General features: G+C 41.7%; 103 protein-coding genes, 21 tRNA genes, 3 rRNA genes, 1 riboswitch and 1 other annotated feature (2 of these 129 running past the window's edge). Of the genes, 33 read left to right on the top strand and 94 right to left on the bottom strand.

Annotated elements, in window-relative coordinates; translation table 11 throughout:
* From pepV to NSQ49_RS16970, 4 genes are all read right to left on the bottom strand, one after another.
* Window positions 1-223 carry the start of a dipeptidase PepV gene (gene pepV / locus NSQ49_RS16985; RefSeq protein ID WP_251283902.1) on the bottom strand. Its footprint begins 1,196 nt before the window's first position, so 223 of the gene's 1,419 nt are visible here — the first part of the coding sequence; it begins with the start codon at window positions 221-223; its stop codon lies off the left edge, out of view.
* 97 nt (window positions 224-320) lie between these two features.
* Window positions 321-1,499: an ABC transporter permease gene (locus tag NSQ49_RS16980; RefSeq protein WP_251283901.1), complete on the bottom strand. Its 1,179-nt coding sequence runs from the start codon at window positions 1,497-1,499 to the stop codon at window positions 321-323.
* Complete coding sequence (locus NSQ49_RS16975) at window positions 1,492-2,205, bottom strand: ABC transporter ATP-binding protein (protein ID WP_159871704.1); 714 nt, start codon at window positions 2,203-2,205, stop codon at window positions 1,492-1,494. The genes NSQ49_RS16980 and NSQ49_RS16975 overlap by 8 nt, the downstream gene beginning before the upstream one ends.
* A 106-nt stretch (window positions 2,206-2,311) precedes the next feature.
* Window positions 2,312-3,586: a M48 family metallopeptidase gene (locus NSQ49_RS16970; RefSeq protein ID WP_251283900.1), complete on the bottom strand. Its 1,275-nt coding sequence runs from the start codon at window positions 3,584-3,586 to the stop codon at window positions 2,312-2,314.
* 453 nt (window positions 3,587-4,039) lie between these two features.
* Between NSQ49_RS16970 and NSQ49_RS16965 the strand changes: the two genes are divergently transcribed.
* Both NSQ49_RS16965 and NSQ49_RS16960 read left to right on the top strand, forming a co-directional pair.
* On the top strand, window positions 4,040-4,261 hold the full coding sequence (locus NSQ49_RS16965; protein ID WP_026041817.1) for a DeoR family transcriptional regulator: 222 nt from the start codon (window positions 4,040-4,042) through the stop codon (window positions 4,259-4,261).
* A gap of 146 nt (window positions 4,262-4,407) precedes the next feature.
* A complete protein-coding gene (locus NSQ49_RS16960) occupies window positions 4,408-5,763 on the top strand; it encodes an IS1182 family transposase (protein ID WP_251285007.1) in 1,356 nt (451 codons plus the stop codon).
* A 109-nt stretch (window positions 5,764-5,872) separates the two neighbouring features.
* Here NSQ49_RS16960 and NSQ49_RS16955 read toward each other — a convergent pair whose 3' ends face one another.
* Together NSQ49_RS16955 and NSQ49_RS16950 are read right to left on the bottom strand one after the other, a co-directional pair.
* A complete protein-coding gene (locus NSQ49_RS16955) occupies window positions 5,873-6,592 on the bottom strand; it encodes a pseudouridine synthase (protein WP_251284604.1) in 720 nt (239 codons plus the stop codon).
* A gap of 472 nt (window positions 6,593-7,064) precedes the next feature.
* Window positions 7,065-8,681 carry a putative polysaccharide biosynthesis protein gene (locus tag NSQ49_RS16950; RefSeq protein WP_159869903.1) on the bottom strand — a complete coding sequence of 539 codons (1,617 nt, stop codon included), beginning with the start codon at window positions 8,679-8,681 and terminating at the stop codon, window positions 7,065-7,067.
* Between the two features lie 414 nt (window positions 8,682-9,095).
* On the opposite strand from NSQ49_RS16950, the gene NSQ49_RS16945 reads away from it, so the two are divergent.
* A complete protein-coding gene (locus tag NSQ49_RS16945; protein ID WP_251284603.1) occupies window positions 9,096-10,364 on the top strand; it encodes a BaiN/RdsA family NAD(P)/FAD-dependent oxidoreductase in 1,269 nt (422 codons plus the stop codon).
* A 28-nt stretch (window positions 10,365-10,392) separates the two neighbouring features.
* On the opposite strand, the gene NSQ49_RS16940 is transcribed toward NSQ49_RS16945, so the two are convergent.
* From NSQ49_RS16940 to NSQ49_RS16915, 6 genes are all read right to left on the bottom strand, one after another.
* On the bottom strand, window positions 10,393-10,575 hold the full coding sequence (locus NSQ49_RS16940) for a sporulation protein Cse60 (RefSeq protein WP_076261883.1): 183 nt from the start codon (window positions 10,573-10,575) through the stop codon (window positions 10,393-10,395).
* 102 nt (window positions 10,576-10,677) lie between these two features.
* Window positions 10,678-10,983 (bottom strand): rhodanese-like domain-containing protein, encoded by a 306-nt coding sequence (locus NSQ49_RS16935; RefSeq protein ID WP_159869912.1) that lies wholly within the window; start codon window positions 10,981-10,983, stop codon window positions 10,678-10,680.
* 351 nt (window positions 10,984-11,334) lie between these two features.
* Window positions 11,335-13,752: a leucine--tRNA ligase gene (leuS, locus tag NSQ49_RS16930; protein WP_159869897.1), complete on the bottom strand. Its 2,418-nt coding sequence runs from the start codon at window positions 13,750-13,752 to the stop codon at window positions 11,335-11,337.
* Window positions 13,753-13,856: 104 nt separating this feature from the next.
* Window positions 13,857-14,079: a binding site (T-box leader), on the bottom strand.
* A 320-nt stretch (window positions 14,080-14,399) separates the two neighbouring features.
* Window positions 14,400-15,176 carry a 3-hydroxybutyrate dehydrogenase gene (locus tag NSQ49_RS16925; RefSeq protein WP_251284602.1) on the bottom strand — a complete coding sequence of 259 codons (777 nt, stop codon included), beginning with the start codon at window positions 15,174-15,176 and terminating at the stop codon, window positions 14,400-14,402.
* A gap of 57 nt (window positions 15,177-15,233) precedes the next feature.
* Window positions 15,234-16,553: a GntP family permease gene (locus NSQ49_RS16920; protein ID WP_159869891.1), complete on the bottom strand. Its 1,320-nt coding sequence runs from the start codon at window positions 16,551-16,553 to the stop codon at window positions 15,234-15,236.
* Between the two features lie 319 nt (window positions 16,554-16,872).
* Window positions 16,873-18,234: a sigma-54 interaction domain-containing protein gene (locus NSQ49_RS16915; protein ID WP_159869888.1), complete on the bottom strand. Its 1,362-nt coding sequence runs from the start codon at window positions 18,232-18,234 to the stop codon at window positions 16,873-16,875.
* Window positions 18,235-18,371: 137 nt separating this feature from the next.
* On the opposite strand from NSQ49_RS16915, the gene NSQ49_RS16910 reads away from it, so the two are divergent.
* Window positions 18,372-18,731, top strand: a complete 360-nt coding sequence (locus tag NSQ49_RS16910; protein WP_251284601.1) for a hypothetical protein — start codon at window positions 18,372-18,374, stop codon at window positions 18,729-18,731.
* A gap of 55 nt (window positions 18,732-18,786) precedes the next feature.
* On the opposite strand, the gene NSQ49_RS16905 is transcribed toward NSQ49_RS16910, so the two are convergent.
* From NSQ49_RS16905 to NSQ49_RS16895, 3 genes are all read right to left on the bottom strand, one after another.
* Window positions 18,787-19,968 carry an MDR family MFS transporter gene (locus NSQ49_RS16905; protein ID WP_251284600.1) on the bottom strand — a complete coding sequence of 394 codons (1,182 nt, stop codon included), beginning with the start codon at window positions 19,966-19,968 and terminating at the stop codon, window positions 18,787-18,789.
* A 240-nt stretch (window positions 19,969-20,208) separates the two neighbouring features.
* Window positions 20,209-20,391: a glycogen biosynthesis protein GlgD gene (locus NSQ49_RS16900; RefSeq protein WP_159869882.1), complete on the bottom strand. Its 183-nt coding sequence runs from the start codon at window positions 20,389-20,391 to the stop codon at window positions 20,209-20,211.
* Window positions 20,392-20,405: 14 nt separating this feature from the next.
* The gene (locus NSQ49_RS16895; protein WP_159869879.1) at window positions 20,406-20,669 is read right to left on the bottom strand and encodes a YtzC family protein; all 264 of its coding nucleotides are present in this window, start codon (window positions 20,667-20,669) and stop codon (window positions 20,406-20,408) included.
* A gap of 336 nt (window positions 20,670-21,005) precedes the next feature.
* On the opposite strand from NSQ49_RS16895, the gene NSQ49_RS16890 reads away from it, so the two are divergent.
* Window positions 21,006-21,974, top strand: coding sequence for a TIGR01212 family radical SAM protein (locus tag NSQ49_RS16890; RefSeq protein WP_251284599.1), 969 nt, complete (start codon window positions 21,006-21,008; stop codon window positions 21,972-21,974).
* Window positions 21,971-22,543 carry a class I SAM-dependent methyltransferase gene (locus NSQ49_RS16885; protein ID WP_251284598.1) on the top strand — a complete coding sequence of 191 codons (573 nt, stop codon included), beginning with the start codon at window positions 21,971-21,973 and terminating at the stop codon, window positions 22,541-22,543. Before NSQ49_RS16890 ends, NSQ49_RS16885 begins: the two co-directional genes overlap by 4 nt.
* A gap of 91 nt (window positions 22,544-22,634) precedes the next feature.
* Here the strand turns inward: NSQ49_RS16885 and NSQ49_RS16880 are convergent, their stop codons facing one another.
* On the bottom strand, window positions 22,635-23,729 hold the full coding sequence (locus NSQ49_RS16880) for a tetraprenyl-beta-curcumene synthase family protein (RefSeq protein ID WP_251284597.1): 1,095 nt from the start codon (window positions 23,727-23,729) through the stop codon (window positions 22,635-22,637).
* Between the two features lie 60 nt (window positions 23,730-23,789).
* Window positions 23,790-24,593, bottom strand: a complete 804-nt coding sequence (locus tag NSQ49_RS16875; protein ID WP_159869868.1) for an alpha/beta hydrolase — start codon at window positions 24,591-24,593, stop codon at window positions 23,790-23,792.
* Window positions 24,594-24,917: 324 nt separating this feature from the next.
* Here NSQ49_RS16875 and NSQ49_RS16870 point away from each other — a divergent pair, with 324 nt between their 5' ends.
* Together NSQ49_RS16870 and NSQ49_RS16865 are read left to right on the top strand one after the other, a co-directional pair.
* Complete coding sequence (locus tag NSQ49_RS16870) at window positions 24,918-25,439, top strand: gamma carbonic anhydrase (RefSeq protein WP_251284596.1); 522 nt, start codon at window positions 24,918-24,920, stop codon at window positions 25,437-25,439.
* A 72-nt stretch (window positions 25,440-25,511) separates the two neighbouring features.
* Window positions 25,512-26,360: a C39 family peptidase gene (locus tag NSQ49_RS16865; protein ID WP_251284606.1), complete on the top strand. Its 849-nt coding sequence runs from the start codon at window positions 25,512-25,514 to the stop codon at window positions 26,358-26,360.
* Between the two features lie 126 nt (window positions 26,361-26,486).
* On the opposite strand, the gene asnB is transcribed toward NSQ49_RS16865, so the two are convergent.
* From asnB to NSQ49_RS16850, 3 genes are all read right to left on the bottom strand, one after another.
* On the bottom strand, window positions 26,487-28,391 hold the full coding sequence (gene asnB / locus NSQ49_RS16860; RefSeq protein ID WP_159869862.1) for an asparagine synthase (glutamine-hydrolyzing): 1,905 nt from the start codon (window positions 28,389-28,391) through the stop codon (window positions 26,487-26,489).
* A gap of 291 nt (window positions 28,392-28,682) precedes the next feature.
* On the bottom strand, window positions 28,683-29,876 hold the full coding sequence (gene metK, locus NSQ49_RS16855) for a methionine adenosyltransferase (protein ID WP_009333385.1): 1,194 nt from the start codon (window positions 29,874-29,876) through the stop codon (window positions 28,683-28,685).
* Window positions 29,877-30,184: 308 nt separating this feature from the next.
* Window positions 30,185-30,300, bottom strand: a riboswitch (SAM riboswitch).
* Between the two features lie 105 nt (window positions 30,301-30,405).
* Complete coding sequence (locus NSQ49_RS16850) at window positions 30,406-30,780, bottom strand: thiol-disulfide oxidoreductase DCC family protein (protein ID WP_159869861.1); 375 nt, start codon at window positions 30,778-30,780, stop codon at window positions 30,406-30,408.
* Window positions 30,781-30,998: 218 nt separating this feature from the next.
* Between NSQ49_RS16850 and pckA the strand changes: the two genes are divergently transcribed.
* A complete protein-coding gene (gene pckA / locus NSQ49_RS16845) occupies window positions 30,999-32,585 on the top strand; it encodes a phosphoenolpyruvate carboxykinase (ATP) (RefSeq protein WP_159869859.1) in 1,587 nt (528 codons plus the stop codon).
* 389 nt (window positions 32,586-32,974) lie between these two features.
* On the opposite strand, the gene NSQ49_RS16840 is transcribed toward pckA, so the two are convergent.
* Complete coding sequence (locus NSQ49_RS16840; RefSeq protein WP_048007830.1) at window positions 32,975-33,217, bottom strand: DUF2584 domain-containing protein; 243 nt, start codon at window positions 33,215-33,217, stop codon at window positions 32,975-32,977.
* An 85-nt stretch (window positions 33,218-33,302) separates the two neighbouring features.
* Window positions 33,303-34,088 carry an alpha/beta hydrolase family protein gene (locus NSQ49_RS16835; RefSeq protein WP_159869857.1) on the bottom strand — a complete coding sequence of 262 codons (786 nt, stop codon included), beginning with the start codon at window positions 34,086-34,088 and terminating at the stop codon, window positions 33,303-33,305.
* Between the two features lie 155 nt (window positions 34,089-34,243).
* On the opposite strand from NSQ49_RS16835, the gene NSQ49_RS16830 reads away from it, so the two are divergent.
* The 3 genes from NSQ49_RS16830 to NSQ49_RS16820 are packed head-to-tail and all read left to right on the top strand — an operon-like array spanning window position 34,244 to window position 36,830.
* A complete protein-coding gene (locus tag NSQ49_RS16830) occupies window positions 34,244-35,239 on the top strand; it encodes an ABC transporter substrate-binding protein (RefSeq protein WP_159869855.1) in 996 nt (331 codons plus the stop codon).
* Between the two features lie 24 nt (window positions 35,240-35,263).
* Entirely contained in the window at window positions 35,264-36,043 is a 780-nt protein-coding gene (locus tag NSQ49_RS16825) for an ABC transporter ATP-binding protein (RefSeq protein WP_159869853.1), read from the top strand.
* Entirely contained in the window at window positions 36,021-36,830 is an 810-nt protein-coding gene (locus tag NSQ49_RS16820; RefSeq protein ID WP_251284595.1) for an ABC transporter permease, read from the top strand. The genes NSQ49_RS16825 and NSQ49_RS16820 overlap by 23 nt, the downstream gene beginning before the upstream one ends.
* A gap of 46 nt (window positions 36,831-36,876) precedes the next feature.
* On the opposite strand, the gene ytkD is transcribed toward NSQ49_RS16820, so the two are convergent.
* Complete coding sequence (gene ytkD / locus NSQ49_RS16815; protein WP_251284594.1) at window positions 36,877-37,332, bottom strand: RNA deprotection pyrophosphohydrolase; 456 nt, start codon at window positions 37,330-37,332, stop codon at window positions 36,877-36,879.
* Between the two features lie 165 nt (window positions 37,333-37,497).
* On the opposite strand from ytkD, the gene NSQ49_RS16810 reads away from it, so the two are divergent.
* Window positions 37,498-38,367 carry a DUF6612 family protein gene (locus NSQ49_RS16810; protein ID WP_285870852.1) on the top strand — a complete coding sequence of 290 codons (870 nt, stop codon included), beginning with the start codon at window positions 37,498-37,500 and terminating at the stop codon, window positions 38,365-38,367.
* Between the two features lie 115 nt (window positions 38,368-38,482).
* Here NSQ49_RS16810 and NSQ49_RS16805 read toward each other — a convergent pair whose 3' ends face one another.
* Window positions 38,483-38,812 (bottom strand): hydrolase, encoded by a 330-nt coding sequence (locus tag NSQ49_RS16805; protein WP_159869845.1) that lies wholly within the window; start codon window positions 38,810-38,812, stop codon window positions 38,483-38,485.
* Between the two features lie 274 nt (window positions 38,813-39,086).
* Between NSQ49_RS16805 and NSQ49_RS16800 the strand changes: the two genes are divergently transcribed.
* The gene (locus NSQ49_RS16800) at window positions 39,087-39,344 is read left to right on the top strand and encodes a DUF6154 family protein (protein ID WP_035330414.1); all 258 of its coding nucleotides are present in this window, start codon (window positions 39,087-39,089) and stop codon (window positions 39,342-39,344) included.
* A gap of 379 nt (window positions 39,345-39,723) precedes the next feature.
* Here NSQ49_RS16800 and NSQ49_RS16795 read toward each other — a convergent pair whose 3' ends face one another.
* Window positions 39,724-40,161, bottom strand: a complete 438-nt coding sequence (locus NSQ49_RS16795) for a Dps family protein (protein WP_159869843.1) — start codon at window positions 40,159-40,161, stop codon at window positions 39,724-39,726.
* Window positions 40,162-40,288: 127 nt separating this feature from the next.
* Between NSQ49_RS16795 and ytzI the strand changes: the two genes are divergently transcribed.
* Entirely contained in the window at window positions 40,289-40,468 is a 180-nt protein-coding gene (gene ytzI, locus NSQ49_RS16790; protein ID WP_251284593.1) for a YtzI protein, read from the top strand.
* Between the two features lie 85 nt (window positions 40,469-40,553).
* Window positions 40,554-42,002: a cardiolipin synthase gene (gene cls / locus NSQ49_RS16785; RefSeq protein ID WP_251284592.1), complete on the top strand. Its 1,449-nt coding sequence runs from the start codon at window positions 40,554-40,556 to the stop codon at window positions 42,000-42,002.
* A 28-nt stretch (window positions 42,003-42,030) separates the two neighbouring features.
* Here the strand turns inward: cls and NSQ49_RS16780 are convergent, their stop codons facing one another.
* A complete protein-coding gene (locus NSQ49_RS16780; protein ID WP_159869837.1) occupies window positions 42,031-42,504 on the bottom strand; it encodes an S-ribosylhomocysteine lyase in 474 nt (157 codons plus the stop codon).
* A 141-nt stretch (window positions 42,505-42,645) separates the two neighbouring features.
* On the opposite strand from NSQ49_RS16780, the gene yidD reads away from it, so the two are divergent.
* Window positions 42,646-42,885 (top strand): membrane protein insertion efficiency factor YidD, encoded by a 240-nt coding sequence (yidD, locus tag NSQ49_RS16775; protein WP_251284591.1) that lies wholly within the window; start codon window positions 42,646-42,648, stop codon window positions 42,883-42,885.
* Here yidD and NSQ49_RS16770 read toward each other — a convergent pair.
* Window positions 42,882-43,445 carry a beta-class carbonic anhydrase gene (locus tag NSQ49_RS16770; RefSeq protein WP_159869830.1) on the bottom strand — a complete coding sequence of 188 codons (564 nt, stop codon included), beginning with the start codon at window positions 43,443-43,445 and terminating at the stop codon, window positions 42,882-42,884. The two genes, yidD and NSQ49_RS16770, sit on opposite strands and share 4 nt — an antisense overlap.
* Before the next feature lie 311 nt (window positions 43,446-43,756).
* Between NSQ49_RS16770 and NSQ49_RS16765 the strand changes: the two genes are divergently transcribed.
* Together NSQ49_RS16765 and NSQ49_RS16760 are read left to right on the top strand one after the other, a co-directional pair.
* Complete coding sequence (locus NSQ49_RS16765) at window positions 43,757-44,725, top strand: metal ABC transporter substrate-binding protein (protein WP_159869827.1); 969 nt, start codon at window positions 43,757-43,759, stop codon at window positions 44,723-44,725.
* A 170-nt stretch (window positions 44,726-44,895) separates the two neighbouring features.
* Window positions 44,896-45,048, top strand: coding sequence for a DUF1540 domain-containing protein (locus NSQ49_RS16760; RefSeq protein ID WP_159869824.1), 153 nt, complete (start codon window positions 44,896-44,898; stop codon window positions 45,046-45,048).
* A gap of 366 nt (window positions 45,049-45,414) precedes the next feature.
* Here NSQ49_RS16760 and menC read toward each other — a convergent pair whose 3' ends face one another.
* The 6 genes from menC to NSQ49_RS16730 all read right to left on the bottom strand — a co-directional run bounded on the left by menC (window position 45,415) and on the right by NSQ49_RS16730 (window position 52,998).
* Window positions 45,415-46,521 (bottom strand): o-succinylbenzoate synthase, encoded by a 1,107-nt coding sequence (menC, locus tag NSQ49_RS16755; RefSeq protein ID WP_251284590.1) that lies wholly within the window; start codon window positions 46,519-46,521, stop codon window positions 45,415-45,417.
* A gap of 1 nt (window position 46,522) precedes the next feature.
* Window positions 46,523-48,010: an o-succinylbenzoate--CoA ligase gene (locus NSQ49_RS16750; RefSeq protein WP_251284589.1), complete on the bottom strand. Its 1,488-nt coding sequence runs from the start codon at window positions 48,008-48,010 to the stop codon at window positions 46,523-46,525.
* An 86-nt stretch (window positions 48,011-48,096) separates the two neighbouring features.
* A complete protein-coding gene (gene menB / locus NSQ49_RS16745; RefSeq protein ID WP_159869815.1) occupies window positions 48,097-48,918 on the bottom strand; it encodes a 1,4-dihydroxy-2-naphthoyl-CoA synthase in 822 nt (273 codons plus the stop codon).
* 76 nt (window positions 48,919-48,994) lie between these two features.
* On the bottom strand, window positions 48,995-49,840 hold the full coding sequence (gene menH, locus NSQ49_RS16740) for a 2-succinyl-6-hydroxy-2,4-cyclohexadiene-1-carboxylate synthase (RefSeq protein ID WP_159869812.1): 846 nt from the start codon (window positions 49,838-49,840) through the stop codon (window positions 48,995-48,997).
* Between the two features lie 6 nt (window positions 49,841-49,846).
* Window positions 49,847-51,592 carry a 2-succinyl-5-enolpyruvyl-6-hydroxy-3-cyclohexene-1-carboxylic-acid synthase gene (menD, locus tag NSQ49_RS16735; RefSeq protein ID WP_159869809.1) on the bottom strand — a complete coding sequence of 582 codons (1,746 nt, stop codon included), beginning with the start codon at window positions 51,590-51,592 and terminating at the stop codon, window positions 49,847-49,849.
* Entirely contained in the window at window positions 51,589-52,998 is a 1,410-nt protein-coding gene (locus tag NSQ49_RS16730; RefSeq protein WP_159869806.1) for an isochorismate synthase, read from the bottom strand. Before NSQ49_RS16730 ends, menD begins: the two co-directional genes overlap by 4 nt.
* A gap of 396 nt (window positions 52,999-53,394) precedes the next feature.
* Between NSQ49_RS16730 and NSQ49_RS16725 the strand changes: the two genes are divergently transcribed.
* A complete protein-coding gene (locus NSQ49_RS16725) occupies window positions 53,395-54,327 on the top strand; it encodes a 1,4-dihydroxy-2-naphthoate polyprenyltransferase (protein WP_159869803.1) in 933 nt (310 codons plus the stop codon).
* Between the two features lie 284 nt (window positions 54,328-54,611).
* Window positions 54,612-55,367 (top strand): TraR/DksA C4-type zinc finger protein, encoded by a 756-nt coding sequence (locus NSQ49_RS16720; protein ID WP_251284588.1) that lies wholly within the window; start codon window positions 54,612-54,614, stop codon window positions 55,365-55,367.
* A 65-nt stretch (window positions 55,368-55,432) separates the two neighbouring features.
* Here the strand turns inward: NSQ49_RS16720 and NSQ49_RS16715 are convergent, their stop codons facing one another.
* The gene (locus tag NSQ49_RS16715; RefSeq protein ID WP_048011093.1) at window positions 55,433-55,645 is read right to left on the bottom strand and encodes a hypothetical protein; all 213 of its coding nucleotides are present in this window, start codon (window positions 55,643-55,645) and stop codon (window positions 55,433-55,435) included.
* Window positions 55,646-55,801: 156 nt separating this feature from the next.
* Here NSQ49_RS16715 and NSQ49_RS16710 point away from each other — a divergent pair, with 156 nt between their 5' ends.
* Window positions 55,802-56,638, top strand: a complete 837-nt coding sequence (locus NSQ49_RS16710) for a dimethylarginine dimethylaminohydrolase family protein (protein WP_251284587.1) — start codon at window positions 55,802-55,804, stop codon at window positions 56,636-56,638.
* A 380-nt stretch (window positions 56,639-57,018) separates the two neighbouring features.
* Here the strand turns inward: NSQ49_RS16710 and NSQ49_RS16705 are convergent, their stop codons facing one another.
* From NSQ49_RS16705 to glgB, 5 genes are read right to left on the bottom strand one after another with little or no spacing between them, the layout of a single operon-like run.
* On the bottom strand, window positions 57,019-59,433 hold the full coding sequence (locus tag NSQ49_RS16705; RefSeq protein WP_251284586.1) for a glycogen/starch/alpha-glucan phosphorylase: 2,415 nt from the start codon (window positions 59,431-59,433) through the stop codon (window positions 57,019-57,021).
* Complete coding sequence (gene glgA / locus NSQ49_RS16700) at window positions 59,423-60,874, bottom strand: glycogen synthase GlgA (RefSeq protein WP_251284585.1); 1,452 nt, start codon at window positions 60,872-60,874, stop codon at window positions 59,423-59,425. The genes NSQ49_RS16705 and glgA overlap by 11 nt, the downstream gene beginning before the upstream one ends.
* Complete coding sequence (locus NSQ49_RS16695) at window positions 60,871-61,899, bottom strand: sugar phosphate nucleotidyltransferase (RefSeq protein ID WP_251284584.1); 1,029 nt, start codon at window positions 61,897-61,899, stop codon at window positions 60,871-60,873. Before NSQ49_RS16695 ends, glgA begins: the two co-directional genes overlap by 4 nt.
* Window positions 61,900-61,953: 54 nt before the next feature.
* Window positions 61,954-63,099 carry a glucose-1-phosphate adenylyltransferase gene (locus NSQ49_RS16690; protein WP_159869785.1) on the bottom strand — a complete coding sequence of 382 codons (1,146 nt, stop codon included), beginning with the start codon at window positions 63,097-63,099 and terminating at the stop codon, window positions 61,954-61,956.
* Window positions 63,041-64,987: a 1,4-alpha-glucan branching enzyme gene (gene glgB, locus NSQ49_RS16685; protein ID WP_159869782.1), complete on the bottom strand. Its 1,947-nt coding sequence runs from the start codon at window positions 64,985-64,987 to the stop codon at window positions 63,041-63,043. Before glgB ends, NSQ49_RS16690 begins: the two co-directional genes overlap by 59 nt.
* 223 nt (window positions 64,988-65,210) lie before the next feature.
* Between glgB and NSQ49_RS16680 the strand changes: the two genes are divergently transcribed.
* Window positions 65,211-65,408, top strand: coding sequence for a hypothetical protein (locus tag NSQ49_RS16680; protein WP_159869779.1), 198 nt, complete (start codon window positions 65,211-65,213; stop codon window positions 65,406-65,408).
* A 73-nt stretch (window positions 65,409-65,481) separates the two neighbouring features.
* Here the strand turns inward: NSQ49_RS16680 and NSQ49_RS16675 are convergent.
* The 24 genes from NSQ49_RS16675 to NSQ49_RS16560 form a co-directional block, all read right to left on the bottom strand.
* Window positions 65,482-65,553 (bottom strand) — tRNA-Glu (locus tag NSQ49_RS16675).
* A gap of 4 nt (window positions 65,554-65,557) precedes the next feature.
* A tRNA-Ser gene (locus NSQ49_RS16670) sits at window positions 65,558-65,648 on the bottom strand.
* A 5-nt stretch (window positions 65,649-65,653) separates the two neighbouring features.
* A tRNA-Asn gene (locus NSQ49_RS16665) sits at window positions 65,654-65,728 on the bottom strand.
* 14 nt (window positions 65,729-65,742) lie between these two features.
* Window positions 65,743-65,819, bottom strand: a tRNA-Ile gene (locus NSQ49_RS16660).
* A gap of 4 nt (window positions 65,820-65,823) precedes the next feature.
* Window positions 65,824-65,897, bottom strand: a tRNA-Gly gene (locus NSQ49_RS16655).
* Between the two features lie 13 nt (window positions 65,898-65,910).
* A tRNA-Phe gene (locus NSQ49_RS16650) sits at window positions 65,911-65,986 on the bottom strand.
* Between the two features lie 164 nt (window positions 65,987-66,150).
* Window positions 66,151-66,227 (bottom strand) — tRNA-Asp (locus NSQ49_RS16645).
* A gap of 3 nt (window positions 66,228-66,230) precedes the next feature.
* Window positions 66,231-66,304 (bottom strand) — tRNA-Met (locus NSQ49_RS16640).
* 22 nt (window positions 66,305-66,326) lie between these two features.
* Window positions 66,327-66,419, bottom strand: a tRNA-Ser gene (locus NSQ49_RS16635).
* Window positions 66,420-66,431: 12 nt separating this feature from the next.
* Window positions 66,432-66,508 (bottom strand) — tRNA-Ile (locus NSQ49_RS16630).
* An 18-nt stretch (window positions 66,509-66,526) separates the two neighbouring features.
* Window positions 66,527-66,603: transfer RNA gene (locus NSQ49_RS16625), tRNA-Met, on the bottom strand.
* A 19-nt stretch (window positions 66,604-66,622) separates the two neighbouring features.
* A tRNA-Ala gene (locus NSQ49_RS16620) sits at window positions 66,623-66,698 on the bottom strand.
* Between the two features lie 8 nt (window positions 66,699-66,706).
* Window positions 66,707-66,783: transfer RNA gene (locus NSQ49_RS16615), tRNA-Pro, on the bottom strand.
* Between the two features lie 6 nt (window positions 66,784-66,789).
* Window positions 66,790-66,866 (bottom strand) — tRNA-Arg (locus tag NSQ49_RS16610).
* 15 nt (window positions 66,867-66,881) lie between these two features.
* Window positions 66,882-66,970 (bottom strand) — tRNA-Leu (locus tag NSQ49_RS16605).
* Window positions 66,971-66,976: 6 nt separating this feature from the next.
* Window positions 66,977-67,051, bottom strand: a tRNA-Gly gene (locus tag NSQ49_RS16600).
* Between the two features lie 8 nt (window positions 67,052-67,059).
* Window positions 67,060-67,144, bottom strand: a tRNA-Leu gene (locus NSQ49_RS16595).
* A gap of 17 nt (window positions 67,145-67,161) precedes the next feature.
* Window positions 67,162-67,237 (bottom strand) — tRNA-Lys (locus NSQ49_RS16590).
* Between the two features lie 22 nt (window positions 67,238-67,259).
* Window positions 67,260-67,335, bottom strand: a tRNA-Thr gene (locus NSQ49_RS16585).
* 20 nt (window positions 67,336-67,355) lie between these two features.
* Window positions 67,356-67,431: transfer RNA gene (locus NSQ49_RS16580), tRNA-Val, on the bottom strand.
* A gap of 9 nt (window positions 67,432-67,440) precedes the next feature.
* Window positions 67,441-67,557, bottom strand: a 5S ribosomal RNA gene (gene rrf, locus NSQ49_RS16575).
* Between the two features lie 251 nt (window positions 67,558-67,808).
* Window positions 67,809-70,744: ribosomal RNA gene (locus NSQ49_RS16570) — 23S ribosomal RNA — on the bottom strand.
* 300 nt (window positions 70,745-71,044) lie between these two features.
* Window positions 71,045-72,594 (bottom strand): 16S ribosomal RNA (locus NSQ49_RS16565).
* The 16S, 23S and 5S rRNA genes sit together here with 20 tRNA genes alongside, the layout of an rRNA operon.
* 994 nt (window positions 72,595-73,588) lie before the next feature.
* Window positions 73,589-74,503, bottom strand: coding sequence for a DMT family transporter (locus tag NSQ49_RS16560; RefSeq protein ID WP_159871109.1), 915 nt, complete (start codon window positions 74,501-74,503; stop codon window positions 73,589-73,591).
* A 131-nt stretch (window positions 74,504-74,634) separates the two neighbouring features.
* On the opposite strand from NSQ49_RS16560, the gene NSQ49_RS16555 reads away from it, so the two are divergent.
* The 3 genes from NSQ49_RS16555 (at window position 74,635) to NSQ49_RS16545 (ending at window position 76,130) form a co-directional block, all read left to right on the top strand.
* The gene (locus NSQ49_RS16555; protein WP_159871112.1) at window positions 74,635-75,333 is read left to right on the top strand and encodes an MgtC/SapB family protein; all 699 of its coding nucleotides are present in this window, start codon (window positions 74,635-74,637) and stop codon (window positions 75,331-75,333) included.
* A gap of 67 nt (window positions 75,334-75,400) precedes the next feature.
* Window positions 75,401-75,473, top strand: a tRNA-Ala gene (locus NSQ49_RS16550).
* Between the two features lie 177 nt (window positions 75,474-75,650).
* Window positions 75,651-76,130 carry a hypothetical protein gene (locus NSQ49_RS16545; protein ID WP_251284982.1) on the top strand — a complete coding sequence of 160 codons (480 nt, stop codon included), beginning with the start codon at window positions 75,651-75,653 and terminating at the stop codon, window positions 76,128-76,130.
* 592 nt (window positions 76,131-76,722) lie between these two features.
* Here the strand turns inward: NSQ49_RS16545 and galU are convergent.
* The 18 genes from galU to NSQ49_RS16460 all read right to left on the bottom strand — a co-directional run bounded on the left by galU (window position 76,723) and on the right by NSQ49_RS16460 (window position 94,636).
* On the bottom strand, window positions 76,723-77,610 hold the full coding sequence (galU, locus tag NSQ49_RS16540) for a UTP--glucose-1-phosphate uridylyltransferase GalU (RefSeq protein WP_251284983.1): 888 nt from the start codon (window positions 77,608-77,610) through the stop codon (window positions 76,723-76,725).
* Window positions 77,611-77,792: 182 nt separating this feature from the next.
* Window positions 77,793-78,650 (bottom strand): hypothetical protein, encoded by an 858-nt coding sequence (locus tag NSQ49_RS16535; RefSeq protein ID WP_251284984.1) that lies wholly within the window; start codon window positions 78,648-78,650, stop codon window positions 77,793-77,795.
* 143 nt (window positions 78,651-78,793) lie between these two features.
* Window positions 78,794-79,567, bottom strand: coding sequence for a glycosyltransferase family 2 protein (locus NSQ49_RS16530; protein WP_159871121.1), 774 nt, complete (start codon window positions 79,565-79,567; stop codon window positions 78,794-78,796).
* A gap of 70 nt (window positions 79,568-79,637) precedes the next feature.
* Window positions 79,638-80,996 carry a sugar transferase gene (locus tag NSQ49_RS16525; protein WP_251284985.1) on the bottom strand — a complete coding sequence of 453 codons (1,359 nt, stop codon included), beginning with the start codon at window positions 80,994-80,996 and terminating at the stop codon, window positions 79,638-79,640.
* An 82-nt stretch (window positions 80,997-81,078) separates the two neighbouring features.
* Complete coding sequence (locus NSQ49_RS16520) at window positions 81,079-82,131, bottom strand: glycosyltransferase family 4 protein (protein ID WP_251284986.1); 1,053 nt, start codon at window positions 82,129-82,131, stop codon at window positions 81,079-81,081.
* Between the two features lie 34 nt (window positions 82,132-82,165).
* A complete protein-coding gene (locus tag NSQ49_RS16515) occupies window positions 82,166-83,401 on the bottom strand; it encodes an O-antigen ligase family protein (RefSeq protein ID WP_251284987.1) in 1,236 nt (411 codons plus the stop codon).
* 1 nt (window position 83,402) lies between these two features.
* On the bottom strand, window positions 83,403-83,846 hold the full coding sequence (locus NSQ49_RS16510) for a hypothetical protein (RefSeq protein WP_251284988.1): 444 nt from the start codon (window positions 83,844-83,846) through the stop codon (window positions 83,403-83,405).
* A gap of 69 nt (window positions 83,847-83,915) precedes the next feature.
* Window positions 83,916-84,680, bottom strand: coding sequence for an IS21-like element helper ATPase IstB (gene istB / locus NSQ49_RS16505; protein ID WP_174752389.1), 765 nt, complete (start codon window positions 84,678-84,680; stop codon window positions 83,916-83,918).
* Window positions 84,677-86,251, bottom strand: a complete 1,575-nt coding sequence (istA, locus tag NSQ49_RS16500) for an IS21 family transposase (RefSeq protein WP_174752390.1) — start codon at window positions 86,249-86,251, stop codon at window positions 84,677-84,679. Before istA ends, istB begins: the two co-directional genes overlap by 4 nt.
* Before the next feature lie 117 nt (window positions 86,252-86,368).
* The gene (locus NSQ49_RS16495) at window positions 86,369-87,370 is read right to left on the bottom strand and encodes an oligosaccharide flippase family protein (protein WP_251284860.1); all 1,002 of its coding nucleotides are present in this window, start codon (window positions 87,368-87,370) and stop codon (window positions 86,369-86,371) included.
* A gap of 29 nt (window positions 87,371-87,399) precedes the next feature.
* Window positions 87,400-88,041, bottom strand: coding sequence for a CpsD/CapB family tyrosine-protein kinase (locus NSQ49_RS16490; RefSeq protein ID WP_251284859.1), 642 nt, complete (start codon window positions 88,039-88,041; stop codon window positions 87,400-87,402).
* Window positions 88,034-88,774, bottom strand: coding sequence for a YveK family protein (locus NSQ49_RS16485; RefSeq protein WP_251284858.1), 741 nt, complete (start codon window positions 88,772-88,774; stop codon window positions 88,034-88,036). Before NSQ49_RS16485 ends, NSQ49_RS16490 begins: the two co-directional genes overlap by 8 nt.
* A 17-nt stretch (window positions 88,775-88,791) precedes the next feature.
* Window positions 88,792-89,715 carry an NAD-dependent epimerase/dehydratase family protein gene (locus NSQ49_RS16480; RefSeq protein ID WP_251284857.1) on the bottom strand — a complete coding sequence of 308 codons (924 nt, stop codon included), beginning with the start codon at window positions 89,713-89,715 and terminating at the stop codon, window positions 88,792-88,794.
* Between the two features lie 516 nt (window positions 89,716-90,231).
* The gene (gene cydS, locus NSQ49_RS26735; RefSeq protein WP_396399520.1) at window positions 90,232-90,333 is read right to left on the bottom strand and encodes a cytochrome bd oxidase small subunit CydS; all 102 of its coding nucleotides are present in this window, start codon (window positions 90,331-90,333) and stop codon (window positions 90,232-90,234) included.
* Window positions 90,334-90,345: 12 nt separating this feature from the next.
* A complete protein-coding gene (locus tag NSQ49_RS16475) occupies window positions 90,346-91,371 on the bottom strand; it encodes a cytochrome d ubiquinol oxidase subunit II (protein ID WP_251284856.1) in 1,026 nt (341 codons plus the stop codon).
* Window positions 91,368-92,714: a cytochrome ubiquinol oxidase subunit I gene (locus NSQ49_RS16470; RefSeq protein ID WP_159871151.1), complete on the bottom strand. Its 1,347-nt coding sequence runs from the start codon at window positions 92,712-92,714 to the stop codon at window positions 91,368-91,370. The genes NSQ49_RS16475 and NSQ49_RS16470 overlap by 4 nt, the downstream gene beginning before the upstream one ends.
* Before the next feature lie 590 nt (window positions 92,715-93,304).
* Window positions 93,305-93,949 (bottom strand): SDR family oxidoreductase, encoded by a 645-nt coding sequence (locus tag NSQ49_RS16465; protein WP_159871154.1) that lies wholly within the window; start codon window positions 93,947-93,949, stop codon window positions 93,305-93,307.
* 72 nt (window positions 93,950-94,021) lie between these two features.
* Window positions 94,022-94,636, bottom strand: a complete 615-nt coding sequence (locus NSQ49_RS16460) for a protein kinase family protein (RefSeq protein ID WP_159871157.1) — start codon at window positions 94,634-94,636, stop codon at window positions 94,022-94,024.
* Window positions 94,637-95,246: 610 nt separating this feature from the next.
* On the opposite strand from NSQ49_RS16460, the gene NSQ49_RS16455 reads away from it, so the two are divergent.
* Both NSQ49_RS16455 and NSQ49_RS16450 read left to right on the top strand, forming a co-directional pair.
* Window positions 95,247-95,396 (top strand): hypothetical protein, encoded by a 150-nt coding sequence (locus NSQ49_RS16455; protein ID WP_175609186.1) that lies wholly within the window; start codon window positions 95,247-95,249, stop codon window positions 95,394-95,396.
* A gap of 77 nt (window positions 95,397-95,473) precedes the next feature.
* Window positions 95,474-96,466, top strand: a complete 993-nt coding sequence (locus NSQ49_RS16450; RefSeq protein WP_159871160.1) for a potassium channel family protein — start codon at window positions 95,474-95,476, stop codon at window positions 96,464-96,466.
* Here the strand turns inward: NSQ49_RS16450 and NSQ49_RS16445 are convergent.
* From NSQ49_RS16445 to NSQ49_RS16435, 3 genes are all read right to left on the bottom strand, one after another.
* Window positions 96,463-96,870 carry a YugN-like family protein gene (locus tag NSQ49_RS16445; RefSeq protein WP_159871163.1) on the bottom strand — a complete coding sequence of 136 codons (408 nt, stop codon included), beginning with the start codon at window positions 96,868-96,870 and terminating at the stop codon, window positions 96,463-96,465. The genes NSQ49_RS16450 and NSQ49_RS16445 overlap by 4 nt on opposite strands.
* A gap of 368 nt (window positions 96,871-97,238) precedes the next feature.
* Entirely contained in the window at window positions 97,239-98,588 is a 1,350-nt protein-coding gene (locus NSQ49_RS16440; protein ID WP_159871166.1) for a glucose-6-phosphate isomerase, read from the bottom strand.
* 204 nt (window positions 98,589-98,792) lie between these two features.
* Window positions 98,793-99,956 carry an iron-containing alcohol dehydrogenase gene (locus NSQ49_RS16435; protein WP_159871169.1) on the bottom strand — a complete coding sequence of 388 codons (1,164 nt, stop codon included), beginning with the start codon at window positions 99,954-99,956 and terminating at the stop codon, window positions 98,793-98,795.
* A gap of 164 nt (window positions 99,957-100,120) precedes the next feature.
* Here NSQ49_RS16435 and NSQ49_RS16430 point away from each other — a divergent pair, with 164 nt between their 5' ends.
* Window positions 100,121-100,354, top strand: coding sequence for a DUF378 domain-containing protein (locus NSQ49_RS16430; protein ID WP_251284855.1), 234 nt, complete (start codon window positions 100,121-100,123; stop codon window positions 100,352-100,354).
* A 70-nt stretch (window positions 100,355-100,424) separates the two neighbouring features.
* On the opposite strand, the gene NSQ49_RS16425 is transcribed toward NSQ49_RS16430, so the two are convergent.
* From NSQ49_RS16425 to pruA, 3 genes are all read right to left on the bottom strand, one after another.
* Window positions 100,425-101,711 (bottom strand): Glu/Leu/Phe/Val family dehydrogenase, encoded by a 1,287-nt coding sequence (locus NSQ49_RS16425; RefSeq protein ID WP_159871181.1) that lies wholly within the window; start codon window positions 101,709-101,711, stop codon window positions 100,425-100,427.
* Window positions 101,712-101,814: 103 nt separating this feature from the next.
* Window positions 101,815-103,014 carry an ornithine--oxo-acid transaminase gene (locus NSQ49_RS16420; RefSeq protein WP_159871175.1) on the bottom strand — a complete coding sequence of 400 codons (1,200 nt, stop codon included), beginning with the start codon at window positions 103,012-103,014 and terminating at the stop codon, window positions 101,815-101,817.
* A 120-nt stretch (window positions 103,015-103,134) separates the two neighbouring features.
* Window positions 103,135-104,682 (bottom strand): L-glutamate gamma-semialdehyde dehydrogenase, encoded by a 1,548-nt coding sequence (gene pruA, locus NSQ49_RS16415; RefSeq protein ID WP_251284854.1) that lies wholly within the window; start codon window positions 104,680-104,682, stop codon window positions 103,135-103,137.
* Window positions 104,683-104,888: 206 nt separating this feature from the next.
* Here pruA and NSQ49_RS16410 point away from each other — a divergent pair, with 206 nt between their 5' ends.
* Window positions 104,889-106,310 carry a sigma-54 interaction domain-containing protein gene (locus NSQ49_RS16410; protein ID WP_159867780.1) on the top strand — a complete coding sequence of 474 codons (1,422 nt, stop codon included), beginning with the start codon at window positions 104,889-104,891 and terminating at the stop codon, window positions 106,308-106,310.
* A gap of 64 nt (window positions 106,311-106,374) precedes the next feature.
* Here the strand turns inward: NSQ49_RS16410 and NSQ49_RS16405 are convergent, their stop codons facing one another.
* The 3 genes from NSQ49_RS16405 to yugI all read right to left on the bottom strand — a co-directional run bounded on the left by NSQ49_RS16405 (window position 106,375) and on the right by yugI (window position 108,957).
* Complete coding sequence (locus tag NSQ49_RS16405) at window positions 106,375-106,740, bottom strand: group I truncated hemoglobin (RefSeq protein ID WP_159867783.1); 366 nt, start codon at window positions 106,738-106,740, stop codon at window positions 106,375-106,377.
* A 137-nt stretch (window positions 106,741-106,877) separates the two neighbouring features.
* Window positions 106,878-108,314 carry a Na+/H+ antiporter NhaC gene (gene nhaC / locus NSQ49_RS16400; protein WP_159867786.1) on the bottom strand — a complete coding sequence of 479 codons (1,437 nt, stop codon included), beginning with the start codon at window positions 108,312-108,314 and terminating at the stop codon, window positions 106,878-106,880.
* Between the two features lie 244 nt (window positions 108,315-108,558).
* Complete coding sequence (yugI, locus tag NSQ49_RS16395) at window positions 108,559-108,957, bottom strand: S1 domain-containing post-transcriptional regulator GSP13 (RefSeq protein ID WP_035332058.1); 399 nt, start codon at window positions 108,955-108,957, stop codon at window positions 108,559-108,561.
* 261 nt (window positions 108,958-109,218) lie between these two features.
* Here yugI and NSQ49_RS16390 point away from each other — a divergent pair, with 261 nt between their 5' ends.
* Window positions 109,219-109,587: a helix-turn-helix domain-containing protein gene (locus NSQ49_RS16390; protein WP_159867789.1), complete on the top strand. Its 369-nt coding sequence runs from the start codon at window positions 109,219-109,221 to the stop codon at window positions 109,585-109,587.
* A gap of 103 nt (window positions 109,588-109,690) precedes the next feature.
* Here the strand turns inward: NSQ49_RS16390 and NSQ49_RS16385 are convergent, their stop codons facing one another.
* Together NSQ49_RS16385 and NSQ49_RS16380 are read right to left on the bottom strand one after the other, a co-directional pair.
* Window positions 109,691-110,866, bottom strand: a complete 1,176-nt coding sequence (locus NSQ49_RS16385; protein WP_159867792.1) for an aminotransferase — start codon at window positions 110,864-110,866, stop codon at window positions 109,691-109,693.
* Window positions 110,866-111,369: an Lrp/AsnC family transcriptional regulator gene (locus NSQ49_RS16380; RefSeq protein WP_159867795.1), complete on the bottom strand. Its 504-nt coding sequence runs from the start codon at window positions 111,367-111,369 to the stop codon at window positions 110,866-110,868. Before NSQ49_RS16380 ends, NSQ49_RS16385 begins: the two co-directional genes overlap by 1 nt.
* Window positions 111,370-111,545: 176 nt before the next feature.
* On the opposite strand from NSQ49_RS16380, the gene NSQ49_RS16375 reads away from it, so the two are divergent.
* Window positions 111,546-112,388 carry an alpha/beta fold hydrolase gene (locus tag NSQ49_RS16375; RefSeq protein WP_251284853.1) on the top strand — a complete coding sequence of 281 codons (843 nt, stop codon included), beginning with the start codon at window positions 111,546-111,548 and terminating at the stop codon, window positions 112,386-112,388.
* 39 nt (window positions 112,389-112,427) lie between these two features.
* Here the strand turns inward: NSQ49_RS16375 and NSQ49_RS16370 are convergent, their stop codons facing one another.
* The gene (locus NSQ49_RS16370; protein ID WP_159867801.1) at window positions 112,428-112,688 is read right to left on the bottom strand and encodes a DUF1871 family protein; all 261 of its coding nucleotides are present in this window, start codon (window positions 112,686-112,688) and stop codon (window positions 112,428-112,430) included.
* 113 nt (window positions 112,689-112,801) lie between these two features.
* Between NSQ49_RS16370 and NSQ49_RS16365 the strand changes: the two genes are divergently transcribed.
* Window positions 112,802-113,971: a MalY/PatB family protein gene (locus NSQ49_RS16365; RefSeq protein ID WP_285871225.1), complete on the top strand. Its 1,170-nt coding sequence runs from the start codon at window positions 112,802-112,804 to the stop codon at window positions 113,969-113,971.
* A 1,335-nt stretch (window positions 113,972-115,306) separates the two neighbouring features.
* On the opposite strand, the gene NSQ49_RS16360 is transcribed toward NSQ49_RS16365, so the two are convergent.
* Window positions 115,307-115,343 carry the end of a nuclease-related domain-containing protein gene (locus tag NSQ49_RS16360; RefSeq protein ID WP_341070887.1) on the bottom strand. 884 nt of this gene lie beyond the right edge of the window, so 37 of the gene's 921 nt are visible here — the last part of the coding sequence; its start codon lies off the right edge, out of view; it ends in the stop codon at window positions 115,307-115,309.

Below are 115,343 nucleotides of genomic sequence, written 5' to 3'. Positions count from 1 at the left end.
CCAGATGACCAGCCAGGCTGCCGACATTTTTTGCTTTAAATCCATCCTTTTCACCGAGTGCAAGCATGAAATCGAGCGCTTCTTTTACACCTTCGCCAAGAGGAGCATCTTCTGTTGCATTCTCTTCATCCAGCAGGCTTTTAATTCTCAAAAGTTTTTGAGTATCCTTAATTAAATCATCTTTTCTCTTATTAACCTCTTTTTGCCAATCCAATACGTTCATGCAGTTGCCTCCTTATCTTGAACATTTATGATTTCCCCATTATAACCCATTTTGTCCGCCGTTTGCTTAGGGGACTGTTTTAAAATACATACATATATTATGCACCAAGAAAGCTGAACCTTGCCAAGATGAGCATTGAGGCGCTTAAAAACATTCCTAAAAGTAAAAGGGCGAGGAGGAAAAGGGCTAAGACTGTTCTATTTCGCGCAGTAAAGTAAAAATCCTTTTCACTGTATTTTTTCGTTAAGGGATGGGACATAATGGCCTTATCCCAGGTAACGGAGAGCCAGGAATACATCAGGAAAAGAAAGACACCTGATACAATCATTTTTATCCATAAAGGCGGTATAAGAAGAATGCCGGCAGCACTTACGGATATGATTTGAAAATAACTGAGAATATACGAGGGATTTCGCAGAAATATCTTTAAGAATAATTCCGCCAGTCCCGTTATAGGTGTTCTCTTAATAAAGATCCGTCTGGAGTTTCTGAATAATAGGGGTTTTGTCCGCATTGACACAACTGGCTTTTCCATTTCAGGAGCCATCATAAAAATCCATTTTATATACTTTGTTTTTTCTTCTTGTTCAAGCATAACCTCAAATTCTAAGGCCGGGATTTTTTTCAGAAGCGGGGAAGCTTTTAGAAATGTGCCGGAAAGCAGCACTGCTGATGCGATGATTACCGGAAAGTCTGCACCGATAGACCAAAGCGAATATACGAGCTGGCTGAACCAGCTCAACAGTACAAACAGCACAAAACTGATCACATACCTTTTTAACTTCCCATTAATCTTTTTCAAAAAATAAGAAGCTATCATAATAGACCCTTTCAGAGAGATGAAAAAGAGCAGCAGGGTAACAATTTGGCTCCATTCCAAAAAGTATCTATTTTTTAAAAAAGGAAGAAAAATAGCAATCATTATTGCTGTGCCCATTGCTTGAAAAAATAGTGAGTAAACAAAACCCCACTTCCTCATTCCCATAAAGAGGGGCTTACTTTTTACCAGAAATACCTTATCAGCCTCTAATACAAATGGACGGAAATTCCCCATCCATGAAGAAATATAGAATAGATAGTAAAGAAGGAGCAATGGCAGGCCTGCGATCCATTCCGGAGTTTCCAGCCACCAGGAGCGATAGATCATTCCAAATATGACAGTCCCCGGAACGATGAGATAGACCATGATAGTCCAATCTGCAATAGAACGGAATATTCCAGCCTGATACTTCCAGCTTTGAATTAACCTTCCTGCAAAGAGCGATCTACTATTCATGGCTTGCCCCCTCTGCGATGCTGTGAAAGCAATCATACAGCGAACCATCCAAAAGGCCGCATTGCTCCCTGATCTCAGCTAATGTACCTGCAGCCTTCAACTGCCCTTCATGCACAATTAAAAAGCGGCTGCATACTTTCTCTGCCGTATCCAGAACATGAGTGGACATGAGAATCCCTGCGCCTCTCTGCCTTTCCCGGTCAATAGATTCCAGGAACAGTTTCATTGCATTAGGGTCTAGCCCAATAAATGGCTCATCAATGATATAGATATCCGGATTGGCAATCATCGCAAGAATCAGCATAGCCTTTTGCTGCATTCCTTTTGAATAGGTCCCAGGAAACTTGTGGGCGTGATCAGACAGATGATACTCCTTTAACAGCTCCTCTGCTTTTTTCTTATAAAGTGATTGCGGCAGCCCCTCCACTGCTGCAGTAAAATCCAGGTGTTCCCACAATGTCAGTTCATCATAAAAAACAGGTCGTTCCGGAATATAGGAATATTTAACTCCCTGTTTAAACTCCACTGCTCCCTTTTTATGTTCCAGCAATCCAAGAATGGTTTTAATTGTTGTGCTTTTTCCTGCACCGTTTGGTCCGATAAGACCGATTAGTTCCCCTTCCTGTAAATCAAATCGAATATTATGTATGATCGGTTTTTCATTTTCATAGCCTGCCGATGCAATTTCAACGTTTAATAAGTTCATTACCTCTCCTCCTGCCTATACATACGGATATTATCGGAAAAAGTTTGCTCTTATTCCGATATTCTAAAAGATATTAATAAAACTGCCCCTAAAAGGAGCAGTTATCTTATGGCTGGAGGATGTTCATTAATTCTATATTTTCATAGTCTTTTGCGTAGTCATAGGCTGTATAGCCCTCTGCATCTTTCACAGCAGGATCAGCACCAAACTCCAGCAGCAGCATAGTCATTTCAATATCCTCATTAAATACTGCGCTCATTAAAGGAGAGGTTTGATAGTTATCCATCACATTAGGGTTTGCCCCATTCTCCAGCAGAAGAGCAGCGCTGTCATACTGGCCATAGGAAACAGCCCAATGTAATGCAGTAGTCCCGTCTGCATCCGTTTCTTCAATATTTGCACCATCAGCTAATAATGTGTATATCATGTCAATATCATTTTCACTCGCTGCGTTCATTAGTGCCGTAGCACCTTCAATGCCCATAACGGCTTCAGTCCATAAATCCATCTTTTCAAGCGCTTTAAACCCAAACCAGAGTCCTGCAGATAGGATCGTCAAAGATAGGACTGACACTGCCGCTCCCATCCAGACTTTGCCCTTCGGTTCTTTTAATTCAACAGTAGATTCATTGGCAAAAAACTTCGATAGGGCATATATTCTTTTTGGCAAGTGCGGATGAGTGGATAATTTTTCATTCAGCCAGACAAAAAATCCAGATTCAGTTTGAAGCTGCTCCATATATGCCTGCTGATTGACCTTAGGATAAAGGTCTTTTCCAATGGCAAGCATAGTTAAAGCATCCCTTGATGCTTCAAAAGATTTTATATAATAGGCAGCATAACGATCACATGTATACTCGCATGCCCTCAGGTACGCATTCCCCAGGAATGGAATCCACATAGCAGGAAGCAGCAGGAGACTTATGATAACATGTTTTCTTCTTAAATGAGCGAACTCATGGGCCAGGACAAACATTACTTCCTTTTCAGCTCCCCTAGCAGCCAACTCAAAAATACCAGAATATAAAACAACCATATTTCTTCTAAAGAACCTGGTGGCAAAGGCATTTAAGACTCCTTCAGATTCAATTACGTATATATCCGGCAGATCCTTTAAACCCATTTCCTCTGCAGTCAAAACTGCTTTTTTGTAAATCTCCGGAAACTGTTTTTCACCTATTCTTACTCCGTTTCTTCTGATGCCGCCCATCATAATACCATGGAATAGGAGTGATACAAGGATCAGCGTCAAAATAATAACAATCCCAATAATAGAAAATGCGAGAAAAATATAAGACACAATACTAAATAAAGCAACTAATGCAAAATAAATATTTTCCTTCGGGTATACCAGACGATCTCTCAGCGAGTGAGCTTCCATAAAATTTTCTTCCCTTCAATCTTTTGAATACACCAATTGATTATAATCAAAAAACAAATTATAGGATATAGGGAAATTCCTTGAGGATATTTTGAATTTTCTGTACATATTACAAGCCCCTTCTGCCATAAGGTATAGTAATAATGCCTTTTCTCATCGAAGTTTAACTGCAGTAATTTAGGGAATTAAACATACATTAAAAAGGAGGGGAACGTAAAGACTACAAAAACAAGCACCATTATAAATATTTTGTAAAATTTTAGCCTTAAAGTAGAAATTATCAGATAATAGCGTTACAATATAGTCAGAGGTATGACATCTTGACTAAAACTAGAGTATAAAGGAGTTGTCTGGGGAAGAGAAAACTACATACGTTTGAAGGCTAACCTTCAATGTAGCTGTCGGTTGCAGGAAATTGCCATGGGGTTTGAAAAAAGGATAGGGAGTGGTTTTTTGAAACCTTCAACTAACCGGATGTTAAACCGTGTAAAATCCGTCTACATGTTTATAAGTAAGCGCGGAACTGTAACAACTCAGGAGCTTGTAGAGGAATTTGGTATTACTCCTCGCACCATTCAAAGAGATTTAAATGTCCTCGCCTACAATGACTTGGTTAAGAGTCCGAGCAGAGGCAAATGGACTATTACTCAAAAGAAAGTAAAGATGTCATCTTAATACTCAAAGCAAAAACTGCCCAATAAATAAAAAAATCGCCCTGCTGTCAGGGCGATTCAGCTTGTAGACAAAGTCTGCTTTGCAGACCACGTCTACAAGCTTTTTTTGTATAATTAGATTGAAAAGATTTTTTGTGGGGGATTCAAATGTTATCAAAACACGTAGAAGATGGAAGAAATCAAATAGAAATGGTCGCTCTTGACCAATTAGTGCCTGAAGATCACCTGGTTAGAAAGATCGAACAAGCTATTAATTTTGAATTCATTTATGACCTAGTAAAAGATAAGTATAGCTTAGACAATGGGAGACCTAGTATTGACCCTGTTGTCCTTGTTAAAATGGTGTTCATTCAATATCTATTTGGCATACGCTCGATGCGTCAAACAATTAAAGAGATTGAGACCAACGTAGCCTATCGTTGGTTTATTGGGTATGGGTTCACAGAGAAAGTTCCTCATTTTTCAACCTTCGGTAAAAACTACGCACGACGCTTTCACAATACGGACCTTTTTGAACAAATCTTCTATCGTATCTTAAAAGAAGCCATGACAAAGGGATTGGTCGACCCATCAGTTGCTTTTATTGATTCTACCCATGTAAAAGCGAATGCGAATAAAAAGAAGTTTGAGAAGAAAATAGCTCGTGTTGAAACAAGAAGTTACCAAGCTCAGCTAGATGAAGAAATTAATATCGACCGTGAGGAACACGGAAAAAAGCCCTTCCCCCCACAGAATAAAGAAGAGTCAAAAGAAATAAAGGTCAGTACAACAGATCCTGAAAGTGGCTATTATGTAAAAGATGAACGGGAGAAATTATTTGCTTATTCATTTCATACAGCATGTGATTCTCGTGGGTTTATCTTAGGTTCTCTTGTCACTGGTGGAAATGTTCATGATAGTCGCATGTTAGACCAACTCGTCACTCAAGTCAGGGATAAAGTTGGAAAGCCTGAATCTATCGCAGTTGATGCTGGATATAAGACACCCCACATAGCAAAATTCCTTATGGATCAAGAGATTAGACCCGTTATGCCCTACACTCGTCCGAGAACAAAAGACGGATATCTTAAAAAGTACGACTACGTATATGATGAACATTTTGATTGCTATATTTGTCCTGAAGGACAAATCCTTCCTTACCGCACAACGACTAGAGATGGCTACAAACAGTACACTTCAAATCCACAAAAGTGTAAAGAATGCCCTCTTTTAGAACGTTGTACTCAAAGCCAAAATCACACTAAAATGATTCATCGGCATTTATGGCAGGGTTACATAGATGAAGTGGAACATCTGAGACATACCGAACTGAATAAAACGTTATATGCAAAGCGCAAAGAAACGATCGAACGTGTCTTTGCGGATGCAAAAGAAAAGCATGGCATGCGTTGGACGACCCTAAGAGGGCTTAAAAAAGTTTCAATGCAGGCGATGCTTACTTTCGCTGCTATGAACCTTAAGAAACTGGCAAATTGGACATGGCGAGGACCATGTCCAGCTTAATTATTGAGGTATGCCAACTGAAAAATATGATAAAACCCCAGTTTCACAAAATGAAACTGGGGTTTGTCTACGGTCTGAATCGCCCTGCTGTCAGGGCGATTTTTCTGTCTTATCCCACTTCATAATTCATCAGCTTATCAAGCTCTTCTTCCGTCAATTCCCGATATTCTCCCAATTCCAAGGTCTCATCCAGCTCGAGCGGGCCCATGGAAAGTCTTTTTAGGTAAATGACTTTTTTTCCAACAGCTTCAAACATCCTTTTCACTTGATGAAACTTTCCTTCAGTTATAGTTAATTCTATATCAGAGGTGATGCCGGACTTTAGAATTTTTAATTTCCCAGGCTTTGTTTCATAGCCATCATCCAATATAACGCCTTTTTGAAATGCAGCTATATCCTCATCTGCAACCTCACTGTCTATGACTGCAAAATAGGTCTTTGGGACATGCTTTTTGGGAGAAAGCAGGCGATGGGCCAGCTGCCCATCATTTGTCAGCAGCAAAAGCCCCTCAGTATCCTTATCGAGGCGCCCTACCGGAAAGGGAGAAAACACTAGGTCTTCCATTTCAAGCAGGTCTACTACGGTCTCACATTGTGAGTCCTCGGTTGCGGAAATGACCCCAGGCGGTTTGTTCATCATCAAATAAATAAATTCCTTGTATTCAACTTTTTCACCGTTGACGACAACGGCATCCTGCTCCGGATCCACATGATGTTTTGGATCTTTTACTTTCTCATCATTAACGGTTACTGCCCCATCCTTTAGCAGCTTTTTTACATCCTTGCGGCTTCCATAGCCGAGATTAGCGAGCATTTTGTCTATTCTCATAATGACCCTCCCATTAATCTGCCTGGTTTAGTTTAATGTAGCGTTTTAAATTCCTTAAATTCGATTATTTCTGCACGGCAGCACTTGTTTTCCGGGGAGTACCAGGGGGCTTTCGAAGAAATCTTCCTGCATTTTCAGGGATCAAACCTCGGGTTCCATTTAACACAGTGCATTGTAGATAGGCTAAACATTCTATTAAAAAGGCCCCCATCATGGAGACCTTCTATTTTTTTAGGCTCTTTTCGTATATATTGTTGTTTTTCGCTTATAAATGTTGTCCGTTGATTGCAGTGAAGGGTTGCTCCCTTTCCGCGGGGCGGGCGCTGAGCCTCCTCGACGCTGTGCGTCTGCGGGGTACCTTTCCCTAATCCCGCCGGACGTTGCATAGGCTTCTTTGAGTACACACCGCACGAAGAAAATGCGCATGCATTTTCGAGAATCTCGCAGCTAATACAAATAGCAGCGAACTTTGTTATACTTTCAGTCTTAATTTCTTCAGCAATCTATCGACCCTTGAACCGAACAGCAGATAGATTAATTTTGTTCGGAAGCTCAGGTAGAAATAGACTCCCGCACCTGCTGCTGCGCAAATGACGACAATGATGGCTGCCTGAAGGTTGGCTGCCGGCGATAAAAAGGCAGTTGTGATTTTATAAACCACTCCTGCAGCAATATACATGCATGCAGTAAATAAAACAATCAGCATTCCTCGTCTTAAGACAAGCTTGAATGGATATTTTGCATATGTTTTTATTACATAAAGATTAATTAAGATCGCCGCAATATAGCCCAGCGCGGTGGCAAATACGGCACCCTGTGTTTCAAATAGTTTTATGAGCGGAATATTCAATGACAGCTTTACGAGGAGACCAGTCAGTAAACTCAAGATTGTGAAACGCTGTTCATTGATTCCCTGCAAAATGGCTGCAGTTACCGAAAAATAAGCAAAGAGAATGGCCACTGGTGCATACGTTCTCAACACTTCAGTCCCCAAATCTTTATGCTCATAGAATAGGGTAAAAACGGGCTCTGCAAGCAGAGACAAGCCTGCCACGGCAGGCAGAGTCAGAAACAAAAGCACCTGGAACGTCTGGTTCAGCTGGCGGTTTAAGTCTTCTCGGTCTTCTTCCATAAATGCTTTAGTCACACTCGGCACAAGCGTCAGTGAAAAGGCTGTGGCAAGTGAGACAGGTATGATGACCAGCTTATGGGTCTCGAAGTTCAGGACAGAAAATGCCGCTACAGCATGGCCGGCTTCCCCAATAGCGTCCATCGCTCTTTTAAATGTAATCTGATCAATAAACTGAAAGAGCGGATTAGCAAGGCCAACAAACACAAACGGTGCAGCATAAAGAATGATTTCTTTATAAATGTCTTTGAGAGAGATGTCCACGGTTCCTTTATCTTCTTCAAGCATTTTATCCAAATGCGGCTTGCGTTTATACCAATACCAGAATAGCACCCCGAGGCTTCCAAGTCCGCCGATAAAAGCGGCAAAGGTGGCGACACTGATTGCTGCAGTGAGTGACCCATCCATCACATTTAAGACAACATATGCACCTGCAAGCACAAATAAGATGCGGACAATCTGCTCCACCACCTGGGAAACAGCAGTTGGACCCATAGACTGATGTCCCTGGAAGAACCCTCTGATCAGACTCATGAAGGGGATAATAATCAGGGCAAAGGATACTGCTCTGATTACCGTTGTTACATCTTCAACACTTACCTCCACATTTTCCCCAGACAGCGTCATTTCGGCAACTGCAGGAGCAAGGAAGAACAGAAGCAGGAAAGAAACGATTCCGCTCGCCGTCATAATTACCAAACCTGACTTGAACAGCTTTCTTCCAACAGCATACTCCTCTATTGCATTATATTTAGATATAAACTTTGAAACTGCCAGCGGAACACCCGCAGTTGCGATACTGATAAAGATTGTATAAGGTGTATACGAAAAGGAGTATAGGGCTGTTCCTTCCTTCCCGACTATCTGATAAAAAGGAATAACATAAAACAAACCAAGAACCTTCGAGATAATGGTGCCAAGTGTAAGGATGAAGGTTCCCTTTAAAAGCTTAGATGACATATAATCCCTTCCTTTATGAAATGCGGAAGCGCCTTGTTCACCCTGCCAAGCACTGGACGTCCTCACGGAAAGGCGTATTTGCCTTTCCGTAGAGGATTGTCCTAAATGGTGAGGAAAAGACAAGTATCCTGCCTCGAGGGGTCAGGCGCTGGAGCTAGACATTTATCGACTTTCAAAACGTTATTTCTTATTAAGAAAAAACTGTGCAGCATGCAAACTATAAAAGTATATGAATGCCCAAGCTGCGTTCGTCAATTTTCTATCTTTTTAGACACACTATTTGTAGTGTACTCTTCTTGGCGGGGAAATTCCACTTGCAATACCGTATAATGGGGCATTATTTTTAGAAATAGGATATTTGATTTATAATGAAGCTATTGTTTATTTAGCGAATTAAGATAAGTTGGTGAAAACATGAAATATGATGTAATAATTATAGGCGGAGGTCCTTCGGGATTGATGGCAGCAATCGGTGCTGCGGAAAAGAAGGCAAAGGTCCTTCTGATTGACAAAGGAAACAAGCTTGGAAGGAAGCTGGCCATTTCCGGCGGTGGCCGTTGCAATGTCACAAACAGGCTTCCGGTAGATGAAATCATTAAACATATCCCCGGCAATGGGAGATTTTTGTACAGCGCTTTTTCCATTTTCAGCAATGAAGATATTATCCGCTTCTTTGAAAATCTGGGAATTGAGCTGAAAGAGGAAGATCATGGGCGGATGTTTCCTGTGACCGACAAAGCACAATCCGTTGTTGATGCCTTAATTTCAAGGCTGAAGGAACTGAAAGTTGACATCAAAACAGACAGCCCCATCCAGGATGTTCACTATGATAATGGCAGGGTGAAATCGGTAGAATTACAGAGAGGTGATATGTTTGAAGCAGACGCTGTTGTAATTGCTGTCGGAGGGAAGTCAGTTCCCCACACCGGCTCAACCGGTGATGGCTATGCATGGGCAGAAAAAGCAGGCCATACAATTACAGAGCTTTTTCCCACTGAAGTGCCGCTTACTTCTTCGGAAAGCTTTATTAAAGAAAAAACACTGCAGGGCTTGTCACTGCGGAGTGTGGCACTTAGTGTGTTAAACCCTAAAGGAAAAGCGCTCATCACCCATCGGATGGATATGATCTTCACCCATTTCGGTATAAGCGGTCCGGCGGTTTTACGCTGCAGCCAGTATGCTGTGAAAGCGATGAAGAAATGGAATTTAAATGAAGTAACCATGAACCTGGATGTTTTGCCTGATTTAAAGGAAGAACCTCTATTTCAGGAAGTGTCCAAAAAGATAAAGGATGAGCCAAAGAAAATCATTAAAAATCTCTTAAAGGGAATGCTTCCTGAAAGGTATCTTCTGTTCCTCCTTGAGCAGAATAACATTGACCCATCTGCACAAGGGGCTGCTATTTCCAATGATAAAATCAGAAGTTTTGTTAAAGGCTGCAAATCTTTTCAGTTTAAAATAAATGGGACTCTGCCTCTGGACAAAGCTTTTGTTACCGGCGGAGGAGTTTCCGTCAAAGAAATTGAACCGCAGACAATGGCATCAAAAATGATGGAAGGCCTTTTCTTCTGCGGAGAAATTTTGGACATCCATGGCTACACAGGCGGTTACAATATCACATCTGCACTTGTAACAGGCCGGTTAGCAGGATTAAACGCAGCAGCATCTGCACATACCGTGTAATATAGATAGAGCCTGATGCTTTGAGACATCAGGCTCTATATATTACCATGGCAGTGAAACAATAAATCTGTTCGTCTTCATCCTCATGCACTGCGGCCACATTATATTTGATATCCAGAAGTTTTTTCTCCTCAATTTTCTCCAGAAAATGATTCATATCCTTTTCCAAGTCTTTTTCATGCTCATGATCGAATAACTTTACCTTTATCATTGAATTGTTCCTCCCAGTTTTTTTAATAGTTTGGACATTTTTCAGAATTTTTAAAATAACAAACTAAAAAAAAAACGAAGCCTAATTGGCCCCGTTTGTAATTTATTCTGTTTTCCCCTGCCAGTTCAGCATGCCGCCTGCCATATTGCGAACCTTATATCCTTGTTCCTGCAAGTAATGACAAACATTTCCGCTGCGGCCGCCAGAGCGGCAGATAATGATATACTCAGTGTCTTTATCGAATTTATTCAGGTTCTCGGGGATCGTGCCCATGCGGATATGTCTGGCTCCGGGAATCATTCCGGCTGCAACCTCATCATCTTCTCTTACATCAACAAGCTCAAGCTTCTCTCCAGCCTCAATCTTTTTTTGCAATTCTTCTGTTGTAATCTCTTCAATATGGTCCAATCCTAACACCCTTTCCGGAAAACTTTTTAAATAGCACTTTGCATTTACTAATGCTGCCACTCCTATAATACCCTATATGGAACGAAAAATATAAAGTAATACTTCAATCAGTAGTGGTTTTCCTTTTCCCCCACTGATTGCTAGTTGTAGCACAGAGGAAATGGCGTTCTTAGTAATCTTTGTTCTTATTTCGCCTTTACTGGCAGTTTGACCCCCAAATTCTCTTTTTGATTCCGCTGAGTCTAGAAGCAGGGATCTTACTTCCGTTAAACTGAGATATAATGAGAAGTTTTATAGCGCAAATGCAAAACCACCCCTGTTCATATAGAGGTGGTTTTGTCTCAATATAACTTAATTTGCAACAATATTTACAAGCTTGCCCGGTACTGCAATAACTTTGCGTACAGTTTTTCCGTCAATTTGCTCTTTTACTTTGTCATCGCCCATTGCGATTTGCTCTAATAAGTCTTTTTTGGCATTGGCCGGAACCATAAGCTTTGCTTTTACTTTGCCGTTGATTTGGATAACAATTTCGACCTCATCATCAACCATTTTGGCTTCATCAAATGCCGGCCATGCTTCGTAAGCAATGGATTCACCATGGCCAAGCTTTGACCAAAGCTCTTCTGAAATATGAGGAGCGATTGGTGAAAGCATTTTAACAAAGCCCTCTGCAAAAGCTTTTGGAATCACATCTGTTTTATATGCTTCGTTGATGAATACCATCATTTGAGATATAGCTGTGTTGAAACGAAGTCCTTCGAAGTCCTCAGTTACTTTTTTCACTGTTTGGTGGTAAACCTTTTCAAGGCTGCTGCCTTCTTCAATGTCCTGAATTCTCGGGCTTAATTCACCAGTCTCTTCTACAAACAATCGCCAGATGCGGTCAAGGAATCTTCTTGAACCATCCAATCCATTTGTAGACCAGGCGATGGAAGCTTCAAGCGGTCCCATGAACATTTCGTATAGACGCAGAGTATCTGCACCATGGCTCTCTACGATTTCATCCGGATTAACGACATTGCCTTTTGATTTACTCATTTTCTCATTGTTTTCCCCAAGAATCATGCCCTGGTTGAATAGTTTTTGGAACGGTTCCTTCGTATGGACAACTCCCACATCATATAGAACCTTGTGCCAGAAGCGGGCATATAGAAGGTGAAGAACCGCATGTTCAGCTCCTCCGATATAAATATCAACCGGAAGCCATTCTTTTAATTTCTCGGGATCTGCAAGAGCTTCACTATTTTTCGGATCAATATAGCGAAGATAGTACCAGCAGCTGCCTGCCCATTGCGGCATTGTATTCGTTTCCCTGCGGCCTTTCTTGCCAGTTTCAGGATCCACAACATTAACCCACTCATTGATGTTGGCTAGTGGTGACTCTCCAGTGCCGGAAGGCTTGATCTCCGTTGTTTTTGGAAGCACTAATGGAAGCTGATCTTCCGGCACGGCAGTCATTGTGCCATCTTCCCAGTGGATAACTGGAATCGGCTCGCCCCAATAGCGCTGGCGGCTGAATAGCCAATCACGAAGACGATAAGTAACCTTCTTGGTGCCAATACCCTTTTCTTCGAGCCAGGCAATCATCTTCTCAATAGCATCCTCTTTGTTTAACCCATCCAGGAAGCCTGAGTTCACATGCTCGCCATCGCCAGTGTATGCTTCTTTTTCAACATCTCCGCCGGCAACGACTTCTTTAATAGGCAGTTCAAATTGCTTAGCGAACTCATAGTCACGCTCGTCATGTGCCGGAACCGCCATGATGGCACCCGTTCCATAGCTGACTAAAACGTAATCCGCAATCCAGATTGGCATTTTTTCGCCGTTAGCAGGGTTAATTGCATAAGCACCAGTGAATACACCTGTTTTTTCTTTAGCAAGATCTGTGCGCTCAAGATCGCTCTTGCTTTTTACTTTATCAATGTAAGCCTGAACTGCTTCTTTTTGCTCTTCTGTTGTGATTTTATCAACAAGCGCGTGTTCTGGAGCAAGTACAGCATATGTTGCACCAAATAACGTGTCAGGACGCGTTGTGAAAACAGTGAATGTGCCATCATGACCTTCAATATTAAATGTCACTTCGGCTCCTTCAGAGCGGCCGATCCAGTTACGCTGCATATCCTTAAGGCTCTCAGGCCAATCCAATAAATCAAGATCTTCAAGCAGGCGGTCTGCATAAGCTGTAATTTTCAGCATCCATTGTCTCATTGGACGGCGTTCTACCGGATGGCCTCCGCGCTCGCTCTTTCCGTCAATAACCTCTTCATTTGCAAGTACTGTTCCTAGTGCCGGACACCAGTTAACAGCGACTTCATCAATATAAGCAAGCCCTTTTTCATATAGCTTTAAGAAAATCCACTGAGTCCATTTATAGTATTCAGGGTCTGTTGTGTTAACTTCACGATCCCAGTCATAGGAAAAGCCTAATGCCTTAATCTGGCGGCGGAAGGTGTTGATGTTCTGTTCTGTGAATTCAGCCGGGTCATTCCCTGTATCAAGTGCATACTGCTCTGCAGGCAAGCCAAATGCATCCCATCCCATTGGATGAAGGACATTATAGCCCTGCATGCGCTTCATGCGGGAAAGGATATCAGTTGCCGTATATCCTTCCGGATGGCCAACGTGAAGACCTGCGCCTGAAGGATACGGGAACATATCAAGTGCATAAAACTTTCGCTTGCCTTTATCTTCAGTTGTTTTGAATGTTTTATTTTCTTCCCAGTGGCTTTGCCACTTCTTTTCAATCTCCTGATGATTGAAACTCATTTTTGTTTCCTCCTAATTTCAGAAAGCTGATGGAGCTGACTGCTTTCTGACTTCAAAAATTTGTACTTCATACTATAATTCAATAAAAAAACCCCTCATCCCAAAAAAGGGACGAGAGGATTATGTATAAATCTCCCGCGGTACCACCCACATTAGTGAACATGTCACTCGCTTCATTACTCCTTAACGCGGAGAACGGCAAGCATTACTGGTATTTCACACTTGCTGCTCAAAGGCGAGTTCATGATGTGCCCGGCTGACTTGCACCTGCCGTCAACTCTCTTCAACGGGCTTAGCACCACTACTGCTCCTTATCTAAGCATGTTTAGTATAAGAATATCACTATTGTAATAAATTTCCCGCCAGGATGCAAGTAGGCTTATCCTGACAGGAATTTTATTCTTAGAATATGCAATGTCTACAAAATTGTGCACCATATTTCACTTTCTTTAGGCAAAATGTTTACAAAGACTTTGGCCGCTATTTCTGATGATGAGATCCAACGGCACAGATCACCAGAAAGTTATCTGCCATCAATTCAGTATCAACAATATACCCATAGTTTCAGCTTTTTTATTCATATCTCTGTACAAGAAAAAGAGAGGGTCTCGCTCTTCCCCTCTCTAAAAACTGGTATGTGCATTCCTTTATTGAATTGTGTAGCCTCCATCAATAACTGCTGCCTGGCCCGTAATTCCTTTAGCTCCATCACCAGCCAAAAAAATCGCATAATCTGCAATCTCTTCTACCTTCAAAAGCCTTTTTTGCGGCACTAAAGGATAAATGACCTCCTCCAGTGCTTTTTCGATGGGCACATTTCTAGTTTTAGCAAGGTCATTCAGCTGATTTCTTACAAGAGGTGTATCTACATATCCTGGACAGATGGCATTAACCGTAATGCCATGTTCGGCAGCCTCCAAAGCAGCGACTTTTGTAAGGCCTATGACGCCATGCTTGGCACTGTTATATGCAGCTTTCCCTGCAAATCCGACAAGCCCATTAATGGATGCCATGTTCATGATACGGCCGGACTTTTGTTTTTTCATGACCGGCATGACATGTTTAATGGCCATGAATGGTGCTGTGAGCATCACTTTGATCATAAATTCAAATTTTTCAACAGGAAAATCTTCAATAAAGGAAACATGCTGCAGCCCTGCATTATTTATCAGCACATCCAAAGTACCGAATCGGCTGACAGCTTCATCGATGGCCTCCTGTATATCAGACTCTAATGTCACATCACATTTTAGCCCGAGCGCTTCAAAACCTTCATTCTGCAAGTTTTCTGCAGCTTTTTTTACAGCCTCTTCCTGAATATCCGTGAGAACAATTCTAGAGCCATGTTCAGCAAACCTTTTGCCAATTTCATAGCCAATTCCCTGCGCTGCACCAGTGATAAAAACTACTTTATTTTGTACCATGTATAAGCTCCTTTCAAAAACAAAGGCGGGGCTCTGCTTTACGAGCCCCTGCCGAAATTAGATTCCTAATCCAAATGAGAATAATACAATCGCTAGCGCTAAACCAATCAGCGGGACAATTACCGTAACAGCAGCCACTGCTCCATATGCTGCCTGGTGTGTTTCACCGCAAATAGCACGGACAGTGGTAACAACATAGCCATTATGCGGCAAAGAATCCAGGGCACCTGAAGAAATGGCAACCGTTCTGTGCAGGGCTTCTGCATTAACACCCATATCCATATAATGGGGGGCAAGAATTGGCAGTGCGATTGCCTGGCCGCCTGAAGCTGAACCAGTCATCCCCGCGATCACACTTACTGCTATGGCTCCGCCTATCAGCGGACTGCCAGGGATGCTCGTCATCCAATCTACTGCTGTAGCAAATGCTGGAACTGCTTTTGCTACACCGCCAAACCCTACAACAGCAGCCGTATTACCTATAGCAATTAATGCACCTAATGTTCCATCAGACACAGCATTCCAGAAATTAGTGAAATACTTTCGGTTTAATAGATATGTGGCAATGACTCCACCTAATAAAGCAAGAATAAGTGCAGATTGTGCAAGTGAATCATGGAATACGAAGGAAATAATTAATACCACCACTAACGGTATAACACCCATAATAGGGTGCGGTAAATTCTTATTTTCAGTTACAGGATCCTGCTTGCGGGATTCAAAGGTTTCTCCTTTGTTTACAGCCTTGGTAATCATGCGCTTCAGCCACCAGTAGCCGAAGATCATCATGAACACAGCCACAATTAAGCTGACTTCCCAGCCGGCATATGGAGTTGTTCCAAGGAACTCTATCGGAATCCAGTTCTGAATTTCAGGTGAACCTGCAGAAGTCATCGTAAATGTGACAGATCCAAAGGCAAGTGCTGCAGGGATAAATCTTCTCGGCAGGTTTGCCTGTTTAAATAAACTTAATGCCATTGGGTATACAGAGAAAGCAACAACGAATAAACTGACTCCGCCATAAGTTAAAATGGCACAGGAAGCAACAATGGCAAGAACAGCATATTTCATTCCCAGCTTATCCACCACCATTTTGGATACACTGTCAGCTGCACCGCTGTCCTCCATTACCTTTCCAAAAATGGCACCCAAAAGGAACATCAGGTACCATGATGTGACAAATCCCGAAAAGCCGGACATATAGTTTCCGACCAAATTGGCCTCTCCTTCCCCTGCCAGCTGCGGAAACAATGGCATACCGCTGAAAAGAGCTACAAACAGCGCAGATAACGGACCGACCACCAGCAGGTTCATCCCCCGCATGGTCAAGTAAATCAGCAGGGCAAGCCCGCCTATTAAACCAATCATACTTAGCATTTCATTTCCCCCTTTGTTTTTAAATAAAAAAAAACTTTGTCCTCCCCCTCTTTGTAAACGTTTGCAGAAAAATAATTTTCTATGAAACTTTGTTGCAAGAAGTGTGCCAATATAAATAACTTTTATGGAAAGGGAATGGTGAACATTTAACGAACTATTTATTCCAGAAATCTGGAACGAGCAGGGTGCAAGTCCTCAAATCTAATAGACTAGTTTTCTGATGATTCCGTCTAAAATAGGGTTATAATTAAAAAAGATTCCTAGAATTGATAAAGTCCAGAATTCTGGACTTTATTCCGGATTTCTGGACTGTTTCATTCTATACAATTCCATATTTCTTTAACTTTTCGTACATCGATGATTTACTGATGCCAAGAGCTTTAGCTGCTGCAATTCGGTCATTATTATATTTGACCAGGCTTTGTGAAAGAATCCGCTTCTCTGTTTCTTCTAGAATATCCTTCAGATTCTTTTTTCCAACAGGATATACAGCAGTTTCTTTCATATAATCGGGCAATGATTCTATTGTGATCGTTTCATTGCTTGTAAGGTGGATGGATGCCTCAATTACATTTTCAAGCTCTCTAATATTTCCGGGCCAGCTGTATTGATGAAACTTTTCTATGACTTCTTCTTCAATTGCACTAATTCTCTTTCCTGATTTTTTCGTTATTTTCCTGATAAAGCTGTCGATAAGAAGCGGTAAGTCTTCCATTCTGTCCCGCAAAGAAGGAACCATGAACGGCACTACATTAATCCGGTAAAATAAATCCTCCCTAAACCGCTTTTCCTCCATCATCTTTTCGAGCGGCCTATTAGTGGCAGCAATAATCCGGACATCCACTTTTACCGAAGAAGTTGAACCCACGCTTTCAATCTCGCCCTCCTGCAGGGCACGCAATAGCTTCACCTGCATATTAAGCGGCATATCCCCGATTTCATCCAAAAACAAGGTGCCTCCATCTGCGAGCTGAAATTTTCCTTTTTTGCCGCCCTTTTTCGCTCCGGTAAAAGCTCCCTCTTCATAGCCAAACAGTTCAGACTCCAGCAGGTGTTCAGGTATGGCTCCGCAGTTAATTTTGACAAAAGGCTGATGGCTCCTGTTGCTGAGCTGATGAATGCTGTGGGCAAACAGTTCTTTACCGGTCCCGCTTTCCCCGCGGATTAAAACGGAAATATCACTGCCTGCCACCATTTTCACCTTTTCCTTTAGGCTTTGAATCTGGCTTGAGCTTCCCAATATATCATCGAGGCTGTATTTTACACTAGGGTCAATTCCCTGGATATAGCTCTGGATTTTTGTGAGCATGCTCTTTACATGGCTGTTCATCTGCATCCATTCCTTGGTATCCCTAAAAAAAACCGTACCAAAGGCGCCAATTACCTCTCCATCAGAAAAAATGGGAATGCGGTTGGCTATCATATAATTGCCTCTTATAAATTGCAGGTCCGCTATTTCTTCCTTTCCAGACTCCGCCACTATATGCATACGTGAGTTTTCAATAACCCCAGAAACATGTTTCCCCAGGACCCGTTCCCTCTCCACCTCAAGAAAATCGCAGTAATTTTTATTAATGTAAATGATCGTTCCTTCTTTATCTACAACTACAAGCCATCCAAAGGCATTTTCTACAATGGTTTCAACCATTTGAACAGGCAAATCAAATAATGCACTTTTCATTTTTGATCTCCTCATTTTGGTCATTCTAAATTATAATCACTATTTTATCATATTTTTCTGACAACAAATTCGTCTTCATTAGGTATTCTAATTGCTTTTCCTGTCCATACCATTAGTAATCGTCAAAGATATGGGAGGTGTTTCAGCTGAAAGGCATATATCTGATCAATCCGCACTGGCAAGCTTATAACAAGTCCAAAGAGGATTGTATCCAGCTGCAAAAACAGGCACTGGAATCCTATATTGATAACCATAATATTTATACAGTGAAGCTCAATCAATGGCAGCTGAATGACTATTACACCATTCCACATGCCCTATTGTATGATTTGAAGCAAAAGAAGGCAGATCTGGATATCCTGCTTCTTTATTCTGAAGAGGTTCTCGACAACTTTATTAATTCGTATCCGGCGAGATGGCTTATTTTGAAAAGCTTTTTTAATGAGGTTGTATTTTGCGCGAGCCAAAAAGAGAACTCGCTTGAAGGTGCAGGTTAAATTATTTACTTCAAACCAAAAACCTGCAGCTAAAAACTGCAGGTTTCATTCATTCTTATGAAGCATGCGCCAATTCTTTAGACTCTTTTAATTTCCGGTCATAAACAAGAGTTGTCAGAATGGCAAAAACAAATAGAATCATTAATACAGCAAACAGCATGGAGATTCCATAAAGGTCAACGAGAATTCCCCCCAGTAACGGGCCGATCATCCTTCCCCCAGTAGCTGTGCTGTTTACGATTCCCTGGTAAAATCCTTCTCTCCCTTTTGGAGCAAGCTGGTTGGCAATGGTCGGAACAGCCGGCCAAATTAGCATTTCGCCTATTGTCAGAATAACCATGGCTGTTACAAATGCAGAGAACTGTTCCGCGGCCGCCGCAGCAGCAAACGAGCCAATAAATATAACCATACCTGCAATCATCTGAACCTTTAAGGTTTTAAACCATTTTACCATTGCACTGATCACTGGCTGCCCCAATACAATCAGGGCTCCATTAATTGTCCACAGCAAACTGTATTGCTTTAGAGAAATGTTCAGCTCCTGTGTATAGGCGGCAATAGTCGATTGCCATTGTACATATCCCACCCAGCACAATAAATAGCCTGCGCATAATATGAGCAGCGCATAAAGCTTAGTATGATTTTTAACCATGCCATTTTCCTGAAGGATAGATGTCTGCTGACCTGAAACTGTGTTTATTCCCCTGTATCCAAAAACAGCGATTAATAAAAATATGATATACATGACAGTGTTGGCCAGAAAAATAAGCTGAAAAGAGTATGATGCCACTAGACCGCCAAGAGCCGCACCAATGGCAACACCTGCATTCTGGGCTACATAGATGGCATTGAAAGCTTTGCGTCCCCCTTCTTTCCAGACTGATCCCGCCATCGCAAACATAGAAGGAAAAACAATCCCGGATCCAAATCCGACAATGGTGAGGAACACCACATATGCAGGCCAGCCATGCCAAAGTGTCAAGCCGAGAAGTGCCATTACCGTAATGATAATTCCAAGAAGAATCGAACGATAGCCGCCTATTTTATCATAAAGGCTTCCCCCAATTAAATTTCCTGCGACACTGGCAGCTGCGTTCACCATTAGAACCAGGCCGGCTACCGATAAGGATTTGCCTAAGTGGTCATGAATATAGATTGTATTAAGAGGCCATAAAAAAGAAGATCCGGTTACATTCACTGCCATTCCGATAATTAAAAGCCATAGGGTCCGCGGCATAGGATTCCCCCCCCTTTTTCAAATTTTTTATGTTTTGCCGGTCCATTTCTCCCGTACACTATTTCGAATTCCAAAGTAATTTTAGTTGGTTTTTCATGTCCTTGCAATAGGTTTTCAATCGATTTTAAAAGACAGAATACTTCTTCTTTTCTACCTTAAATTGCTGTAAAAATTTTAGAAACAAAAGGGCTGCAATAGTAAAGCCCCGATCCTTGTTGGATCAGGGCTTTGCCATAATTATTATGAAGATTGTTCTGGTTCAGGATGAAACTTGGATTTAACAGGCTGACCGCCTGATTTTTCATATTTCTTTTTCGACTGCTTTACCGGATCGTAATCCCGGCCAAATTCAACATCCTGGCTATTGGCGCCATTGCGCGTCTTTTGTTCAGGATTGTTTTGTTTTGAACGCTTTTTTACCATCTGTGGACCACTCCTTAATGAGGAAGAATTATCATCTGATTTTGGAGCTGCTGCAGCTGGAGCCTCATCCGGTGAAGCTGTTCCCGCTGCTGGGAGTTAGCGCTGTGGGCCATCTGGGTTATATCATTATAAGCAGCCTCCAAAGACTGAAGCGCATTGGAGTATTCTAAATCATTGTAATGCTCCTGTGTTCTCCCTGATTCAAACTGCTCCTGTGCCAAACGGATTGCATCCTCACACTGCTGCAGAAGTGTATCCATCGATTCACGTGTTGCCACTATATGTTCCCCTCCTTGAAGAATGGGTCTAGAAGCTTGCATGCTTCATGAATTAGTTTGTTCATTTTTCCGTAATCCTTACCACTCTATTTCCTGCCAATTCCCCTTGGATAAGGTTTTAGGTCATGATAAGATAAAGTGAAACTTCAAATGGCTGGGGTGCCTCCCTGATGGTTAGCTGAGGCACACACAGGAAGCGGCACAAAGACGCTGCCACAGGATGTGGCGTTCTTTAGTCTTTGTCCTTTTTTCGGGGTTACGCAGTGATTCATTTTGTGTAAAACACTCATTTAATTTGCACCATATAAATTACTCTTTTATTAAGGAGGGGTAACATTGGATAAAGCAAATCCATTTCCATATGCATCCGATAATAAACGGTACCATACATGGAATTATCATTTGCGCAGTGAATTTGGCCATAAGGTTTTTAAAGTAGCACTTGATGGCGGCTTTGATTGCCCAAACCGTGATGGAACGGTCGCACATGGAGGATGTACATTCTGCAGCGCAGCCGGTTCTGGAGACTTTGCAGGTAACCGCGCTGATGATCTGGAAACACAGTTTGATGCAATCAAAGTAAAAATGCATCATAAATGGAAAGATGGTAAATATATGGCCTATTTTCAGGCCTTTACGAATACACATGCACCTGTTGAAGTGCTTCGTGATATGTACGAGAGGGTGCTTAAACAGGATGGTGTTGTCGGGCTCTCTATTGCGACCCGCCCTGACTGCCTGCCTGATGACGTAGTTGAGTATCTGGCAGAGCTTAACAAACGGACCTATCTCTGGGTAGAGCTTGGCCTGCAGACGGTACATGAAAGAACTGCCCTTTTAATTAACCGGGCACATGATTATCAATGTTATGTGGAGGGAGTAAACAAACTCCGCAAGCATGGAATCCGCATCTGTACCCACATCATAAACGGGCTTCCTCTTGAATCACCTGAAATGATGATGGAAACTGCCCGGGAAGTTGCGAAGCTGGATGTACAGGGAATTAAAATCCATCTTCTTCATTTATTAAAGGGAACCCCGATGGTTAAGCAATTTGAAAAGGGCATGCTTGAGTTTTTGTCTCTTGATGAGTATATAAATTTAGTATGCGATCAGCTGGAAATATTACCGCCGGAAATGATTGTGCACCGCATCACTGGTGATGGCCCTATCGACTTGATGATCGGACCGATGTGGAGTGTCAATAAGTGGGAAGTGCTTAATGGCATTGATGCCGAATTAAAGCGAAGAAACAGCTGGCAAGGCAAATTTTACAATCCAAGCCAAGTGGAGGCATTATCATGAAGCTTGAAAGAATCTTACCATATGCAAGACAGCTGCTTGAAAAAGCAGTATCGCCCGGAGATATTGTTATTGATGCTACTTTGGGCAATGGACATGATACCGTATTTCTGGCAGATCTGGTGGGACCGAATGGAAGACTTTACGGATTCGATATTCAGGAAGAGGCTGTCCTGAATACAAAAACACGCCTGGCTGATCATGAACTGACAGACAGAGTTACCCTGTTCCATACAGGACATGAACAGATTCTGGAGAATGTACCTCCTGTCCACCATGGAAAAATTACAGCAGCCATATTTAACTTAGGTTACTTGCCCGGGGGCGATAAAGATATTGTCACCCGTCCGCAGACAACCATTTCTGCTATCGAACAGCTCTTAGAACTGATGGCTCCGGAAGGGATTATTCTTTTGGTGATTTATCACGGCCATATTGAAGGTGCTGTTGAACGCGATTACCTGCTCAGATATGTGAAGCAGCTGGATCAAAGCCTCGTTCATGTGTTGCAGTATCAGTTCATTAATCAAAAAAATAACCCGCCGTTTATTATTGCAATTGAAAGACGATAAAGTAACCTTTGATGCCTCTGAGTCTTCTTCCTGCCTGTAAGACTGCGATAAATCTAATGTAAAAGCCTGCAAAAAAATTGCAGGCTTTTACTTATTTCACAAAGGCTTTTGCAAATCCAGGAGGCATCATCTTCTGCACTGCCCGGTATGCTCGTCCATTCATATAAAAGAAATAGCTCACCATTCCGCCTGCTCTGATCATGCTTTTGGCTAATCTTCTGACATTCCGCTGCTTACGGACCTTATCATCGGAGAGATAAACCCCCAGCAAGCCGCGATTAATCAGTTTATGGAAATGTTTATGAGGAAGCTTTTCTGTATGCTTATCTGCTTCTGCAACAAAGTGCTTCAATCTCGAAAACAATTTCTCTTCGCTTTCATAGTAAAAGCAGAAATTCAAGTCTCCTCCGGCCTTGTCCTCTTCCTGATCAATGAGATAATCAAGCAGAATGTGCAGGCCCTGGATGTAGGGAAAGTATCCATTTCTTATATTTACCGCATGCTCCGCTTTAAAATCATCTCTCAGCGCATAGGAAACAAGGCAGAAAATCCCCAGTGTCGACCCCGAGCAGGCTGAAAACTCATACCATTCCATCTCAGGTATATCCAACCGGAATTGGTTAAACCAGTTTTGAAGACGGGGTACCCGTTCTTCGACTACAACATGCTTATGTATTTGCAGATCACAATAGTAACGGCATAATTCAAGCAGATGGCTTTTTATGTGAAGATATTGATCGAGACTCGATAGCACTTCCCTGCAGGATGCGGCTAAATCTGCAAGGTAGTTTCCATCATCCTGCTCACTCCTCAGCCGATAATAATTTTTCTCTGCTGCGTCAATATCAAGGGCATCTTCCATTGACTCATGAAGTGCTGCAAAATCTCCGGGATCAAGCGAGGTGCTCCGGTCGCATAGATTGTCTAAATAATCACTGATTGTCTGATAAGCGACAATAAACTTTATTGCTTGTTCATATTTTTCCTTTGCCATTAATGACATAATAGCTCCGCCTTCACAGTGGAAGGTTTTATGTTTAATGCTGGCAAGAGCCTGATTTCTTAACTCCGGATCAGGAATTGCTTCCGCCCGGCTTTTCCAGTATGAAAGTTCTTTATGGACTGCAGGCAGGACCTTCCGATAGACATGTGACATCAGGCTAATTGGCATGGAAGGGACAATCATGACAGCAGATACCTCCTTTTAATCAGGTCTGGTGAATATTTTAAGCAAACCAGCAACCCCTTAAACGACATAACCAAGTGCCTTCAATTGGCTGTTAACAAAATCCTTAGCATATTCAAAGACTTCTTCACGTTCAGGTTCATTGAAGACTTCGTGGTAGCACTTTGGCCATTCTTTGAACCTTTTCTCCGATAAAGGTGCAAGGTTAAACCATTCTCTGACAGTTGTTTTATTCACAATCTTATCATCACCGCCCTGTACCACGAGAAGAGGGACATCCTGGATATTATCAAGATTCTCAAAGGCAAGCTTTATGGCATATACAAGTTCCCTGTACCACCTGACCGATACTTTTGTCACATACAGTGAATCATTTAAATCAGCATCAAGGACATCCTGATTCCTCGTCGCCATGTCCACTGTCAGACCTGAATCCATCTTAAGGCTTGGCATCACTGAATTGAGTCCCAGCGATAAAAAATTCAGTAATTTCGAAGGCTGCTGAACCAGCCCTAAACACGGGGATGACAAAATAACTCCGGCGAGATTCATTCTTTCTTCCTGGAGGAGGCGAATGGCAATCAGTCCGCCCATGCTGTGTCCTAAAAGAAAGACCGGCAATTCAAATTCATAGGCAGCCTGTACCCAATCCTTAACTTCAAAAATATATTCATCAAAGGAATCAATATGGCCTCTTCTGGATCTAGTAGTCATCCCCTGGCCGGGAAGATCTCCCATAATGACATGGAAGCCGGCCAAGCGCCACATTTCAATCAGCCAGCCATAACGGCGGTGATGCTCCATTGCCCCATGAACCATGACAATAACGCCCTTTGCGTCTCCATCAGTTTCCCACTTCCACATAGTCAATCCTCCCAGCCTTTTTACGTACTATCTTTTGTAAATATATTATAGCCTAGATGCAAAAATTGTTCATGAATCAGCTCCTAATAAAAACTCTTTTGCCAAAATAACGTTTATCATGCCTCATATGATAAAATCAAAATAATAAAGTGAAACTTCAATCAGTGGGGGTTTTCTTTATCCCCTACTGATTGTTAGTTGAACCAATCGGGCCTATACGGGCAGTTTGACCCGCACTTATCCTCTGATTCCTCTGAGTACTTGAAGTGGGGGTCTTACTGCCCGTTAGACTGCGATCAAACTGCATACAGGAGTGTTTTCCACATGATCTATCCTTATAATGATAAAGAACCTAAAATTGCAGAATCCACATTTATTGCAGACTTTACTACCATTACCGGCGATGTTGAAATTGGGGAGGATTCAAGTGTCTGGTTTAACTCTGTCATACGAGGAGATGTAGCACCAACTATCATTGGCAGAAAGGTCAATATCCAGGACAATTCCGTCCTGCATCAGAGCCCGAATAACCCGCTGATACTGGAAGACGAAGTAACAGTAGGCCATCAGGTAATCCTGCATAGCTGCATTATCCGCAAAAAAGCTCTAATTGGGATGGGCTCGATTGTTTTAGATCAGGCAGAAATCGGAGAAGGGGCATTTATTGGTGCAGGCAGTCTTGTTCCGCAAGGTAAGAAAATACCGCCCAATACACTGGCATTCGGCAGGCCTGCAAAAGTGGTTCGTGAACTGACGCCGGAAGATATTAAAGACATGGAACGGATCAGCAGGGAATACGCTGAAAAAGGCCAATACTATAAGTCTTTGCAGAAAATGCCAAAATAACTCTCAAGTCTTAATAGAATGGAAAATAGGCCGATATTAACATAAAGCAATAACATATGGCGGGTGAAGGAATTGACGATTTATATCGGGGCAATTATTCTATTCTTATTTTTAATAGTGATATTCAGAAAAACAATGGTGAAAACGGCACCGATGTTTTTAATTGTCTTCATCCTGGTTTCTGCAGCATTTGTTTATGACAGCCTTATAGGAAGCATGCCTCCTTCACCTGTTAATAAAGTAAAATCATGGCTTTCAGAACCAGCAGAGAAAGCCAGTGCATTCCTTGGAAAAAGTTCGGGTATAATTAAAATCAAGGAAGAAGTAGTTTTAGATGTGCCCGCAATCAATCAGTTTCCTGAGCTCCCCAGAGGATGCGAAGTCACCAGCTTATCCATGCTCCTCCAGCATGCGGGGATTCAGGCTGATAAAATGACACTGGCTAAAGAGATAAAAAAGAATCCTGAGCCTTATCGCGTTGAAAACGGAAAAATCTATTTCGGACACCCGAATGAAGGCTTCATAGGCGATATGTACTCCTTTGATAATCCTGGGCTCGGTGTTTATCATAAACCCATTAAAGAACTTGCAGAAAAGTATATGCCAGGTTCAATCGAAGACCTTACAGGATCCGACTTTGAAGATTTAAAGATTTATTTGTCAGATGGCAGACCTGTATGGGTTATTATCAACACAGCCTATAAACAGCTTTCTGATGACTTTTTTCAGACCTGGTATACGCCGAACGGAAAGATCCAGATTACTTATAAAGAGCATTCAGTTCTGCTAACGGGCTATGACCAGGATTACATGTACTTCAACGATCCGCTCACAGGCGAAAAAAATAAAAAAGCTCCCATAACTGATTTTGAAAAAGCATGGGTCCAGATGGGCAAACAGGCTATTAGTTATCACCCATAAGAAAAGTTCCATCTCCTGCCTCGACACCATATGGCCGAGGCGCTGGAGCCTGGAAAATTACCCGCCTCAAGAAATTCTTATCCTAAAAAACGTCCACCAGGCTCTCACCTGATGGACGTTTTTGTTTTAGCCTTTAAGTGGCTGCAAATCTTTATCTAACAAGTATTCTTTTTCAAAGGAGTATTTTTTCTCCACATATACCTGATGCCAAACCATGAACATCAGAACTGTCCAGATTTTGCGGCTGTTGTCCGCTTTATCCTGACAATGGTCTTCAAGCAGCTGCAATACATAGTCTTTCTTAATCAGGTGATCTGTATTGCTTTCACGGATGATATTTTTAGCCCACTCATTCATCTCGTCCTTCAGCCAGTGACGGATTGGTACAGGGAACCCAAGCTTCTTGCGGTTCAGTACATGATCCGGAACGACTCCTTCGGCAGCTTTGCGGAGAATATATTTCGTAGTGCCATTTGCCGTTTTCAGGCTTGTCGGGACTTTAGAAGCCACTTCAAAGACTTCTTTATCCAAGAACGGAACACGAAGCTCGAGAGAATGAGCCATCGTCATCTTGTCTGCTTTCAAAAGAATGTCTCCGCGCATCCAGGTATGAATGTCGATATACTGCATGCGGTCAACCGGATCATAGCCGCGGCTTTCCTCATACAAAGGTTTCGTGATATCCGTATAATTCAAGTTGTCTTTGTAGACATGAAGCAAACTGCGCTTCTCTTGTTCCGTAAACATTTTTGCGTTTCCGATGTAGCGCTCTTCCATTGGGGTGACTCCGCGTTCGATAAAGCTTTTTCCCTTCACTCCCTCTGGCATCAGTCTGGCGATCATACGCAGAAGCTTTTTGCCAATGGCAGGAATCTTATTGAAGACTTCCAGGGATTGTGGTTCACGGTAAATATTATAGCCGCCAAACAGCTCATCTGCTCCCTCGCCGGATAGTACAACAGTTACATGCTTTCGCGCTTCTCTTGCCACAAAATAAAGGGGCACACAAGCCGGGTCAGCTAGCGGGTCGTCCATATGCCACATGATTCTTGGAATCTCATTCATATATTCCTGAGGAGAGATGATGTAGCTGATGTTTTCAACACCCAGCTTTTCGGCTGTTTCTTTCGCCACATCAACCTCGCTGAAGCCATTGCGTTCAAAGCCGACAGAGAATGTTTTAATAGCTGGGTGAAATTCTTTCGCAATCGACGCAATAATGGAAGAATCAATTCCGCCTGAAAGGAAAGAACCTACAGGAACATCGGCACGCATATGCATTTTTACAGAGTCGAATAAAACATCTCTAATTTCTTTTGTAAAATCAGCTTCTGATTTTTGCACTGGATGGAAAGCAGCCTTCCAATAGCGTTTAATATCCATCGGCGCACCAATTTTTTTAGTAAAATAATGGCCTGGCTCAAGCTTATGGATCCCCTCTGACATCGTGTGCGGCTCAGGCACAAACTGATAGGTCAGATAATGCTGCAGGGAGTCATAGTTCAATACATCATTCTTAAGCGCCAATAAGATGCTCTTCTTCTCTGATCCAAAGAACGTGCGGTCTCCCTTATCGTAATAAAAGAAAGGCTTAATCCCAAATGGATCCCTGGCTCCATATAGGGACTGCTCCTGTTTATCCCAAATGACAAACGCAAACATACCGCGCAATTTTTCAACAGCCTTTTCTTTCATATGGCTGTAAAGCGCAATTATGACTTCTGTATCTGAGCTGGTTTCAAAGCTTAATCCTGCTTTGAGAAGTTCTTCACGAAGTTCCACATAATTATAGATTTCACCATTGAAGATGATCCAATATCGCTCATTCTCGTAAGTCAGCGGCTGGTGTCCGCTTTCAATATCAATAATGCTCAACCGGCGGAAGCCGAATTGAATATGATCATCAAAATAGTATCCTGAATCATCCGGACCCCGATGAGTAATGATATCATTCATATTTTGGAATTGTTCTTTATCTGCGTCACGGTAATTTTGTGCTTTTTCATGTACACAACCAATAAAACCACACATTATGTACGTCACCTACTCCATTCTTTTCTCAATATTAAGATACAGCCTCAGGCGGCTCTTTGTCTTAGAAAACATACCCTATAATACTACCACTAATCGCTAATAATTAGCACGCAGAATATAAAATGTTTCTATACGGAAAATTAAGCCATTATCCGAAGTTTATACGATACCATAAAATTATAAACGACTATAGAGCATAAAGACCGAAAAGTGATTAACACCCTATTAGTATTAGACGCAAAAAAGAAAGCGGGAGTTACATCATAAATGCAACTCCCGCTTTTTATATTACGCTTCAGAACGAAGAATTTCTGCTTTGTCAGTACGCTCCCAAGGAAGGTCAACATCTGTACGTCCGAAATGTCCGTAAGCAGCTGTCTGCTTGTAAATTGGGCGGCGAAGGCCAAGCATGTTAATAATTCCTGCAGGACGAAGATCAAAATGCTTTCTTACTAGATCAACTAATACATCTTCATCCACTTTGCCAGTTCCAAATGTATCAACAGAAATCGAAACAGGCTGTGCCACACCGATCGCATAAGCAAGCTGGACTTCAACTTTTTCTGCTAAACCGGCTGCAACAAGGTTCTTCGCTACATAACGTGCAGCATATGCAGCAGAGCGGTCAACCTTTGTAGGATCCTTGCCGGAGAACGCTCCGCCGCCATGGCGTGCATATCCGCCGTAAGTATCTACGATGATTTTGCGTCCTGTCAGGCCAGCATCACCTTGAGGTCCGCCGATAACAAAGCGTCCTGTCGGGTTGATGAAGTACTTAGTATTCTCATCAATTAGTTCTTTCGGAACAACCGGGTTAATAACATGTTCCTTCAGATTTCGCTGAATTTGCTCAAGGCTGATTTCTGGGTGATGCTGAGTAGAAATAACGATTGTGTCAATGCGCACAGGCTTGTCGTTTTCATCATACTCAACAGTTACCTGAGTTTTTCCGTCGGGACGAAGGTAAGGAAGGATTTCTTCTTTACGGACTTCAGTCAGGCGGCGGGAAAGTTTATGTGCTAAAGAAATCGGAAGAGGCATAAGCTCTTTCGTTTCGTTGCAGGCAAAACCGAACATTAATCCCTGGTCTCCTGCACCGATTGCTTCGATTTCCTGATCGCTCATTTGCCCTTCGCGTGCTTCAAGTGCCTGGTCAACCCCCATTGCGATATCAGCAGACTGCTCATCAATGGAAGTTAAAACAGCACATGTTTCGGAATCGAAACCATATTTGGCACGGGTATAACCGATTTCTTTTACCGTTTCACGAACGATTTTTGGAATATCTACGTATGTAGATGTTGTGATTTCACCTGCAACTAATACAAGTCCAGTTGTTACAGAAGTCTCTGCAGCAACACGGGCATTCGCATCTTTAGCTAAAATCGCATCTAAGATTGCATCAGAAATCTGGTCACAGATTTTATCCGGATGACCTTCAGTAACTGATTCAGAAGTGAACAAACGACGTTTTGTTGACATCTGGCTTCCTCCTTATAAATAGAAAATTGAGCGAGAATAAGAAATGGGGAAGCGGAAAAAATAACTTTTCCCTGTCATTTCATGGATCTCTGTTTGATACGGAACTCATTCCCTTAGTAGTATGAAATAAACATGGAGTTTTTATTAGAAAAATAGACAGCGCCGGCAAGAATGCCAGGTAACCATTTATCAGATTCATGCCAAAAACTCACATAAATAGTACATTCCAAAAGCCGTTCATTTCATTGCAAAATAAAAAACCTTCTCATTAGTGAAAAGGTTGAAAGCAAATCGATTCGCGCCTTTCACTCTTATCGTTCAAGGAATTACGTCCTTGCGTCAGGTTAGCACCTTTGCTGATTATTGCCTTTAGCAGGTTGCTGGGTTTCATAGGGCCTGTCCCTCCACCAGCTCGGGATAAGAGAGTATCCGTTCAAGGTTGAATCATACCGTATTTTATCGAACCATGTCAACAGATTTTCATTATTTTTCACAGTAAAATTCCGACTTTAAAAATTCTGCTTCATCCTTATAGAGAACAGCTTCCATCATCACACTTTTTCTTTAGAAATTTGTGCCTGTTTTTCGCAATCCATTTGTATGTCGGATTGCCCAGAAGTGCTGTGAGTGGTATATACAACAGGGTGCTGATTAAAAAGGTTGCAGGAAAGAGGAACAGAAGTCTCCTTACTGCAGTGTAACCCTTTTTCACGCTGCCTGCGGGAGTAATAATATGAAGCTCCCTCCGCAAATCATGTCTGGAAAACGATAAAGTGCCCTGCATTTTTTCATATTCCTGCAGGGAGATCCATTCGACTTTATTCAGCCAATCGAGTTTATTAAAAATCCTCTTTGTTTCCTTGCATAAAGAACATGTTCCATCATATAGGGCAATTGTCTTCATTTTAGATCAGTCCCATGATAAAATTAACACTTTCTTCTATAATAGCATATATCAGTTATAAGGTGATTAAAGTGGATTGCATGTCCAAATGTGACAATTTTATAACACAGACAAAAAAGTTTCGTAATAGTATAGACTAATCATTTCAATGTGTTATACTAATTTCGAGATGTAATCACTTTCATAAAAAAATCGGGAAAAAGGAAGGTATTCATCAGATGAACTCTGTAAGCATATCAAATGAATTGAGCGAATTACTAAATGGCAGCAACATTCAAGTGCAATTATCCGTTCCTCAGCTTGTGGAAAAGGTTCTAAACCGCAATGAAGGGTCCCTTACTTCTACTGGAGCTGTTCGCGCTACGACAGGAAAGTATACAGGGCGTTCTCCTAAAGATAAATACATTGTTGAAGAAGCATCAAATAAAGACAAAATGGACTGGGGCAGTGTAAACCAGCCCATTTCTGAAGAAGCATTCTCTAATCTTTATAATAAAGTAATCAATTACTTAAAAGAAAAAGAAGAAGTATTCGTATTCAAAGGATTCGCAGGTGCTGATAAAAAACACCGCATGCCTATCCAGGTAATCAATGAATATGCATGGCATAACCTATTTGCCCACCAGTTATTCATTCGCCCTGCAGAAGACGAGCTATTGGATCATCAGGCAGAGTTCACTGTCATTTCTGCTCCTAATTTCAAAGCAGACCCTGCTGTTGACGGAACAAAGTCCGAAACATTCATTATCATTTCATTTGAACGCCGCACCGTTTTAATTGGCGGAACAGAATATGCCGGTGAAATGAAGAAGTCCATCTTCTCTGTTATGAACTACATGCTTCCAGAAAACGGAATTCTTCCTATGCACTGTTCCGCAAACGTTGGACGGGAAGGCGATGTTGCTTTATTCTTCGGCTTATCCGGAACTGGAAAAACAACTTTATCTGCAGATCCGAACCGCAAGCTAATCGGTGATGACGAGCATGGCTGGTCTGCGAATGGAGTCTTCAATATTGAGGGCGGATGCTACGCGAAATGCATCAACTTATCCCGTGAAAAAGAACCGCAGATTTTTGATGCGATCCGTTTTGGTGCTGTATTAGAAAATGTAGTGGTAAACAGCGAAACCCGGGTTGCAGATTACGATGACAGCACTTTAACTGAAAATACACGTGCGGCGTACCAGCTTCAGGCCATCGATAATATCGTTGACCCAAGCATTGCCGGACACCCTAATACAATCGTATTTTTAACAGCTGACGCATTTGGCGTATTGCCTCCAATCTCTAAACTATCAAAAGAGCAGGCAATGTACCATTTCTTAAGCGGCTATACATCCAAGCTTGCAGGAACTGAGCGCGGCATTACATCACCGCAGGCAACATTCTCTACATGTTTTGGATCACCGTTCCTTCCGCTTCCTGCAAATCGTTATGCTGAAATGCTTGGCGAGAAAATCGATGAGCATAACGCAAAAGTCTTCCTTGTAAACACAGGCTGGACTGGCGGAGAGTATGGAGTCGGTGAACGCATGAAACTTGCCTACACTCGTGCAATGGTCGAAGCGGCACTCGAAGGTGAACTCAACAACGTAGAAACGATCAAGGACGAAATTTTCGGGCTGGAAATTCCTCAGCATGTTACAGGAGTGCCTGATGAAGTACTTCAGCCAAACAAAACATGGGCAGATCAGGCTGCTTATGAAACGAAAGCAAAAGAACTTGCTTCAAAATTCCGTGAAAACTTCAAGAAGTTTACAAGCGTTTCATCTGAAATTGAAGAAAAGGGCGGACCAATCGCATAATAGAGAAGAATTGCCGTTTATGCGGCAATTCTTTTTTGTATTAAGAATGAACGGAGGTGGACTTACACCCTCTTACTGGGTAGCGATTCGATTTTTTCTTCTTTCCTCTGCTGCCGTGGTACTAATCCCTCTGTTTAGTGCTCTTCGCAGCCCCTTTTCCGCTCTCGGTGGCACTGCTCCCTCTGTTTAGTTCCCTTGGGAGAGACTTTTCCCCGCCCAATGGCGCTATCACACCGATTAGTTCTTTTCACAGACTCTTCTCTGCTCCCAAGAGGCACTATCCCCTCTGATTAGTTCCCTTCGCATTCCTTCACCGCACCTGGAGGAATTCGCTTACAGTTACAGAAAACTTTGAACAAAAAAACGCCGGACCATGTCCAGGCGCTCTTCTAATTGGTTGAATTTAAGGAAACAAGCTGGTAAGTAATGAGTGTCTGGCTGTTTTCCCATTCCACTTTACGGATGACTCCCATTCCGTTCAGGTCGCCATCAATTGTCCTTTTTACCTCGACCGGGATATCGAGCGGATATAATCTGTATCCTTCTTTGACAAGTGAAAAATAATTCTCATCAAGTCTTTTTTCCCTTCCCTTTGTAACAATCATTGTGTTTAGCTCTAAAGGCATACCCATTGGTATCTCTCCTTCATTCTTATTACTTTCCTCTATTTTACCCCACCTGTTTCGGCTCTGAAAGCCTTTAAGTGAAAATCATTTGCTATACATGGCTTTTCATCCATGCACCCAAATCCTCTACCGTCTTCTGGTTCACGGCGGGCGGAAAGTAGTGGGTATATTCAGAGAAATACCAGCTATCCACATCTTTATTTAGAGCCTTAAGCCTTTTTTCAAGGCGATAGGAATGTTCCACTGAAACATTATGATCCTGTTCTCCATGAATGATTAAGACAGGTGACTGCAGCTGCTCCAGCTGAAAAAGCGGGGTGCGGTATTTATATCGTTCCGGAAACTTTGTCGGAGTTCCGCCAATTACACGTTTCATCATTCTCCGGAGATCCTTGCGCTCCACGTAGGTGAGAAACATATCACTGACCCCTCCCCATGTTACAACGGAGGCGGCTTTAGGAAACTCTATTCCAGTAAGGAGGGCCATTACGCCGCCACGGGAAAAACCAAAAATATGGACTCTTTTTACCCGGGCATGCTCCTGTAGAAGGTTAAACGCGGCAAATGCGTCCTGTCTGTCCTCCCCTGCGAAGTCTTCGTTTCCATCTCCACCCTGATTACCTCTGTAAAAAGGCGCGAATACAATAAAACCTTCACAGGCAAACTGGACAATCCGGGAAGGCCTTACTTTCCCGACATTTTTTATGCCTCCTCTCAGGTAAAGGAACCCATCATGCAGCTCCTCCCCCTTTGGCTCTGCCAGCAGGCCTTTTATATGTAGACCATTTGCATGATATGTGACAACAGATAATTCGATTGCCGGATTTGGCGAAGGGAATCTCTGTTTATTGATGATTTGGCCATTTTTAAAGTTCATGTTCTCATCCTCCCTTTTAAAGCTTCCTTTTATTCTGAGCATTTAGACCTTCATCTAAAAATGTTTCCATGGGCATTCACACATTTTTTTGATTTTCATACGATATCCTAGGATTTTTAATCTGACTCTTTAGCATAAGGGAGGTCTTATGGCTTATGAAAAAATGGATAAAAACAAGCATGCTGCTTATGCTTGCAGTGATGCTTATTGTTCCATTAGCAGCCTGCGGAAAGGATGAAATGCAAACTGTCCGCATTGCTGAAGTGACACGTTCTATCTTCTATGCACCACAGTATGTTGCCCTTGAGAAAGGTTTCTTTAAAGAAGAAGGGCTAAATGTAAAGCTTACAACAACAGCCGGCGGAGATAAAACAATGACCGCTCTGCTGTCGGACAGCGCTGATATCGCGCTTGTAGGTTCAGAAACCTCCATTTACGTTTCGGCTCAGGGCTCTATTGATCCTGTCATTAACTTTGCCCAACTAACCCAAACGGATGGAACATTCCTGGTTTCCCGCAATAAAATCGACCACTTTTCATGGGATATGCTGAAGGGCAAAACATTTCTCGGGCAGCGTAAAGGCGGCATGCCTCAGATGGCCGGCGAATTTGTATTGAAAAAGCATGGCATTAACCCGCATCAGGACTTGGAATTAATCCAAAATGTTGATTATGCCAATATTGCTCCGGCTTTCGCTTCGGGGACCGGTGAATTTGTCCAGCTATTTGAACCTACTGCAAGTGTATTCGAAAAAGAAGGTAAAGGATATATTGTTGCTTCCTTTGGAACCGAATCCGGACATATACCTTATACCACATTTATGACGAAGCAAAGCTATATTGATGAAAACAAGGAAACAGTTGAGAAATTTACAAGAGCGATCTATAAGGCACAGCAATGGGTTGAAGAGAATAGCGCGAAAGAAACGGCAGAAGCCATTCAAGGATATTTTGACAACACTGAACTTGAAATCATTGAAATGGTAGTAGACCGCTATAAGAGTCAGGGGTCATTTGCAACAGATCCTATTTTAGAAACCGAAGAATGGGAAAACCTGCAGAACATCATGGATGAAGCAGGAGAACTTCCTAAGCGCATAGAACACGGCACGCTTGTCAACACAGATATTGCTGAAGGGGTAATGAAGTAACTAGATAAAAGAGGAGGCGCCGACATGGATTTCCTGAAAGTTGATGCTGTGCACCACACTTATTTTACGAAAACCTCTGCTGTCACGGCCCTCTCCGATGTTTCGCTTAAAGTGGAGGAAGGAGAATTTGTTTCCTTCCTCGGCCCAAGCGGATGCGGTAAGACAACATTGCTATCCATCATTGCAGGCCTGTTTGAACCTACAGAAGGCACTGTCACACTTGAAGGTAAGCGGGTTGAGACAGCTGAAAATGAAATTGGCTATATGCTGCAGCAAGATTATCTTTTTCCATGGAAAAATATCGAAGAAAATATACTGCTGGGGCTGAAAATCGGGAATAGCCTCTCTCCTGACAAAAAAGCTTATGCACTGAAGCTCCTTCAGGAGATGGGATTAAAAGGTGTTGAGTCACAGTATCCGAAGCAGCTGTCTGGCGGAATGCGCCAGCGGGTTGCCCTTGTAAGAACACTTGCAACCGGGCCAAAGCTGCTTATGCTGGATGAACCCTTTTCCGCATTGGATTATCAAACCAAACTTAAGCTTGAGGATCTGGTCTCTGATACGCTCAAATCCTTCGGAAAAACAGCCATACTGGTTACACATGATATTGGAGAGGCAATCTGTATGAGCGACCGTGTTTTTCTGTTTTCCGCAAGGCCTGGACAGCTTCATAAAACATTTGTAATCCCAAAAGAATTACGAGATGAAACTCCTTTTAATGCAAGAAATCATGAAGCATACCCTGCGATATTTCAAACTATATGGAAGGAGCTGGAGTCTCTTGAGCCCGCAGGAGAACGTTAAACACCTTCACCAGAGATACATTCAGTCTCTGAACCGAGAAAAGAAATGGGTCCGTTTCTATCAGGCTGTCATCTTTATTGTGTTTTTTTCAGGATGGGAGGTGGCAAGCCAAAAGCAATGGATTGACCCGCTGATTTTTAGTGCACCCTCTAAAGTATGGGGATTATTTTTGACAAAAATTCAGAATGGCACCTTGATGGTGGATCTGGGCTACACTTTGTCAGAGACCGTATTTGGATTCATTTTAGGGACATTATTAGGCACGCTTCTTGCAGCCATCCTCTGGTGGTCACCAATGTTATCAAAAATAGCTGATCCCTATTTAGTTGTCTTGAATTCAATGCCAAAGGTAGCTCTTGGTCCTATCTTAATCGTTGCTTTGGGGCCGAGCTTTACATCAATTGTTGCCATGGGCGCGATTATTTCAATCATTATTACAACCATCGTGGTGTATACATCTTTCAAAGAAGTAGACCCCAATTATATTAAAGTGCTTCAGACCTTTGGCGCAAATCGATTTCAAATCTTCAGGGAAGCTATTTTGCCTGCTTCTTTTCCGACCATCATTTCTACTTTAAAGGTGAATGTGGGGTTATCCTGGGTCGGGGTGATCGTCGGCGAATTCCTTGTATCCTCAAAAGGTCTTGGATACATGATTATTTACGGCTTCCAAGTATTCAACTTCACTCTTGTTATGCTTTCATTGCTTGTAATTGCTGTTTTTGCAACAGTTATGTATCAGCTGGTTGAACTCCTCGAGAGAAAACTGATTAAAAATGGTTCATAAAAAAACGGCAAACCACATGCCGTTTTTTAATTTACCTTCTTTTCCTTCAAATTCTTTCGAGGCTCTTTTCAATTACTTTATCCTTCATTATGAAGCTGTATTTACTGTTCCACCTGTCTTCAAGCAGGTTTCCCCCAGTCAGGATAGGACCGTTTGTTTCAAAATATTGATTTGTCTTGTTGAGGCTTTTTACCTCTGCGAAAAAAATAGCTTTGACAAAACGCTCTTTACCCAAGTTAACTTCATATTCACCTATAAAATGCAGACTATGTAAATCTGCTCCGGTTTCCTCAAATACTTCTCTTCTGGCTGCCTCTTCAAGAGACTCTCCCTGTTCTCTTTTACCTCCCGGAAATTCCCATCCCCTCTTTTTATGATTCGTCAGCAGCCATTGGTCACCATAGCGGCAAATGACCAGAACATGTCCAGGCTCGATTCCGAATGCTTTTTTATTAAAAGAAATACGCACTTTCCCGCCGTTTTCATCCAAAAAGGTTTCCATGCTTTCCCCTCACTCGATAATTAAGATTCTGATGTTTTCATTATAAGGGCTAATCAATTTTTTAAAAACTTTCTGGGGCTAAAGTATTAAATTACATATTTTTGAAACTTTTTCCCTTTTTTTCCGTAAAATTAGGTGACTAACATAAATAGAGGAGTGTATATCTTGAAAAAATCTCTTGCAATCCTTGCCAGCTTCTTCATGATTTTCATGCTGGCTGCATGTAATGAAACAGCCAAACCTGCCAATGGATCATCGGCCGGCACAGAAAAGGAAGAAACCAATACAGAAGAATCTTCTGAAATGACTCTGGAGGAAGTATTAAAGAAATCAACTGAGGCTTCTCAAGAGCTAAAAAGCTTTTCAGTAAAAATGAATATGAACCAGGAAATGAGCTCTGGTGCTGAGGGTGAAAATATGAATATCGATTCTGTCATTGATATGGATGTTACAACAGATCCCATGGCTTTTTATCAAAAAATGGCTATGTCAATGGCAGGCGCAGAAGAATCATTTGATATGGAAAGCTATTTTAACGAAGACGGCATGTTTCTATATGATGCAGCCGGAAAGCAGTGGATGAAGTTCCCTAAAGAAATGTCTGATGATTTAATTCAAATGTCCAGCCAGCAGACCAATCCTGGTGAGGAATTGAAAAAATTGCAAGAGTTTGTGGACGATTTTACCTTCGAACAGGATGAAAAAAGCTTTATATTGAAACTGAAAGCCGATGGAGAAAAATTCAATGATTTCGTCAAGGAAACTGCAGCAGAAACGCTGCCGCCTGAAATGGCTGCCAATGGTGAAATGCTTGAAAACATGAACATCAAAGGCGTCGAATACGAAATTGTCATTGATAAAGAAACTTTTTACCCAAACGTGCTGAATATGGTTATGGATATGGAGATTACCGCTGAAGGCCAAAAAATCACCATGAAGCAGAACATGAACGGCGAATACTCAAACTATAATAAAGTTGAGGCTATTTCCGTTCCGCAGGAAGTTCTTGATTCAGCTGTAGAAATGGAAATGTAATAAAGCTGAGGCGCTGCCTCAGCTTTTTCTACTATTTCAGTACAACGATAACTGTCCAGCTCCAGGCACAACCGGCTCTTGGGTCTAAGCCGATAAGCGGGCGCCGTCCGCCTTTCTATTTATGCTCATCCTCTGTAAGGATCCCCATGCTTTCAATATGCTGCCTTGCTTCCTCGTCTCCAAGATCATAAATCATCCCATATATTTTTTTCATTGTTTCATCATAGGCGTCGTTTTCACGGTCATAATGGTATTGAACATAAGGAACATGGGCTCTGAAAAAATTTTGCCATTCGGTGGAATAGTTCTGGTCAAAATATTCTCTTAAGGCAATAATTTCATCATCAGTTGCCTCAATTTTATAATTCCAAGTGGAGTCAGTGGCACTTTGAGAAATCTCACCTGAACCCAGCGTTATATAATACGTCTTTTTATTTCCTTCCAATCCTGTCAGCCCCTTTTTTGTTCATTGCTTTGACTCATATTCAACACCGGCTAGATCATAATTTTTTAATAAATATCAAGTTTCTATAGTTATCGTATCCCACATTTGTGATAAAATTATACAAAATTACGATCATTCTTCATTAGCTGACATATACTAAGTTAAATAATTGAGAAATAACTTCCCGATTCATCTGCCGTGAATATTTTCCTGCATCAGGGGTATTAAATTAAGTATACTATAGAAAACTGGAGTATTTTAAGGAGGTGGTATCATGAAACTGATTGATGAGCTATATGAGCTTTACAGGAATAAGCTTACAGGTGATGAAGAGGATATCGATATGCTCGCTTTTGCCTTCTTAGAAGAAATGGACAGAGAAGACCTGCTGAATATTATCAAAGATCTAGATAATCAGGAATTATATGATTTAATGGGACTTTATCTAATCGAGAGCCTAAAAGGAAAGTTTGCCAGTGAAAATTATGGCCAGCGCAGAAGCCCAATCATTCACCACCGCAACATACACTAAACTATACATATCCGATTTAGAAATGATCCATATACTCGAAGGCGGCGCTAAGCCGCTTTTTTATTTTTTTTAAGAAAAAAGAATGCTGTTTTTGTTTATAAGTTCAGCCCGTTGATTGCAGTGAAAGGCACGCAGCAAACGCGCGGGGAGGAGTGCGAGCCTTCTTGGCTTCGACTGCGGGGTCTCACACTTCCCTCTCCTCCTGCAGGGCATTGAAAAAGCTCTCTTTAATGAACGAAGGAAATGCGTCAGCATTTTCGAAGATCAAGTGCCCACAGCGAAGATCAACTCAGCAAATTTAAACTAACTTATGAAAAGCAACCAACTTTAAGAAAAAAGCCAAATAAAAAGACCAGCTTTTCCAGCCAGTCTTTTTCTATTATCCAAGGTATGCTTTAAGCATCCAGATATGTTTTTTCAAGCTTTGCTTTACAGCTATCAGCATGTCGCCTGTTCCTTCATCTTTGGCTTCTTCGGCAAGCTCGATTGCTTCCTGAAGCTCGTCCACCATTTTTTCAAAGTCATCAACTACAGTTTGGACCATTTGTTCTTCATTCTCATTTCCTGTCGCTTCCTTAAGAGAGCTGGTCTCCAGAACTTCCTTCATTGTTGCAACCGGTTTAGCCTCAAGAGCAAGGATTCTTTCAGCCAGTTCGTCTACATGTACATTTGCTTCATTATAAAGCTCTTCGAATTTTTCATGAAGGGTAAAAAAGTTTTTCCCTTTAATATACCAATGGTAATTGTGCAGTTTTACATATAAAACTGTCCAGTTTGCTACCTGCTGGTTAACAGCTTTTACTAATTCTTTACTCATGATAATCATCCTCCCAACAATATATTACCCACTTCGTCAAAATAAAAACCTGTACAAAGTAATGGTGAAATTTTTTCGTTATTGAGTTGCTTTCATGGTAGAATATTGAGTGAAAAGGGGGATAAATATGTATACGGTATTAGTCATATCGATCATAATCGTGATTGTGGTCCTGCTGCTTAGCGTTATTACCACTTCAAAGGCTTATCAATTCAAGCATACGGTAGACCCAATTGATCCGCTTCCTGACAGCGAGGAACAAAAAGAGTCTAAAGAGGGGCAAGAAGATAACCAAAACCGTTCATAAGCATACACTATAATATAATGCCTCCGTACAGCCGGAGGTTTTCTTTTTAAATGGACGGAAATATACAGGTGGAGAGGATTATAAGATGGATATATACTCCATGATGCTTACAGTATTTTTAGTATTAAATATTATCCTGGCTGTCTTTGTTATCTTTCTGGAGCGAAGGGATGCAGGAGCCACATGGGCATGGCTCATGGTTTTGTTCTTTATTCCTCTTCTTGGTTTTTTCATGTACCTCTTTTTTGGACAGAATTTAACCCGAAGAAAGATGTTCCAATGGGAAGACCGCAAAAAAATTGGCATTGATGAACTGCTGAACAATCAAATCAGAGGCATTAAGGAAAAGGATTTCCATTTTGGAAATGATATCATTGAAAACTCCAAAGACCTTATCTATATGCACCTTATTAACAATGATGCGGTATTGACCCAGGATAATGAGGTCAGGGTTTTTACAGACGGGAAAGATAAATTTAATTCGCTTGCAGAGGATATCAAAAGAGCAACGGATCATATCCATCTGCAATATTATATCTTCAAAAGAGACAATCTTGGGAAAAGCTTAATAAATCTTTTAACAGAAAAGGCCAAAGAAGGTGTTAAAGTTAGGCTTCTCTATGATGAACTTGGCTCAAGAAGCCTGCACAAAAGGGCGTTCAAAGAGCTGATTGCGGCTGGAGGAGAAATTGAGGCCTTTTTCCCGTCGCGGCTGCATTTTATCAATTTGCGAATCAATTACCGCAACCACAGGAAAATTGCCATAATTGACGGTCAAATTGGATATGTTGGCGGTTTCAATGTCGGAGATGAATATCTCGGGCTAGACCCGAAGTTCGGGTATTGGCGTGATACCCATTTAAGAATCAGAGGAAGTGCTGTCCATTCCCTGCAGACTCGCTTTATCCTCGACTGGAACCAGGCTTCCCACCGCCATGACATTTTCTATGCTCCAGAGTATTTTCCGCTGGGCGAGTCCCAGGATAGCGTAGGAATACAGATTGTTACCAGCGGCCCGGATTCCGAATGGGAACAAATAAAAAATGGCTATATAAAAATGATTTCATCTGCACGTAAGTCAATTTATATCCAAACCCCATATTTCATTCCGGATGCAAGCCTCCTGGATGCATTAAAAATAGCTGCATTGTCAGGGGTGGAAGTGAATATTATGGTCCCGAATAAACCTGATCATATGTTTGTATATTGGGCTACTTACTCCTATATAGGAGAAATGCTAAAAGTAAATGCAAATATCTATATATACGAAAATGGTTTTATACATGCAAAAACCCTGATTGTGGATGAAGAAGTTTCATCGGTAGGAACTGCGAATATAGACGTGAGAAGCTTCAGGCTCAATTTCGAAGTAAATGCTTTTATTTATGATAAGGAAGTTTCAAAAGCACTGACTGAGAGCTTTAAAGAAGATGTCGAGCTTTCAGCAAAGCTGACTGCTGAAGATTACAGAAGCAGGGCCTTGAAAATAAAATTGAAAGAATCCATATCAAGGCTTCTATCACCTATACTATAAAACGGGCTGAAAAATCAGCCCGTTTTCTTTATGCAAAAACCTGTTTCAATTCATCCTTGGATTGCTGCAGCCAAAATCTCATTAGGCGCTTTGCCCCTTCAAGATCATGAAGCTTCGCCTGACCGCATTGCTTCTCATTTGCAGCAGGGATTTCGGTAATTTCAACGGCATCTTTCATTGTAGCTTCCAGCAAATCAATTATTTCTTCAACTGACGGCTCACCGCTTACGACTAAATAATAACCAGTCTGGCAGCCCATCGGGGAAATATCAATAATATCAAAATGGTCATATTTCTCTGCATGTGTCCGGATATTAAATGCAAGCAGATGCTCAAGTGTATGAATAACATCCGGTTTCATCGCCTGTTTGTTTGGCTGGCAGAACCTGATGTCAAACTTGTTCACTAATCCATCACTGCCCACTTTATGAACACCGCAGTGCCTCACGTACGGAGCTTTAACCGCATTATGATCCAACTCAAAACTTTCCACTGAAGGCATACTAAACACTCCCCTGAAGTTTTCCTTTTACTATAACATAATATCCGAGTAAATTCATCAAATTAATATGAAAATTATGACTTTATTACGATTATATGTTATTTTAAAAGAAAAATTGATTTAACCAGGAAAGGTAATGCCATGCTTAAAAAAATTCTAATTTCAATATTTCGGTTTTATCAACTTGTGATTTCCCCGCTAAAGCCTCCTACATGCCGGTTTTATCCAACATGTTCCCATTATGGGCTGGAGTCAGTTAAGCGATTCGGCGCATTCAAAGGCGGCTGGCTGACAATAAAACGGATCCTTAAATGTCATCCCCTTCATCCGGGAGGTGTCGACCTGGTTCCGGAGCAATGGCCCAGAAAGAATAAAAATTAACCCTCGTATCCTTCCACAACAAGGTCTAGCTTGCCTGTGCCGGGATGAATAACAAGCCCATGCACAGGCACATCTGCCGGCATAAGCGGGTGCTTTTTCACCATATGTACGCTATGGGACACACTTTCTTCTACATTTTCAAAACCTCTTAGCCAATCTTCTGCGGCGATTCCTGAGTATGTCATCGTATCCAATGCGTCGTCCGTAATGCCTCTTTCCTTCATGCTGCTGACAACCGCATCTGCTTTCATTCCGCTCATTCCGCAGTCATGATGGCCAATAACAAATACTTCTTTAGCCTGAAGCTGGTAAACAGCTATTAATATGCTTCTCATAATACTTCCAAATGGGTGGGTTACTAAAGCTCCCGCATTCTTAATGATTTTCACATCGCCGTTTCTTACATTAAGTGCTTTTGGCAAAAGCTCCACTAAACGTGTGTCCATGCAAGTCAGGATAACCATTTTTTTATTAGGGAATTTCGTTGTTTCAAATTCTTCGTATTTTTTTTCTTCAACAAATTGCTGGTTATGGTTTAAGATCTCTTCTAAAAGCTTCAATGGTTCCACTCCCTGTCTTTTGTGAATTACTGTGATTGAGCAGGAATTTGCCCAATACTTGATGAGAAAAAATTTTTACTAAATCCAGACCATTCACAGTCCTTAATAATTATGATACATAATAGAGCGGCTTCAAACAAATTTTAATCCTTGCTTTTTATCATGATATTTTGTAAGATGACTAAGAGAAATCGTAATGATTACGTATTATCATTATTTTTTGACATTTATTTTTGGATTTAACAAACATTATCTATAATAGGGTCCGCGTTTTAAATCGTAATAAATACGTTTTATTGAAGGAGGAAAAAATGAAAAAAGCATTTTTAATATATATTCTCGGGGTAATCCTTGTTCTTTCTGGCTGTACTGATGAAAATAAAGAGAAACACAGCAATAAAACAATGGTTTATACAACGGTTTATCCTCTCCAATATTTTACTGAGCAAATTGGAGGAGATGCTATAGAAGTTGAAACCATCTACCCGCCCGGTTCGGATGAACATACGTTTGAACCTTCTCAAAAAGATATGATGAAGCTGGCCGATTCAGATCTATTTATTTATATAGGTCTGGGTCTTGAGGGGTTTGTGGAAAAGGCAAAAGAAACATTGAAGAATGAAAATGTTAAACTGGCTGCAGCTGGAGAAAATATAGAGTTTATCCACTCGGATGCAAAACATGATCCTGATCATGAAGAAGATGCAGATCACCATGAAGATGATGCTGCAGACGGGCATAATCATGACCACGGGGATATTGACCCGCACGTTTGGCTCGATCCGTTATACTCCAAAGAATTGGCTGAATCTATAAAAGATGCTCTAGTGGAACAGATGCCGGATCAGAAAGAGCAGTTTGAACAAAATTACATGGAGCTTGCCCTGGAGCTGGATAATCTACACAATGATTTTGAACAGACCATACAAGGTGCAAAACATAAGGAATTCATTGTTTCACATGCAGCTTATGGATATTGGGAAGACCGTTATGGTTTGGATCAAATCAGTGTATCCGGTTTAAATTCCTCCAGCGAGCCCACCCAAAAGGAACTGCAGAAAATTATTGCGGAAGCAAAAGAACACGACTTGAAATATGTATTTTTTGAACAGAATGTCAGCTCTAAACTAACCGAAATTCTCCAAAAAGAAATTGGAGCACATCCTTTAAAGCTGCATAATTTATCCGTATTAACAGAAGAAGATCTTAATGAAAACCAAACGTATTTCACTCTTATGCAAGACAATCTGTCTGCACTTGATAAAGCTTTAAATGAATAAGCACATTTACCTCCCAGCCTGGGAGGTTTTTTATTCTAAAGAGCATATGACATTCCTCCAAATGCCATGACTGATTTGCCTGTCATTGCAGAAAATATAGAAGACCTGATGCCGTCCGAATAAAACGTTTTCGGCTTTGGTCATACCTTTTCTGCTTAGGAGGAATAACAATGGCAAAAGATGTTTTATGTGAAGTAAACAACTGCACATTCTGGAAAGATGGAAACCTATGCAGTGCAGACCAGATATACGTAGTCAGCCATACTGGCGAAACAGCGGACAGCACCAAAGAAACTGACTGCAAAACCTTTGAGCCTCATTAATTGGTGACAGGCACCACCCGAATTTTGTCGAATTTCAGCGGTGCCATTCCAAATATGCGTATTACCCAAAAGCGGTGCATTGGTTGCACCGCTTTTGTTTTTTAAAGGAGTTTATTATTTTTTTTATCGGGAATGTATAGAATAACAACAACTTATAGGAGTGATACATATGTTATCAACCGTTATTTTGCTTGGGGCTGCTTTTGCTGCTGCAGCTGGATTAAGCTCCTTTGCCCTTAAAGAAGATACATTTATAAAAGATGAAACTACTCTTTAATTTATAATAATAGGTGCTGCGAATGCGCCTTATTTTTTTGCAATTAAACATTAACCCGCAGTTCTGCCAAAGAGAGCTGCGGATTTTTTCTACAGGATAAAGTTTTCCTTTAAGATTGTAACTTCTCCCAGTCTTTTCTCATTAATCTCAAAACCAATTCCCGGTTTATCGGGAACGTTTATCATCCCGTTTTTTACGGTGACTTCAGGGAGAGTAATGTCTTCTTCCCAATACCTGCTTGATTCCGAAATATCACCGGGAATGGCAAAGCCCTCCAAAGAAGCCAGAGCAATATTATGTGCTCGTGAGATCCCGAACTCGAGCATGCCCCCACACCAGACATGTATCCCTTTATCCAGGCAATAATCATGAATCTTTTTAGCTGTTCCCAAACCTCCAACCCGGCCAATCTTAATATTGATTACTTTACAGCTCCCCAAATCTGCAGCTCTTCTGGCATCATGAAAGGTGACAATACTTTCGTCCAGGCAAATTGGTGTGTCCAGTTCCTTTTGAAGCTTTGCATGATCCACTATATCATCGTATTCAAGCGGCTGTTCAATCATCATAAGTCCGAAGTCATCTAGCCTTTTTAAACGGTCTATATCATCCAATGAATAAGCCGAGTTAGCATCAGCCATGATTGGCAGGTCGGGATAAAAGTGGCGGATATCTGAAATCAATTCATAATCATTTTCGGGGCCTATTTTTATTTTGACCCTTTGATAGCCTCTTTCCAGGAAGTTTTCAATTTGTTTTCTTACTTCTTCGTTTGTTTTGGCGCCAACAACCACGCCGGACAGGATCTGCTCCCTCTTGCCGCCTATAAATTTCGAAAGAGAAATATCTTCTTTTTTGGCGGCCAAATCCCATAAAGCTGTCTCCAAGGCCGCTTTCGCCATTTGATTTCTTCTCAGGGCATCAAAAACACGTCCTGCTTCTGAAGGATGCTTTATATCGGCATTATGCAATATGGGAATCAGAAAGTCCTTTAGCACATGATAGCTCGTCTCAACTGTTTCCTCTGTATACCAGGGTGAAGAAAAAGCGACTCCTTCCCCGTACCCCTTCCTTCCTTCTGTATCCATTACTTCAACAATAATTCCCTCTCTGTCCTTAACAGTTCCTAAATGAGTGGTAAAGGGTGTTTTTAGAGGCATAGCTATTTTATACAAAGTAACTGTTTTTAAATCCATGTTAATTCCTGCTTTCTTCAAGCAGTTCCCGAAGCTTCCTTCTTAATATCTTCTTTGAGGCATTCCTCGGAACTTCATTTATCATGATAATCTTTTTAGGCACTTTATATTTTGCCAGCTTCTCTAAACAATACTCAATCACTTCTTTTACATCCAGGCTTTCTTCTCCTGCAACAAATGCGACCGGCACTTCACCCCAAACCTTGTCTTTCATGCCAATCACCCCTGCATCTGAGATTTGGGAGTGTGAAGAAAGAACACCTTCAATTTCAGCAGGATAAATGTTTTCCCCGCCTGAAATAATTAGGTCTGACCGCCGATCAAGTACATATAAAAAGCCTTCGTTATCAACATAGCCAATATCTCCGGTTGAGAGCCAGCCATCCTTTAACTTTTTCACAGTTTCTTCTTCACGGTTTAAGTACCCTTTCGTCACATTCGGACCTTTTACAAGTATTTCACCCGCTTCTCCAGAATCCGCAGGGTCCCCATTTGGATTAATAATTTTCAACTGGGAAGGGAATAAAGGCTTACCTGCCGAACCCAATTTGCTGAAACTGTATTCCGGAGCCAGAGTAACAATCTGTGAAGAAGTTTCCGTCATTCCATAAGTCTGGTAAACAGGAATCCCCTTCTCCCTGCAACCCTCAAGAAGAGATTTAGCTGCCGGCCCTCCCCCTAATAACATACATCTAAAAAATTCAGGCAGCCGGTCTTCTTTTAGTTCATCTGCAATTCTGGTGAGCATTGTACTCACAACAGACATTATGGTCACTTTTTCACAGGAAATGGCCTTGATGGCTTTCTTCTCATGAAAAGATTCAAAAAGAACCATTTTCATCCCGTAGATGATGCTTCGCATTAAAATGGAATAGCCGCTAATATGAAAAATCGGAACAGCACACAGCCAGCAGTCGTTTTCATTCAGCCCTAAATTTAATGCAGAACCGACTGCACTCCACCAGTGATTCCCGTATGTTTGCATTACACCTTTCGGGTTCCCCGTTGTACCGGATGTATACATGACAGTACACACCTCATTTAGATTTAATTCCTCTATTAATGAAGGATCTTCAGGAACTTTCCTAAAGAGTTCTTCTTTATGTATCGCCGTAATTCCGCCTAAGGAGCTTACAACCCTTCGGCTGACCACATCAAATGAACTCTCAGTTAATAGGAAAGCGGACTTCGAATCATCCATCTGCCAGATTAATTCCTCGGCAGTCAGCCTGTTATTTAATATAACGGCCTTAACATTGATTAGCTGCAGAGCCAAAAGGATAAAAACAGTGTCTTCATGATTTCTCAGGAGCACACCTGCAAACTGGCCACCGGTTAATCCAGAGGCCTGTAATTGCCCTGCTATCGTGCAGGCACGATCATATACTTCGGAAAATGTATAGGTTTTTCCCAAAAAAGAAAGGGCTGGCCGTTCGGGTGTTAAGATGGCCCGCTTTTGAAGAAAATTCGGCACTATTTGGGCTTCCATCGTAAAACCTCATTTCATGCGATTTTTTCATATAAAAACAGCCTGATGGGCTAGCCATCAAGCTGAAGGATGAAATACCCCCGAAATCAAGGGAAACGCGGGAATTGCCCAAAGTCCGGCTTGCGCTTTTCTTTAAATGCGTCACGGCCTTCTTTCGCTTCATCCGTTGTATAGTATAAAAGAGTTGCATCACCGGCAAATTGCTGGATGCCAGCAAGTCCATCCGTGTCAGCATTAAATGCAGCCTTCAAGAAGCGAAGAGCTGTCGGGCTTTTCTCCAGGATTTCTTCACACCACTTAATTGTTTCTTCTTCCACTTTCTCAAGCGGCACAACCGTATTAACCAGCCCCATATCCAATGCTTCCTGAGCACCGTACTGGCGGCACAGGTACCAAATTTCGCGAGCTTTCTTATGACCGACGATTCTTGCAAGATATCCTGAACCGTAACCAGCATCGAAGCTTCCGACTTTAGGTCCTGTTTGTCCAAATACAGCGTTATCAGCTGCAATTGTTAAGTCACATACGATATGAAGGACATGTCCTCCTCCAATTGCATATCCTTTTACCATCGCAATAACCGGCTTAGGAATAACACGGATTAAACGCTGAAGATCCAAAACATTTAAACGAGGGATCTGGTCATCCCCGACATATCCGCCATGTCCTCTAACTGACTGGTCTCCGCCTGAACAAAACGCTTTGTCTCCTGCACCCGTAAGAACAATAACACCTACATTTTCATCGTCACGCGCGTAAGCAAATGCATCAATTAATTCCATTACCGTTCTTGGAGTAAAGGCATTGTGGACTTGCGGTCTATTAATGGTAATTTTCGCAATTCCATTGTATGTTTCATACATGATTTCTTCGTACTTTTTTCCTGCAACCCATTCTACAGCTGACATACATGAATCCTCCTCGATATGTATTGTATTAGAAAGCGCAATAATTGCCGCACAGTTTTTGTGCCAGCAAAGGACATCATTCCTCAATTTTTACTGCATTTGTATGAATCTCCCCTGATTGCGACAAAAACTCACTTACTATTGTACCAAATAATTCAGGTTTCTCCACATGAATTGCATGTCCTGCATTTTTAACGGACTTCCACTGAACATTTGGCATAGCTTCCGACATCTCTTTTGCAATTCTGCAGAATTTCAGGTCCAGATCCCCGGTCAAAAGAAGGACTGGCATTGTCAGATTACCAAGTTCTTCCCACCAGGATGGCTGTGAACCTGTGCCCATCCCATTCAGGCTGTTCGCCAGACCTTCAATAGAATTGGCCATACGCTGGTTTCTTATTCTTGTGCGGATTTGATTAGGAAGATATTTCTGGCTTTCAAATAAAGGGATGTCCTCCCAATATCTGATAAAATTCCCGATGCCTTCCTTCCTGATTCTGTCAGCCAGTCTGGCATCCTGAATTCTTCTTTCATGCCTCTCCTCTTTTGTCTTAAGCCCTGGAGAAGCACTTTCCAAAACCAGTGTGCGGACTTTTTCAGGATATTGAACTGCAAACGTCAGCGCAAGCCGCCCTCCCATGGAGTATCCAAGAACATCAATTTTCCCGATTCCCATCTCTTCCAATAGACTGTTGAGTACAGCCGCAGATTCCTCTATTTGATAATGGCCAATATCAGAGGGTGTTCCAGATTTCCCGTGACCTATGATATCAATTGCAATGGCATTTGAATGGGTTTCCCAGAAGGGAGCGAACTCTTTCCAGCCCTCACTATTTCCCGTGAAGCCATGAAGAAGCAGGAGCGGAAATCCCTTCCCCCACGTATCGACATGATAGTGAACTCCATTCATGACATATTTCATCGGCATTCACCCTTCCAGCAATCGACTTATTTCCCGGGAAACAGAATTCCACAATTCTCGATGCTCAGTTAAATTCCTTTCCCGATTTGTCGTAATTTCCATTACCTTCAAGCCAGGTCTATCCAGGTTCCGTTTAAAGGCGGAAAGAAAATGTTCCCAGTCTGTTATTAAATCATATTCGCCGCCAAACATCTTAATGGCATGGCTGAAATCCAGATCCAGCGGTGTTCCGAACAGTTTCTCAAAGTTATTGGGGAAATTGGCCTGAGGCAGGAATGAAAAGATTCCGCCTCCATTATTATTAATCAGCAATATATTGATATCAATTCCATACTGTTTAGAGGCGATTAAACCATTTAAATCATGGAAAAAAGTTAAATCCCCCAGCACAAGATAGAGCGGCTTTGACGACATTCCGGCACCCAAAGCAGTTGATACAGTCCCATCAATGCCATTTGCCCCCCTGTTGGCCATGACTCTGATGCCTTTTTGATTAACATGGAAGAAAGTATCCAGATCACGTATAGGCATACTATTCCCTACAAACAAGGTTGAGCCTTCCGGAAGAATTTCAGCCAGCTGATAAAATAATTTCCCTTCGCTTAATTGTTCTACTTGTTTAATATCTGCCAGCTTTAATCTTGTAAGATCATTGATCTTTTTCCACAGTGCAAAGAATTCATCATTATTCGGGGTAATGAGATATGGAAAGACAGATTCGCAGAACTGGAGCTCATCACAATGAATCATTTCAGTCGAGATCAGCGCAGGATCCCGCCAGCCTCCGCCTCCATCAACAATAATTTGCCTAGCCGAGCTGTTCTCTTTCATAAAAATGGACAATGGCTTTGATACAGGCATAGCACCAAAGCGTATAATAACATCCGGCTTAAGAGCCTTTTTCGCATCGTCAATTTTTAAAAAGGTATCATATGTATCTATAATGAAGCTGCCATCGTGGTGTCCGCTTCTAAGCTGTGATAATGGGTCGGCAATGACCGGAAAGTTCAGCTTTTCCGCCAGTCTAATAACAGCATCGGGGAAGCCGGATTTTTCCAGTTGACCGCAGATTATAATCCCTCTTTTAGCGGAGTTTAAAACCTCTGCCAATTCTTTGTACTCTTCAATAGGCAAACTAAGTTTCCCACCCTGAATATTTACATAGCCTTCGGTTCGTTCACTAAGCTCAAATAAATCAGCACGATCCAAGTGCGGAACAAGCGGTTCACGGAAAGGAAAGTTAAGGTGAACCGGCCCTGCAGGAGAACTCATTGCAGCGGAGGCAGCTCTCGCACATACCGCTCGGGCATATCGAAGCATTTCTTCTGATTTCTCAGGAGGAGCCATCTCAACAAACCACTTTACATTATTACCATATAAATGAATTTGATCGATTGCCTGTGGAGCGCCTACATCCCTCAGTTCATGAGGCCGGTCCGCGGTAAGCACAATGAGCGGCACTCTGGAATACCGGGCTTCCACAATGGCAGGGTAGTAATTAGCTGCAGCCGTTCCGGACGTACACAGTAAAGCTGCAGGTTTTTTGGATGCTTTAGCAAGCCCTAACGCAAAAAAGGCAGCCGAACGCTCGTCTACATGAATATGTACACGAAGCTCCGGATGCTCTGCCATTACCATTGCCATTGGGGTAGAACGGGAGCCGGGACTGACCACGACATCCTCTACCCCGCTTTTTACTAATTCAGCCACAAATGCGGCTATATATGAAGTTAAAGCTTCCTGATGATTCATTTTTCATAACCCCCAAGAGCCGTAAGCATAGGCCGGAATTTAATCTTTGTTTCCTGGTACTCGCTTTTGGCATTTGAATCCTGTACCACTCCGCAGCCTGCAAATAAGGAGGCCTCATTCCCCTGAATAAGACCAGACCTTATTGCAACAGCAAACTCGCCATTTCCTCTAAAATCCATCCATCCTAATGGGGCAGCATAAAAGCCGCGATCGAGATCTTCTACTTCTCTGATTTTTTCTACTGCTTCTCTTTTAGGCAGGCCCCCAAGGGCAGGCGTCGGGTGAAGACGGTCGACTAAAGCAAGCAGTGAAGCATCTTCCTTAGTTCTTCCTATTACAGGAGTATATAGATGCTGAATATCCCGCATCTTCATCAGCTGCGGTTCATTTGGCAGTTCAACTTCTGTGCAGGATTCTTCCATTGCTTCCTTTATCATATCAACCACATATTGATGTTCAGTCAAATTCTTCTGATCATGCAATAATGCTTCTCCAAGGATATGATCATCTTCTTCCGTTTTACCTCTGGGGATGGAACCTGCAAGACAAGTTGTAAATACGTTTTCTCCGTATTTTTTTATAAGGCGTTCAGGTGAGGCTCCTATAAAGCAGTCACCGTTCGATTCAAACGCAAATATAAAGCTTTCACTCTGCATTTTCATCAGATTCTGGAGAACCCTTTCTATCTCAATCGGCTTTTCATAATTGAGCCTGGATTCCCTCGCAAGCACAACCTTTTTTAATGAAGTTCCTGACTTTAGTTCTTCAACAACCTCATTTACTGTTTCCATCCATTTTTCAGGATTGATATCTGCTTCTTCCTGTAGATTGTTTGCACACTCAGGGTGATAATCATTGATAGAACCTATTAGCATGCTTCTTTCAGCCACTATCTTTTCGAAAAGAGACTCGCTATCATGCCGGGTACAGATTACATTAGTTGTCAGAAAGGCCTGTCCATTCATTTCACTGTACATATAAGTCGGCACATGAAAAAGGGAATCGGAATACTTCGACCAAAGCTTTGTTTTCTCCTTAATCGGGTCAAAAGAAAAACCGCCAAACATCACAGGCCCTGTAGCATGGTTATTATAAGGGTTAAAAATTATACTATTGTTAATAAAACGCTTCCATTCTTTTTCAACTCGATCAAATCTGCCGGTACTCTCGTCTGACTGGATTTGCCTGCAAATACCCAGCCCTAATAAATATGCTTCACCGGAAGGATCCTTCCAGAAAAAGCGTTCACCAAAAAAACGGCTCTTTCCTGCCGCATAAAAAGAAAGGGGGTCTATATGGTTTATTTTTTGCACTTCGCTCACTAAAACAGGCTTTGACAGAGCTTTAGCCCTCTCAATCGCCTCCTGGATCCCTTCTTTTAGTTCCGTATCTTGTATCGTAACCAAAAAAATCCCTCCAATAACAGCTGAAAATTGCCGTTATCCTACTTTAAACTTATTCTAAGATACACCTGTGATTCAAGGAATGTCAATGATGTCAATCAGGCTGTTCCTTTTTGTATCCTTTATATTATAGCTTACTTTCTGCATCTATAATATCAATTAATCTCAGGTTCACTGTAAATACCTGTAACGTTCATTCATACATGGAAAATACCGGTACATTTTACGGCAATAATACGTTGACACTCCTGCTTTAATTACCTAAACTTAAGGTGTTTGGTATAGTTTGGCGTACAGGGCTTACTTTGACAATACCCTGATAATCGGTTAAAATAAACAAGTTTGAATGATGCATTGAATAATACCATTACAGAATAGATAAATAAGGGGAGAGTTATTATGCAACCACAAGCACAGACCAATTTTCCGCCTGCTCCCAGCTCCAAGAACTGGAGAGTCTGGTGGCAGCTGACCCGGCCGCATACTCTGACCGCTGCTTTTGTTCCGGTTCTGCTTGGAACAGCTCTTGCAATGGAACTTACCGAAATAAATTTTGGCCTGTTTTTTGCCATGCTGGCAGCTAGTCTGCTGATTCAGGCTGCTACCAATATGTTTAACGAATATTACGATTTCAAAAGAGGTCTTGATACGGAAGAATCTGTTGGAATCGGCGGAGCGATTGTCCGTGAAGGAATCAAACCAAAAACGGTCTTGAATTTGGCCTTTGGGCTTTACGGGGTTTCAATATTGCTTGGCTTTTATATTTGCATGAACACAAGCTGGTGGATTGCAGCAATTGGACTTGCCTCTATGGCAGTAGGTTATTTATATACAGGCGGTCCACTGCCGATCGCATACACACCATTTGGTGAATTATTTGCAGGATTTTTCATGGGCATGCTCATCATCCTTATTTCTTTTTATATCCAGGCAGGAACTGTAACTGCAACAAGCGTGTTAGTTTCCTTCCCTATATTGATTCTTGTTGGCGCCATTCTGCTGGCCAATAATATCAGAGACCTGGATGGGGACAAGGAATTCGGCCGTAAAACATTGGCCATTCTTTTAGGGAAAAAAGGAGCGATCAACCTGCTTGCAGGCATGTTTATCGTGTCCTATGCATGGGTCTTCATATTAATCGGTATGAATCTCATAACACCATGGCTTGCAATTGTTGTCCTTAGTGCACCCAAAGCCATTAAAGCAACGAAAGGCTTTATCGGCAACTCATTGCCGATGCAAATGATGCCCGCGATGAAAGCAACAGCGCAGACAAATACAATTTTTGGCTTCCTTTTATCAGTAGGCCTGTTTCTCGGATATCTTTTATAATTATTAAACCTCTGCTCTTATAGCAGGGGTTTTTTGTTGGAAAAAACATCAAAATCGTCACCCTGGTTTCATTCCAATTTTTACGGGTATTTTTTATTTAAGGAAGAGCAGAGCCGTAAAATTATTTCTTCCGTTATGATTTTGCAAACTACGTCCATACTAAACCCATATGGACTAAGATTTGATATCCAGCGGAGTAAAACTGTCAGAGCTCGGCTTAATTATAGGCTTGACTATCAGATCAGCTTTTACCAATATCATCAAAACCAAGGATGTGACATAATATGTTGACCAATGAACAGATCAGCAGGTTAAAAAAGGAATTGAATGATGAAAAGGAATCACTGGAGTCCCAGCTGCAAGGCAATAAAGAAGGCAGTCTGGAGGGTGCAAGTGCCAGAGATTCAGTAGGAGAGCTATCTATTTATGATAACCATCCGGCAGATATGGGTTCTGAACTTTACGAACGCGAAAAGGATTTTGCTTTAGAAGAGCATCATGACTCTGAGCTTAATAAAGTGAAAGCAGCACTTCAGGCAATTGAAGATGGTTCATACGGGAAATGCAAAGAGTGCGGCTCTGATATTCCTTACGAGCGGCTGGAAGTGATTCCAGCAACCCTTTACTGTAAAGATCATAGTCCGGAGCAAACCGTGCCGGGAGACCGCCCTGCTGAGGAAGATGTGCTTGAGCCCGCACATGGGAATACCTTTCAGCATCATCAATTCAGGGAAGTAGTTGATAATGAAGACAGCTTTCAGGAAGTTGCCCGTTTTGGCACTTCTGAGACACCCTCTGATTTAAGGGGCGACTATGAAGATTATAACTCCCTTTATAATGAAGGCCATGATGACGAAGGGTTTACAGAAGATTATGAGACATTTGTCGGGAATGATCTTAAAGGCAAGGAGAGAAAAATCTATCCTTCCAAGAAACAGGAAGAGTACGAAGCCGTGCTGTATGAAAATGATATCGAAGCGCCTTTCGGTGATGTGCCGTATCATGAAACTGACGGCTATGTGGATGAAGATAAGGAATAAAAGTAAAAGCGATGCAGATGCATCGCTTTTTTATGTCAAATGGCAAAATAAGATACCCGTATTTATTATAATTTGGATTCGATATCCTGGATAATCTCATCTATTGTATCGGAAACGTCGTTTGTGCGGCGGGCAATGGAGATGCTGAATTCCAGCAGTTCTTTATAATTTTTAACCGGAATAGAATCACTAGTTTTCTCGAATTCATTTAATTGCAGTCCAATATTCTGAAGATGCAGCAAAACTTCTTCCATTGATCCTCTCTCGATCTGGTACATTTAACAGCTACCCCCTTTTTATCTAATGATTTCATTATCAGGGTTTTTAAACCTTTTTTGAAGTGGAAATTATTGTTAATACTTTAGGTTTACAGAGTAAAACTGCTCCACATAGGCAATATTATTTTAAGAATAAATTGCTGGGAGGCCGCATACATGAAAGCAGCATGCTTTTCCGAATATGACAAACTCGAACAAGTGGTATTATGTGAACCGAAGTACATGACGATCGTGGATACCATTAATGAAACGCAGAAGCATTATGAAAAAGAGGGAATTAATATCAATGTGGCGATGGAGCAGCACAGGCATTTCGTCAGCGCATTAAAAAATGAAGGAATTGATGTCGTGCTTCTGTCCCCGTTTGAAAAATACCCTGAGCAGGTCTTTACCCGTGATATCGGGTTCACACTCGGAGAAACAGTGTATGTTGCCGAAATGGGTACTGATATTCGCCAGGGAGAAGAAAATATTTTGAAACAATGGCTGGAAAAGAATCAGGTTCCTTTTTACAATCTTAAGGGGGATCGTATAGAAGGAGGCGATGTTCTTATTGATGGCAATACTATTTACGCCGGAGTAAGCAGCCGGACCCACGAAGAAGCGATTGAGCATCTTCGCAGCCTTATACCTAATTATGAAGTCATATCCATCCCCTTTACTGATACATATCTCCATCTTGACTGTGTATTTAATATCATTTCACCTGAAGAAGCTCTTATTTTTCCAGGAGAAATTCACGGGGAAAAAGTAAAAATGCTGGAATCACGCTATGATCTAATAAAAGTGTCGGAAGAGGAGCAATTCACACTCGGAACAAATGTCCTCTCCATTGGCAATAAAAAAGTATTTAGTCTTCCCGTCAATAAAAATGTTAATAAAGAGCTGAAGGCTAGAGGCTACGAGGTTATCGAGGTAGATATCACGGAAATCATCAAATCAGGCGGAGCCTTCCGCTGCTGTACGATGCCGGTTAGAAGGAGTAAAGGATAGGTTACCAGCTTCGAATTCCTTGGAATCCGCTTTTTTATTATGTGCTAGTAATGTCTAATGGAAAACTGCCGTTTTGGAGTTAATTCTTGTGATTAACTCCCTTTTTTCTGAAGCACATTCAGTTTGGGATTTATTCCACCCGGTAAACTCCCTTTTTTCCTGGGACAGCTTCTTATTGGGCACTATTCCTCCCGATTCACCCACATTTCCTTCTGGTCATCTCAATCCATCCATTTAATCCCCACCCTCTCTTGTACGCTTTCTTTTTGGTCTTTATCAGCACTGAAAAACTCCCATACTCTCTTGAATACTTAATTGTGTGCTTTATTCTACTCAAACAAAAAAACAGCCTCTTCTCACATGAAGGGCTGTTCTTCTTGCTACTTATTCATCATCTCAACACCAGCGGCTTTAATTTTCCAGATTTCCCGGGCATATTCACTGATGGTGCGGTCGCTAGAAAAATAGCCTGACCCGGCAATGTTCATTAAGCTCATTTTCAGCCAATGATCCCGATCTTCATAAGCCTTACCTGCTTCTTTCTGGATATTGACATACGAAGCAAAATCCCGCAATACAAAGTATTGGTCATTTTCCATCAGCAGTGAATCAAAAATGGGCTCAAACTCACCATCGGCATCCGGGAAGAATCCATTTACGAGCTGATCGGTCACCTGACGGATTCGCTTATCATGGTGATAGTACTCCCTCGAGTTATATCCGCCATTTTGATAATAGCTGAGGACCTCATCTGCTGTTAATCCAAAGATAAAGATGTTGTCATCTCCAGCTTTTTCTTTTATCTCAATATTGGCTCCATCCAGTGTGCCTACTGTCAGGGCGCCATTCATCATGAATTTCATATTGCCAGTACCGGAAGCTTCCTTGCTTGCTGTAGAAATCTGCTCGCTGATATCTGCAGCAGGAAAAATTTCCTCCGCAAGCGAAACCCGGTAATTCTCAAGAAAGATCAGCTTTAAAACATCATTTGTCTGCGGATCATTGTTTACTTTAGATGCAACGGTATTAATTAATTTGATGATTTTCTTTGCATAGTAATAGCCAGGGGATGCTTTTGCTCCAAAAATAAATGTCCGCGGGTGCATGTGGAAGTCTGAATCTTCCTTTAGCCTATTATATAAATGAATAACATGAAGAATATTTAACAGCTGGCGCTTGTATGCATGCAGACGCTTAACCTGAATATCAAAAATGGAAGATGTATCAACCACAATACCCTGCTGTTCCAGAATGCGCTTCGCTAATCTTTCTTTGTTCAATTGCTTAACCTGATGCAGCTGCTCAAGGAAGACCCTATCATTCTTAAAATCTGCCAGTTCGCGAAGTTTCTCCGGTTCCAGAATCCAGCCAGCCCCAATGCTCTCATTAATAAGATCAGATAAAAGCGGATTGGCTTTCAGCAGCCATCTTCTATGTGTAATCCCATTGGTTTTATTATTAAATTTTTCCGGGAATATTTCATAAAACTGATTCATTTCCCTCTTTTTTAAGATTTCTGTATGGAGTGCGGCCACACCATTAACACTGGAACTGCCGACAAGAGCAAGGTGAGCCATCTTAACCTGGTCATGTGCGATGATTGCCATATCCTCAATCCGCTTCCATTCACCCGGATATCTGTCCCAAAGCTCGCGGCAAAAACGTTCATTGATTTCATTCACAATCATATAAATTCGCGGCAGCAGCGGCTGGAAAATGCGGATAGGCCATTTCTCCAACGCCTCTGAAAGAGTTGTATGATTCGTATAGGCTATCGTCCGGACCGTAATATTCCAGGCTTCCTCCCAGCCCATTCCTTCTTCATCCAGCAGGATTCTCATAAGTTCAGGAATAGCAAGAACCGGATGAGTATCATTAATATGAATGCTCACGTGTTCATGGAAATCTCTTAAACTAGTATGCTGCTTTCGATATGATCGTACAATGGAACGTATACTGGCCGAAACAAGAAAATATTGCTGCTTAAGCCGAAGAATCTTTCCCTCATCATGGGTATCATCAGGATAGAGAAACTCGGAAACAGATTCAGTTTCCCGCTTATATTTTAAAATATCATGATTTACAGGATAAGGAGATGGCTCAGCATTCCAAAGCCTTAGAGTGTTAATTGTATCTGTTTTATACCCAACGACAGGCATATCGTAAGGGACAGCCGAAATTGTTTCAGCATTCACATGGCGGAACACAAGCCTGCCGTTTTCCTCAGCTGTTTCGACTTTCCCCCAAAAAGGAACTTCAATTGCCAGGTCGGCTTTTCGAACTTCCCAGACATGGCCGTTCCGAAGCCACTGCTCCGGAAGCTCCACCTGATAGCCATCCACAATTTTCTGTTCAAATAAGCCATGCTTATAACGAATCCCAAATCCATGACCGGGAAGGTTTAAGGATGCCAGCGAGTCCATAAAGCAAGCCGCCAGACGTCCCAGTCCCCCGTTTCCAAGCCCTGCATCTGCTTCGATTTCTTCAAGGCGATTAAGGTCAATGCCCAGATCTGCCAGGCCATCTTTTACAATCTCCTCAATTCCCAGGTTTATCAGATTATGATGAAGAAGGCGCCCCAATAAAAACTCGATGGATAAGTAATATACCTGCTTTTCACGATCGATGCGGTAACGCTCATTTGTATTAATCCACTCTGTGCTCACATGTTCCCTGATCATATTTCCAAGAGTGAAGTATTGATCTCTTTCAGTGCTTTCGCCAAAGCTTTTTCCACAGGTCATCTCCAGTTTCTTCAGAAATTCCTCTTTGAACTCATCTTTATCAGAAAACATGACTTTCACTCCTTGAAACAAGGCCTGCATATAGCTGATTGTATTTGAAAGCAGATTGTGCCCAGCTGTTATCCATCCCCATCGCATTTTTCATAATCTGCTCCCATATTTTGCTGTCACTATAAAAGCTAATTGCTCTTTGAATGGTGAACAGCATATCATGGGCATTAAAATGGCTGAAGGAAAAACCGTTCCCCTCACCTGTATATTCATTGTAAGAGTGAACAGTATCATTTAAACCGCCTGTTTCCCTGACGATGGGAATGGATCCATATCTCATCGCAATCATCTGCCCTAAACCGCAGGGCTCAAATTGTGAAGGCATTAAGAATAAGTCGGACCCTGCGTAGAATTCATGTGCCAGGCCTTCATCAAACCCAATATATGCTTTGCATTTTTCTGGATAGCCCGCTTCCATCTCCCTGAAAAATTGCTCAAACTCAGGATCACCAGTTCCCAGAATTAAAACTTGGACATCATCCTGCATAAGTTCGTGGAACACACATTTTACAAGATCCAGGCCCTTTTGCTTTGTCAGCCTCGTAACCATGGCGATTAATGGAACCTTTTCCTTCACAGGCAAGCCGAATTTTTTCTGAAGGTGAACTTTATTCTCTTTTTTTATCTTCAGGTGTTCAGCGGCATAATTCTCTTTTATGTATGGATCCTTCTCGGGACTATAAAATTCATCATCAATCCCATTTAAGATTCCTTCCAGGTCACAAGCCCTGCGCTTTAGCAAATCATGCAGCTTCTCACCGTAATACTCTGTTTGAATTTCATTTTTATACGTAGGGCTGACTGTAGTAATTTTATCAGCAGCAACAAGCCCGCCCTTCATAAAATTAATATTTCCGAAGAATTCAAGCTTATCTGGATGAAAATGGATATAGTCAAGTCCTAATAGATCGCCTAAAGCAGCCCCTGGCATAATCCCCTGAAACTGAAGGTTATGAATGGTGAAGACTGTCCGAATGAATTCATACCCCTTTTTTGCCCGATACTCAACCCTGAGCAGAAAAGGAATCATCCCGGTATGCCAATCATGACTGTGAATAACATCCGGATAGTAATCAATATGCTGCAGAGCATCCAGCACAGCCCGGTTAAAATAGGCAAACCTCTCCCCATCATCATAATAGCCATATAATTTTTCACGCTTAAAGTAATATTCATTATCCACAAAATAGAATGTAATTCCCTGGTGCTTAAGTTCTTCAATTCCGCAATACTGATTTCTCCAGCCTACCTGAACTGTAAACTCGCACTTTTTTGACATTTTCTTTTTAATATCATCTGAAATGGAGCCATATTTGGGAAGAATCACTCGTACGTCAGTACCCTGTTTGGCAAGCTCTTTCGGGAGTGAACCGGCTACGTCGGCAAGACCCCCGGATTTGACGAATGGAACACATTCAGATACAGCAAATAATACTTTCACGAGTTCATCAGCGCTCCTTGTACGGTACCCTTGCGAATTACCAGAGGCATTTCATGTCTTCCCTCAATTCTGGCACCGGATTCTACCTTAACATCTTTATCTAAAATAACAGAGTCTAAAACACAGTTTTCACCAATTTGCGTTTTTTGCATAATTATACAATTTCTCACAACTGATCCCTTGCCAATTTTGACCCCGCGGGAAATTATGCTATTCTCAACTGTCCCTTCAATCATGCATCCATTTGCAATCATCGAATTCTTTGCGCTCGCACCTTTCACATATCGGGTTGGCGGTTCATCTTTTACTTTTGTATAAATTGGCTGGCTGCGCAGAAAAATACTTTTCCATGCCTCCGGCTCCAATAGCCCCATGCTGGCTGCAAAATAATTTTCAATGGAATCAATCATAACAGCCAAACCAGTATATTCATAATTGCATATCGTGTACGAATGGTGAATATCTGTCACAACATCACTCATGCATGTGTATCCTGTTTCGTTTCTATTTTCTATTAAACTAATAAGCAGTGAAGTTTTTACAAGGTACATTTCAAGAGAGCGGCCATCCTGGCGAACAACTGTAATATCACACCCCGTCATAATATGCTTATCCAGAACAGGCCTGAAATCCATATTAAAAACGGTAAAACAATTTGAGATCAGTGCATACTCCTGCTTGCTTCGGTAAAAATAATCCAAATTAGCAGCAAAGTGATGAAAAGATCCGATCCCCTTACTTGGGCTATCCAGCAAAGGCGATGGGAAAAAGAATAGCCCATCTCTCTTTCTGTTTAAGTCCCAGTTCTTCCCGGAACCAAGATGGTCCATTAAGGAGCGGTACTGATACTTTGGAAATATGGCAACACTTTCAATATCCGAATTGACCATATTAGAGAGAACAAAATCGATCAGCCTATACCGGCCTGCAAACGGAACAGCTGCGAGCGACCTGTGTACTGTCAATTCCTCTAAATCTTCATGATAGGTTGTTGCGTCTATTACACCAAGCATTTTCTTCTTCATGACATTCCCTCCCGTTTAATTGGCCAGTAGCCATTTTGGCATCCAGCTGTAAAATTAAGAACAAATTCCCTCTATCATTTCCTCTGTTATCAGAATAATTTCTTCATCCTCTTCGGAGGCAGTAATTACGATGCCATCAGGTATGTTCATTCCGCTTGGCACAATCGCCTTCTCAATATAAACATTTTCACCTATTACAGCATCCGGCATGATGACCGATTCACGGATCACCGTATTCTTCCCAACCAGAACGCCTTGAAACAGCACTGACTTTTCAACTTCTCCCTCAACCGTACAGCCTTCATTTATCAAAGACTCTGCAACCTCTGCTTGAGTTGAAATATATTGTGGAGGGTGGTTCGGATTCACAGAATAAATCCGCCAATCATGATCAAATAGATTCAGCTCGCATTCATCATCAAGTAAATCCATATTTGCTTCCCACAAGCTTTTAACTGTGCCAACATCCTTCCAATAGCCATTAAACGGGTATGCGAACAGCTTTTTATTTTCATCTAGCATTAATGGAATAATATCCTTTCCAAAGTCATGACTTGATTCCGGATTGCGGTCATCCATTTCCAAATATTCCTTTAAAACAGACCAATTAAAAATATATATTCCCATGGAGGCCAGATTATTTTTTGGATAAGCTGGCTTTTCATCAAATTCTGCGACCCGCATCTCTTCATCCGTGTTCATGATGCCGAACCTGCTTGCCTCCGGCCATGGCACTTCAATAACAGATATAGTGGCATCTGCACCTTTTTCAATATGATAATTCAACATCAGGTCATAATTCATTTTATAAATATGATCACCTGATAAGATCAGGACATATTCAGGGTCATACTGCTTTAGATAGTTAAGGTTTTGATAAATGGCACTGGCAGTACCTGTATACCATTTGACTTCCGATGATTCGCTGTAAGGAGGCAGCACTGTCACGCCGCCGTTCCTTCTATCAAGATCCCATGCACTGCCTATGCCAATGTACGAATTCAGAACAAGCGGCTGGTATTGTGTCAGAACACCGACTGTATCAATTCCTGAATTGGTGCAATTGCTCAGTGTAAAATCAATGATTCTATACTTACCTCCAAAAGGAACTGCCGGTTTGGCCAGACTTTTTGTCAGAGAACTAAGCCTGCTCCCCTTTCCTCCTGCTAATAGCATTGCGACGCACTTTTTCTTTCCCATTTTCCTTCCTCTCCTTCCGATGTTTTACAGGGCGTAATATTGAAATGCCAAATGGCGGAATGGACATTTCCAAACTGAATGGCTTGCCATGAAACTCTTTATCCTCACTCCTAAGGACCCTTTTGTTGGTGCAATTTGCTCCTCCAAAGCTATCACTGTCACTGTTGAGTATTTCCCGATAAGATCCCATATTTGGAACACCTATACGATATTTAGGATATACAGCAGGTGTGAAATTGCAGACAATCACCAGATAATCTTCCTCTTTAGAGCCTTTCCTGATAAAGGAAAAAATGGATTGGTGTGAATTATGACAATCTATCCATTCAAAGCCATCCTGAAGGTGATCAAGCTCAAAAAGAGGCTTTGAACGTTTATAAACCTTTATTAAATCTTTCACATAATCATTTGCTTTTTTATGCATCTCGTAATCCAGCAGGTGCCAATCAAGCTGGGCTTTATCTTTCCATTCGGAAAACTGCCCAAGCTCACTCCCCATGAATAGCAGCTTCTTGCCCGGGTGGGCCATCATATAGCCTAGCAGGAGCCTGTATTGGGCAAACTTTTGCCAGTAATCTCCCGGCATTTTATCAAGCAGCGATTTTTTTCCATGGACAACTTCATCATGTGAAAAAGGCAGAATGAAGTTTTCAGTAAAAGCATACAAAAGTGAAAATGTCATTTTCCCATGGACATCAGATCGCCTCTCAGGCGCTGTTTCCATATATGTAAGGACATCATTCATCCAGCCCATGTTCCACTTATAATGAAAGCCCAGCCCCCCATAATGGACTGGTGCAGTCACTTGCGGCCAGTCTGTTGAATCCTCTGCCATCATTAGAAAGGAAGAGTCATATTGGGATACAACTTTATTTAAGTTTTGCAGGAAGCGGGTGCCGAAAGGATTTTCTGTCTTTCCATCCCGGTTAGGCCAGTAGATAATATTAGCCACGGCATCAACCCGGAAGCCGTCAATATGATACTTCTCCATCCAAAAAACAGCGTTGGAGATAAGAAAGCTTTGAACTTCATTTTTGCTGAGATCAAAATTAGCGGTCCCCCATACACGGTTCTCTCTGTCGCCTTCTGTTTCATACTCATACAGGTGCGAACCATCAAACTGGTAAAGGCCATGAGCATCTTTGCAGAAGTGCCCCGGTACCCAGTCCATGATGACGCCTATACCATGCTGGTGGCATTGATCAACAAAATACATAAAATCATGCGGATTCCCGTAACGGCTTGTAATCGAGTAATAGCCTGTTCCCTGATACCCCCATGAAGCGTCGAGCGGGTGCTCAATTAGAGGAAGCATTTCTATATGAGTAAACCCGTGCTCTACCACATAAGGGATTAATTCATCTGCAAGCTCCCTGTACGTATACAGGCTCCCAGATTCTTTTAGCTTCCACGAACCCAAGTGGACCTCATAAATGACCGCAGGCTCTGTGAATATAGGCTTCTTTTCTTTCTTTTGCATCCATTTGCTGTCATTCCACTTATATCCGTCCAGCGAATAAACTTTAGAGGCTGTATTTGGCCTTACTTCTGAAAAAAAGCTATAAGGATCAGCCTTTAATTGCTTATCTCCTTTCTTTGTTGTAATTTCGTACTTATACAAGGCACCTTCCATGTTTCCATCAAGCTGAATAACCCAGACACCTTCATTATTCACTCTATGTAAGGTATAGCCTTCTCCATTCCAATCATTAAAATCACCGACTAATCTGATAATTTCAGCATTCGGTGCCCACACACAAAAACGGGTAATTACTGTTTCACCGTTTGAAATTACATGTGCACCAAATAACTGGTGACTCTCATAGAGAGTCCCTTCATGGAACAAATGCAGTTGATAATCGGTTGGCAACAAAGTATCCACTACCATCCTTCTCCCCACCTAGTCTCGTTTCTTTTGACTTTCCTGTTATATTCGCCGAACCTGAGAAAATCCCTTGTAAAAGTTTTTTTAATTTTATGACAGTATCGTTCATATTCCGCTAACAACCGACAGCATCTGACTCAGATTAACAGACTTCGACATAATCTCCGGTAAACTTAGACAAAATATAACAAAGTCTGCAAACCGAAAATGAAAGGAGAATAATATTTTGAGCAATAAGGAAGAGGAGTTTTTATTGAATGAGGCATCCAGGGATGAAATAAAGATTCCACTATTTGAAGCACCGGATGGTAAGATTCTGGCCACTGGTGATATGTTTAGGGGCCCTTATACAGGAATATCTTCTGATATCGATTTGAATAATCCCGGCAATAAATTAAGCGGGAAAGAAGAAAAATTTGATTAAATTGAAGATGGCATGTATCACAAAATGAAAACAACAAAAAAGCTGCCAACAATTAGTTGACAGCTTTTTTGTATGACCCCTACGGGATTCGAACCCGTGTTACCGCCGTGAAAGGGCGGTGTCTTAACCGCTTGACCAAGGGGCCAATATGGCGGAGAAGGAGGGATTTGAACCCTCGCGCCGGTTACCCGACCTACACCCTTAGCAGGGGCGCCTCTTCAGCCACTTGAGTACTTCCCCATATATGGCTCCGCAGGTAGGATTCGAACCTACGACCGTTCGGTTAACAGCCGAATGCTCTACCACTGAGCTACTGCGGAACAATAATATAAAATGGTGGGCCTAAATGGACTCGAACCATCGACCTCACGCTTATCAGGCGTGCGCTCTAACCAGCTGAGCTATAGGCCCATTTTGGAGCGGGTGAAGGGAATCGAACCCTCATCATCAGCTTGGAAGGCTGAGGTTTTACCACTAAACTACACCCGCATAAGGTCTAAAATGGTGGCTCAGGACGGAATCGAACCGCCGACACAAGGATTTTCAGTCCTTTGCTCTACCGACTGAGCTACTGAGCCAAAAATAATATTATATCCCTAAATCTAAATAAATGTGCTTCAAAGCCCTGCGTTCTTTGTCGCAGATTTTAAAAGCATGCTATTCGATGATGAAATGCTTCGCAGCTGCATTCTTTTAAAATCCTCTACCGACTGAGCTACTGAGCCAAACTTTCTTTTAAAAATGGCGGTCCGGACGGGACTCGAACCCGCGACCTCCTGCGTGACAGGCAGGCATTCTAACCAACTGAACTACCGGACCAGATTGCGGGGGCAGGATTTGAACCTGCGACCTTCGGGTTATGAGCCCGACGAGCTACCGGACTGCTCCACCCCGCGACAATAATATTAAAATAAATTATGGAGGAGGAAAGGGGATTCGAACCCCTGCGCGGTTTGACCCGCCTGTCGGTTTTCAAGACCGATCCCTTCAGCCGGACTTGGGTATTCCTCCGTATAAGAAAAGTGGTGGACCTTGTAGGACTCGAACCTACGACCGGACGGTTATGAGCCGTCTGCTCTAACCAGCTGAGCTAAAGGTCCAGCATCGTTTAATTAAAATGGTAGCGGCGGAGGGGATCGAACCCCCGACCTCACGGGTATGAACCGTACGCTCTAGCCAGCTGAGCTACACCGCCAAAACAGTAAAAATAATTATGGTGGAGCCTAGCGGGATCGAACCGCTGACCTCCTGCGTGCAAAGCAGGCGCTCTCCCAGCTGAGCTAAGGCCCCAATATAAATGGTCGGGAAGACAGGATTCGAACCTGCGACCCCTTGGTCCCAAACCAAGTGCTCTACCAAGCTGAGCTACTCCCCGTTAATATGGCGCGCCCGAGAGGAGTCGAACCCCTAACCTTTTGATCCGTAGTCAAACGCTCTATCCAATTGAGCTACGGGCGCAATATTAAATTCTACTGGTGCCGAGGACCGGAATCGAACCGGTACGGTAGTCACCTACCGCAGGATTTTAAGTCCTGTGCGTCTGCCAGTTCCGCCACCCCGGCAATAAATGGAGCGGAAGACGGGATTCGAACCCGCGACCCCCACCTTGGCAAGGTGATGTTCTACCACTGAACTACTTCCGCAAAAATAATGGTGCGGGTGAAGGGAGTCGAACCCCCACGCCTTGCGGCGCCAGATCCTAAGTCTGGTGCGTCTGCCAATTCCGCCACACCCGCAATATAAAAATTAAAAATGGTGAGCCATGAAGGACTCGAACCTTCGACCCTCTGATTAAAAGTCAGATGCTCTACCGACTGAGCTAATGGCTCATATTCTATAAAAGAAATGAAGTGGTGCCGGCGAGAGGACTTGAACCCCCAACCTACTGATTACAAGTCAGTTGCTCTACCAATTGAGCTACACCGGCAGCTTGTACATTTAAATTAATGGTGGAGGATGACGGGATCGAACCGCCGACCCTCTGCTTGTAAGGCAGATGCTCTCCCAGCTGAGCTAATCCTCCATTATTAACGCCCGGCAGCGTCCTACTCTCACAAGGGGACAGCCCCTAACTACCATCGGCGCTGAGAAGCTTAACTTCCGTGTTCGGTATGGGAACGGGTGTGACCTTCTCGCTATCGCCACCAGACTATTTTTCAAAGACAAGTATTATTATACCGTCTTTTTATCATTTTTCAAGAGGAAATTTACTTTTTTTTCGTTCCCTCAAAACTAGATAATGTATGAAGAAGTATTTACCGAGTATTCACCAATGACTTGTCTAGCTTCGGCTCCTAACTTCTCGGCCGTTTCGATCCGTCCCTCCAATCCAAAACCAGGATTTGAATGAACGGCTCTCCAACGTCTCTCGAAGTTGAACAGTCGCCTCCGCTTGTCGTTTTGGTTAAGTCCTCGATCGATTAGTATCAGTCAGCTCCACATGTCGCCACGCTTCCACCTCTGACCTATCAACCTGATCATCTTTCAGGGATCTTACTAGCTTGACGCTATGGGAAATCTCATCTCGAGGGGGGCTTCATGCTTAGATGCTTTCAGCACTTATCCCTTCCGCACATAGCTACCCAGCGATGCCTTTGGCAAGACAACTGGTACACCAGCGGTGCGTCCATCCCGGTCCTCTCGTACTAAGGACAGCTCCTCTCAAATTTCCTGCGCCCACGACGGATAGGGACCGAACTGTCTCACGACGTTCTGAACCCAGCTCGCGTACCGCTTTAATGGGCGAACAGCCCAACCCTTGGGACCGACTACAGCCCCAGGATGCGATGAGCCGACATCGAGGTGCCAAACCTCCCCGTCGATGTGGACTCTTGGGGGAGATAAGCCTGTTATCCCCGGGGTAGCTTTTATCCGTTGAGCGATGGCCCTTCCATGCGGAACCACCGGATCACTAAGCCCGACTTTCGTCCCTGCTCGACTTGTAGGTCTCGCAGTCAAGCTCCCTTGTGCCTTTACACTCTGCGAATGATTTCCAACCATTCTGAGGGAACCTTTGGGCGCCTCCGTTACTTTTTAGGAGGCGACCGCCCCAGTCAAACTGCCCACCTGACACTGTCTCCCGCCCCGATAAGGGGCGCGGGTTAGAATTTCAATACAGCCAGGGTAGTATCCCACCGACGCCTCCACCGAAGCTGGCGCTCCGGCTTCTCAGGCTCCTACCTATCCTGTACAAGCTGTACCAAAATTCAATATCAGGCTACAGTAAAGCTCCACGGGGTCTTTCCGTCCTGTCGCGGGTAACCTGCATCTTCACAGGTACTATAATTTCACCGAGTCTCTCGTTGAGACAGTGCCCAGATCGTTACGCCTTTCGTGCGGGTCGGAACTTACCCGACAAGGAATTTCGCTACCTTAGGACCGTTATAGTTACGGCCGCCGTTTACTGGGGCTTCGATTCAAAGCTTCGCTTGCGCTAACCTCTCCTCTTAACCTTCCAGCACCGGGCAGGCGTCAGCCCCTATACTTCGCCTTGCGGCTTCGCAGAGACCTGTGTTTTTGCTAAACAGTCGCCTGGGCCTATTCACTGCGGCTCATCAGGGCTATTCACCCTAATGAGCACCCCTTCTCCCGAAGTTACGGGGTCATTTTGCCGAGTTCCTTAACGAGAGTTCTCTCGCTCACCTTAGGATTCTCTCCTCGCCTACCTGTGTCGGTTTGCGGTACGGGCACCTTTTCCCTCGCTAGAGGCTTTTCTTGGCAGTGTGGAATCAGGAACTTCGGTACTAAATTTCCCTCGCCGTCACAGCTCAGCCTATGTGGTAACGGGATTTGCCTCGTTACCGGCCTAACTGCTTGGACGCGCTAATCCAGCAGCGCGCTTACCCTATCCTCCTGCGTCCCCCCATTGCTCAAACGGTAAAGAGGTGGTACAGGAATATCAACCTGTTGTCCATCGCCTACGCTTTTCAGCCTCGGCTTAGGTCCCGACTAACCCTGAGCGGACGAGCCTTCCTCAGGAAACCTTAGGCATTCGGTGGATGGGATTCTCACCCATCTTTCGCTACTCATACCGGCATTCTCACTTCTAAGCGCTCCACCAGTCCTTGCGGTCTGGCTTCAACGCCCTTAGAACGCTCTCCTACCACTGACATCGAAAGATGTCAATCCACAGCTTCGGTGATACGTTTAGCCCCGGTACATTTTCGGCGCGGAGTCACTCGACCAGTGAGCTATTACGCACTCTTTAAATGGTGGCTGCTTCTAAGCCAACATCCTGGTTGTCTAAGCAACTCCACATCCTTTTCCACTTAACGTATACTTTGGGACCTTAGCTGGTGGTCTGGGCTGTTTCCCTCTTGACTACGGATCTTATCACTCGCAGTCTGACTCCCATGGATAAGTCTTTGGCATTCGGAGTTTGTCTGAATTCGGTAACCCGATGGGGGCCCCTAGTCCAAACAGTGCTCTACCTCCAAGACTCTTACTACATGAGGCTAGCCCTAAAGCTATTTCGGAGAGAACCAGCTATCTCCAAGTTCGATTGGAATTTCTCCGCTACCCACACCTCATCCCCGCACTTTTCAACGTGCGTGGGTTCGGGCCTCCATCCAGTGTTACCTGGACTTCACCCTGGACATGGGTAGATCACCTGGTTTCGGGTCTACGACCACATACTCATTCGCCCTATTCAGACTCGCTTTCGCTGCGGCTCCGTCTTCTCAACTTAACCTCGCATGTAATCGTAACTCGCCGGTTCATTCTACAAAAGGCACGCTATCACCCATTAACGGGCTCTAACTACTTGTAGGCACACGGTTTCAGGATCTCTTTCACTCCCCTTCCGGGGTGCTTTTCACCTTTCCCTCACGGTACTGGTTCACTATCGGTCACTAGGGAGTATTTAGCCTTGGGAGATGGTCCTCCCTGCTTCCGACGGGATTTCTCGTGTCCCGCCGTACTCAGGATCCACTCTGGAGGGAACGAAGTTTCAACTACAGGGCTTTTACCTTCTCTGGCCGGCCTTTCCAGACCTGTTCATTTACCTCGTTCCTTTGTAACTCCGTATAGAGTGTCCTACAACCCCAGGAGGCAAGCCTCCTGGTTTGGGCTAATCCCGTTTCGCTCGCCGCTACTCAGGGAATCGCGTTTGCTTTCTCTTCCTCCGGGTACTTAGATGTTTCAGTTCCCCGGGTCTGCCTTCTATACCCTATGTATTCAGGTAAAGATCCTATCCCATTACGGATAGGGGGTTTCCCCATTCGGAAATCTCCGGATCAAAGCTTACTTACAGCTCCCCGAAGCATATCGGTGTTAGTACCGTCCTTCATCGGCTCCTAGTGCCAAGGCATTCACCGTGCGCCCTTTCTAACTTAACCTACTTCGGCCGCTGATCGACTGCGGATCTCTGCGTCAGCTCTCTCGCTCCGCTCCTCACGTACTGAAGTACGCTCCGGTGCTCACTCGGTCGCTTCCTTGATCTCCTTGCCGCTCATCGTCCTCATGGTTTGTGCTCTTACTTAATATTAAATAAGAGAAAAAACTAAGATGGCGATTACTCGGTTATTGCTTCTTCATTAACATTATCTAGTTTTCAAAGAACGAATCATTCATTGAGAGATTGAACTCTCAAAACTGAACGAACAAAGAACGTCACGTTTCTTGTAAATATTCCTTAGAAAGGAGGTGATCCAGCCGCACCTTCCGATACGGCTACCTTGTTACGACTTCACCCCAATCATCTGTCCCACCTTAGGCGGCTGGCTCCAAAAGGTTACCCCACCGACTTCGGGTGTTACAAACTCTCGTGGTGTGACGGGCGGTGTGTACAAGGCCCGGGAACGTATTCACCGCGGCATGCTGATCCGCGATTACTAGCGATTCCGGCTTCATGCAGGCGAGTTGCAGCCTGCAATCCGAACTGAGAATGGTTTTATGGGATTCGCTTAACCTCGCGGTTTTGCAGCCCTTTGTACCATCCATTGTAGCACGTGTGTAGCCCAGGTCATAAGGGGCATGATGATTTGACGTCATCCCCACCTTCCTCCGGTTTGTCACCGGCAGTCACCTTAGAGTGCCCAACTGAATGCTGGCAACTAAGATCAAGGGTTGCGCTCGTTGCGGGACTTAACCCAACATCTCACGACACGAGCTGACGACAACCATGCACCACCTGTCACCCTGTCCCCCGAAGGGGAACGCCCTATCTCTAGGGTTGTCAGGGGATGTCAAGACCTGGTAAGGTTCTTCGCGTTGCTTCGAATTAAACCACATGCTCCACCGCTTGTGCGGGCCCCCGTCAATTCCTTTGAGTTTCAGCCTTGCGGCCGTACTCCCCAGGCGGAGTGCTTAATGCGTTTGCTGCAGCACTAAAGGGCGGAAACCCTCTAACACTTAGCACTCATCGTTTACGGCGTGGACTACCAGGGTATCTAATCCTGTTTGCTCCCCACGCTTTCGCGCCTCAGCGTCAGTTACAGACCAAAGAGTCGCCTTCGCCACTGGTGTTCCTCCACATCTCTACGCATTTCACCGCTACACGTGGAATTCCACTCTTCTCTTCTGCACTCAAGTTCCCCAGTTTCCAATGACCCTCCCCGGTTGAGCCGGGGGCTTTCACATCAGACTTAAGGAACCGCCTGCGCGCGCTTTACGCCCAATAATTCCGGACAACGCTTGCCACCTACGTATTACCGCGGCTGCTGGCACGTAGTTAGCCGTGGCTTTCTGGTCAGGTACCGTCAAGGTACCGGCAGTTACTCCGGTACTTGTTCTTCCCTGACAACAGAGTTTTACGATCCGAAAACCTTCATCACTCACGCGGCGTTGCTCCGTCAGACTTTCGTCCATTGCGGAAGATTCCCTACTGCTGCCTCCCGTAGGAGTCTGGGCCGTGTCTCAGTCCCAGTGTGGCCGATCACCCTCTCAGGTCGGCTACGCATCGTCGCCTTGGTGAGCCGTTACCTCACCAACTAGCTAATGCGCCGCGGGCCCATCTGTAAGTGATAGCCGAAACCATCTTTCAGCTTTCCCTCATGTGAGGGAAAGCGTTATCCGGTATTAGCCCCGGTTTCCCGGAGTTATCCCAGTCTTACAGGCAGGTTGCCCACGTGTTACTCACCCGTCCGCCGCTGACTTCAGGGAGCAAGCTCCCATCAGTCCGCTCGACTTGCATGTATTAGGCACGCCGCCAGCGTTCGTCCTGAGCCAGGATCAAACTCTCCAAATAAGAGTTGATATAGCTCGATTGCCTTTTCGAAAAAGACTAATGATTAAACGTTGACGTATTGTTCGTTCAGTTTTCAAAGATCAATTTTCTCTTTGTTATATTTTGCCTGATCGCCTAGAAGCGACTTTATTAATATAACATGTTATCCATAAACAAGTCAATAACTTTTTTAAATGTTTTTTCTCAGTTCAACTTGCCTTGTTAAGGACAAGAATTAATATACCACGACTCTTTAAATGTTTGCAATATAATTTTTCAAAAATGTTTAGTTTTATTTCCTCATGCATTTTTCATTTAAGCTTTCTACTATTAGATGAGCGATTTGGAATCAAATTTATTAGAAGAGACCCTTAAAGATAGCGGCAGATAATCTAAATGATCTGCAGCCAGATCTAATAACAGGTGCATGTTCGGCTAATCAAATTAATACGCTTTTAACTTGCGCCTGCATGAATAAGTTATATCAATAACATATTATCTGTATCCTTCATTAAAAATGCCCACATACTTATCCACTGTAAAATTCTTATTATTTCAGTTGTCAACAGAGTTACACACAGTCTGTGGATAACTTTGTTCACTTTTCCACACTTTTAAAAGCAACCATACAGAATAATATATTTCTAAGAAGTATAATAACTGCTTATAGAAAATCCAAACTCAAAATTAAAATAATTTCAGTGTATAAAGAAGAAATAGTAATAGTTTAGGGTAATTTTCATAATATCTATTAACTCTATTTAAAACGGAAGGTGTGAATCATACTGGAAACCGCAGCACTCTACATATCAGTGATCATGGCTGTTTTTTTGTTTGCTTATGCTTATGCAGAGGGAATTAAAATTGCAGACTCAGATGAAAAGGTCCATGGAGGCACCTTCATCTTTTCTGTTACAGCTGCATTTATTTTTTCAGCTCTGACCTATGTATTCAGATAAAAAAATCTCCCCATTTCAGGGAGATTTTTTCACTATTATATCTATAAAGACTTCATTTATCCGGAAACCGTTGTTTTTTTCTTCAATCCTTTCATCCGAAGCTTTCTCTCATCTAATATGAACAGAGTTATTCCTCCAATTACAATTGTACCCCCAAGAATTTGTGTCCATATAATAGACTCATGAAGCAAATAATAAGCTAAAACAGCAGCACCAACCGGCTCGAATAATATAGCCATAGAAATAGTTGAAGTGCTAAGCCACTTTATTGACCAATTGAATAATGTATGACCAAGAAGGGTAGGAACAAGGGCTAGAAGGATAAAATATACCCAATCACTGGTCCCATACGGCAGTAAAGGTTCTCCGGCGATTAACACATAAAATAACAATGTAATAGTGCTTATACTATAAACAACAAAAGTGTATGTGATGAGTGAAAGCCTTTTTCTGACTGTCTGGCCAAACATTAAATAAGCCGTAACAAGGGCACAAGCAATGATAGCAAGTATATCCCCGAACAAAGCAGACCCGCTGATTTGAAAATCTCCCCAGCTGATAATAACACTGCCCGCTATAGCGAGCAGCCCGCTTAATATCGCTTTCCAGGTAAACTTTTCTTTAAAAAAGAAATATGTACCTGCAAATGCAAAAAGAGGCTGGAGAGTAACAAGGACTGTAGAACTGGCTACAGAGGTGTAATTCAGGGACTCAAACCAGAGAATAAAATGCAAGGCTAGGAAAACACCGGCAATGATGGAATAGATCCAATCCCTCCTTGTAATAAGACGAAGTTCCGGAACATACTTTATAAGAAATACAGGCAACATGAAAAGAACAGAAAATAATAGTCTGTAAAAAGCTATGACTCCCGATGGAGCGCTGGATACCTTCACCAATATAGCCGAAGTAGAGACAGAAACGACGCCAATTGCCAGGGCAACATAGGGATTTATTTTTGTATTAGACATTTTTTTTACTCCTTGTGTCGGATTTCTAATAATTAGGGTATATTTCATTTTACAACGTACAGCTAAACTTTTACTACGGTTTTATTAGATCATATTTTGGATATATAATACTTTAAAAAGCGGGAGATATTATGAGCAGTTTAGAGATAGAAATATTAATGAAGCTGGGGATTTCAGCAGTCCTGGGTCTTATTATCGGCCTGGAGAGAGAATTAAAAAGAAAGCCGGTCGGCCTCAAGACCAGCTTAGTTATTTCCATAGTAAGCTGCCTGCTGACCATTGTATCTATTGAATCAGCTTATATGTTTCCTGGTAATGATGACATCAACATTACCATGGACCCTCTGCGTTTAGCTGCCCAAATTGTTTCAGGCATCGGCTTTTTGGGTGCAGGTGTAATATTGAGACGGGGAAATGACAGTATTTCAGGTCTTACAACGGCAGCTTTAATCTGGGGAGCAGCAGGAATCGGAATTGCAGTAGGTGCTGGGTTTTATATTGAGGCAATGGCAGGAGTTGCCCTTCTGATCATATCAGTAGAAGTAATCCCATTTATTATGGGCTTAATCGGCCCCCGCCGTTTAAGAGAAAAAGAAATCAACCTGCAGCTAAAGGTCAGGAATAAAGAAAACATCGCTGACATCATACCTGCAATTAAAGATCTTGATATATCTGTAAAACACATCCGCATCAAAGACCTGGAAGATGAACACCTTCATCTCGTTCAACTGATTGTTGCTGTCGACTATAAAAGGAGAACCACTGATGTATATTTCAACGTTTCAAGTATCCCTGGAGTACAGTGCATGGAAATCGATAGTATGCAGTAAATTTTTTTAATAATTTCTCTTGCAAGATAGCCCTGATGTGGTTATAATTTTTCTTGTACCACTACCCGGGGGATTAGCTCAGCTGGGAGAGCGCAACGCTGGCAGCGTTGAGGTCAGGGGTTCGAGCCCCCTATTCTCCATAATGTTTTCGCCTAAAAGCCTTGATAACTCAAGGCTTTTTTTCATTTCTCTATTTAATATTAGCTCTGACTCCTTTTTGGACATCTGTAAAATATAGGTTATACATATGATGCATTCAAGTTCAAAAAGAGGGTATGTGGACGGTAAAGAGTGAAACAAAATGGAGGGATTCAGCAATGAAAAAACCAGCAGCGCCCATCATCTTGGTATCTTTGCTTTCTGCCGCCGGAGCAGCACTTACTGTTACAGCTTTTAAAAACAGGCATAAGATGTCCGGTAAGACTTTTAGTGATACTGAAGCGCAGGAAAGTAAAAAAGCTGTAGCTATCGCGAAAGTATTGGAAGGAAATTGGCAAGCACGTATTGCACTTGCATGGAAATTGATTAAGGAAAAGCGCACCAATGAAGTAAACGAACTTATTTGCCTCGAGACACTGGAAGCAAAAGAGCAAAAACAAAAGGAACCAGCCCATACTAATGTAAATATAATTAACAGAAATAAAGTCTTTGACACTCCCTATGTGAGAAAAAGTAAAGAAGCTGATCAAATCGGAAGTTTTGATGCTGATAATCCTGATGAAAAAAGCCTTACTCAATACAATTCTGCTTTAAAAACAAAATGGACAGAAAATGGAATTCAGCAAACCCAAGCTTGACCATCTTCAAATGTTCAGCTTAGGTTAGTGACTAGGATAATACCGAAAAAAGCTGGCAGGCAAAACATGCTGTTAATGTCCCTTTTAAGTAGACATTCAAAAAACCTTCAGGTAACCATGGAGAAAAGAATGCTACTTGAGGGGATATTTCTATGGCAAGAAAGGACAATCTATTAAGAGCTATTCGGGAAGTTCATCACTGTGATGAACTTCCCGAATTTCAATTTACATTTTAAGGTTTTTGTTAAACAACTTACCCTTTTCTTATGTACATTTGCCACAATCCTTGAATGTTAAATCTGCTCCCCGACTCAATTATAATTCCTTCTTTACCTCCAACTGTCGTTCAAGAGATTTTTTATCACCATTGCACATGAGAAATAGCTAGAAGCATGAATCTCTTCCATACTAATCTCCTGCATAACACCAACCCACATTATATCTGTTATTTCTATAATAGAAACCCTTGGAAAATCCAAAAAAAAAAAAAAACACTTTGTATTTCCTGATCATCAATGCCCTTAGACAAATCTTTCTATCGCCCGAAAAACCTTTTAATCACCCAGTCTTGATCTGCCCCCTAATTAAAGTATTATTTTATAAGTATTTCTCTTTCATTTTTTAAAATTTGAAATAGATAGCTAAGGAATTCTTCTCTTAGATCTTCTCTTCTTAGCGCAAAATCAATTGTAGCTTGTAAAAAACCCAGCTTGTCCCCAACATCATACCTAGTCCCTTCAAAATCAATCGCATATAGTGATTCCGCCTTCGACAATTCCTTTAGTGCATCTGTTAACTGAATTTCACCGCCTAATCCTGGACGGATATTTTCGAGGATATCAAATATCGAAGGAGTAATAATATATCTGCCAAGGATTGCTATATTAGACGGAGCATTTGTTATAGATGGTTTTTCTACCAGACTGTTCACCTTGTATATGTTTTCTTTAATATATTCACTCTGGATTATGCCGTATTTACTGATATCATTTGTGTTTACTGTTTGGACTCCAAGAATTGTTGTTCTATATACTTCATAGGTGTCTATTAATTGCTTTAAACATGGTTTTTTTCCATAAACAATATCATCACCTAATAGAACAGCAAAGGGCTCATTGCCAATAAAACTTTTCGCACAATAAACCGCATGGCCCAGCCCCTTTGGTTCCTTTTGCCGTATATAATGAATATTTATCATCTCTGAGATAGAGCGTACTACATTTAGTAACTCATATTTTTTCTTTGCTTCGAGCTCAAGTTCGAGTTCTAAGGATTTATCAAAGTGATCTTCAATCGAACTTTTATTTCTTCCAGTTATTATTAAAATTTCCTCTATTCCGGATTCCACTGCTTCCTCTACAATATATTGAAGTGTTGGCTTATCAACAATGGGCAGCATTTCCTTTGGCTGTGATTTAGTTGCCGGTAAAAATCTAGTCCCCAATCCCGCTGCCGGAATGATTGCTTTTCGAATTTTCATTTAAGATCTCCCCCTAAAAACGCCTTTACCAGTATTTGTACTCCCTTTTCTTGTAATACTATTAATATGCACTACTACAAATAAACAGAAGAAGAACTTCAAATAAACTGCTAGAAAGGCAGTATTCTTTTAGTAGAATTTTTAAACCCACATGTCGAATCTTTACCTTTCTTAAATGCTAGTTAAAGTGTTTCGAACCGGTTACCCGATTTTCCGCTATTTAATATTCTATTTGCGGGTATGGATCTCATGTCTAAATAATTATAGTTGCTTTCTGCTTTAAAGATAAAAATAGGGTCCGAATGCTGAATTTGATGCAGATCCCAGCAAATTCCGTCAACTTTATTAATTTGCCCCTGAATGGTCATAATTCGTATAGTGTTGGAGGTTGGCTGTATCTGTAAATTTGTGAAGGAATTTCCGCTGCATTCATTTGGAATGGTTTCGCTTCCTTCCAAAATAATATTATCAATGCAATCATCCAAAGAAATCTTATCAAAGCGATTTGCATTAACGTATGCAAATCCGCTTGCAGGTTTAACTGCTTTTAAATAAAGTCCTTTCGTAAAACCTACAATTTTGATATCCGTAAAATTCACAAACGAGATTTCATGACCACTTCCTCCTGAATACAAGTAAATTCCAGTTCCCGATACTGTTCCAGACCAATTTACTATTACAAGGTTCTTTAGTGAAGTATTATGCCATGTGTTATAGTACTTATGCTTTCCGTCCAAATAAATAACCTCTTTGGTGTATCCTTTATAATCCACCATAATCCTGGTGTTCCATAGAGAAGCATCCCTCTCCAGCTCAAACCCTCTAACGTTTGCACCTATGACAAATCTCGTCCCATAACTGCACTGCAGTTTCACACCCTGCTTGATAATAACGTTACCTGTCATGTAATAATCTTTATTTGCTGCAATAACTGTTTTTTTATTGTTTTGAAAGGCGAAATTTATGGCCGCCTGGACTTTCGATTGGGCTGTACTGCCGCCAAAATCTTCGACGTAAACAACATTTGGATCTCCTGCCATTGTCGGTCACCCCTTCTGATTTATTACTCTATTGTATGTATTCTTTTATTTAAGGGATAAGCGAATAACACAAGCGCTAAAATAAATATATTAATTGGGCATAAAAAAGAGCCCGCCCCTGTGAGCCGGCTAACTGTTATCTATTAACTGATCAATGAATGCTTCTTTAGGGCATTGAAAGAGTAATTTGCAAAATACCATAATGCTGAAGCGAAATTAATTTTCTCTACTTTCCTATAGGTATTCCATGTTTTTTTAGCAGATTTAAGTTTATTGCCTGAGAGGGAATGCTCTCTCTTTCTATAAATAGCCAACTCTTCATCTAACCCATAAGCATAGATCCCTTTAGATAAAATGGATAGCCAAAGTCCGAAATCCTCTGAACAATCTCTATATAGAGGCATTTGCACCATCCCTAATTGTCTTGTATCAAGCATTACAGTAAGTGTCCCTATCGCCGTATTTTTTAGTAAACTATGATAAGTCGTACATGGCGGTATATTAATAATTTCTTTTGCTTTTCCCTCTTTTTCACTAATTATTCTGTAACTTGTATACGAAAAAGCAATGTGATTTTTTTTCATAAACTTTAGCTGTCTCTCTAATTTTTGCGGAAGCCAAATATCGTCACTATCAAGAAAGGCTAAGTAATTCCCTTTTGCTGCAGCAATACCTATATTTCTGGCATAGGCAGGGCCCTTATTTTCTTGCAGTTGTATTACTTTAATTCTGGATTCACCCCGCATCTCTTTTTTTACTTTCTCTAAAGTATCATCATAAGAACAATCATCAATGATAATCAATTCCCAGTTCTGAAAAGTTTGTGTCATAACGGATTGTAATGCAGAGCAAATATAGTTTGAAGAATTATATGTCGGAGTAATGATCGAAACAAGATCCTGATTTGAAGTCCCCATTTATACCATCTCCTCAGCATTCATTTTTAAGTGAAGTAGATTTAGAAAAAAACTTTGATTAGCATGTAATCTAAATTACCCTGTCTTGTTCCAGGCTTTCAATTAGGCTCTGATGTCCATAATCGCTGTTCTTTACTAACCCTCGAGCTCTATCTCTCTGAAGAACTACTTGTAAAGTTTGAAACAAAATTTTCATGTCCAATGAAAAGGAGTAATTCCTTACATATAATAAATCAAAACGCAGCTTATCCTCAGCAGTCGTAGAATAGTAAGCTAATACTTGAGCAAGACCAGTGATACCCGGCTTGACGGATAATCTATAAGAATAATAGGGAAGTTTCTCCTTATATTGGCTAATGAAAAATTCTCTTTCCGGTCTTGGACCAATTAAGCTCATTTCCCCTTTCAAAACATTAAGAAGTTGAGGGAGCTCATCTAAACGAATAGCCCTTATGAATCTTCCAATTGCTGTTATCCTTGCATCATTATTTTCAGCTAATACTGGACCTGATATTTTTTCAGCATCCTGTATCATACTTCTGAATTTGTAGATCCAATATGGTTTTCCATTTAGCCCAATCCGTTCTTGTTTATATATAGCTGGACCACTAGAAGTAAGCGGGATTATTATTAGCAGAGCTATAAAAATAGGACTTGTAAGTACAAGCAGGATAATACATGCGAATACATCAAAACACCGTTTAATTATCCGCTGCCAAATTTTTAATCCAGGAGCATTAATTGAAATTACAAGCATGTCACCAATCTGTTGCGATTTAGCAGAATGTATAAACAAATCCGAAACATGCGGAACGATTAGGACTTCCTTCTCGTTCTTGATGCATAAATTGAGGATGTCGCTTTTTAACTGTCCAATTACAGCAGGAGCGAGGAGAAATACATCGAATTTATCTATATGGTTTTCCAAATGTGGTATTTGATTTATAGGCAAATATCCTGATATTTCAAACCATTTATGATTATTGAATTTTTGTGCCAAAGACTGGCCAGTTTTTTCATCCTCACAAATTATGACTACTCTTTTGCGGCCATGCAATTTATTAGCCATAAGCCATATTCCGCCATGAATAGCCGAAAGCAAGATAATTTGAATAATGAGGGCCTCAATGAAGAAGCTTTTTCGATAAAACATGAAAGATCCTGAAAAGGATACAGCGGAAACAAATATTGAAAATATTACAATGGGTAAAATACGAGAATAAATCTGCTTTTTTAAAGAACTTCCGCGCAAATTTTTATATAAATCAAAGAAGTAGAAAAAGATGAAAGCTGTTGCTGAGGGGACCAATAACCAGAGTAGATTTAAGGTGATTTCTAATTCTGCAGGTATTGAAAAGACATGGTAGAACCAAATGGTCGCTATATATCCTAAATAAACCAATACTATATCCAAAATGGCCAAGATCAATTTACACTACTCCTTTTCACAGTGTCCTTGAGGGAAGTTTGCAAAATTCTCAAATTAGAGAGCGGATTTATAAAATCACCTATTAATAACACTTCCTGTACTCCCTTAAAGTATTTTCCACCATCTTATCTAATGAGAATTCCTCCTCCACTTTTCTTCTGGCATTTTCAATTAACTTATATTTAAGTGACTCATCCGATTCCATTTCTAGTATTATTCGGCAAAACTCATCTGCCGAATGGCTGCTTATTAAAAAACCAGTCTCTTTTTCAAAAATGGCTTCCTTTATACCGCCACGATCTATAGCAATAATGTTGGTTCCCACAGCCATAGCCTCTAAAATAACCATCGGGAATACCTCACGATAAGAAGTTAAGAGCAGAATGTCGATATTTTTAATAAATTCCTCCGGCCTGTTTACAGCACCAACCAATTTAATTTTATGTGACAGATTGCAGGTTTCAATCATGGATTTAATTTTTTGCTTTCTCGGACCATCACCCGCAATATAAAATTTAAAATGCGGAATATCTCTTAACTGATCTGCGATTCTAATAAATAATTCATGATTTTTTTCCTCAGATAATCTTGCTAATATACCAATTTTAAAAAAATCACCTTTCTCCTTTTGAATAAAGCCAAATTGATTTAAATCTACCCCGTTGTACACAGTCGTAATTTTGTTTGCCTTTATCCCAGCCTCCATAAGGCTGTTTTTTTCGAAGTCACTTACTGTGATCACTCTTTCAACACATCTGTTTATTAAAAAGGCAAAAGCCCTGCGGCACCTATTCTCCAATATTGTTACATTATGCTTTGTATATATTATTTTAAATTTAATAGTTGATATTTTTCTGGCACATATACAGTAAAGAACCATTCTTAAACTATTAGCGTGAACCAGTTCAATTTTCTCCTCTAAAACGATTTTCACCAATTTCTTTATATTTTGGATATGGCTTGTTCTGCTTAGTTCGTGAAAACGCTGTTTATTTTTGATTCTTTCGTACAATTGGCCGTTGCCTGCAGCAAAGTGAAAAGTGATATTTGAGTCATGCAAGAGGTTCTCTAATTTACAAAAATACATTTCAGCTCCACCGAAATCTAATTTGTCTGTAATGACCAATATTCTCAATCTTTTCCACATCCCCATTCCATTTACTTTTCAATTATGGGAGAGAATAGAACCCAGGATCTCTCTGTTTCATTTGACTTTTGTTCCGCTCATGATGCATATAGGTTGATAGGATAGCTAGATACAGAAAAAACATATCGTTAATAATAATTGAAAGGAATCCCATTTGAAGTATTATTCCAACAAAAGTAAGTAAGAGATATGGTTTGTTTCTATATAACTTACTTTGGATTAATTGCATAAAAACTGTAAGGATAAACACACAGAAACAAGAGATGCCGATTAAACCCGATTCTGACAAAATCTCCAAAAAGGTGTTATGTACCTGAAGCGAATCACCATATCGAAATGAATTATATTCAGGAAAATTATAAGCTCCGATTCCTATATACTTATAGGAAACAAAGAATTCCCAGGCTCTTCCCCATAATTCCAATCTTCCGCTTCCACCATCCTTTGCCAGATCTTCTATTCTAGATCCTAAAATACTGAAAAGATTTAATTTCATATAGAAGACCACAAGGTAAGCAGCAGCTGATAGAAAAACAACCATTCCAGCTAGAAGCTTTATCTTTTTTAAGGGCTTGTCTTTCAAAATGTATAGGCATAGTGTAATTATTAATACTAATAGTCCTCCTCTTGAAAAGGTTAATAAATTTGTCAGGATACAAAGCAGCAATCCTGCTTTATTTTTCATGGGTTTTGAATGGCATAAAAAATAAGAGAAAAAGAGAGTATTATAAAAGACAAAATAATTTGGATCCTGAAGTACCCCGATTAGCCTTGGGTAATTACGATCAAGCATCACACCCAACTCATAGATTCTGTCACCCTCTAAGTCAAAGCCAAGTCTCTGCAGCCCCATTAAATATAAAATTAGGCTTAGGGTATTAAAAACGATACCTGCATCGGCAATTGCTCTTTCGATAGTCCAATTATTTGTATGACCAATTATTGATTTAATTATGAAATAACAAGAAATATAAAGAATAATACCTAATAAAATTCTTATACTTGCAGAAGGATATAACGCAAACGCTCCTGTATAGCTATATACTAAGTAAAAAATTAGCATCGCTACCTCAAATCCATGCAGACGCTGAAAATAAAATGAACTTATATGGACTAGTAAATATAATATAGAAAATATTAAGTATGGCTTTATGGCAAAACCGATGTAAATATAATAATTCGCCATAGTTACGAGCAAAAAAAGAATGAAAACCGTGAAGCTGGCTTTTTGTTTTCTTATCATAATACCGTGGTCCATCTTATCCTCCCTGCGTTTCCTTGGCTTTCCATCTATTGAGTACTCTTATCAGGACACCGAGAATCATACCCTTCATTTCTTTATCTATAAAAATGACTAGAACCAATAGAAGAATTTGAATCATAAAGACGATGAAAGAGTGATAATCAGTAAAAAGATTTATACCGGAGGTGCATAAAGCAAAAAATATTAAATAAGGAAATAAGGCTTTTTTTGCAATTATCCAGCGACTAGGATTACAGATCCAAAACCCCAAAAGTGCAATTCCTTCAATTGACGCTCCTGCAATTGCAGCACCGGCTATGCCGTATGAATTACTGAACTGTATATATAAATAGATGCCTGTAATAATGGCTATGGCCTGTATAACAGTTCGGTAAGATTGCAGCCCCCTGGTAGTCAGTCCGTCAGCTAATGCAATATTTATTGCCTGTAAAGTAACCATTAAAGATAAAATTTTTAGCGGAAATGATGCAGCTGTGACCGTCAAGTAGAATGATACAATTTTTGCTGATTAATTTGAGACACTTTGTTCACCAAAAATCGTTTTTCGATGTTTCATTCTCCAACTATCTTCATTTAAATGAACTATTTCCACTCGATGTAAGATCCGGTCCAGTATAGCTGTCGTGATGGCTTGGTCGCCCAATAGCTCACCCCATTCTTTAGGCCCTTTATTAGATGTAAGTATAATCGAGGTTTGGTTATAAAGGGTGTTAATGAGATGGAAGAACATATTAGCTTCCTGTTTATCCATTGCCATAAACATCAAATCATCAATAATAACCAAATCTGCCTCTCTTATTCGCTTCATTCTTGTTTTGGATTTCCTCGTTATTTCTTCAGTCTTTAATGCCTGAATTAAATCTCCCATAGTGGTAAAGATCACTTTATATCCCTGGTTTAAAGCTTCTATTCCTAAACCTATCGAAAGATGGGTCTTACCGACACCTGGCGGTCCTAGAAAAATGATGTTATATAGCTGCTCAATCCATGTTAAATCTTTTAACTGGTTTAACTTCTTACTGCTCAAAGACTTTTGCTCATTCACATTATACTCATCCACAGTACTATGGAAGGGAAACGTCGCCCACTTAAATCGCCTTTCCAGCTGCTTTTCATCTCTGCGTTTTTGTTCATAGGTTACTACATCTAGTAGAAACTGAGTAAAGGACAAGTCCCTTTTCTCAGCTTCTCTTATTAACTCTGGCAATCGATCAGCTGTTTCAGCTAACCGAAGGGACCTTAATTTATCTTGGACCTCCTGAAGCTGATTCAACTTTGATCACCTTCTTCCAGTAAAACCGTATAGGCATCTACATTTCTCTTTTGTGCTTCTGTTTCTATTATCCAACCGGATATGCTATTTAATGGTGAAACAGTCTCAGCTTTGTCGTTTGTTGTATCATGAACCTGTCGTTGTCGCTTGAGGTATAAAATGATATCGCTGAAATCTGTTGCACTATATAAGTTTCTCTTGATACATTCCGAGAGGGCTGCTGTTAGAAGCTGCTCGTTATTTTGTTTTGTTTCTTTTAGTATCATTTGTAACTGATCACGAATATACCGTGGGTACTTCTCACGAAGTTTATCCAAGTAATCGTAGGCCGTTTCTGTTTCTTCGAATCGTTTTGCCACAGTATCAATAAATGTATCGATTCCTTTTGAGCGATCTCTTGTATGCTTTCTGTCTTTAATTAATTGTCCTTTACCATCCGGAATCTGATGTTTGGCCAGGAGTTCTCCTGTCTCAGAGTTATAGATTAATAGTTCTCTGTCTTTTGTTTCTTTTATTGAGACCATTTCATGCTTATGAAAAGTTCCAAGTGGAAGGGAGTACCTATTGGATAAATACCGTATGGTATTGTCCTTATGGATGCTTCTTGTTATACTATTTTCATGATTGTTTAGGAAATTAATGTTTCCTGAGACTGGTCTTAAGTGTTGCTTTTCCAAGGAGAACACTTCGACCGGTCTTTTTTTTGTTGTGTTGTGGATTTTTCGATTACCTGTACGATTTAGCCATTCCCATCCTTGCTCATTCCAAGAATCAATATTATTGAACACTCTATACTTGGCGAAATTGTACTTAATAAATCCTACAACGTTCTCTATTTTCCCTTTGCTTTCTGGATCGGCTTTCCTACAAACCCGAAGGTTTAAATTTCGAGTTTGCTTATAGTGCTGAAACTCTTTCGTTAAAATGAGATCTCCGCCATTCTCGCTCACCACAATTAAGCTATCCTGATCATACACGAGTTCTCCTGGGATCCCACAAAACCATTGAAAAGCATTTTCATGAGCTTGAATGACATCTTGAGTTGTAAAGGGGCGATCTAACCACTCTTTATATTTGTATCTCGAGTTAGATAGCACAAAGGCAATAAAGTTCAGCTTTACTTCTTTATTATCAGACGTTTTCTGCTTGGTGTGCCCAAAGTCAACTTGGACCTGTTCCCCCATTGGTGAATCAGGTATTGCTTCATAATCCCTTGGTGAAGATTCCTTAGCTATTTTATATTCAACTCTTAGCTCCCTTACGTAAGCACGGACTGTGCTTTCACCCACTTCAAGTTGTTCCTTATACCTTTCCATCAACCAATCTTCTACTTGTGCTGCTGAAAGATCAGGATGTTCCCTTAACCAATTCAAGATTAACTCTTTATAAGGATCCAACTTTTTCTTTCTTGTTTGTAAAGATTCAACCCATTCTGCCATCTCCGAAGGAGATCTCTTAAGATGCCGATATACAGTTGCCCTGGATACCCCCAGTTTATCTGCTACTTTGGATTTACTAAAACCTTTCTTGAGTAACTGCTGAATTTCCATATACATTTCCCACTTATCCACCTTTTCTCAGCCCTCCAATGATTTAAGAATCAAACCATCATCATACAATGGAGGAGCTATATATTTTACTGGTATATTAGGGTAAATAAGTGTTTCATCTTATCTAGCAAAAACTGTCTACTTTAGTTTAGCAGTCACAGCAGCAATCCACATTTCACCGAATAATAAATGAATAACTGCCTCTGGTTTAGCGAACAAAGGAACAGTTATCGCAATACCAGCTAAAGCCATTAGCTTAATAAGAGTGATGTTCTTATGTAAGTGCTCCTCTAGTTGATTATTATTAAATGCCCTGAATAACACTGGGTAGTATGCTCCTGCTACAATAAAAGGGATTTGCTGCAATGCTTGGGGGATACGGTATGCAACTGCAAATATGCCTACTTCACTTAGAGTCAAGGTTTTACCTATAATAAGAGGGCCTAAATGAGGAAGAATGACAAAAAGAAGGCCTCCAAGTGAAAATGATCCAATATTTCGTAATAGTCCCTTATGAAACGAACTTTTCATTCGTATTTGTACGTATTGGCGTACTTTATAAATTCCAAATACTCCAGCTGCCAGGTAAGACAATCCATATAGAGTACAGATAAATAAATGGTTTAAATTAAATATTAATCCAGCAGACAGTGTTAAAACTAAACAAACAGAAGCCACAATGCGGATTAAGCCGCAATAGTGCATTCTCTCAATCATTTGAAAGAATATGGTTCCAATACTTTGCAGAGTGAGGCCAAGCACCATGGGTATAATTAAAAAATAGGAGGTTAAAATAAACTCTTTATTCCACGAATTTGAAAAATGAATGATGGCAAATCCACATATAAAAGAAACAGCAAGTAAAATGATCCTAACCTTCAAATAAGATGAAATTAGAACCGATAGGTCCACATCTTTCTTAGATCCTTCTCTTAACACAATGCTGTTCAGCCCTGAATCTGTTAAATAACCCATAATCATTGCAAAAGCTAATGCAACACTAAACATGCCATAATAATAGGATTGCAAATAATTAGCTAAAATAATTAAAGAAGCAGCATTTAAACTACTCGATAGGGCAGTACTATAAAATAAGTGGAATATATTTTTTCCTATTGTATGTTTCTGAAATTTTTTCAATAGCATAGCCACCCGCGCGTTAGTAGGCATTAACCTGTTTGATAGATAACCCCTAATATTTTGCTGTTTTTCCTTTCTAATTTCATTTTTGCCTTGAAGGCATCATCTTTCTTTGTCTTGTTTTCCTTAAGTACTAATATAGTTCCATCGCAATAACTCGCTAACACTTGAGAATCTGATACAGATAAAATAGGAGGTGCCTCAAAGATAACAACATCGTATTCTGTCCTGCAGCAGCTCGTCATATCCTTGATTTTGCTGGCCACCCATACATCTGATGGATTTAAAGGAATTGGTCCTGCAGGCATTACGAATAAATTATTAATAATTGTCTCTTTACTATTTAGTTGAAGGCTTTCCACATTCCTGACTGCATTCGTAAAGCCACTTTCATTCTTCAACTGAAACCAATGATGGAGTGAAGGGCTGCGAATATTCGCATCAACCAAAAGCACTTTTTTTCCCTGTTCAACAAAAGCAATGGCCAATTTAGAAGATATAATAGATTTCTGTTCCTCCTCATTGGGGGAAGTTACCATTAATAATTGGGATTCATTATCATATAAATGATCTATATAAGTGCTAATCATACGAATTTGCTCTGAACATATTGAATGGCCACTTTGGTGGATCATCTTGGTATATTTTTTTATTTTCTTTTTTTTAAACACCGTTTTGTCTCCCTTCATTATTTTCTAAGGATGCCTGATATTTATTTCCGGATTTATCCTTATACATTCTTTTGCCTTTTTTTAAATTTACCTGTCCCAGGACAGGAAGTCCCAAAGTCATTTCTACTTCGTTAATATTTTTTATTGATTCATCCCAATACTCTCGCCACATGGCAAGTCCCACTCCAAGAAATAGGCCTATTACCAGACCTATTGCGATATTCAATGACAAACTTCCGACAACTTTAATGGATGGATCTGTTTCATTGTCGCTTAATAGCTTTATATCCTGCACATCAAACTGAGCATTCATTTTATTAACAGTTGTTTTGGCAATCGTATTGGCAATTTCTTTGGTTTTCTCCCTATCGTGGCCTCGTACCACTACATTAACTATTTGCGAATCTCGATTGTTTTGGACAGCTAGCTTTTTATCTAGATCATCATCTCCCAAATTAAACTGTTCTTTAACTGAATTTAGTACAACCGGGCTCTTTATAAGGTCTATTGTTGAAGCCAGCAGCATATTTAACTCCTGTGAATCTCCATATTGGCCATCCTTTTTTGTCAGCTTGCCGATAAGTATATTCTCCGTTGCTTCATAGGTAGGCTTTATAACATAAATGGACAGTCCCGAAGTCAGAAGGAAAAGACAAATTACAGTAAAAATAATAGTCAGCCATCTTTTTTTGATTATCCTGAAAAATGTTTTGAGATCTATATGTTCGTTCATGGAAACCTCCAAAACTTTTATGCCTTTAATTGAATTTGGCCCATAGAGGCAACCGTTTCTCTTAACCCATCTATAAAAGAATACCTGGGCTCCCATTTCAGCAATTTAATTGCTTTTTTATTTGATAGACAGCTATGCCTTATATCCCCTTTCCTTTCCTGACCGTAAATTGGCATAATCTCAGAATCTAATAGATAGTTCAACTCGCTTACAATATCTTTTATGGAAGTTTGAGTATTATTACTTATGTTAATTACTTCATTTTCACCATAAAGAATAGCTGCTGCATTTGCTTTGGCAACATCCTTTACAAACACAAAATCTCTTGTCTGGAAACCATCTCCATGAATATTTAATGATTGTCCTGTTATTGCCCTCTTAATGAAAATAGCTACAACTCCGGCTTCACCATTTGTATCCTGCCTCATGCCATAAACATTTGAGTACCGTAAAATCGTGTAAGACAGTCCATACAGTTCTGAAAAAAGCTTAATATAGGATTCAGCATTCAGTTTTGATAAACCATAAAAGGATTTAGGTAATACAGGATGTTCTTCGTCAATTGATAAATAGTTGGGATTTCCATATAATGCAGCTGTGGATGCGAATATAAATTTCTTCGTTTGATGCCTTACACAGGCATTTAAGAGATTGATAGTTCCAATAATATTTGATTCTCCATCTAATTTAGGATGAGTCAATGAATTGGAAACTGACACTTGTGCAGCTTGATGAATTACATAATCCGGTTTTTCCGCCAAGAAAATTGGATCTAAATTGCCGCGTATATCAATATGGTAGAATCTAGCTCCGGCAGGAATATTTAATTCTTGACCAGTTACTAAACTGTCCAAAATAACGACCTCATAATCTTCTTTAATTAGCTCTTCGGCAATGTGGGAACCAATAAACCCTGCTCCTCCTGTTAACAAAACCTTCATTGTTTTCACCTTTCCATTTAAAGAATTTCTTCCCCGAAATGCAGTTAGTCATGACCATTTCTGGAAGAAGACTTGGCCCTAAAAAAAATATATGTAGTCCCAATCATTATATAACCATACTTTTTTACTAACATTTTCAAATAATATCCAGTATCAAACGAGAAAACATAGTCCATTCTAATTATTTTTCACAGGACATAAACAAGAAAAGCTGTCCATAGGATAAGTGGACAGCCTTTCTTCTACTAAAATTTATCTCTCATAGAGCGCTGTGATTGATATCTAATATTAAAGTCCTGCTATATGGTGTTTTAGATAAAAGAAAAGTACCACCAATTTCTCTCTTTCGAAATGCAGTCCCTTGATCTTTAAATGGAATATCTATTAAAAGTTACAGCCTTATGCTGTAACTGGATACTAAATGTCCCGCTGACTTTAACATCTTCAAAATATCTGAATTGCTTCAAACATGCTAAATAAAAAATTGCAAGGTCTGTTTCAGACCTTGCAATTTTTTTACTCTTCCACTCTTTCATCCTTCCCCGCCAGCCAAAAAGCCGCCGCTATAGAACCAGCGATCACGATAAACGGTGCATAAAACATCACAAATTCCGCCATGTTTCTCCCCTCCTATGCATGGTCGTCACGCTTTCCCTGAACATAGTCTTTATTGAAAAGAAACAGCCTGAGCAGCAGATAAAGGGAAGGCAGAAGCAATCCGAATCCTGCTATGAAGGCAATGACCAGCGCGATTGCCATGGCTTCGTTTGTGAAACCATCATAAATCGTCAGGTACGGATAAAGCAGATACGGATAATGCGAGATCCCATAGGCAAAGAAGGCCACAAAGAATTGCCCTGTCAGCAGCCCGAATGCAAGGCCATAGTTTCTTTTCTTCCAAATCAGATAAACCGTCCCTGCAAACAGCAGGAAGGAGATGCCAAACAGCCACCACAGCTCCATTAATCTGCTGAAATGTTCAGGGTTGTGGTCCCTTAGTTCGACAATGATGCCTGTCGCTGTCACGATTGCAGGTACTGCCCATATTAGAGCGTATTTTCTCAGCAGCTCTGTGGCAGGTTCATCGTTTGCTTTATTGGCATACCAGGTCAGGAACACAGCTGATATATATAATACCGCTGCAATACTCAGCACAACTATGCTCCAAGTCAGCGGGCTTGTGAACAATGTCCAATAGTCAAGCTCCAGCCCTGATGAAGTCTCACTAACGAATCCGCCTTCTGAAATGGTCAGGACTATGGATAAGGATGCAGGAATGAAAAGACCTGAAAGCCCATACAGATAGGTCCATCTCTTTTGCTTCAGTCCGCCGTAGGTGGTAAAAGCATAATACGAACCTCGAATGGCAAGCAGGACTACAGCTATGCTTGCCGGCACCAGAAGGATCGTTCCATAATAGTAGGCAGTTTTTGGGAAGAACCCGACAATGCCAACGAAGAAGAAAACCAGGAACACATTTGTAACTTCCCATACCGGAGATAAATACCGCTGTATGATTCGCGTTAAAATATGCTGTTTTCCGCGGAATAGACTGTATGCGTTGAAAAATCCTGCCCCAAAGTCAATAGAAGCAACGATGACATAGCCGAATAGAAACAGCCATAAGACGGAAATTCCAATGATCTCTAATGTCATCGAACCTCACCTTCTTTCTCCAGCTCACGGTCAGCCAATTCCTGTTCGACCGGATTTTTGCGGAACATTCTGGTGAGGACAATGATGCTTCCGATTGCCAGCACGAGATATAAACCTGCAAACAGCAGAAGCATCAGGTCTACCTGGCCGCTTGAAGTGGCAGCATCCTCCGTGCGCATAATCCCCCTGAGAATCCACGGCTGCCGGCCCACTTCCGCAAGCCACCAGCCTGCTTCAATTGCAATAATTGATAACGGCCCGCCCAGAACAATCAGCCAGCGGAACCATTTCGCCGCAACAAAACGCATTTTAAACCAGGTACCCAGGACATAGATGAGTGAAAGTGCCGTCATCCACATTCCTATGGTCACCATGAGGTCAAATAAATAATGGATATAAAGCGGCGGAATTTCATCTTCCGGAAATTGATCGAGTCCAATTACTTCTGCATTCGGATTGCTGTGAGCAAGAATGCTGAGTGCATATGGAATTTTAATTGCATATTTCACTTCACCGTCATCGAGAACCCCATATAGCATTAACGGTGCCCCTTCTTCTGTTTCAAAATGCCACTCAGCAGCAGCCAGTTTTTCAGGCTGGTATTCAGCAAGATATTTTCCTGAGAAGTCACCAATTACAGCTGTAGCGATCGAGAAAATCAATCCAATTTTCATTGTAAGCATCAATGCCTTTTTATGATAAATATGATTTGATCCTTTCAAAAGGCGATAAGCACCTATTGATGCCAGAACAAATGCTGAAGTCATATAGGCAGTGGACAGCACATGCGCAACTTTCGTCGGCATGGCAGGCGTGAACATCGCCAGGACCGGGTTAATATTAACAAGCTGGCCATTCACAACATCAAAGCCCTGCGGCGCGTTCATAAAAGCATTTACAATTGTAATGAAAATAGCTGAAAAAGATGCCCCTATTGCGACCGGGATTAATAAAAGCAAATGCTTCTTCTGATTCTCAAACCGATCCCATGTATAAAGATAGATCCCGAGGAAAATAGCCTCAAAGAAAAAAGCAAATGTCTCCATAAACAGAGGCAGCGCAATGACATTGCCTGCAAGTTCCATAAAGTTAGGCCACAGCAATGAGAGCTGGAGCCCGATGGCAGTGCCGGTAACAACTCCGACAGCCACTGTAATGACAAAGCCTCTCGTCCACCTTCTAGCGAGCAGAATATAATGTTCATCCTGCTTTTTGATTCCCACCCATTGCGCAATCATAATCATGAGCGGGATGCCGACACCGATGGTTGCGTAAATGATATGGAAGGATAATGTCAGCTCTGTTAAGACACGGCTGAAAAAAACTGATTCTTCATTTCCCATTTAACATTCTCCTTTTCCTATCCTGCAAAAATGCGTCCAATAAAAGAAAGCCCCATAATGATGGCCACTGTAAAAGCAAGCCACATCAAAATGCGTTCCTGTTTTTTATACATTCACTCACTCCTCTTGATTGCTCATTACATCACATTATTCCATTGTTTTGAAGGAAAAGCTGTGACGCTAAACCAACATTTATATGGGGAAAGTATGAAATCATATGTATTTTCTTTTATAGCTTCCTATTCCCTCTAGTAAAGCAATTAAAACGAAAAGGACATTGGAATTTGCCAATGCCAAGTTTCATTCAGGTTATTTTATCTAACTTCCAGAATAACTACTTATCCGCTGATTCTGGCGCATTTACCATCCTGCTTCTTGCCATCAATAATGTGATCCCTTCATTACTACACTACATAAACCTTTGGGTAGAGGGAGCTTTTTAGCAAGCAATTACTTTATTAAAGGAACTGCAAGGTTAACACTTTAGGCTTGTCCTAATACCCAGCCTTTTAATATTAATCTGTTCAACCCCTTTAAGTTTATACTTTTTTTGCCAATAATAATCCCGGTGTATACACACCGGGCAAGAGTTATATATTTTTTACTGCCGTTTCTGGATCTTCATCGCCTGATACCAGGTCGAATGCGCGCCTATAGGTATTTTCTTGATTCAGCACAGCATAAAGGGTTTTAGCTACATCTTCACGGGGAATGAATCCCCGTTCCAGGTTTTCCGCTGCTTTAATATGGCCGGTTCCCGGGTCATTTGTCAGACCGCCCGGGCGTACGATCGTGTAGTTCAAGCTGCTGTTTTCCAAAATTCTGTCGGCATAATGCTTCGCCACGAAATAAGGCTTGATCGTTTCACTCCACTTATCGCGATTATTTGCCTGGATAGCGCTGACCATTATAAACCGGTCTACACCAGCCTTCTCCGCCGCTTCAATTGCTTTTGCCGCTCCGTCAAGGTCAATCAGAAGAGTTTTGTCATAGCCTGTATTTCCGCCTGAACCTGCACTAAATACAATTGCATCACATCCTTTGGCTGCTTCAGCCAATTCATCTACTGTTCCTTCAAGGCTTGCTACTGCCGTTTCCACACCCATATCTTCAAACTGCGGGACCTGTTCTTCTTTTCTGACCATTGCTCTTGCTGTATGCTTACCCCCATCTTTGATAAGCTTTACCAGCAGCTTTCCAATTTGTCCGTTTGCTCCGACAATAAGAACTTTCATGTATAATCTGCCCCTTTCTGAACTAGTGGCCTTTATTATTTCAAAAGAAAAATGCATTATCAAATGAACTGTTTAGGGGCCAAAACGAATAATCCTCTTTTTATAAAGAGCCGCAATTGTATTCATAATGAATACAGGAATCTTTTTTGGAAAATATTTCTTTCTATAAAATTTATAGAATGCATGCTTCAAGTCGTCCCATTGTGTGCATTTTTTCGTTCGCTTAAAACGGGCAACATCAATGATTTTAATACACCCATCCCCTGTAAGAATAATGTTGCGCAAGTGAATATCCGAAGGATTTAGCCCACTCTCCCTCGCGATATCTAAGGCTTCATCAACTTGTCTTATTATCTCCTCTTTTATTGGTACCCCCTGCGCAAGACACTCAAACAGAGTCAGCCCCTGCACATAATCAATTACAATATAGTTATCTCCAGATCCATAGAAAGAGGGATAGTATGAATGATCAGGCAGTTCCCTGTAGACCTCCGCTTCATCCCTGGCTATTCCTTTAGATTCCGGAAAGAAGACTTTTATTGCATAATTGGTTTCCTTAATCCTAAAAGCAAAGGCACTTCTCCCTGCCCCTATAAATTCCAGCCTGTCGTCCTTTTCAAGAAGTCTGGTCCCATTAAGGCGTCTGGAAAATTTCACACTGTCTGCAAGCTGTTGATACAGTTTCATTAATAAACCTCCCTGTTCCAGACTCTCCTAAAAAATAAAAGGCACTGAACCATTTATTGGTCTCAGCGCCTTTAAAACAAAAGAGACCTTACCAAATAAATGGTAAAGGTCTCGCAAGCAACATCTGTTGCCAGCAGAGCCGGAGATTTATCATCTCGTATTGACGACTCTACTTGAAAGCTACTCCCCTTTAGGAAGAATCCGAACTATGCTGTTAGTTTTATTATATGTTTCATTCATATATTAGTCAAATAAATGGGCCGCGGAAATTATCCTTTTAAATGGAGCTGGAAAGCTGCCGGATGGGATAATCCGTGGTATCCGAGACGTTCGCCTCAATGCCGATTAGCGTAAAATTATTATTCTGCTCTTTTATCATGATAGCTGGGCAATGTAAAGAGGGACCAAGAAGTGATACCTTATAAAGTCACTGTGTTTACATGCCAAATTAGAGGGTAAACAATATCCGTCCTAAATTTCTTGTTTAATAATTGCCGTTTTTATCGTTTAAATTGTAAAGATTTCGGGTAACATAATTGTAACATTACAAATAAATAAAAATTAACTAACTGCCTGTTAGTCCTTTATATCCCTAAAGGAGGGAGTCATCATGGATTTTGAACACGAGGCTGTCATACTCAAGAGAGAACTCTCCCTTCTCATGGATGAATATGAAAGGTGCGAGATTGACGACGTGAAAAACGAAATATCCAAAGATATTCAACTGCTGAGCCGTGCAATAGACGATATACTTAATTAAGTATATTCCTGGCATGGCTTTTTTTATATTCTAAATTTCCCGTTTTTTAACGCCCATGTTTTTAGGAGTGATGTTTTATGTCTCAGCACATTTATTACAGTTTCATCCGTCTTCCCTTAGTAATCAGGATTCTCTTAATTGCCCTGTTGGTGATCTTTCTTTTTGGAGGAATAGTACATATTATCGAGCCCTCCTCCTTTCCGACCTTTTTTGATGGAATTTGGTGGGCTGTAGTTACAGCTTCCACCGTCGGATTTGGAGATTTATATCCGAAAAGCACTGGCGGACGCATTATAGGAATTGCGCTTATTTTTACGGGAGCGGGCTTTCTGTCTACATATTTTATTTCACTTGCAACAGCCGCGGTTACCCGGCAGAATGACTTTCTGGAAGGAAAAGTTGGATATCGGGGCAAGGATCATATTGTTGTAATCGGCTGGAATGAACGTGCACGGGAGATCGTTAACGCACTCGGGGGTGATGGGATGAATCATTCCATTGCTTTAATCGATGAAACATTAAAATCTAATCCTGTTCCCTACAACAACGTACATTTTATTCAGGGTCGCGCTAACAGAGATGATGTCCTTATAAAAGCAAATGTTTTTGACGCGCAAAAAGTCATCATTACAGCAGATCAAAACAAAGATGAATTACATGCTGATATGAATTCAATCCTAACCTTACTGGCAATCAAAGGACTGAATCGAGATGTTCAATGCATCGTGGAAATATTAACGTCTGAACAGGCAGCTAATGCAAAAAGAGCGGGTGCTGATGAAATTGTCCAGACGAATGTGCTCACAAGCTTTGTTATGATCAACAGCGTTTCATCCCAGGAGCTTGTAACTTCTTTTCTTGATCTGCTCGGACAGCTTGATAAACGGAAATTAACGTTTCAGCCTGCATCCGAGGAAGTGGAAAATAAAACATTTGCAGAACTTAGTGCAGAGCTTATGGGAGAGGGCATTCTCCTTTTAGGTGTGAAAAGAGGGGAGGAAACCCTTGTTAATCCCCCCCAGCCATTTAAAATCCTTCAGCAGGACCAGCTGATTGTAATTCTTGGTTAATCTCTTAATAAAAGGGATTCCAGTTCTTCGACAAGTGCTTTGCCGAGATCAATGAATTCTTCCGGAAAACTGGCGTCTTTATCCACAGGCTCCGAGAATTGATCAAAGGACGCACTGAAATTTCCGGTATAGGCGTGGTCATCCAGGCCACGCTGGTATTTATGGGAAAGTAAAAATGGCCTGCCTATCTCCACCGTACAGCTTGGATCATCAAGCTGCCCATCAACTGCTTTAAAAGGCACCCTTAAAAACTGGTACCCCACCTCATCATCAATTTTATAGTCAAAAGAACCGTGGTCATAATCCCAGTTCCCTCCGATCGAATAGCCAATCGGCTTCAAAGCCTGCTCCAGCTTATATAAATCAAAATGCTTTCCTTCCACTTTTGAAGGTATCTCAATCACTGAATCCATCCCCTTTTACGCTTTTTGCTTAGTTTCTCCAAAGCGAGGGATATCATGAATACTTAGAGTTAGATATTTCGCGGTTATTTGTAGAAATTCACAATATATGTAAAGTTTCGCTGAAATATTAAATTCTTCGCAGTTAAGCTGCATTTTTGTCTTTGGAAAGCAACTATTCGATGTGCCTTCAATCAGTTGATAATCTTTTTCAGCCCCACTATAACAAACACGCCAGTGTCTTCCTTAATGTAACTTCTGAGTATACGACTTTCCGCCTTATGTCAGCAATGCCCAGTTCAGGCACAAAAAAGGCAGAATATATTTTCTCCAATAAAAAACGCCCACCCGCAGGCAGACGCTTCTCATACTTACTTCAATCTCTTTTCAAGTTCTGCTTTTTTCTCTTCAAATCCTGGTTTTCCTAAAAGGGCAAACATGTTCACTTTGTATGCTTCAACACCCGGCTGGTCAAATGGATTCACTCCCAGAAGATAGCCGCTCATTGCACATGCTTTCTCAAAGAAGTAAACCAGATAGCCAAATGTATAGGCATCCATTTTCGGAATGGAAACGATCAGGTTTGGCACCCCGCCGTCTGTATGTGCAAGCATAGTTCCTTCAAAGGCTTTATTATTCACAAAATCAACAGTCTCACCAGCAAGATAGTTCAGACCATCAAGATCATTTTCTGCCTTTTCAATGGTAAGTTCATGGCGCGCTTCTTCCACTTTGATAACCGTTTCAAAAAGGTCACGGCGGCCTTCCTGCACATACTGGCCTAATGAATGTAGATCAGTGGAGAAGTTGGCTGAAGAAGGAAAAATTCCTTTCTGGTCCTTTCCTTCACTTTCTCCGAACAGCTGCTTCCACCACTCTGCAAAATATTGAAGGCCTGGTTCATAGTTAATCAGCATTTCAATCGTTTTTCCTTTGTTATAAAGAACATTGCGGACAGCAGCGTACTGATAGGCTGCGTTCTCCTGAAGCTCAGATTTGCTGAAGTCTTCTCGTGCCTGTGCTGCACCGCTCATCATATCTTCAATATTTGCACCGCTGACAGCTATCGGCAAAAGGCCTACTGCTGTAAGAACAGAATAGCGGCCTCCCACATCATCAGGAATAATAAATGACTCGTAGCCCTCTTCTGTCGCAAGAGTTTTTAAAGCACCTCTCGTTTTGTCAGTCGTAGCATAGATTCGTTTACGCGCTTCTTCTGCACCATATTTTTCCTCAAGCATTTTGCGGAAAATACGGAAAGCCAATGCTGGTTCAGTTGTGGTGCCTGATTTAGAAATCACGTTGATAGACCAATCTTTTCCATCAAGGAGATCCATTAGATCCTTCATGTATGAAGAGCTGATATTGTTGCCGGCAAATAATACCTGCGGAGTTTTGCGCTTTTCTTTTGGAAGTGCATTATAGAAGCTGTGCTGCAGCATTTCAATAGCGGCACGTGCTCCAAGATAGGAGCCTCCAATTCCAATGACAATAAGAACATCGGAATCATTCTTAATTTTCTCGGCTGCTTTTTGAATGCGTAAGAACTCTTCTTTATCGTAGTTTGATGGCAGATCGATCCAGCCTAAATAGTCGCTGCCTGCTCCAGTTTGTTCATGAAGGGAGTGGTGAGCAACCTTTACGGCATCCTGCAGATATGTAATTTCATGTTCGCCAAAAAAAGGAAGTGCTTTTGAGTAATCAAAACGAACGTGTGTCATGAATGTCCTCCAATTTTTCTCAAATTTAAACAGCTGTGCTGTTATCTCTATTCCACTTTAACTAAAGCCCCAAAGTTAATCAAGAATCATCCTATATTGTAAGCGTGTCCAATTTTGACATATTTTTTACTCATAAAGATGATTGTCATTTCCCGCGAAAAGTGTCAAAGGACCCCGCTAAAGGCGGGGTCCAATATCTGAATGTTACAGGGAAGCCCGGTAGATTGAAACTACGTCAGCATGATTCAATTTCGCAAAATTGCCAAATTCTCCATTGACAGTCGCTTTATCTGCCATCAATTCGATCTGGCTGTCATCGATGTCATAATCAGCCAGGCGGGAAGGCGCCCCAATGCTGTTCCAGAATTCACGAAGCTTTCCGATTCCTTCAAGTGCTGTCTCTTCATCCGTTTTTCCTGCCTGATCCACATTAAATACACGGACAGCCAGCTGCTTAAAGCGTTCTGGCTTCACTTTTAGATTATGCTTCATCCAGTTCGGGAACAGAATGGCAAGGCCGCCGCCATGAGGAATATCGTAAACAGCCGATACAGCATGCTCGATATTATGCGTTGCCCAGTCTCCTCGATATCCCATATTCAAAATACCATTCAAAGCCATTGTGCCGGAATATAAAATGACTGCTCTATGCTCATAGCTTTCGAGGTCTTCAAGAAGCTTAGGAGCTGCCTCCATTATGGTAATCAGCAGTGATTCACACATGCGATCCTGAAAATCAGTATTTTCCTCAAGATGGAAATAATGCTCCAGCACATGGGACATCATATCGACAATTCCATACACCGTTTGATTTCTTGGCACTGTAAACGTATTAACAGGATCAAGAATTGAGAATTTAGGAAAAGTCACAGGACTGCCCCATCCGTATTTTTCATTGGTTTCCCAATTTGTAATAACAGATCCGGCATTCATTTCAGAACCGGTAGCAGCTAATGTAAGAACCGTTCCAAACGGCAGAGCTTCTGCCGCAAATGCTTTCTTGATAACCAGATCCCAGGCATCGCCATCATATTTAGCACCGGCAGCAATAGCCTTGGTGCAATCGATTACACTCCCTCCGCCAACAGCAAGCAGGAAGTCGATGCCTTCATTTTTACAGATTTCAACACCCTTGCGAACGGTGGAAATTCTTGGGTTAGGTTCAACACCTGCCAATTCAAAAACTTCAGCACCGATTTCAGTTAGCTCAGCCATCACTTCATGATATAAACCATTACGCTTAATGCTTCCTCCCCCATATACAACAAGCACTTTCTTGCCGTACTGAGGAATTTCAGTCTGCAATTGGGACAGCTGATCTTTCCCAAAAATTAATTTAGTCGGATTATAAAAGGTAAAATTTTGCACATCACCATCTCCTTTTCCCAATCATTATCTTTCAAACTTCCAGCTAATGCAAAAAGTATGTTCGTCTATCCTTCATTATGGCCCTTTACGAATAGTACAATGAATATTTTTTATTTACGTGCAGCAACATAATAGTGAACCTATACTACTAAGGAGGAAACATCATGAGTGGCATTCAGCGTATTGCACTGGTTCTTACAATTATTGGAGCTATTAACTGGGGGTTAATCGGATTCTTCCAATTTGATCTTGTGGCAGCTATCTTTGGCGGCCAGGATTCAGCCCTTTCAAGAATCATATATGGTCTGGTGGGCATCGCTGGCCTAATTAACCTTGGCCTTCTCTTCAAACCAAACGAAGAAATGGAAAGAGAACCTGAAGCAAGGCCATCCCGTTAATATATGCAAAAAATCCTTGCACATATTGTGCAAGGATTTTTTAATCGAAATTTTTACCCTGTTAACAGAATTACACCCAGCCTCTGAAGCGGGATGCTTCAGACATTTTTCTTGCTCCAGCCATGTAGGCTGCAAGACGCATATTTACTTTTCTTTGCTGTGAAGTCTGATAAACATTATCAAAAGCCTGTACAAGCACTTTTTTCAGCTTATCTGTAACTTCCTCTTCAGTCCAATAATACCCTTGGTTGTTCTGCACCCATTCGAAATAGGAAACAGTTACACCGCCTGAGCTTGCCAAAACATCTGGAACAAGCAGGATTCCCCGGTCTGAAAGAATTTTTGTAGCTTCAAGAGTGGTTGGACCGTTTGCTGCCTCTACAATGATGGGTGCCTTAATATTATGGGCATTTGCAGCAGTAATCTGATTGGATACGGCCGCAGGAACGAGGATATCGCAGTCCAGTTCAAGCAATTCTTCGTTTGTCAATGTGTTATCAAACAGGGTTGTTACCGTTCCAAAGCTATCGCGTCTATCCAGAAGATAATCAATATCCAATCCATTCGGATCATATAGAGCACCATAAGCATCTGAAATAGCGACTACTTTAGCTCCTGCATCATACATGAATTTAGCCAGGAAGCTTCCTGCATTTCCAAATCCCTGAACTGCCACACGGGCTCCTTCAATAGAAATGCCCCGCTTTTTTGCAGCTTCTTCAATGCAGATCACTACACCCTGTGCCGTTGCCTTTTCCCTTCCTTGCGACCCGCCGAGAACAAGCGGTTTGCCAGTAATGAATCCAGGAGAATCATACTCCCGGAGGCGGCTGTATTCATCCATCATCCAGGCCATGATCTGTGAATTTGTATAAACATCTGGAGCAGGTATATCCTTTGTAGGGCCAACGATTTGGCTGATTGCCCTTACATACCCCCGGCTTAAGCGTTCCAGTTCACCCATTGACATGGAACGGGGATCACAAATGATTCCGCCTTTACCTCCTCCATATGGAAGATCCACAATTCCGCACTTCAAACTCATCCACATGGATAAAGCTTTTACTTCATCCTCATTTACTTCAGGATGAAAACGGACACCGCCCTTTGTCGGTCCTACCGCATCATTATGCTGTGATCTGTAGCCTGTAAAAATTTTTATTGACCCGTCATCCATTCGTATTGGAATCCTTACCGTGAGCATCCTCAGCGGCTCTTTCAGCAGCTCATACATTTCATCTGCATAACCGAGCTTGTTCAAGGCCTCCTTGATCACAACTTGGGTTGAAGTAAATAAATTTAAAGACTCTTCGATTTTTTGTTCAGCTTCTTTACCAGCTACTCCTGCAGCTCCCATCATGGCACCTCTTGATTTTAATATTTAGGAAAATGAAGCAATATTCCATAACCAGCCCTGCATCACCAAATTTAGATACAGAGCCGACTTTCTAAAAAATAAATCAGCTTAATACTTTATTGATTCTTTCAATTGCCCAATCAAGCTCTTCCTCAGAAATAACTAAAGGAGGGGCAAAACGAATAACCGTGTCATGCGTTTCTTTGCAGAGCAATCCTTGTTCTTTAAGCTCTTCACAATATTTGCGTGCCGGTTCATTCAGCTCGACACCGATAAATAAGCCGCGGCCGCGCACTTCTTTAATGACAGGATTATTAATTTCTTTCAATTTGTTCATGAAATATTCGCCCAATTGAAGGGACCGTTCTGCAAGCTTTTCTTCAACCAATACGTTCATGGAAGCAACCGATACGGCACAAGCCATTGGGTTTCCTCCAAATGTTGAACCATGTGAACCAGGATTGAATACCCCAAGAACATCTTTATTCGCAACCACACAGGAAATCGGGAATACTCCTCCTCCAAGCGCTTTTCCTAAAATGTACATGTCAGGATCTACATCTTCCCATTCACATGCAAACATTTTTCCGGAACGCGCAAGTCCAGCCTGAATTTCATCTGCAATGAATAATACATTGTTCTCCTTACAAGTTTCATATGCTTTTTTCAGGAATCCTTCGGGAGGAATCACAATGCCAGCTTCACCCTGGATTGGCTCAATTAAAAAAGCGGCCGTATTTTCAGTGATCGCATCTTTAAGAGCATCCAGATCTCCGTAAGGAATCAGCTTAATGCCAGGAAGCATAGGTCCGAAACCCCGCTTATATTCTTCTTCAGAAGAAAGCGAAACCGCTGTCATTGTGCGGCCATGGAAGTTACCTACACAAGCAATGATCTCTGCCTGATTATCTGCCACCCCTTTTACATCATAAGCCCAGCGGCGCGCAGCTTTTATTGCCGTTTCAACCGCTTCCGCACCTGTATTCATCGGAAGTGCCATTTCTTTATTTGTCAGTTTGCAAATCATTTCATACCATGGCCCCAGCTGATCGTTATGGAAAGCACGGGAAGTTAGCGTTACGCGGTCCGCCTGATCCTTCAGCGCCTGGATAATTTTTGGATGGCGGTGCCCCTGATTTACTGCTGAATAGGCACTAAGCATATCCATATATTTATTTCCTTCAGGATCTTCCACCCAAACACCTTCCGCTTTTGAAATAACGATTGGAAGCGGGTGATAGTTGTTTGCCCCGTATTTTTCAGTTTGTTCGATAAGTGAATGTGTTTTTGTCGCTTCAGTCAATTAAAATTCCTCCTTTTTCAGAATAGTCCTTTTTATTGTAACGTTAAGCTATCCTACTTTAAACTATTTAAGGTTTTAGCATGCACGGGATATGAAATATCCCGCGCATGCCCGCAAGTCTTAATACATTTCAGAAGTAGTCTTCGCCTGCATATGCAGAAGAATGTAGTCAGGTCCGCCCGCTTTAGAGTCAGTTCCTGACATGTTGAATCCGCCGAATGGCTGGTATCCAACGATCGCACCTGTACAGCCGCGGTTGAAGTATAGGTTTCCTACATGAAAATCCTCGCGCGCTTTTTGGATGTGTTCGCGATTCTGTGTGATCACAGCTCCTGTTAAGCCGTACTCTGTGTTGTTCGCTATTTCAAGCGCATGGTCGAAATCTTTTGCTTTTGTGAAACCAACAACTGGACCAAAGATCTCTTCCTGCATAAGGCGTGCATCCGGTGCAAGGTCAGCAAATACAGTCGGCTTGATGAAGAAGCCTGTTGAGCTGTCTCCTTCTCCGCCTGTCATCAGCTTGCCTTCTTCTTTACCGATTTCGATGTAGCTCATGATCTTATCAAATGCAGCCTGGTCAATAACTGGACCCATATAATTGCTCTGGTCTTCCGGATTGCCCTGCGTTAATTCATTTGTCAGTTCCACCACACGGTTAAGAACCTGATCATAAACATCTTCTACTAAAACGGCACGTGAACATGCAGAGCACTTCTGGCCGGAGAAGCCGAAAGCAGATGCCACGATGGAAGTTGCAGCCAATTCAAGGTCTGCATCTTTGTCGACAACGATGGTGTCCTTGCCGCCCATTTCCGCGATGACACGCTTCAGCCAGATTTGGCCTTCATTTAACTTGGAAGCGCGCTCGTTGATGCGAAGTCCCACGTCGCGTGAACCTGTGAAGGAGATAAAGCGGGTATCTTTATGGTCAACCAGGTAGTCGCCCACTTCTGCCCCGCTGCCCGGCACGAAGTTTAGAACGCCCTTCGGAAGGCCTGCTTCTTCCATCACTTCTACGAATTTCGCAGCCACAACCGGTGTAGTGGAAGCTGGTTTTAATAGAACAGTGTTTCCTGCCACGATTGCGGCAACAGTAGTGCCGGCCATGATCGCAAGCGGGAAATTCCAAGGGGAGATGATGATGCCCACTCCCAATGGAATGTAGTCATAACGGTTATATTCGTTTGGACGGCTGTTAACTGGAACACCGTCTTTAATTTTTAAGATCTGGCGTGCATAGTACTCAAGGAAGTCAATCGCTTCCGCAGTATCAGCATCTGCCTCATTCCAAGGCTTACCTGCTTCCTTTGTTAAAAGGGCAGAAAACTCATGCTTGCGGCGGCGGATAATCGCAGCAGCTTTGAATAAAACATCTGCACGTGTTTCCGGCTTCACTTTTCTCCATGTTTTGAATGCTTCCACAGCAGCCTGCATCGCTTTTTCCGCAAGCTCGCGGTTTGCCTTTGAAACACGGCCAACTACTTCTTCTTTATTAGAAGGATTGATGGATACAATTTTATCTTCAGTAGAGATTCTTTCTCCGCCTATTAATAGATCATAGTCCTGTCCTAAATAGCTTTCGACTGTTTTTAATCCCTGTAAGTATGCTTCGCGGTTATCTTCTTCTTTAAAGTTTGTGAAAGGTTCATGTTTGTACGTCTGTACCATGAAGTCATCCTCCTTTTGTCTTTTCATATTCATCCGCTCATATATAATGCAAGAACTGTGCCAATATAAAAAAGCTGATAAATCACTATTTAATAAGCTTTAAGCAAAATATTTTTGCAGTTTTTCTGTTATTAGTGCAAATTAATGTTGCACCCATTAGGTTTAGTATATACTATTGAATAAAATGCCGAATGAAGGAGATTACAATGAATCACAGGGAAATCGAACAGCTTCAATTAAAAAACAAGATCTTTCAGCGGATATTAAATGAAATCGATGTAGGTGTCCATGTAGTGAATGAGGAAGGAAGAACCACATTTTACAACAAAAAAATGGCCCAGATTGAAGGCATGGATTATGAAGATGTATTGGATAAAAATCTGCTGGATGTATTTTCTTTCAACCAGGACGAATATAGCACCTTACTTCAGGCGCTCAAGAATGGCAGCAGCATTAAAAATGCCAAACAAACCTACTTTAACAATATAGGGCAGGAAATTACCACAATAAATAATACATTTCCGATTATTGAAGATGGTGAACAGATTGGCGCCATGGAAATCGCCCGTGATGTGACCAAGCTTGAAAAGCTGATCAGAGAAAATATGAATAAACGCGGAGACACCCGTTATACCTTTGATAGCATTATCGGTTCAAGCGACGAAATCCATGAAGTAATTGAAGCAAGCAAAAGAGCAACCCGGACGAGTTCCTCAGTCCTGATAATCGGGGAGACCGGTACAGGAAAAGAGCTTTTTGCCCAAAGCATCCATAATGGCAGCAGCCGTTCTTCGAAGCCATTCATCTCTCAAAATTGCGCAGCACTTCCGGACAGTCTGATAGAGGGTCTTTTATTTGGCACAAAGAAAGGGGCATTTACAGGCTCGATTGAAAGGCCGGGATTATTTGAGCAGGCAAATGGCGGGACATTACTGCTGGATGAGATCAACTCACTTAATCCATCCCTTCAGGCAAAGCTTTTGAGAGTTTTGCAGGAAAGAACGGTCCGCCGGGTAGGAGATACAAAAGACCGGGCAGTGGATGTCAGAATCATAGCAACCATAAATGAAGACCCGATTGATGCTATTTCAGAAGGCAGGATGCGGAAAGATTTGTACTACAGGCTGAGTGTTGTGTCCCTCTTTATTCCGCCTCTCCGGGATAGAAGAAAGGATATCCGGGATCTTGCACAGTTTTTCATAGAAAAATATAATCAGCTTTTTGGGATGAATGTAGCGGAAATTGAAGAGGAAGTAATGAGTAAATTCGAGCAATACGACTGGCCGGGGAATGTACGAGAACTGGAGCATATTATCGAAGGAGCCATGAATCTGATTGATCAGGAAGAAGCCATCAGCTATGTGCATTTGCCTCTTCATTTCCGGAATAAGCCTCAATTCAAGGACCAGCAGAAGGATGCCGGCCCTTTGGAGGATTTGATGATTCAGAAAAACAAGCCTGATAAAACACTGGAACAATATATGCAGGAAGCTGAGAAATACTATTTAAAGAAAGTTCTTAAACACCATGGCAATAATATAACCCAAGCCGCAAAATCACTTGGCATGAGCCGGCAAAATCTGCAGTATCGGCTGAGGAAATACGAATTCAGGAAAGAAAACAGCTGACTGATTCGAGATAAAAGATCTGTTGAAAATCGGATAAAAAACAAATAAGCTCCCGGCTGGGAGCTTATTTGTATAGAATATCATCACGCAGCGCTGCAACACGTGTCAAAGCTTCATCTATATCCCTCTCACTCACTCCAAAATGCGCCAGTGCATCATGCAGATGCTTGGCAATTGCATCAAAGTGTTCGGGCTGCAGATTCATGCCCTCATGAGCTTTAGCCATAGAGTTTCCTGTATATTGATTAGGCCCCCCCAAAGCATAGCTGATGAACTTGGATTGATGGCGCTTCTGCTTTACCATATCGGTATGCTCGAAAAACTGATTAACAGTCTGATCCTTCAATACCAATTCCTCGTAAAAATAATCGACAACCTTTTCAATAGATTCTCCGCCGCCAACTTTTTCATAAAGAGTCTGCTCTGCCATATTTATCTCTCCTTTCAACAAGCTTATTCTTTTCTAACAGAAAGTTCCTATTCAAAAATCACAATTCGAATCAATTTACTTTACCCTATTATTTTTTTCAAAAAACAAAAAGACTCCGAGGGTACGGAGCCTGAAATTTAAGAAACCAGTTGATCTTCTTCATCTTTTTCAATTATTTCTTTTCGTTCCTGTTCACTCATGAATGTAATTTTGTAGCCAATCATCGCAAAGATAATAGCCAGGATCGGCACAGTGAAATTTAAAATCGCGTATGGTGCATATTCAAATGGATGAACGGACAGTGTTGACATGATAAACACCGCACATGTATTCCATGGAACAAAAACGGACGTGACGGTACCTCCATCTTCAAGTGCCCGTGAAAGATTTTTAGATTGCAGATTTTTATCCTTAAATGCCTGTGAGTACATTCTGCCCGGCAGCAGAATAGAAATATACTGCTCTGCAGCTGCTATATTTGTAAAAAAGGCAGACAGTACGGTAGTTGCAACTAAGCTTCTTGCTGAACGGGCCAATTTCAGTATCTGTTCAACTATGGCTTTTAACATGCCTGTCTGCTCCATAACTCCTCCAAAGGCCATCGCTACAATTGTAAGGGACACGGTGTACATCATATCGTCAATGCCGCCTCTATTGAAAAGCTCGTCCACCATTGTGTTGCCTGATTCAATTGAGAACCCGCCTTGAAGAGTGTTGACGGCATCACCCACAGCACCGCCCTGAACAAAAATATGGCATAGCCAGCCAAGGAAAATACCCACCGCAAGCGCAGGCAATGCAGGCACCTTTTTAGCCACTAACCCTATAACTATTACTGGTACCAGTAATAGCCAAGGAGAGATGACGAAGTTCTCTGATAAAACATTCATGACACCAGTAATTTTATCACTATTCAAATCGTCTCCGCCAAATTGCCTTCCCAAAAACCAATAAGCAATAATAGCAACGGCCAGCGCCGGAAGGGTTGTGTAGAACATATGTCTTATATGCTCAAAAAGATCCGTGCCTGTGATTCCCGCAGCTAGATTAGTCGTGTCGGACAGCGGTGACATTTTATCCCCGAAATAGGCGCCTGAGATGATAGCTCCCGCCACCATTGGAGCAGGGATGCCCATGCTGATTCCAATTCCCATTCCTGCGACGCCAATCGTTCCCATTGTAGACCATGAGCTTCCGATTGCTAGAGTAACAATGGCACAGATAATACAAATTGAGACTAAAAACATGGATGGCGTCATAAGCTTTAATCCATAAAAGACCATGGTCGCTACAATTCCGCCGCCAATCCAGGATCCAATCGTCAAGCCCACCATTATAATAATTAAAATAGCCGGAAGCGCCAGCTTAATTCCTTTATAAAAACCTTCCTCAATATCATTCCACTTATAATTAAAACGCCAGGCAATGATAGCGGATACAATCGTTCCGGCAATCAATGGCACATGAGGGCTTCCCTCAAACTTAACAATCGTCACAATCATTGCAGCAATCATTACCAGCAGCGGCAGCACTGCAAACCAGAAGGGAATTTTCTTTCCTGTTGTTTCTTTCATAATTTTCCTCCTCTTAAAGTTACACGTCTGTTGGTTTAACTATTGCAAGATTAATGCCAAGATATAAAATTGGGACATTTTTCAGACTATTTACCCTAAAACAATTTAATTTCTAGCCGTTTTATGTAGGTTAGCATGCAAAATAAATTTTCGAGCGCCCGCTCATTTTGCACAAAGAGCAAATATCTTTTGCACCTATAATAAAAATAAAAAACCGGGCATCAAAACCCGGCTTTCATTTTTATTACTTCTTAATAAGATCTTCGCGCTGTGACTGGTCAATCCACTCTTGAAGCTTATCCTTAAGTGTATTGAATCCCTGTGCAGACTCGTCTTCCATTTTGATTGGAGCTGCCTGGCGCTTGCGAGGCTTTCTTGCTTTTGCCTCTGCTTGTGGCGCTTCTTCTGTTGCACGGATTGATAAACCGATTTTTCCTGCTGCTTCGTCAACAGAAAGTACCTTAACTTTTACTTCATCTCCCACTTTAAGATGCTCATTAATATCTTTTACGAAACCATGAGTCACTTCGGAAATATGAACTAATCCCTGTGTATTCTCATCTAATGCCACGAACGCACCATATGGCTGAATACCCGTTACCTTTCCTGTAATAACACTGCCTACTTCGATTTTCTCAGACATGAAAACACTCCTATTTAAATTCAAATTTTATCTTTTATACGCAATAAAAAATTATATCACAACTTGATAAAAATATCAAATACCTCAGACATTTTAACTCCAAATGAATAACCGACAGTCATTCATTATAATAAAACAATCTGCAAACAATATGTAGACATTCTTTTGTTTGTTAACTAAATGTTCATGAAGTACAGCTAGGTTCTTGAGTTCACCATGATAAAATTTAAATAGAAAAAACTGTTAGTGGGAGTGATGGACATGTCAAATATTGGCCCTAACATTAAAGCTTGCCGCGAACGTGCAAATATGACCCAGCAGCAGCTCGCATTAAAGGTGAGAGTAGGAACGGGAACGATTGCAAAATACGAAAATGGGGATCAGATACCTGATACACAGACAGTATTAAAGATCTCAACAGCCCTGGATATTCCAGCATCCGAATTGCTTGAACAGGAACTGCATAAAGGCCAGTCCGGAATTGATTTTGAAATTGAACAGCTTGTGCGTGAAATTGGCACAAAAAAAGCAAAGCTCATTTTGCGGAAAGCTAAGGAATTCAGTGAGGAAGATTTCCTCCGTGTCATGCAGATGCTTTATGAAATTAAATATGATCAAAAAGTTTTATAAAAGGAAGTATATAAAAAGGGAATACTGGTTAGCCTTGAAGTATAAGGCTTTCTAGTATTCCCCCCTTTTTGAAGTTGACAATCTGTTGTGGATTGTCCTTTTTTTATGCCTTCTGATTTTGAATTAAGAAATGGCTAATTTTCTTGATTGCTTCCTGCAGAAGTTCCATGGAAGTGGCATAAGAGCAGCGTACATGGCCTTCCCCGCTTTCTCCAAAAATATTTCCTGGCACTACCGCTACCTTTTCCTCCAGCAGCAGCTTTTCTGCAAATGCTTCAGAAGAAAGCCCGGTACTTTCAATAGATGGGAAAGCATAAAAGGCTCCCCCCGGCATATGGCATGTTAATCCAAGTTCATTTAGAGACTGAACAAAATAATTCCGACGGCGCTTATAGCTCTTTTTCATACCCTCGACATCTGATCTGCCTGTCTTCAAGGCTTCAAGTGCAGCAAACTGTGCCATCGTAGGCGCACACATCATCGCATACTGGTGAATTTTCAGCATAGCCTGCGAGATCTCCTCAGGAGCGCAGACAAACCCCAATCTCCAGCCTGTCATTGCAAACCCCTTTGAGAATCCGGAAATTAAAATTGTTCTTTTCTTCATCTCTTTGATGGCGGCAAAACTCGTATACTCGCCATCATAAGCAAGCTCCGCATATATCTCATCAGAAAGAACCAGCAAATCGTATTTTTCAGCTATTTGGGCGATTGCGTTCAGTTCATCACCGCTTAACATGGTTCCAGTTGGATTATTGGGGGAACAAAGTATAATGGCTTTTGTCCGGCGGGTTATTGCCTTTTCCAGCTGCTCAGGCAGAATCTTAAACCCATTCTCCTTTAAAGTCTGAACCTGGACAGGCACACCTCCCGCAAGAGTAACCAAGGGAACATAGGAAACAAAGCTGGGTTCAACCACTATGACTTCATCCCCCGGATCAAGTATGGCCCTTAGAGAAATATCCAATGCCTGGCTCGCTCCCACCGTAACGATTATTTCACTTTGGGGAGAATAAGAAACTCCGAAGCTTTTCAGCATATAGCCTGCAATTTCCTCACGCAGCTCCATTAGACCGGCATTAGCCGTATAAGAGGTATATCCCTGCTCAAGAGAGAGGATAGCTGCTTCACGCACGGACCAGGGTGTGATGAAATCAGGTTCTCCTACCCCAAGGGAAATGACTCCTTCCATTCCTGCTGCAAGGTCGAAAAAGCGGCGAATCCCGGAAGGCTTAAGCTCTTTTACCGTTTGGGATAAATAAGGCTTCATTCCATTCATTACGGTGACACCACAATTCGTTTGTCATCTTCATTTTGTTCGAAAATTGTGCCGTCATGCTTATATTTTTTGAGAATAAAATGTGTCGTTGTCGACAAGACCGAATCGAGAGTCGACAGCTTTTCCGATACAAATCGGGCAACCTCATTCATGGAACGGCCTTCAATGATAACAGAAAGATCATATGCGCCGGACATTAGATAGACAGATCTCACCTCTTTAAAACGGTAAATTCTCTGAGCAACTTCATCGAATCCTACCCCGCGCTTTGGAGCGACCTTCACATCAATCATAGCTGTTACTCCCTCATGGCCATCCACCTTTGACCAGTCAATAACAGAATTAAAACGCACCAGCACTTTCATTTCCTCAAGCTTATCTAAAATGGTTTCCGTCTCCGCCACGCTTAGTTGAGCCATTTTCGCTATGTCTTCCACAGGAATTCGCGCACTGTTATTTTCTAAAATTTCCAGAACTTCGATTTGCTTTTCATTTAATTTCACTACTTGTCGCTCCCATCCTTTAGTGATTTACTCTATAAAATAGTTACATTATAGCAAAAACTTCGAAAAATAAATGTGTCACTTTCATTATTTATTAATTTCTTTAAAATCATATGTGTCAAGTTTAAGATTAAGGGGAAAATACTGTGAAACTGAGTCTAGGAGGGGGATGGCCCTTGGAACAAGCGACATTTTCAGGAATAGAGCCCATTAACGGAACGGATGTTTATTATGAATACTATAAACATGAGTCCTCAAGGAATACACTGGTTCTGCTGCACGGTTTTCTGTCATCCACCTTTAGCTTCCGCAGGCTGATTCCTCTGCTGCAAACAGAATTCAATGTGGTATCGATGGATTTGCCGCCCTTCGGGAAAAGCGGGAAATCCAAGCAATTCGTCTATTCATATAAAAACCTGGCTGATACGGTTATCCGCTTATCAGAAAAGCTGGGCTTTGAAAAAGTCACATTAATAGGGCATTCCATGGGGGGACAAATTGTTTTAAATGTTGCACATTCCAAGCCTGACCTGGTTGATCAGGCGGTACTGCTGTGCAGCTCAGGATATATGAAACGAATGAAGCCGCATCTCATTTTTTCAAGCTACATACCATTCTTTCATCTATATGTGAAATTATATCTGCAGCGCTCAGGGGTAAAACAAAATCTAAAAAATGTTGTCTATGATCATTCCATGATTGATGATGAAATGCTCTATGGCTATTTGTCGCCATTTCTGGAAGACGATATTTTCCTGGCTTTAACCAGGATGATTCGCGACAGGGAGGGCGATATGCCTGCCTCCGCATTGAAGAAAATTGAAACACCGTGTCTTCTAATATGGGGAGAACATGACCGGGTCGTTCCGCTTCATATCGGAAAACGGCTGAATAATGACCTGAAGAATTCCAGGCTGGTAGTTTTAAAAGAAACCGGTCATCTCGTGCCGGAAGAGCGGCCGGAAGATGTCCTTAAGCATATTAGGAGTTTTATTAATTCTGTCCAGGTCCGCAGATAAAAATGGCAGCCCTTGGAAGGAGAGCTGCCACTTTTCACTTTACATAGCGCAGGAGCCATTATTCTTGATTTCAAGGAGACGTACGGAAATTTCCTTGCAATTGTCCAGAGGGATGACTTCCTCAAAGGAAAATTCATATATAGCTTGAATCCTCCTGGCTAATTCCATCTGATCATCCAGATCATGAACTGCCTGAATTGTATCTGCAATTTCAGTGACATAATTGCCCGGCCCCACTCCAAATGGATCCCACTGATCCAGAGTATAGACAAGCAAAAGATTCGTTTGCTGCATTTCCATTTCTATCACCTATTATTATTCGGCTGAATGAAGCCGCAATATTTTAATTATTAGCTTCAATATCATATCATAGAGTCAGGGTACATAAAAGAATTCTAAAGGCGGTGACAGGGTTGGATCGTTTTAAGTTCCATCAGAAAATTAGCAGGGAAAATACAGCTTCTGTTAAGTGGGATATGACCAGGGAGGTATTCGGCAGAACCGATGTATTGCCGATGTGGGTAGCAGATATGGATTTTCAGCCACCCGATGAAGTGAAGAAAGCGATAGAAGAAAGAATAGCACACGGGGTCTACGGATACACGTTTGCTCCTGACTCAACCGCGGAGTCCATCGGACAGTGGGTTAACAAGCGTCATGACTGGAAAGTCCTTAATGAGTGGATTTTATACAGCAGCGGAGTGGTTCCATCCATCGCAACTGCCATCCGGGCTTTTACGAAAAATGAGGATAAGGTACTGGTCCAGTCTCCCGTATATACTCCTTTCTTTGAGATGATTAAACAAAATGGACGCAAAGTCGTTAATTCTCAGCTGAAGCTCGAGAATGGCCGATACGAAATTGATTTTGCCGATTTTGAAAACAAATTGAAAGAGGGAGTGAAGCTATTCCTCCTATGCAATCCGCACAATCCGGGAGGACGTATGTGGGATGATGAGGAACTCAGGAAAATAGGGGAACTCTGTGTAAAATATGATTGCCTTATTCTTTCCGATGAAATTCATTCTGATTTAATTTATGATGGCAAAAAACATTATCCCATTGCTTCAATGGATCCACGATTTGCAGACATCACGGTCACCTGCATAGCTCCGACGAAAACCTGGAACCTCGCAGGAATACAAGCTTCCGCTGCGATTATAAGCAATAAGAAACTGCGAAAGGCTTTTCAGGCAGAACAGCACAAGCAGGGATTTTTTACGCTGTCCGCCTTTGGAATCATCGGCATGGAAGCAGCCTATCGCCATGGAGAAGGATGGCTTAACAGTCTAATGGATTATCTCGCTGAAAACAAACGAACAGCAGCTGAGTTTATTGGTGAGCATCTTCCCGGCATTCGCCTGATGGAGCCGGATGGCACCTATCTGCTATGGATGGATTGCCGCGAATTAGGTTTAAGTGATGCCGAACTCCGCAAACATCTATTGGAAAAAGGGAAACTCGCCCTGGAACCTGGTCCAAAATACGGGCCGGGCGGTGAAGGCTTTGTCCGAATGAATATTGCCTGCCCGCATGAAGTATTGGCGGAGGGGCTGGAGAGGCTAAAGCGGGCTTTTGAGTGATTGTATTTGGAGGCACGGCCTGGGGGCCGTGCTTTTTTTGGGCTTGTGCTGGGATGGTCGATTCCATTGTTCGGTTTCATGAATGCTTTATGGTGCCCCGTTTTCTTCTCTTTGCCCCCCTTTTCGGCTTCATGAACGCTTCATGGTGACCGTTTTCTTTTCTTGGCCCTCCTTTTCGGCTTCATGAATGCTTCATGGTGACCGTTTTCTTTTCTTGACCTTCCTTTTCGGCTTCATTAATGCTTTTATGGCGACTGTTTTCTTTTCTTGGCCCTCCTTTTCGGCTTCATGAACCCTTCATGGCGACCGTTTTCTTTTCTTGGCCCTCCTTTTCGGCTTCATGAACCCTTCATGGCGACCGTTTTCTTCTCTTGGGCCTCTTTTTCGCCTTCATGATCGCTTCATGGTGACCGTTTTCTTTTCTTGGCCCTCCTTTTCGCCCTCATGATCGCTTCATGGCGACCGTTTTCTTTTCTTGACCTTCCTTTTCGGCTTCATTAATGCTTTTATGGCGACTGTTTTCTTTTCTTGGCCCTCCTTTTCGCCTTCATGAATGCTTCATGGTGACCGTTTTCTTCTCTTGGGCCTCCTTTTCGGCTTCATGAATGCTATATGGCGACCGTTTTCTTTTCTTGGCCCTCCTTTTCGGCTTCATGAACCCTTCATGGCGACCGTTTTCTTTTCTTGGCCCTCCTTTTGGGCTTCATGGACCCTTCATGGCGACCGTTTTCTTCTCTTGGGCCTCCTTTTCGGCTTCATGATCGCTTCATGGCGATTTTCTTTTCTTGGGCCTTCATGGCGATCGCTTCATGGCGACCGTTTTCTTTTCTTGACCTTCCTTTTCGGCTTCATTAATGCTTTTATGGCGACTGTTTTCTTTTCTTGGCCCTCCTTTTCGGCTTCATGAATGCTTTTATGGCGACCGTTTTCTTTTCTTGACCCTCCTTTTCGGCTTCATGAACCCTTCATGGCGACCGTTTTCTTTTCTTGGCCCTCCTTTTCGGCTTCATGAACCCTTCATGGCGACCGTTTTCTTCTCTTGGGCCTCCTTTTCGGCTTCATGATCGCTTCATGGCGACCGTTTTCTTTTCTTGACCTTCCTTTTCGGCTTCATTAATGCTTTTATGGCGACCGTTTTCTTTTCTTGACCCTCCTTTTCGGCTTCATGATCGCTTCATGGCGACCGTTTTCTTTTCTTGACCTTCCTTTTCGGCTTCATGAACCCTTCATGGCGACCGTTTTCTTTTCTTGGCCCTCCTTTTCGGCCTCAAGAAACCTTTATGGCATCCATTTTTTCTAGTTCACCATTATTGGCTTTAATAATTCTCTGATGACTCAATTCTGCTGTTCAGTATAATAAGAATACTTTCCA

It is taken from the genome of Cytobacillus sp. FSL R5-0377, from assembly GCF_038004385.1.
Lineage (GTDB): Bacteria > Bacillota > Bacilli > Bacillales > Cytobacillaceae > Cytobacillus.
This window is presented reverse-complemented; position numbering and strand designations above follow the sequence as displayed.

Coding starts and splice junctions, on each gene's coding strand:
- NSQ49_RS16980 (WP_251283901.1), bottom strand. CDS start 1,499: ATGAATAGTAGATCGCTCTTTGCAGGAAGGTTAATTCAAAGCTGGAAG.
- NSQ49_RS16975 (WP_159871704.1), bottom strand. CDS start 2,205: ATGAACTTATTAAACGTTGAAATTGCATCGGCAGGCTATGAAAATGAA.
- NSQ49_RS16970 (WP_251283900.1), bottom strand. CDS start 3,586: ATGGAAGCTCACTCGCTGAGAGATCGTCTGGTATACCCGAAGGAAAAT.
- NSQ49_RS16960 (WP_251285007.1), top strand. CDS start 4,408: ATGTTATCAAAACACGTAGAAGATGGAAGAAATCAAATAGAAATGGTC.
- NSQ49_RS16955 (WP_251284604.1), bottom strand. CDS start 6,592: ATGAGAATAGACAAAATGCTCGCTAATCTCGGCTATGGAAGCCGCAAG.
- NSQ49_RS16950 (WP_159869903.1), bottom strand. CDS start 8,681: ATGTCATCTAAGCTTTTAAAGGGAACCTTCATCCTTACACTTGGCACC.
- NSQ49_RS16945 (WP_251284603.1), top strand. CDS start 9,096: ATGAAATATGATGTAATAATTATAGGCGGAGGTCCTTCGGGATTGATG.
- NSQ49_RS16940 (WP_076261883.1), bottom strand. CDS start 10,575: ATGATAAAGGTAAAGTTATTCGATCATGAGCATGAAAAAGACTTGGAA.
- leuS (WP_159869897.1), bottom strand. CDS start 13,752: ATGAGTTTCAATCATCAGGAGATTGAAAAGAAGTGGCAAAGCCACTGG.
- NSQ49_RS16925 (WP_251284602.1), bottom strand. CDS start 15,176: ATGGTACAAAATAAAGTAGTTTTTATCACTGGTGCAGCGCAGGGAATT.
- NSQ49_RS16920 (WP_159869891.1), bottom strand. CDS start 16,553: ATGCTAAGTATGATTGGTTTAATAGGCGGGCTTGCCCTGCTGATTTAC.
- NSQ49_RS16915 (WP_159869888.1), bottom strand. CDS start 18,234: ATGAAAAGTGCATTATTTGATTTGCCTGTTCAAATGGTTGAAACCATT.
- NSQ49_RS16905 (WP_251284600.1), bottom strand. CDS start 19,968: ATGCCGCGGACCCTATGGCTTTTAATTATCGGAATGGCAGTGAATGTA.
- NSQ49_RS16900 (WP_159869882.1), bottom strand. CDS start 20,391: ATGGTAAAAAAGCGTTCAAAACAAAACAATCCTGAACAAAAGACGCGC.
- NSQ49_RS16885 (WP_251284598.1), top strand. CDS start 21,971: ATGAAGCTTGAAAGAATCTTACCATATGCAAGACAGCTGCTTGAAAAA.
- NSQ49_RS16880 (WP_251284597.1), bottom strand. CDS start 23,729: ATGATTGTCCCTTCCATGCCAATTAGCCTGATGTCACATGTCTATCGG.
- NSQ49_RS16875 (WP_159869868.1), bottom strand. CDS start 24,593: ATGTGGAAGTGGGAAACTGATGGAGACGCAAAGGGCGTTATTGTCATG.
- NSQ49_RS16870 (WP_251284596.1), top strand. CDS start 24,918: ATGATCTATCCTTATAATGATAAAGAACCTAAAATTGCAGAATCCACA.
- asnB (WP_159869862.1), bottom strand. CDS start 28,391: ATGTGTGGTTTTATTGGTTGTGTACATGAAAAAGCACAAAATTACCGT.
- metK (WP_009333385.1), bottom strand. CDS start 29,876: ATGTCAACAAAACGTCGTTTGTTCACTTCTGAATCAGTTACTGAAGGT.
- NSQ49_RS16850 (WP_159869861.1), bottom strand. CDS start 30,780: ATGAAGACAATTGCCCTATATGATGGAACATGTTCTTTATGCAAGGAA.
- pckA (WP_159869859.1), top strand. CDS start 30,999: ATGAACTCTGTAAGCATATCAAATGAATTGAGCGAATTACTAAATGGC.
- NSQ49_RS16840 (WP_048007830.1), bottom strand. CDS start 33,217: ATGGGTATGCCTTTAGAGCTAAACACAATGATTGTTACAAAGGGAAGG.
- NSQ49_RS16835 (WP_159869857.1), bottom strand. CDS start 34,088: ATGAACTTTAAAAATGGCCAAATCATCAATAAACAGAGATTCCCTTCG.
- NSQ49_RS16830 (WP_159869855.1), top strand. CDS start 34,244: ATGAAAAAATGGATAAAAACAAGCATGCTGCTTATGCTTGCAGTGATG.
- NSQ49_RS16825 (WP_159869853.1), top strand. CDS start 35,264: ATGGATTTCCTGAAAGTTGATGCTGTGCACCACACTTATTTTACGAAA.
- ytkD (WP_251284594.1), bottom strand. CDS start 37,332: ATGGAAACCTTTTTGGATGAAAACGGCGGGAAAGTGCGTATTTCTTTT.
- NSQ49_RS16800 (WP_035330414.1), top strand. CDS start 39,087: ATGAAACTGATTGATGAGCTATATGAGCTTTACAGGAATAAGCTTACA.
- NSQ49_RS16795 (WP_159869843.1), bottom strand. CDS start 40,161: ATGAGTAAAGAATTAGTAAAAGCTGTTAACCAGCAGGTAGCAAACTGG.
- ytzI (WP_251284593.1), top strand. CDS start 40,289: ATGTATACGGTATTAGTCATATCGATCATAATCGTGATTGTGGTCCTG.
- cls (WP_251284592.1), top strand. CDS start 40,554: ATGGATATATACTCCATGATGCTTACAGTATTTTTAGTATTAAATATT.
- NSQ49_RS16780 (WP_159869837.1), bottom strand. CDS start 42,504: ATGCCTTCAGTGGAAAGTTTTGAGTTGGATCATAATGCGGTTAAAGCT.
- yidD (WP_251284591.1), top strand. CDS start 42,646: ATGCTTAAAAAAATTCTAATTTCAATATTTCGGTTTTATCAACTTGTG.
- NSQ49_RS16765 (WP_159869827.1), top strand. CDS start 43,757: ATGAAAAAAGCATTTTTAATATATATTCTCGGGGTAATCCTTGTTCTT.
- NSQ49_RS16760 (WP_159869824.1), top strand. CDS start 44,896: ATGGCAAAAGATGTTTTATGTGAAGTAAACAACTGCACATTCTGGAAA.
- menC (WP_251284590.1), bottom strand. CDS start 46,521: ATGGATTTAAAAACAGTTACTTTGTATAAAATAGCTATGCCTCTAAAA.
- NSQ49_RS16750 (WP_251284589.1), bottom strand. CDS start 48,010: ATGGAAGCCCAAATAGTGCCGAATTTTCTTCAAAAGCGGGCCATCTTA.
- menB (WP_159869815.1), bottom strand. CDS start 48,918: ATGTCAGCTGTAGAATGGGTTGCAGGAAAAAAGTACGAAGAAATCATG.
- menH (WP_159869812.1), bottom strand. CDS start 49,840: ATGAAATATGTCATGAATGGAGTTCACTATCATGTCGATACGTGGGGG.
- menD (WP_159869809.1), bottom strand. CDS start 51,592: ATGAATCATCAGGAAGCTTTAACTTCATATATAGCCGCATTTGTGGCT.
- NSQ49_RS16725 (WP_159869803.1), top strand. CDS start 53,395: ATGCAACCACAAGCACAGACCAATTTTCCGCCTGCTCCCAGCTCCAAG.
- NSQ49_RS16720 (WP_251284588.1), top strand. CDS start 54,612: ATGTTGACCAATGAACAGATCAGCAGGTTAAAAAAGGAATTGAATGAT.
- NSQ49_RS16715 (WP_048011093.1), bottom strand. CDS start 55,645: ATGTACCAGATCGAGAGAGGATCAATGGAAGAAGTTTTGCTGCATCTT.
- NSQ49_RS16710 (WP_251284587.1), top strand. CDS start 55,802: ATGAAAGCAGCATGCTTTTCCGAATATGACAAACTCGAACAAGTGGTA.
- NSQ49_RS16705 (WP_251284586.1), bottom strand. CDS start 59,433: ATGTTTTCTGATAAAGATGAGTTCAAAGAGGAATTTCTGAAGAAACTG.
- NSQ49_RS16695 (WP_251284584.1), bottom strand. CDS start 61,899: ATGAAGAAGAAAATGCTTGGTGTAATAGACGCAACAACCTATCATGAA.
- NSQ49_RS16690 (WP_159869785.1), bottom strand. CDS start 63,099: ATGGGAAAGAAAAAGTGCGTCGCAATGCTATTAGCAGGAGGAAAGGGG.
- glgB (WP_159869782.1), bottom strand. CDS start 64,987: ATGGTAGTGGATACTTTGTTGCCAACCGATTATCAACTGCATTTGTTC.
- NSQ49_RS16560 (WP_159871109.1), bottom strand. CDS start 74,503: ATGTCTAATACAAAAATAAATCCCTATGTTGCCCTGGCAATTGGCGTC.
- NSQ49_RS16555 (WP_159871112.1), top strand. CDS start 74,635: ATGAGCAGTTTAGAGATAGAAATATTAATGAAGCTGGGGATTTCAGCA.
- NSQ49_RS16545 (WP_251284982.1), top strand. CDS start 75,651: ATGAAAAAACCAGCAGCGCCCATCATCTTGGTATCTTTGCTTTCTGCC.
- galU (WP_251284983.1), bottom strand. CDS start 77,610: ATGAAAATTCGAAAAGCAATCATTCCGGCAGCGGGATTGGGGACTAGA.
- NSQ49_RS16535 (WP_251284984.1), bottom strand. CDS start 78,650: ATGGCAGGAGATCCAAATGTTGTTTACGTCGAAGATTTTGGCGGCAGT.
- NSQ49_RS16530 (WP_159871121.1), bottom strand. CDS start 79,567: ATGGGGACTTCAAATCAGGATCTTGTTTCGATCATTACTCCGACATAT.
- NSQ49_RS16515 (WP_251284987.1), bottom strand. CDS start 83,401: ATGGACCACGGTATTATGATAAGAAAACAAAAAGCCAGCTTCACGGTT.
- NSQ49_RS16510 (WP_251284988.1), bottom strand. CDS start 83,846: ATGGTTACTTTACAGGCAATAAATATTGCATTAGCTGACGGACTGACT.
- NSQ49_RS16485 (WP_251284858.1), bottom strand. CDS start 88,774: ATGAACGAACATATAGATCTCAAAACATTTTTCAGGATAATCAAAAAA.
- NSQ49_RS16480 (WP_251284857.1), bottom strand. CDS start 89,715: ATGAAGGTTTTGTTAACAGGAGGAGCAGGGTTTATTGGTTCCCACATT.
- cydS (WP_396399520.1), bottom strand. CDS start 90,333: ATGGCGGAATTTGTGATGTTTTATGCACCGTTTATCGTGATCGCTGGT.
- NSQ49_RS16475 (WP_251284856.1), bottom strand. CDS start 91,371: ATGACATTAGAGATCATTGGAATTTCCGTCTTATGGCTGTTTCTATTC.
- NSQ49_RS16470 (WP_159871151.1), bottom strand. CDS start 92,714: ATGGGAAATGAAGAATCAGTTTTTTTCAGCCGTGTCTTAACAGAGCTG.
- NSQ49_RS16465 (WP_159871154.1), bottom strand. CDS start 93,949: ATGAAAGTTCTTATTGTCGGAGCAAACGGACAAATTGGAAAGCTGCTG.
- NSQ49_RS16460 (WP_159871157.1), bottom strand. CDS start 94,636: ATGAAACTGTATCAACAGCTTGCAGACAGTGTGAAATTTTCCAGACGC.
- NSQ49_RS16455 (WP_175609186.1), top strand. CDS start 95,247: ATGGATTTTGAACACGAGGCTGTCATACTCAAGAGAGAACTCTCCCTT.
- NSQ49_RS16450 (WP_159871160.1), top strand. CDS start 95,474: ATGTCTCAGCACATTTATTACAGTTTCATCCGTCTTCCCTTAGTAATC.
- NSQ49_RS16440 (WP_159871166.1), bottom strand. CDS start 98,588: ATGACACACGTTCGTTTTGATTACTCAAAAGCACTTCCTTTTTTTGGC.
- NSQ49_RS16430 (WP_251284855.1), top strand. CDS start 100,121: ATGAGTGGCATTCAGCGTATTGCACTGGTTCTTACAATTATTGGAGCT.
- NSQ49_RS16425 (WP_159871181.1), bottom strand. CDS start 101,711: ATGGGAGCTGCAGGAGTAGCTGGTAAAGAAGCTGAACAAAAAATCGAA.
- pruA (WP_251284854.1), bottom strand. CDS start 104,682: ATGGTACAGACGTACAAACATGAACCTTTCACAAACTTTAAAGAAGAA.
- NSQ49_RS16410 (WP_159867780.1), top strand. CDS start 104,889: ATGAATCACAGGGAAATCGAACAGCTTCAATTAAAAAACAAGATCTTT.
- NSQ49_RS16405 (WP_159867783.1), bottom strand. CDS start 106,740: ATGGCAGAGCAGACTCTTTATGAAAAAGTTGGCGGCGGAGAATCTATT.
- nhaC (WP_159867786.1), bottom strand. CDS start 108,314: ATGAAAGAAACAACAGGAAAGAAAATTCCCTTCTGGTTTGCAGTGCTG.
- yugI (WP_035332058.1), bottom strand. CDS start 108,957: ATGTCTGAGAAAATCGAAGTAGGCAGTGTTATTACAGGAAAGGTAACG.
- NSQ49_RS16390 (WP_159867789.1), top strand. CDS start 109,219: ATGTCAAATATTGGCCCTAACATTAAAGCTTGCCGCGAACGTGCAAAT.
- NSQ49_RS16385 (WP_159867792.1), bottom strand. CDS start 110,866: ATGAATGGAATGAAGCCTTATTTATCCCAAACGGTAAAAGAGCTTAAG.
- NSQ49_RS16370 (WP_159867801.1), bottom strand. CDS start 112,688: ATGGAAATGCAGCAAACGAATCTTTTGCTTGTCTATACTCTGGATCAG.